At 56.3% G+C, this 113199-nt stretch carries 109 protein-coding genes and 1 tRNA gene (2 of these 110 cut by a window edge); 64 read left to right on the top strand and 46 right to left on the bottom strand.

Annotation, left to right across the window (positions count from 1 at the left end):
* On the bottom strand, positions 1–522 hold the 5' portion of the coding sequence (locus PYL13_RS11370) for an SDR family NAD(P)-dependent oxidoreductase (protein WP_250985857.1). The gene continues 231 nt to the left of window position 1, outside the view; only the first 522 of its 753 coding nucleotides appear in the window; its start codon is at positions 520–522; its stop codon lies beyond the left edge, outside the window.
* A gap of 108 nt (positions 523–630) precedes the next feature.
* On the opposite strand from PYL13_RS11370, the gene PYL13_RS11365 reads away from it, so the two are divergent.
* A complete protein-coding gene (locus PYL13_RS11365) occupies positions 631–1533 on the top strand; it encodes a LysR family transcriptional regulator (RefSeq protein ID WP_275641457.1) in 903 nt (300 codons plus the stop codon).
* 56 nt (positions 1534–1589) lie between these two features.
* Here PYL13_RS11365 and PYL13_RS11360 read toward each other — a convergent pair whose 3' ends face one another.
* On the bottom strand, positions 1590–2453 hold the full coding sequence (locus tag PYL13_RS11360; protein WP_275641456.1) for a DMT family transporter: 864 nt from the start codon (positions 2451–2453) through the stop codon (positions 1590–1592).
* 85 nt (positions 2454–2538) lie between these two features.
* On the opposite strand from PYL13_RS11360, the gene PYL13_RS11355 reads away from it, so the two are divergent.
* The gene (locus PYL13_RS11355; RefSeq protein WP_275641455.1) at positions 2539–3957 is read left to right on the top strand and encodes an aminotransferase-like domain-containing protein; all 1419 of its coding nucleotides are present in this window, start codon (positions 2539–2541) and stop codon (positions 3955–3957) included.
* Positions 3958–4079: 122 nt separating this feature from the next.
* Positions 4080–5159, top strand: coding sequence for a MerR family transcriptional regulator (locus PYL13_RS11350; RefSeq protein ID WP_275641454.1), 1080 nt, complete (start codon positions 4080–4082; stop codon positions 5157–5159).
* Between the two features lie 85 nt (positions 5160–5244).
* Here the strand turns inward: PYL13_RS11350 and PYL13_RS11345 are convergent, their stop codons facing one another.
* A complete protein-coding gene (locus tag PYL13_RS11345) occupies positions 5245–7632 on the bottom strand; it encodes a penicillin-binding protein 1A (protein WP_275642025.1) in 2388 nt (795 codons plus the stop codon).
* A 592-nt stretch (positions 7633–8224) separates the two neighbouring features.
* On the bottom strand, positions 8225–8980 hold the full coding sequence (locus PYL13_RS11340) for an SDR family oxidoreductase (protein ID WP_275641453.1): 756 nt from the start codon (positions 8978–8980) through the stop codon (positions 8225–8227).
* A gap of 70 nt (positions 8981–9050) precedes the next feature.
* Between PYL13_RS11340 and PYL13_RS11335 the strand changes: the two genes are divergently transcribed.
* From PYL13_RS11335 to PYL13_RS11325, 3 genes are all read left to right on the top strand, one after another.
* Positions 9051–9677 (top strand): TetR/AcrR family transcriptional regulator, encoded by a 627-nt coding sequence (locus PYL13_RS11335; protein WP_275641452.1) that lies wholly within the window; start codon positions 9051–9053, stop codon positions 9675–9677.
* A gap of 137 nt (positions 9678–9814) precedes the next feature.
* On the top strand, positions 9815–11416 hold the full coding sequence (locus PYL13_RS11330; RefSeq protein WP_275641451.1) for an EAL domain-containing protein: 1602 nt from the start codon (positions 9815–9817) through the stop codon (positions 11414–11416).
* A gap of 65 nt (positions 11417–11481) precedes the next feature.
* Positions 11482–12543 (top strand): YwqG family protein, encoded by a 1062-nt coding sequence (locus PYL13_RS11325; protein ID WP_275641450.1) that lies wholly within the window; start codon positions 11482–11484, stop codon positions 12541–12543.
* A 235-nt stretch (positions 12544–12778) separates the two neighbouring features.
* Here PYL13_RS11325 and PYL13_RS11320 read toward each other — a convergent pair whose 3' ends face one another.
* Entirely contained in the window at positions 12779–13456 is a 678-nt protein-coding gene (locus PYL13_RS11320; protein ID WP_192488811.1) for an alpha/beta hydrolase, read from the bottom strand.
* A 212-nt stretch (positions 13457–13668) separates the two neighbouring features.
* Here PYL13_RS11320 and PYL13_RS11315 point away from each other — a divergent pair, with 212 nt between their 5' ends.
* The 7 genes from PYL13_RS11315 (at position 13669) to sufA (ending at position 20854) form a co-directional block, all read left to right on the top strand.
* Positions 13669–14838: a cysteine desulfurase family protein gene (locus PYL13_RS11315; protein WP_275641449.1), complete on the top strand. Its 1170-nt coding sequence runs from the start codon at positions 13669–13671 to the stop codon at positions 14836–14838.
* Positions 14839–14982: 144 nt separating this feature from the next.
* Complete coding sequence (gene sufB, locus PYL13_RS11310) at positions 14983–16452, top strand: Fe-S cluster assembly protein SufB (RefSeq protein ID WP_275641448.1); 1470 nt, start codon at positions 14983–14985, stop codon at positions 16450–16452.
* Between the two features lie 72 nt (positions 16453–16524).
* On the top strand, positions 16525–17280 hold the full coding sequence (sufC, locus tag PYL13_RS11305; RefSeq protein WP_192488814.1) for a Fe-S cluster assembly ATPase SufC: 756 nt from the start codon (positions 16525–16527) through the stop codon (positions 17278–17280).
* Positions 17281–17303: 23 nt separating this feature from the next.
* Complete coding sequence (sufD, locus tag PYL13_RS11300; RefSeq protein WP_275641447.1) at positions 17304–18578, top strand: Fe-S cluster assembly protein SufD; 1275 nt, start codon at positions 17304–17306, stop codon at positions 18576–18578.
* Positions 18571–19821: a cysteine desulfurase gene (locus PYL13_RS11295; protein WP_250985869.1), complete on the top strand. Its 1251-nt coding sequence runs from the start codon at positions 18571–18573 to the stop codon at positions 19819–19821. Before sufD ends, PYL13_RS11295 begins: the two co-directional genes overlap by 8 nt.
* A gap of 11 nt (positions 19822–19832) precedes the next feature.
* Positions 19833–20213 (top strand): SUF system Fe-S cluster assembly protein, encoded by a 381-nt coding sequence (locus tag PYL13_RS11290; protein WP_192488817.1) that lies wholly within the window; start codon positions 19833–19835, stop codon positions 20211–20213.
* Between the two features lie 254 nt (positions 20214–20467).
* Entirely contained in the window at positions 20468–20854 is a 387-nt protein-coding gene (gene sufA, locus PYL13_RS11285; RefSeq protein WP_192488902.1) for a Fe-S cluster assembly scaffold SufA, read from the top strand.
* A gap of 772 nt (positions 20855–21626) precedes the next feature.
* Here the strand turns inward: sufA and PYL13_RS11280 are convergent.
* The 4 genes from PYL13_RS11280 to PYL13_RS11265 all read right to left on the bottom strand — a co-directional run bounded on the left by PYL13_RS11280 (position 21627) and on the right by PYL13_RS11265 (position 25599).
* The gene (locus PYL13_RS11280) at positions 21627–22244 is read right to left on the bottom strand and encodes a GntR family transcriptional regulator (RefSeq protein ID WP_275641446.1); all 618 of its coding nucleotides are present in this window, start codon (positions 22242–22244) and stop codon (positions 21627–21629) included.
* Positions 22245–22363: 119 nt separating this feature from the next.
* Positions 22364–23569 carry an ABC transporter permease gene (locus PYL13_RS11275; protein WP_275641445.1) on the bottom strand — a complete coding sequence of 402 codons (1206 nt, stop codon included), beginning with the start codon at positions 23567–23569 and terminating at the stop codon, positions 22364–22366.
* A complete protein-coding gene (locus PYL13_RS11270; RefSeq protein WP_275641444.1) occupies positions 23559–24278 on the bottom strand; it encodes an ABC transporter ATP-binding protein in 720 nt (239 codons plus the stop codon). The genes PYL13_RS11275 and PYL13_RS11270 overlap by 11 nt, the downstream gene beginning before the upstream one ends.
* Positions 24279–24294: 16 nt before the next feature.
* Positions 24295–25599 carry an efflux RND transporter periplasmic adaptor subunit gene (locus tag PYL13_RS11265; protein WP_275641443.1) on the bottom strand — a complete coding sequence of 435 codons (1305 nt, stop codon included), beginning with the start codon at positions 25597–25599 and terminating at the stop codon, positions 24295–24297.
* 302 nt (positions 25600–25901) lie between these two features.
* On the opposite strand from PYL13_RS11265, the gene PYL13_RS11260 reads away from it, so the two are divergent.
* A complete protein-coding gene (locus tag PYL13_RS11260; protein WP_275641442.1) occupies positions 25902–26180 on the top strand; it encodes a hypothetical protein in 279 nt (92 codons plus the stop codon).
* On the opposite strand, the gene PYL13_RS11255 is transcribed toward PYL13_RS11260, so the two are convergent.
* Positions 26159–27103 (bottom strand): sensor domain-containing diguanylate cyclase, encoded by a 945-nt coding sequence (locus tag PYL13_RS11255; RefSeq protein ID WP_250985875.1) that lies wholly within the window; start codon positions 27101–27103, stop codon positions 26159–26161. The two genes, PYL13_RS11260 and PYL13_RS11255, sit on opposite strands and share 22 nt — an antisense overlap.
* 397 nt (positions 27104–27500) lie before the next feature.
* Between PYL13_RS11255 and PYL13_RS11250 the strand changes: the two genes are divergently transcribed.
* Together PYL13_RS11250 and PYL13_RS11245 are read left to right on the top strand one after the other, a co-directional pair.
* Complete coding sequence (locus PYL13_RS11250) at positions 27501–27713, top strand: hypothetical protein (RefSeq protein WP_192490944.1); 213 nt, start codon at positions 27501–27503, stop codon at positions 27711–27713.
* A 210-nt stretch (positions 27714–27923) separates the two neighbouring features.
* Positions 27924–29741 carry a PAS domain S-box protein gene (locus tag PYL13_RS11245; protein ID WP_275641441.1) on the top strand — a complete coding sequence of 606 codons (1818 nt, stop codon included), beginning with the start codon at positions 27924–27926 and terminating at the stop codon, positions 29739–29741.
* A gap of 67 nt (positions 29742–29808) precedes the next feature.
* On the opposite strand, the gene PYL13_RS11240 is transcribed toward PYL13_RS11245, so the two are convergent.
* Together PYL13_RS11240 and PYL13_RS11235 are read right to left on the bottom strand one after the other, a co-directional pair.
* Positions 29809–30798, bottom strand: coding sequence for an NAD(P)H-quinone oxidoreductase (locus PYL13_RS11240; RefSeq protein ID WP_275641440.1), 990 nt, complete (start codon positions 30796–30798; stop codon positions 29809–29811).
* An 8-nt stretch (positions 30799–30806) separates the two neighbouring features.
* Entirely contained in the window at positions 30807–31358 is a 552-nt protein-coding gene (locus tag PYL13_RS11235) for a hypothetical protein (protein ID WP_275641439.1), read from the bottom strand.
* Between the two features lie 150 nt (positions 31359–31508).
* Between PYL13_RS11235 and PYL13_RS11230 the strand changes: the two genes are divergently transcribed.
* From PYL13_RS11230 to PYL13_RS11210, 5 genes are all read left to right on the top strand, one after another.
* Positions 31509–32438: a LysR family transcriptional regulator gene (locus PYL13_RS11230; RefSeq protein ID WP_275641438.1), complete on the top strand. Its 930-nt coding sequence runs from the start codon at positions 31509–31511 to the stop codon at positions 32436–32438.
* A gap of 194 nt (positions 32439–32632) precedes the next feature.
* Entirely contained in the window at positions 32633–33541 is a 909-nt protein-coding gene (gene osmF / locus PYL13_RS11225) for a glycine betaine ABC transporter substrate-binding protein OsmF (protein ID WP_409515560.1), read from the top strand.
* Positions 33542–33557: 16 nt separating this feature from the next.
* A complete protein-coding gene (locus PYL13_RS11220) occupies positions 33558–34757 on the top strand; it encodes an ABC transporter permease (RefSeq protein ID WP_275641437.1) in 1200 nt (399 codons plus the stop codon).
* The gene (locus PYL13_RS11215; protein ID WP_275641436.1) at positions 34754–35692 is read left to right on the top strand and encodes an ABC transporter ATP-binding protein; all 939 of its coding nucleotides are present in this window, start codon (positions 34754–34756) and stop codon (positions 35690–35692) included. The genes PYL13_RS11220 and PYL13_RS11215 overlap by 4 nt, the downstream gene beginning before the upstream one ends.
* A gap of 29 nt (positions 35693–35721) precedes the next feature.
* Positions 35722–36492 (top strand): ABC transporter permease, encoded by a 771-nt coding sequence (locus tag PYL13_RS11210; RefSeq protein ID WP_250985902.1) that lies wholly within the window; start codon positions 35722–35724, stop codon positions 36490–36492.
* Positions 36493–36538: 46 nt separating this feature from the next.
* On the opposite strand, the gene PYL13_RS11205 is transcribed toward PYL13_RS11210, so the two are convergent.
* Both PYL13_RS11205 and PYL13_RS11200 read right to left on the bottom strand, forming a co-directional pair.
* Positions 36539–37744 (bottom strand): cytochrome-c peroxidase, encoded by a 1206-nt coding sequence (locus PYL13_RS11205; protein WP_275641435.1) that lies wholly within the window; start codon positions 37742–37744, stop codon positions 36539–36541.
* On the bottom strand, positions 37744–40404 hold the full coding sequence (locus PYL13_RS11200) for a TonB-dependent receptor plug domain-containing protein (protein ID WP_275641434.1): 2661 nt from the start codon (positions 40402–40404) through the stop codon (positions 37744–37746). The genes PYL13_RS11205 and PYL13_RS11200 overlap by 1 nt, the downstream gene beginning before the upstream one ends.
* Before the next feature lie 477 nt (positions 40405–40881).
* Here PYL13_RS11200 and PYL13_RS11195 point away from each other — a divergent pair, with 477 nt between their 5' ends.
* The 4 genes from PYL13_RS11195 (at position 40882) to PYL13_RS11180 (ending at position 43790) form a co-directional block, all read left to right on the top strand.
* Entirely contained in the window at positions 40882–42297 is a 1416-nt protein-coding gene (locus tag PYL13_RS11195; protein WP_275641433.1) for a cytochrome ubiquinol oxidase subunit I, read from the top strand.
* Positions 42287–43291 carry a cytochrome d ubiquinol oxidase subunit II gene (gene cydB, locus PYL13_RS11190; RefSeq protein ID WP_275641432.1) on the top strand — a complete coding sequence of 335 codons (1005 nt, stop codon included), beginning with the start codon at positions 42287–42289 and terminating at the stop codon, positions 43289–43291. Before PYL13_RS11195 ends, cydB begins: the two co-directional genes overlap by 11 nt.
* Positions 43291–43416 (top strand): DUF2474 family protein, encoded by a 126-nt coding sequence (locus PYL13_RS11185; RefSeq protein ID WP_192490953.1) that lies wholly within the window; start codon positions 43291–43293, stop codon positions 43414–43416. Before cydB ends, PYL13_RS11185 begins: the two co-directional genes overlap by 1 nt.
* Before the next feature lie 95 nt (positions 43417–43511).
* Complete coding sequence (locus tag PYL13_RS11180) at positions 43512–43790, top strand: hypothetical protein (protein WP_275641431.1); 279 nt, start codon at positions 43512–43514, stop codon at positions 43788–43790.
* Positions 43791–43845: 55 nt separating this feature from the next.
* Here PYL13_RS11180 and PYL13_RS11175 read toward each other — a convergent pair whose 3' ends face one another.
* The 5 genes from PYL13_RS11175 to PYL13_RS11155 form a co-directional block, all read right to left on the bottom strand.
* Complete coding sequence (locus tag PYL13_RS11175) at positions 43846–44181, bottom strand: hypothetical protein (protein ID WP_275641430.1); 336 nt, start codon at positions 44179–44181, stop codon at positions 43846–43848.
* 39 nt (positions 44182–44220) lie between these two features.
* Positions 44221–44562 (bottom strand): hypothetical protein, encoded by a 342-nt coding sequence (locus tag PYL13_RS11170; RefSeq protein WP_275641429.1) that lies wholly within the window; start codon positions 44560–44562, stop codon positions 44221–44223.
* A gap of 157 nt (positions 44563–44719) precedes the next feature.
* Positions 44720–45028 carry a type II toxin-antitoxin system RelE/ParE family toxin gene (locus PYL13_RS11165; RefSeq protein WP_275641428.1) on the bottom strand — a complete coding sequence of 103 codons (309 nt, stop codon included), beginning with the start codon at positions 45026–45028 and terminating at the stop codon, positions 44720–44722.
* On the bottom strand, positions 45029–45307 hold the full coding sequence (locus PYL13_RS11160; RefSeq protein WP_259146640.1) for a ribbon-helix-helix domain-containing protein: 279 nt from the start codon (positions 45305–45307) through the stop codon (positions 45029–45031).
* A 283-nt stretch (positions 45308–45590) separates the two neighbouring features.
* Positions 45591–45666: transfer RNA gene (locus tag PYL13_RS11155), tRNA-Lys, on the bottom strand.
* 178 nt (positions 45667–45844) lie between these two features.
* Here PYL13_RS11155 and PYL13_RS11150 point away from each other — a divergent pair.
* Both PYL13_RS11150 and PYL13_RS11145 read left to right on the top strand, forming a co-directional pair.
* Complete coding sequence (locus PYL13_RS11150; RefSeq protein ID WP_192490955.1) at positions 45845–46591, top strand: cytochrome c biogenesis CcdA family protein; 747 nt, start codon at positions 45845–45847, stop codon at positions 46589–46591.
* A 44-nt stretch (positions 46592–46635) separates the two neighbouring features.
* A complete protein-coding gene (locus PYL13_RS11145; protein WP_275641427.1) occupies positions 46636–47583 on the top strand; it encodes an AEC family transporter in 948 nt (315 codons plus the stop codon).
* Between the two features lie 239 nt (positions 47584–47822).
* Here the strand turns inward: PYL13_RS11145 and PYL13_RS11140 are convergent, their stop codons facing one another.
* Positions 47823–49025: a UbiH/UbiF family hydroxylase gene (locus PYL13_RS11140; RefSeq protein WP_275641426.1), complete on the bottom strand. Its 1203-nt coding sequence runs from the start codon at positions 49023–49025 to the stop codon at positions 47823–47825.
* A gap of 204 nt (positions 49026–49229) precedes the next feature.
* On the opposite strand from PYL13_RS11140, the gene pcsA reads away from it, so the two are divergent.
* The 10 genes from pcsA to PYL13_RS11090 all read left to right on the top strand — a co-directional run bounded on the left by pcsA (position 49230) and on the right by PYL13_RS11090 (position 60572).
* On the top strand, positions 49230–49955 hold the full coding sequence (pcsA, locus tag PYL13_RS11135; protein ID WP_250985892.1) for a phosphatidylcholine synthase: 726 nt from the start codon (positions 49230–49232) through the stop codon (positions 49953–49955).
* 166 nt (positions 49956–50121) lie between these two features.
* Positions 50122–51696: an ABC transporter ATP-binding protein gene (locus tag PYL13_RS11130; protein ID WP_275641425.1), complete on the top strand. Its 1575-nt coding sequence runs from the start codon at positions 50122–50124 to the stop codon at positions 51694–51696.
* Positions 51686–52774: an ABC transporter permease gene (locus PYL13_RS11125; protein ID WP_275641424.1), complete on the top strand. Its 1089-nt coding sequence runs from the start codon at positions 51686–51688 to the stop codon at positions 52772–52774. Before PYL13_RS11130 ends, PYL13_RS11125 begins: the two co-directional genes overlap by 11 nt.
* A complete protein-coding gene (locus tag PYL13_RS11120) occupies positions 52774–53694 on the top strand; it encodes an ABC transporter permease (RefSeq protein ID WP_192490961.1) in 921 nt (306 codons plus the stop codon). Before PYL13_RS11125 ends, PYL13_RS11120 begins: the two co-directional genes overlap by 1 nt.
* A 106-nt stretch (positions 53695–53800) precedes the next feature.
* On the top strand, positions 53801–54874 hold the full coding sequence (locus PYL13_RS11115) for a BMP family ABC transporter substrate-binding protein (RefSeq protein ID WP_192490962.1): 1074 nt from the start codon (positions 53801–53803) through the stop codon (positions 54872–54874).
* A gap of 325 nt (positions 54875–55199) precedes the next feature.
* Positions 55200–55922 (top strand): FadR/GntR family transcriptional regulator, encoded by a 723-nt coding sequence (locus PYL13_RS11110; protein ID WP_275641423.1) that lies wholly within the window; start codon positions 55200–55202, stop codon positions 55920–55922.
* 165 nt (positions 55923–56087) lie between these two features.
* Positions 56088–57449 (top strand): bifunctional UDP-N-acetylglucosamine diphosphorylase/glucosamine-1-phosphate N-acetyltransferase GlmU, encoded by a 1362-nt coding sequence (gene glmU / locus PYL13_RS11105; RefSeq protein ID WP_250985897.1) that lies wholly within the window; start codon positions 56088–56090, stop codon positions 57447–57449.
* A 102-nt stretch (positions 57450–57551) separates the two neighbouring features.
* Positions 57552–59378, top strand: coding sequence for a glutamine--fructose-6-phosphate transaminase (isomerizing) (gene glmS / locus PYL13_RS11100; protein WP_275641422.1), 1827 nt, complete (start codon positions 57552–57554; stop codon positions 59376–59378).
* Entirely contained in the window at positions 59375–59881 is a 507-nt protein-coding gene (locus PYL13_RS11095) for a GNAT family N-acetyltransferase (RefSeq protein ID WP_275641421.1), read from the top strand. Before glmS ends, PYL13_RS11095 begins: the two co-directional genes overlap by 4 nt.
* A gap of 37 nt (positions 59882–59918) precedes the next feature.
* The gene (locus PYL13_RS11090; RefSeq protein WP_250985899.1) at positions 59919–60572 is read left to right on the top strand and encodes a DUF502 domain-containing protein; all 654 of its coding nucleotides are present in this window, start codon (positions 59919–59921) and stop codon (positions 60570–60572) included.
* 244 nt (positions 60573–60816) lie between these two features.
* Here the strand turns inward: PYL13_RS11090 and PYL13_RS11085 are convergent, their stop codons facing one another.
* The 3 genes from PYL13_RS11085 to recG all read right to left on the bottom strand — a co-directional run bounded on the left by PYL13_RS11085 (position 60817) and on the right by recG (position 63838).
* On the bottom strand, positions 60817–61155 hold the full coding sequence (locus tag PYL13_RS11085) for a hypothetical protein (protein ID WP_275641420.1): 339 nt from the start codon (positions 61153–61155) through the stop codon (positions 60817–60819).
* 274 nt (positions 61156–61429) lie between these two features.
* Positions 61430–61717: a hypothetical protein gene (locus PYL13_RS11080; protein ID WP_275641419.1), complete on the bottom strand. Its 288-nt coding sequence runs from the start codon at positions 61715–61717 to the stop codon at positions 61430–61432.
* Between the two features lie 15 nt (positions 61718–61732).
* Positions 61733–63838, bottom strand: coding sequence for an ATP-dependent DNA helicase RecG (gene recG, locus PYL13_RS11075; RefSeq protein ID WP_275642024.1), 2106 nt, complete (start codon positions 63836–63838; stop codon positions 61733–61735).
* A 318-nt stretch (positions 63839–64156) separates the two neighbouring features.
* Between recG and PYL13_RS11070 the strand changes: the two genes are divergently transcribed.
* Complete coding sequence (locus PYL13_RS11070) at positions 64157–64453, top strand: succinate dehydrogenase assembly factor 2 (RefSeq protein ID WP_192490970.1); 297 nt, start codon at positions 64157–64159, stop codon at positions 64451–64453.
* Positions 64454–64597: 144 nt separating this feature from the next.
* Positions 64598–68095, top strand: a complete 3498-nt coding sequence (gene mfd / locus PYL13_RS11065) for a transcription-repair coupling factor (protein ID WP_275641418.1) — start codon at positions 64598–64600, stop codon at positions 68093–68095.
* 4 nt (positions 68096–68099) lie between these two features.
* Here the strand turns inward: mfd and PYL13_RS11060 are convergent, their stop codons facing one another.
* From PYL13_RS11060 to PYL13_RS11045, 4 genes are all read right to left on the bottom strand, one after another.
* The gene (locus tag PYL13_RS11060; protein ID WP_275641417.1) at positions 68100–69101 is read right to left on the bottom strand and encodes a hypothetical protein; all 1002 of its coding nucleotides are present in this window, start codon (positions 69099–69101) and stop codon (positions 68100–68102) included.
* Positions 69102–69269: 168 nt separating this feature from the next.
* Entirely contained in the window at positions 69270–70214 is a 945-nt protein-coding gene (locus PYL13_RS11055) for a DMT family transporter (protein ID WP_275641416.1), read from the bottom strand.
* Between the two features lie 56 nt (positions 70215–70270).
* A complete protein-coding gene (locus tag PYL13_RS11050; protein WP_250985501.1) occupies positions 70271–70942 on the bottom strand; it encodes a DsbA family oxidoreductase in 672 nt (223 codons plus the stop codon).
* Between the two features lie 149 nt (positions 70943–71091).
* Positions 71092–72921 (bottom strand): extracellular solute-binding protein, encoded by a 1830-nt coding sequence (locus tag PYL13_RS11045; protein WP_275641415.1) that lies wholly within the window; start codon positions 72919–72921, stop codon positions 71092–71094.
* A 276-nt stretch (positions 72922–73197) separates the two neighbouring features.
* On the opposite strand from PYL13_RS11045, the gene PYL13_RS11040 reads away from it, so the two are divergent.
* Complete coding sequence (locus tag PYL13_RS11040) at positions 73198–73845, top strand: invasion associated locus B family protein (protein WP_192490976.1); 648 nt, start codon at positions 73198–73200, stop codon at positions 73843–73845.
* Between the two features lie 149 nt (positions 73846–73994).
* Here the strand turns inward: PYL13_RS11040 and hspQ are convergent, their stop codons facing one another.
* The 4 genes from hspQ to PYL13_RS11020 form a co-directional block, all read right to left on the bottom strand.
* Positions 73995–74324: a heat shock protein HspQ gene (gene hspQ / locus PYL13_RS11035; RefSeq protein WP_192490977.1), complete on the bottom strand. Its 330-nt coding sequence runs from the start codon at positions 74322–74324 to the stop codon at positions 73995–73997.
* A 49-nt stretch (positions 74325–74373) separates the two neighbouring features.
* Positions 74374–75312: a DMT family transporter gene (locus tag PYL13_RS11030; protein WP_192490978.1), complete on the bottom strand. Its 939-nt coding sequence runs from the start codon at positions 75310–75312 to the stop codon at positions 74374–74376.
* 161 nt (positions 75313–75473) lie between these two features.
* Positions 75474–76883, bottom strand: coding sequence for a type I glutamate--ammonia ligase (glnA, locus tag PYL13_RS11025; protein WP_192490979.1), 1410 nt, complete (start codon positions 76881–76883; stop codon positions 75474–75476).
* Positions 76884–76957: 74 nt separating this feature from the next.
* Entirely contained in the window at positions 76958–77296 is a 339-nt protein-coding gene (locus tag PYL13_RS11020; RefSeq protein ID WP_007753933.1) for a P-II family nitrogen regulator, read from the bottom strand.
* A gap of 347 nt (positions 77297–77643) precedes the next feature.
* Between PYL13_RS11020 and PYL13_RS11015 the strand changes: the two genes are divergently transcribed.
* Positions 77644–79119 carry an NAD(P)H-hydrate dehydratase gene (locus PYL13_RS11015; protein ID WP_275641414.1) on the top strand — a complete coding sequence of 492 codons (1476 nt, stop codon included), beginning with the start codon at positions 77644–77646 and terminating at the stop codon, positions 79117–79119.
* Between the two features lie 92 nt (positions 79120–79211).
* Here the strand turns inward: PYL13_RS11015 and PYL13_RS11010 are convergent, their stop codons facing one another.
* The 3 genes from PYL13_RS11010 to PYL13_RS11000 form a co-directional block, all read right to left on the bottom strand.
* Positions 79212–80249, bottom strand: a complete 1038-nt coding sequence (locus tag PYL13_RS11010; RefSeq protein WP_275641413.1) for a GlxA family transcriptional regulator — start codon at positions 80247–80249, stop codon at positions 79212–79214.
* A 571-nt stretch (positions 80250–80820) separates the two neighbouring features.
* A complete protein-coding gene (locus tag PYL13_RS11005; protein ID WP_275643789.1) occupies positions 80821–81750 on the bottom strand; it encodes an IS110 family transposase in 930 nt (309 codons plus the stop codon).
* A 218-nt stretch (positions 81751–81968) separates the two neighbouring features.
* Positions 81969–82259, bottom strand: coding sequence for a GIY-YIG nuclease family protein (locus tag PYL13_RS11000; RefSeq protein ID WP_275643803.1), 291 nt, complete (start codon positions 82257–82259; stop codon positions 81969–81971).
* Positions 82260–82514: 255 nt separating this feature from the next.
* Here PYL13_RS11000 and PYL13_RS10995 point away from each other — a divergent pair, with 255 nt between their 5' ends.
* Entirely contained in the window at positions 82515–83444 is a 930-nt protein-coding gene (locus PYL13_RS10995; protein WP_275643789.1) for an IS110 family transposase, read from the top strand.
* Positions 83445–83685: 241 nt separating this feature from the next.
* Here the strand turns inward: PYL13_RS10995 and znuA are convergent, their stop codons facing one another.
* The gene (znuA, locus tag PYL13_RS10990; protein WP_441296636.1) at positions 83686–84732 is read right to left on the bottom strand and encodes a zinc ABC transporter substrate-binding protein ZnuA; all 1047 of its coding nucleotides are present in this window, start codon (positions 84730–84732) and stop codon (positions 83686–83688) included.
* Between the two features lie 101 nt (positions 84733–84833).
* Between znuA and PYL13_RS10985 the strand changes: the two genes are divergently transcribed.
* Genes PYL13_RS10985 through PYL13_RS10970 form a run of 4 tightly spaced genes read left to right on the top strand, consistent with a single transcriptional unit; the run spans position 84834 to position 87558 of the window.
* Entirely contained in the window at positions 84834–85811 is a 978-nt protein-coding gene (locus tag PYL13_RS10985) for an ATP-binding cassette domain-containing protein (protein WP_275641345.1), read from the top strand.
* On the top strand, positions 85804–86631 hold the full coding sequence (gene znuB / locus PYL13_RS10980; RefSeq protein ID WP_192490984.1) for a zinc ABC transporter permease subunit ZnuB: 828 nt from the start codon (positions 85804–85806) through the stop codon (positions 86629–86631). Before PYL13_RS10985 ends, znuB begins: the two co-directional genes overlap by 8 nt.
* Entirely contained in the window at positions 86628–87032 is a 405-nt protein-coding gene (zur, locus tag PYL13_RS10975; protein ID WP_192490985.1) for a zinc uptake transcriptional repressor Zur, read from the top strand. The genes znuB and zur overlap by 4 nt, the downstream gene beginning before the upstream one ends.
* Positions 87033–87051: 19 nt before the next feature.
* Positions 87052–87558: a GNAT family N-acetyltransferase gene (locus tag PYL13_RS10970; protein ID WP_275641344.1), complete on the top strand. Its 507-nt coding sequence runs from the start codon at positions 87052–87054 to the stop codon at positions 87556–87558.
* A 23-nt stretch (positions 87559–87581) separates the two neighbouring features.
* Here the strand turns inward: PYL13_RS10970 and PYL13_RS10965 are convergent, their stop codons facing one another.
* The 9 genes from PYL13_RS10965 to PYL13_RS10925 form a co-directional block, all read right to left on the bottom strand.
* On the bottom strand, positions 87582–88109 hold the full coding sequence (locus tag PYL13_RS10965; protein ID WP_275641343.1) for a gamma carbonic anhydrase family protein: 528 nt from the start codon (positions 88107–88109) through the stop codon (positions 87582–87584).
* Between the two features lie 69 nt (positions 88110–88178).
* Complete coding sequence (locus tag PYL13_RS10960; RefSeq protein WP_275641342.1) at positions 88179–88868, bottom strand: fumarylacetoacetate hydrolase family protein; 690 nt, start codon at positions 88866–88868, stop codon at positions 88179–88181.
* A gap of 54 nt (positions 88869–88922) precedes the next feature.
* Entirely contained in the window at positions 88923–90137 is a 1215-nt protein-coding gene (locus PYL13_RS10955) for a molybdopterin molybdotransferase MoeA (protein ID WP_275641341.1), read from the bottom strand.
* 2 nt (positions 90138–90139) lie between these two features.
* A complete protein-coding gene (gene moaC, locus PYL13_RS10950; protein WP_192490989.1) occupies positions 90140–90631 on the bottom strand; it encodes a cyclic pyranopterin monophosphate synthase MoaC in 492 nt (163 codons plus the stop codon).
* A 12-nt stretch (positions 90632–90643) separates the two neighbouring features.
* Positions 90644–91459, bottom strand: a complete 816-nt coding sequence (trpC, locus tag PYL13_RS10945; RefSeq protein WP_275641340.1) for an indole-3-glycerol phosphate synthase TrpC — start codon at positions 91457–91459, stop codon at positions 90644–90646.
* A gap of 30 nt (positions 91460–91489) precedes the next feature.
* Positions 91490–92503: an anthranilate phosphoribosyltransferase gene (gene trpD, locus PYL13_RS10940; protein WP_275641339.1), complete on the bottom strand. Its 1014-nt coding sequence runs from the start codon at positions 92501–92503 to the stop codon at positions 91490–91492.
* A 21-nt stretch (positions 92504–92524) separates the two neighbouring features.
* A complete protein-coding gene (locus PYL13_RS10935; RefSeq protein ID WP_275641338.1) occupies positions 92525–94417 on the bottom strand; it encodes a SurA N-terminal domain-containing protein in 1893 nt (630 codons plus the stop codon).
* Between the two features lie 318 nt (positions 94418–94735).
* Positions 94736–94870, bottom strand: a complete 135-nt coding sequence (locus tag PYL13_RS10930; RefSeq protein ID WP_256435727.1) for a hypothetical protein — start codon at positions 94868–94870, stop codon at positions 94736–94738.
* Between the two features lie 43 nt (positions 94871–94913).
* Positions 94914–95093: a hypothetical protein gene (locus tag PYL13_RS10925; protein WP_192490993.1), complete on the bottom strand. Its 180-nt coding sequence runs from the start codon at positions 95091–95093 to the stop codon at positions 94914–94916.
* A gap of 431 nt (positions 95094–95524) precedes the next feature.
* Between PYL13_RS10925 and PYL13_RS10920 the strand changes: the two genes are divergently transcribed.
* The 6 genes from PYL13_RS10920 (at position 95525) to tgt (ending at position 100129) form a co-directional block, all read left to right on the top strand.
* Positions 95525–95914 carry a hypothetical protein gene (locus PYL13_RS10920; RefSeq protein WP_275641337.1) on the top strand — a complete coding sequence of 130 codons (390 nt, stop codon included), beginning with the start codon at positions 95525–95527 and terminating at the stop codon, positions 95912–95914.
* 255 nt (positions 95915–96169) lie between these two features.
* Positions 96170–96670, top strand: coding sequence for a pantetheine-phosphate adenylyltransferase (coaD, locus tag PYL13_RS10915; RefSeq protein WP_192490995.1), 501 nt, complete (start codon positions 96170–96172; stop codon positions 96668–96670).
* Between the two features lie 33 nt (positions 96671–96703).
* The gene (locus PYL13_RS10910) at positions 96704–97273 is read left to right on the top strand and encodes a peptidylprolyl isomerase (protein ID WP_275641336.1); all 570 of its coding nucleotides are present in this window, start codon (positions 96704–96706) and stop codon (positions 97271–97273) included.
* A gap of 35 nt (positions 97274–97308) precedes the next feature.
* On the top strand, positions 97309–97818 hold the full coding sequence (locus PYL13_RS10905; RefSeq protein WP_192490997.1) for a peptidylprolyl isomerase: 510 nt from the start codon (positions 97309–97311) through the stop codon (positions 97816–97818).
* 74 nt (positions 97819–97892) lie between these two features.
* Positions 97893–98999, top strand: coding sequence for a tRNA preQ1(34) S-adenosylmethionine ribosyltransferase-isomerase QueA (queA, locus tag PYL13_RS10900; RefSeq protein ID WP_275641335.1), 1107 nt, complete (start codon positions 97893–97895; stop codon positions 98997–98999).
* Complete coding sequence (tgt, locus tag PYL13_RS10895; RefSeq protein WP_192490999.1) at positions 98999–100129, top strand: tRNA guanosine(34) transglycosylase Tgt; 1131 nt, start codon at positions 98999–99001, stop codon at positions 100127–100129. The genes queA and tgt overlap by 1 nt, the downstream gene beginning before the upstream one ends.
* A gap of 124 nt (positions 100130–100253) precedes the next feature.
* Here the strand turns inward: tgt and PYL13_RS10890 are convergent, their stop codons facing one another.
* Positions 100254–100454, bottom strand: a complete 201-nt coding sequence (locus PYL13_RS10890; RefSeq protein WP_275641412.1) for a hypothetical protein — start codon at positions 100452–100454, stop codon at positions 100254–100256.
* A gap of 88 nt (positions 100455–100542) precedes the next feature.
* Here PYL13_RS10890 and PYL13_RS10885 point away from each other — a divergent pair, with 88 nt between their 5' ends.
* The 12 genes from PYL13_RS10885 (at position 100543) to PYL13_RS10830 (ending at position 112782) form a co-directional block, all read left to right on the top strand.
* Entirely contained in the window at positions 100543–101388 is an 846-nt protein-coding gene (locus tag PYL13_RS10885) for a septal ring lytic transglycosylase RlpA family protein (protein ID WP_441296635.1), read from the top strand.
* Positions 101389–101486: 98 nt separating this feature from the next.
* A complete protein-coding gene (locus tag PYL13_RS10880) occupies positions 101487–102659 on the top strand; it encodes a D-alanyl-D-alanine carboxypeptidase family protein (protein ID WP_275641333.1) in 1173 nt (390 codons plus the stop codon).
* A 91-nt stretch (positions 102660–102750) separates the two neighbouring features.
* Positions 102751–103422 carry a dTMP kinase gene (gene tmk / locus PYL13_RS10875; protein WP_405049401.1) on the top strand — a complete coding sequence of 224 codons (672 nt, stop codon included), beginning with the start codon at positions 102751–102753 and terminating at the stop codon, positions 103420–103422.
* Positions 103419–104441: a DNA polymerase III subunit delta' gene (locus PYL13_RS10870; RefSeq protein ID WP_250985481.1), complete on the top strand. Its 1023-nt coding sequence runs from the start codon at positions 103419–103421 to the stop codon at positions 104439–104441. The genes tmk and PYL13_RS10870 overlap by 4 nt, the downstream gene beginning before the upstream one ends.
* Positions 104442–104571: 130 nt before the next feature.
* On the top strand, positions 104572–106122 hold the full coding sequence (gene metG / locus PYL13_RS10865; RefSeq protein ID WP_192491004.1) for a methionine--tRNA ligase: 1551 nt from the start codon (positions 104572–104574) through the stop codon (positions 106120–106122).
* A 10-nt stretch (positions 106123–106132) separates the two neighbouring features.
* On the top strand, positions 106133–106918 hold the full coding sequence (locus PYL13_RS10860; RefSeq protein ID WP_275641332.1) for a TatD family hydrolase: 786 nt from the start codon (positions 106133–106135) through the stop codon (positions 106916–106918).
* Entirely contained in the window at positions 106915–107739 is an 825-nt protein-coding gene (locus PYL13_RS10855) for an MBL fold metallo-hydrolase (protein WP_275641331.1), read from the top strand. The genes PYL13_RS10860 and PYL13_RS10855 overlap by 4 nt, the downstream gene beginning before the upstream one ends.
* 21 nt (positions 107740–107760) lie before the next feature.
* Complete coding sequence (locus PYL13_RS10850) at positions 107761–109542, top strand: chloride channel protein (RefSeq protein WP_409515534.1); 1782 nt, start codon at positions 107761–107763, stop codon at positions 109540–109542.
* A gap of 123 nt (positions 109543–109665) precedes the next feature.
* Positions 109666–110103 (top strand): YqaA family protein, encoded by a 438-nt coding sequence (locus tag PYL13_RS10845; protein WP_275641330.1) that lies wholly within the window; start codon positions 109666–109668, stop codon positions 110101–110103.
* A 143-nt stretch (positions 110104–110246) separates the two neighbouring features.
* The gene (locus PYL13_RS10840) at positions 110247–111515 is read left to right on the top strand and encodes a hypothetical protein (RefSeq protein ID WP_275641329.1); all 1269 of its coding nucleotides are present in this window, start codon (positions 110247–110249) and stop codon (positions 111513–111515) included.
* A gap of 32 nt (positions 111516–111547) precedes the next feature.
* Positions 111548–112255: a hypothetical protein gene (locus PYL13_RS10835; protein ID WP_275641328.1), complete on the top strand. Its 708-nt coding sequence runs from the start codon at positions 111548–111550 to the stop codon at positions 112253–112255.
* An 8-nt stretch (positions 112256–112263) separates the two neighbouring features.
* The gene (locus PYL13_RS10830; protein ID WP_275641327.1) at positions 112264–112782 is read left to right on the top strand and encodes a GNAT family N-acetyltransferase; all 519 of its coding nucleotides are present in this window, start codon (positions 112264–112266) and stop codon (positions 112780–112782) included.
* On the opposite strand, the gene PYL13_RS10825 is transcribed toward PYL13_RS10830, so the two are convergent.
* Positions 112779–113199, bottom strand: the 3' portion of a protein-coding gene (locus PYL13_RS10825; RefSeq protein ID WP_275641326.1) for a helix-turn-helix transcriptional regulator. Its footprint extends 395 nt past the window's final position; the window shows 421 of its 816 coding nt (coding positions 396–816); the start codon falls outside the window, past its right edge — the gene reads right to left on this strand; the stop codon is at positions 112779–112781. The genes PYL13_RS10830 and PYL13_RS10825 overlap by 4 nt on opposite strands.

Raw genomic sequence — 113199 nt, 5'->3', positions numbered from 1 at the left:
GATGTGGCGGTCCTTCAGGTCCAGGATCCAGTTGCGGGCAAAATTGCGCACTGCCGCCTTGGTGGCAGAGTAGACGCTGAAGGCTGGCGTGCCGGAAATGCTTGTTGTCGATGATGTCAGGATGATCGAGGCACCGTCACGCAGCAACGGCAAAGACTTTTGTACCGTAAACAGTGTGCCCTTCACGTTGGTGTCGAAGGTTTTCTCGTAATGCTCTTCGGTGATGGCACCGAGGGCTGCCATCTCACCGCCGCCGGCATTGGCAAACACCACGTCGATCTGGGCATGTTTCTGCTGCACGGCATCATAGAGGCGGTCGATATCGACCAGCTTGCTCATGTCGGCCTGCACGCCAGTGACACGGCCACCAATTTCCTTGATGGCGGCATCCAGTGCATCCTTGCGGCGTCCGGTGATGAACACGAATGCACCCTGCCGCGAGAAGGCTTTTGCGGTGGCGAGGCCAATGCCGCTGGTGCCGCCGGTGACGATTACAACCTTGTTTTCAAATGTCTTGCTCATTGTCTTGTCTCCTTGTTGACGACCCGTTGTCGTTGGAATGAACATGACAGCAGAACGATGATGCAAATAGTCAGCAAAACTGTTACCCATCGTTCCGTATGGAGAACGATGATGCGATCTGATCTGAATGATCTCGTGTATTTTGCTGAAGTGGTCACCCATGGCGGGTTTGCAGCGGCGGGCCGGGCACTGCGGGAGCCGAAGTCAAAGCTGAGCCGCCGGGTTGCCGGGCTGGAGGCGCGTCTCGGTGTGCGGCTGATCGAAAGATCCAGCCGGCGCTTTCGGGTGACCGATGTCGGGCAAACTTTCTATGAGCGGTGCAAGGCGATGCTTGAGGAGGCGGAACGCGCCGAAGCGCTGGTCGCAGAGGCGCAGTCCGAACCCCATGGGCTAATTCGCATGAGTTGCCCGACCGGTCTGGTGGAACCGATCTCTGCGCTGATAACCCGGTTTCTCGGGCAATATCCCAAGGTGAGGCTGCAACTGGTGGCGATTGACCGCCCGGTCGATCTTATCGAGGAACGTATTGATATTGCGCTGCGTGTCCGCACGTCACTGGACGGTGATGCATCGCTGACCATGCGCTCGCTCGGCAATTCGGTGCGTATTCTGGTGGCAAGCCCGCAACTGGCCGGACGCATTGGCGAGATCGACCAGCTCGCTGCGCAGGCAACACTGTCGACCACCGACGATCATGGCGAGGTCAACTGGTTTCTGGAAACCGATGATGGGCGCAGCCACACGCTGCGGCATGAACCACGAATGGGTTGCGCTGATTTTACCGCTGTGAGAGCAGCGGCCATTGCCGGGTTGGGCGTGGCTTTGTTGCCGGACCATACCTGCCGTCAGGCGCTGGATGAGGGCAGGCTGGTGCGCGTGCTGCCAGCATGGCGTGGCGTGAAGGGGCTGGTGCATCTGGTGTTCACCACCCGGCGTGGCCTGCCGCCGGCGGTGCGCAAATTCATCGACAGTCTGGCGGCGGAATTTCCCAAGGACGCCTTGGCGCGCTGATGGGAAAATCCAGCCAGCCACCCCTCAAAAAAGAGAGTGGAGGCTGGCGGAATGGCTTACCGTGCAAAATGTTTGGCGCCGGCCACGCAAGCAATGACGGCAACCGTTACGGCAAGCATGCCCCAGGTTACCGGTTCGTTGAGCAGGGCTGCGGCCAGTGCAAGACCAAGGAACGGCTGCAGCAGTTGCAACTGGCCAACGGCGGCGATGCCACCCTGCGACAGGCCGCGATACCAGAATACAAAACCGATCAACATGCTGAACAATGAGACATAGGCAAGTCCGATGAAGGCGGGCATGTGAATGTCTGAAAATGTCGTGGGCATGTAAAGAAAGGCAGCGGGCAGCATCAAGGGCAGGGACAGAACCAGCGCCCAGCAGATCACCTGCCAGCCGCCCAGCGTGCGTGACAGTCTGCCGCCTTCGGCATAACCCAGACCGCAGACGATGACGGCGGCCACCATCATCAGGTCACCAAATGGCGACACACTCAGTCCCTGAAACAGTGCAAAACCGGCAACCAATGCGCTGCCAAGAATGGAAAAGGCCCAGAAGGCCGGCTTGGGTCGCTCGCCGCCACGGATTGCGCCAAAGACCGCAGTTGCCAGCGGCAGCAGGCCAATGAACACGATGGAATGTGCTGAGGTCACGTGTTGCAGCGCCAGCGCCGTCAGAAGCGGGAAGCCGACTACCACACCAGCGGCCACCACGGCCAATGACACCAGTTCGCGAGGTGACGGACGTTTCTGTTTCAGCGCCAGCAAAAAGGCGAGCGCCAGCAGTCCAGCGATTGCGCCACGTGCCACGGTCAGAAACACCGGGTCAAACTGCATGACGGCCACACGGGTGGCCGGAAGCGACCCGCTGAAAATGACCACGCCGATAAAGCCGTTGATCCAGCCCGCACTTGTCCGTTCCATAATTCACTCCATTCATTGTCTCCCTGTTATCCAGCAAAGCCTTGGCGACACCAGTTACAGTCTGGTACAGTCTGCCGAAACTGTTATGGCCACAAAGGCAGTACAGATGGCGGAAAATACCAAGGGCCAGACACGGGTAGCCACCGTCATGTCGACGATCCGTCAGCGGATTGCCGGGCGATCACTCACGCCGGGTGCAAAGCTGCCTTCAGTGCGGTGGCTGGCCTCAAGCCTCGATGTTTCGACGTCAACCGTGGTGGAAGCCTATGACCGGCTGGTGGCGGAAGGTGCCATCCTGTCGCGTCCTGGGTCCGGCTTTTATGTCGCCAGTCAGGTGGCGCCGTTCACGCTGACGCAGGCCGGCCCAAAGGTTGACCGGGCGGTTGACCCGTTCTGGGTGTCGCGCCAGTCGCTGGAAGCCAATGATGATAATCTCAAGCCCGGTTGCGGCTGGCTGCCGCCATCCTGGCTTCCCGAAGACAGTATCCGGCGGGCGTTGCGCACACTGTCGCGGGCTGACGGCGCAACACTTGCCGATTATGGTTCACCGCTTGGGCTTCCTGGGCTTCGTCAACTGGTGGCCCGGCGCATGGCCGAAAAGGGCATGGAGGCATCTCCCGACCAGATCATGCTGACGGAGTCGGGAACGCAGGCCATTGATCTCTTGTGCCGTTTCCTGCTGGAGCCGGGGGATACAGTGCTGGTGGATGATCCCTGTTATTTCAATTTCCATGCGCTGCTGCGCGCCCACCGTGCCAAGATTGTCAGTGTGCCCTATACGCCGAACGGGCCATCTATCGACGCCTTCGCCACTACGGTCAGCGAGCACCGTCCGCGCCTCTACATCACCAATTCCGGCATGCATAATCCCACCGGTGCGGCACTTTCGCCTGTCACCGCGCACCGGGTGCTGAAGATCGCCAATGAGTTCGATCTGACGATCATAGAGGATGACATCTTCTCAGATCTGGAGCAGGTGCCGGCACCACGACTTGCGGCCTTTGACGGTCTGGACCGGGTCATCCACATCGGCAGTTTTTCCAAGACGCTTTCGGCCTCGGCACGCTGCGGATTTGTTGCGGCAAAACCGGAATGGATCGAAGGGCTGACTGATCTGAAGATCGCCACGTCCTTTGGCGGTGGCCGCATGACGGCGGAACTGGTTTTGAATGCGCTGAGTGACGGCAGCTACCGCAAACATCTGGATGCGACGCGGCTGAGACTGAGCCAGGCAATGAATGACGTGTCGTCCCGGCTGGAAAAGCTTGGCGTGACGCCGTGGATCAGGCCGACGGCTGGCATGTTTTTGTGGTGCCAATTGCCTGACGGGGCGGATGCAACAGATGTTGCCCGGGCAGCGCTTGAGCGCAAGGTAGTAATGGCGCCCGGCAACGCCTTCAGCCTTAGCCAATCAGCCACCAGTTTCATGCGTTTTAATGTGTCGCAAAGTCTCGACCCACGGGTGTTTGAGGTGCTGGGCGATATTCTCCGGCGGCGGGTGTAACGGAAACGCATTGACGCGGTGCCAGGCGCCAGCACGCAAAAAACCGTAAAAAGCCTCTTGCACCGTACCCAACGTCATACCTTACATCAGGGACATGATTGAGCGGGAACGAGTGCATGCACATGGCAGCAAGCGATGAAAATTTCGAACTGACGGCGGCGCAATGTGCGCGGCGTGTCGGCATTTCGGTGCGCGCCTTGCGGCACTATGAACAGGCCGGAATTATCAAACCCCGCCGGACCGACAAGAACTGGCGTCTCTATGGCGCGAGGGAAGTCGCACGTCTCTATGAAATTCTGACGCTGAAACATCTTGGCCTCAGCCTGCAGGAAATTCGCGGCATTCTGGTTGGCAGGACCACCGATCTCGCTGGCTTGCTTGGCATGCAAAGCGAGACGCTGCAGGCGCAGCTGGAGCGCACACAAAACAGTCTGGCCACCATCAATACGCTGCGCGGCAAGATCGCGGCTGGTGGCGATCTGTCGATTGAAGATCTGTTGAAACTGACCAAGGAGGCAAATATGGCTGACATATCGCCCGATGCCGTGGCATGGCGCCGTTACGAACAGGCGCGGCCGCGCAGTGAAAAAAAGATCGATCCGTCGCTCTATGGCCAATATGCCGGAAATTACGTGCTGGACGGGTTGGGTTACGTCATCACGCAGAAAGACGGCAGGCTTTTTACCCGCATGACAGGGCAGCCGGAGCTGGAAATCTTTGCCGAAGATGTCGACCGGTTTTTCTACAAGGCGGTTCAGGCGCAATTGACCTTTACCCGCGATCACACCGGTGCCGTTATCGGGCTGGTGTTGCACCAGAACGGTTATGAGCAGGCAGCCCCACGGGTGCAGGAGGTCGTGGTCAGCGAGCTGGAAAAAGGCCTTTCCGAGCGGGTGAAAAACCGCCAGCCATTTGAAAACAGCGAAGCGCTGTTGCGCCAGCTGATTGAGCAGCACCAACGTGGTGAGCCGGATTACGAGCGGATGAGCCCGCTTCTGGCCCAGGCAGCCAGCGAGCAGATCGATGTCATAAAGGCTGATCTGGCACGGCTGGGGCCTCTTCGTGACATCAGCTTCAAGGGTGTCTCGGCGGAAGGCTGGGATGTCTACGATGTCAGATTTGAAGAGGGTGAGTTGGAATGGCGGTTCACACTGGCGGCGGATGGCAAATTTGCCGGTATCCTCATCCGTCCGCCACTGTGAGTGCCGTTATGAGTGTGGTTTCGATGTTTGTTTCGACACTGGTCTCTGTTGGGGTTGAGATTGCGCGCCTGTCGCAAACTCTTTTCTAGAACAAGCCGACGGCACCCTCGCGCAGGATTTTCTCCGTCTGCGGGCTGGCAACCAGCGGTGACGATGCACCATTATCCTCCAGCGTGGTGAAATATGTGGCCGGTGTGGTGCCCGGTTTGAACATTTCCTGCACGCCGTCTGGATCATCCGGCGTGGTTGCCATGCCGGTGGTGCGGCTGATGAGATAGGCGGTCATGCCAGTGGGAACGTGGAAGTTCGACACGGGAACCTTGTCCAGTGCCGCAGACATGAAGTCATTGAACACAGGTGCGGCCAGTCCGCCGCCGCTGCCGGCACGGCCAAGGCTGCTGGGTTCGTCAAAACCGATATAGATGCCGGTCACGAGTTCCGGCGTAAAGCCGACGAACCATGCATCATGGTTGGCATTTGTCGTGCCGGTCTTACCAGCGACCGGGCGACCAAGCTTGACGTGGCGCGAGGCTGTGCCACGTTCAACCACGCCCTGCATCATCGATACGGTCTGGTAAGCGGTCATGGGGTCAAGCACGCGCTCACGCGTATCGGTCAGTTCCGGTTCCGACTGTCCATCCCATTTTTCGACGTTGCAGTTGTCACACTGGCGCTGGTCCTGACGGAACACTGTCTTGCCGGTGCGATCCTGCGTGCGGTCAATCAGGCTTGGCGTAACCTGCAACCCGCCATTGGCAATCACCGAATAGGCGGCGACCATTTTCATCAACGTGGTTTCACCTGAGCCGAGCGACATCGACAGGACCGGTGTGCGGTGATCATAAATGCCCAGACGATCCGCGTATTCCATCACGGTGTCCATGCCGACGGCATTGGCAAGTTTTGCGGCCATGACATTGCGGGAATGTTCGATGCCGAAACGAAGCGTCTGCGGCCCGGCATAGCTGTCGCCGTCATTCTTTGGTGCCCACACCTGATCACCGAGGCGGAATTCGACCGGTTCGTCACGGATAACGGTGGCGGGAGAAAAACCATTGTCGAGGGCAGCTGCGTAAACGATTGGCTTGAACACCGAGCCCGGCTGGCGCAGTGCCTGTGTGGCACGGTTGAATTGCGACTGGGTGTAGGAAAAGCCACCGACCATTGCCACAACACGGCCCGTCTGCGGCTGCATGGAAACGAGGGCTCCCTGGACCTTCGGGAATTGCCGCAAACGATAGTCACCGGAGGACTGTTTTTCGACCAGAATGACGTCACCGGCTTTCAGCAAGTCGCGGGGTTTCTTTTTGCCCAGCGCCCATTTCATGCCGGCTGCAGCAAGGCGAACACGGCTGTTATCGGCGTCTTTCAGGGTCAGTTCAGCGTCGTCAGGGTCAATGGCATTGACGATTGCAACGGACCAGTCCGGTACATCAGTATCGGTCTTGATCTTGGCAAATGCCTCCTGCCAATTTTTGACGAGATCGATATGGTCAATCGGGCCGCGATAACCGCGCTGTTCATCATAGGCGAGCAGGGCGGTTTGCAGCGCCGAGCGGGCCTCACGCTGCAATCTCGGGTCAAGCGTGGTGCGGATGGAATATCCGCCCTGATAGAGCGCCTGTTCGCCCAGTTCGTCGACCATGGTCTTTCTGACGTCATCGATGAAATAACCAGCCTCGGCAAATCTGGTCGGCGCTGGTTGGCGGACCACGCCAAGCGGTTTCTGTTTTTCTGCCAAGGCAAGATCGGCGGCGACGTAACCGTTTTCCACCATGCGGTCGATCACCCAGTTGCGCCGTTCCACCGCCGCCTTCTCGTAAAGGAAGGGGTTGTAGTTGGACGGACCCTTGGGCAGGGCGGCGAGGTAGGCTGCCTCGGCAATGGAGATTTCGCTGACCGGTTTGCCGAAATAGGTCAAAGCCGCCTGGGCAATGCCATAGGAGCGCTGGCCAAAGAAAATCTGGTTCAGGTAAAGCTCGAGAATACGATCCTTGGAAAACGTGCCTTCCATACGGATCGATAACAGGGCTTCCTTGATCTTGCGGGTCATGGTCTGGTCGGAGGTCAGCAGCAGGTTCTTGGCCACCTGTTGGGTAATGGTGGACGCACCAACCATACGTTTGTCGCTGCCCATATTGGTCAGGTTGACGGTGATGGCGCGCGCCAGACCAATGAAGTCCAGACCGTTATGCTGGTAAAAGTTCTTGTCTTCTGCGGAAATGAAGGCCGCCTTGACGCGGTCCGGCACCGACTGGATGGGCAGGAACAGCCGTGGCTCAGAGGCAAACTCGGCGACCACATCACCATTTGATGCGTAAAGCCGCGACTTCAGCGGCGGGGTATAATCCTGCAAGCTGGTATAATCGGGCAGGTCCTGCTGAACGGTGGCAACCAGCACGGCAACGCCAGCGGCGCAAAGCAGCAGGCCCATGCAGGCAATGGAAAAGAAGTAACCGATAAGTCTGAACAACTGCATTCTCACTTGCGGGAATTTGCGGGCGTGCCGGCGGCCATTCAGCCGCTGGCTTGGTCACCGGTTAAACCGGTGATGTGTTGTTGCGATCATCATTGCGGCGGGGCTGAACGATCTGAGGCGTTGCGGCCGCACAGCATGTCTCACGTCGAGTTCACAAAGTGAACTTTCGCAGCAGCGCTGGTGGGGGCGCAGAAATCACGGACAAACGAAGACCGAAAACGCATCGTCATAGTGTCACTGTTCTTTCTCGGCATTGATGGTGTCATCGGTGGAGGCCAGATCGGTCAAGGTCTTGCAATGTCTGATGTCACCGGTTGGGTGGGGGCCGACACGATTGCCGCGTCGCGCCCGAGATGGCGGATCGTCATGGCGAAATCTGGGCAACCGAGATCAATAGGGTGTGACTTTATGCTGAATCCACAGGATAATCTGAGGCGGATGAGGTGATGCAAAACGCGCCATGCTTGACGGCGGATCCGGGGCGCAGTCAGTCCCTGTCACAAGGATTTTTCCAACGAAGCGATAAAGCCGCAATGCAGTTGCGGCCCTTGTTTTGTTGCCGACGGTTTACAAAAGAACCACGCGGTTACTCGCCCTTCGACCAGGCAAGGGCGTCTACGCCGGCTGGCAGGACAGTTGGGCAGGCCAGGTCAGTTGCAGCACGGAAAACCGCTTCTGCTACGTCCTGCGCCGTGGTCACGGCATTGGGGTCATGCGCTTGCATCTGCGCCAGCGTCTGCTGCGCAAAGTCCTGATAGGCAGGGGGAAACCAGCCGCGTTTTGCGATCATCTCCTGCGCATTCGTGGCGAAGCTGGTCGATGGAGCGAGACCGGGAACAACAACGCGGGCCTGAATGCCGAATTGGCTAAGTTCCGGCACCGCAGCCTCCGTCATGGCGGTCAGTGCGGCCTTGCTTGCGCGGTAGACGGACAGGAGCGGCACCGGTTTGTAGATGGTACTTGAGCTGACATTGACGATGACGCCGGAGCGGCGCTCACGCATGCCTGGCAATACTGCCTGCATCATTGCCATGGCGCCAAACAGATTGGCTTCGAAAATCTCGCGTGCCGTATCGAGCGGGGTGCCTTCAATGGCGTTCAGCCAGCCGATGCCGGCATTATTGACGAGGACGTCGACTTGGCCTGCCTTTGCGACGGCGTCAGTAATGCTGTGCGGATCGGTGACGTCGAGCGGCAGGACATGCAGCGCATCGGAGGCTGGAAGCGTGCTGGCCTCCGGGTTGCGCATGGTGGCAAAAACCTGCCAGCCCTTGTCGAGGAAGTGCAGTGCGGTTTCGCGGCCAAACCCGGTCGAGCAACCGGTTATGAGAACGGTGTTCATGAAATAATACCTTTGCTTTGGAAGGACCATTTCAATATATGAATGTTTCCTCAGGTTTGGTATTCGCATCATGAACAGGCTCGGTCCAACGCTGCTAAAGCCCAGAAAAGCGCCGAAACAGACGCGCTCTGCCGCCACGATAGAGGCCATTCACACCGCCACTATTCAGGTTTTATTGGCCGAGGGGGTGGCGCGTCTAACCACGACACGGGTGGCGGAACGGGCCGGTGTCTCAATCGGCACTATGTATCAATATTATCCGCACAAACAGGCGCTGTTGTTTGCGATTGTCGAACAGCAGCTAGAAACGGTGACAGCCTTCATGCTGGCGGCGGCCGACCGGCTGCATGGCAGGCATGTCGGGGACGTTGCTGAAGGTCTGGCCACCGCCTGGCTTGACGTCAAGACCTCCGACAGCCAGGCCTTCCGGGCTATCTACAGCATCGCTGCCGAGTTTGATCTGGCGGAAGGCATGGGGCGGGCACTCAAACATATGGCTGAGGTGATGTCTCAATTGCTGGCAGCCGCACCGGATGCCAATTTTGAAGATTGCGATGCTGTTGCCTTCATGCTGGCATCAATGATTGGCGGTTCGGTGCGCACGGTGATGGATGCGGCGGCGTCGGAAGAAAACCTGATGCGCCTGCGACGCGAACTGCCCTTGGCCTGCCGCGCCTATGTGACGGCAGTGCGATAATCTGTTCCGGATCGGACGCTGACCCGCAGTAAAGATAACAAAATTCAATTCTGGGAAGCTACGGTAAGATTATGACAACCGGAAATGGATAAATAGAGCAAGGTTGCGTTGATCCCGGTGTTTTCAAGGAAACAGACATGCGGCGAAACAGTGTTCTGGCAATTGCATTCGGTCTGGCGATTTGCGCCGGCGTTTTGCCGCTTCTCGCCGCCTATTACATTTCGCGTGAACGGGCATTCGTGCTGGAACGTCGCCACCTTGCCGATTATGCCGACTGGACGTTGCAGCGCGCCGATCTGAATATTTCCAGAGCCAGAACTGCGCTAGAGACTGTGATGTCAGAACATCGCGAGACCTGTTCGGCCGCCGATATTACCCGTCTTCAGGAGATCACCACAGCAACCCTGTCAGTTGAGGAAATTGCCATCACCAATGGTGGTCGCGTGATTTGCAATAGTTGGGGACCAGTGCGTGATGAGGAGCATGTTAGCGGTGAGCCGATGCCACTTTCAGACGGTTATATGTTGCGTCTGAACGGTGGTGGTCTTTCGGATCCCTCGCAGGGCATGCTGGTGGTCAGCCATGGAGAGTTTCATGCGCTGTTAAAACGTGAACGGCTGGTGGATGTGCTGCATGACACACCGATGCTGCTTGGCGTTGCCTCACTGTCTGGCCAGCCGATCATGGTGTCCGGTGACGCTGACCCCGCGCTTGTCTCGCGGTTGGTCAGCCAGCAGGTCAGCGGCTTCAACGAAAGTGAAGTGTTTTCATCGCGCCGTGGCAAGGACTTTGCCGCTTTTGCTATCTCCAGCCGCAGCGTTGTTGATTGGCGAACGGACGGACAACTCTGGAAGATGATTCCAATCGGCATTGGCGTGTCTTTGGCGCTGATTGCGCTGGTGGTCTGGATATCGCGGCAACGGCTGTCACTGGCCGGTGAGTTGATGACAGGCATTCGTCGCAAGGAGTTTGTCGCGCATTATCAGCCCATCATCGAATTATCGACTGGCCGTTGTGTCGGTGCCGAAGCGCTTATTCGCTGGCCACGACCCGATGGAACGACAGTCAGGCCAGACCATTTCATTCCATTTGCTGAAGATCATGGGATGATTGGCCGGATCACAGAACTTGTGATCGGCAATGTCATTGTCAGCATGAAGACTGCGCTGGTTGAGCATCGCGATATGCATATTGCCATCAATCTTTCCCCTGAAGACGTGGAAAGCGGTCATTTCCTGACACTGGTATCCGACGCATTGAAACAGACCGGCGTAGAGACCTCGCAAATCTGGCTGGAGGTAACGGAACGTGGTTTCATTCACGCCGATATTGCCCGCGCGACACTGACCAAGGCGCGCGACGCCGGTCATGTGATTGCGATTGATGACTTCGGTACCGGATATTCCAGCCTTTCTTTGCTGGAAAGCCTGCCGGTCTCGGTGCTGAAAATCGACAAGTCCTTTGTCGATGCTATTGGCCAGAATGCCGCCACCAGTCTGGTGACCCCACATATCATCGAAATGGCGCACAGCCTGAAACTGAAGATGGTGGCTGAAGGCATTGAGACCGTGGCGCAGGAGGCCATCCTTGTGCAGTCGGGCGTGCAATACGGGCAGGGCTGGCTATATTCCAAGGCGCTGCCTTTCGATGAATTCATGGCCTTTTACAAAAAGCGCAATGCCGGCCTTGAGGAGGGCGGCGCTGCTGTGCCGGTCGGTGCTGCGTCCGGAAATGTGTAAAAACTGAGAGCGGCAGCGGTTGGGGTGATCCGGCGTTCACCGCAACGCTCTTAAGGAAGGTGATCATGCAGACAGAAGCTTTTCCTGATAATACTGATGCCTTGCGGCGTTCCCTTGAAGAAACCAGCCTTTCGCCTGATGTCATTTCGCATCTGGTTTCGCAGGCGCGTGCTGCCATTCTGTTGAGCACGAGTGAAAGCGACGAGGATGACATTCCGCTTGGAGCATCGAAGATCGGCGGCCGGCCGGATCTGCCACGTGGCATGGCATGGCCAACACGGCCAGCCTATCCCGATGCGGTGACAAGGGCCGCGGGCCATCGCAGGGAAGCCGAGCGACTGTTGGCAGATTCCAAAAAACCACGCTCATGGATGACACCGGAGCAGGGCGAACGGTTCTGCGCTGAATACAAGGCCAAGGCCGATGCGATAGAGACAGAGTTTCCTTTGGCGTTTCTAGGCCAGATCGATCTAACCGAATTGTCTGTTGAAAGCGGGTTTGATCCGATGTTTCCGAACAAGGGTCGCTTGCTGCTGTTTTACGATTACTGGGAACAGCCGGAAGATTTTACGCCGGAAGCCTCTGTCGGCTGGCAGGTGCTGTTTGATGAAACGCCTGAGGATGCGCTGGTGAGAACAGACATACCATCAGCTTTGACTGGCATTTCCGATGATCAGTGGTCCTGTGTGTTCAAGGCAGCGCGCATTTCGACGCGTAGCATCCTCACGCCCATTCCACCGAATGATAAGGGTTGGGATGCCTTTTCCTTGGAAGATGACGAGGCACTCGATGAATATCAGGAGTGGTTATCACAGTTCGGAACGCCAGACATGGAAGGGCGCGACAACCATCAGTTCGGCGGCTTTCCGCAGACCTTGCAAAATGGTCTGCAGGCCACTGCCCAGTTGGTGACACATGGCCTGAACTGCGGCAGAAGCGAGGTGTGGAAGACCGATGAGGCAAAGGAGCTGATCAAATCGGCTGGCGAATGGCGGTTGGTTATGCAGCTTGGCGTGGACAAGCATGCTGGTATTCCATCACCCGGCGCCTATTACGTGATCATGCGCGATGAGGACATTGCCGCACGCCGTTTTGATAGGGCAAGGATTACGTATCAGTGTGATTGAGAGGGGGGCGTATCACGCTGCCCTCATTCCCGTGCTTGTCACGGGAATCTAGTCGACGCGCGTCGGCGCGGCGAGAGGATGTCTTTTCAGCCCGAAGACTCGGGCTGGCCTGAATCCCTGTAACAGGTACAGGGATGAGGGAGGTCGGGGCTACGTCATAGGCCAAACAATCACCCAAACAAAAAGGCCGCAACGACGTTACGGCCTTTCTGCATTTATCAGCTTCCGGTATCGCTTAGCGAATACGCTTGGCGGCCGGTTCCGGTACCAGTTCGCCATTCAGGCGGCGGTCGAGGTAATCCTCGCACTCGGCCATCAGTGTATCGACCTTGGCGTTGAAGAAGTGGTTGGCACCCGGCACCGTGCGGTGGGTGATGAGAATACCCTTCTGGGTCTTAAGCTTCTCAACCAGATTGTTCACGTCCTTTTCAGGCGCAACCTTGTCCGAATCGCCATTGATGATCAGACCCGAAGACGGGCAGGGCGCCAGGAACGAGAAGTCATAGGTGTTCGGCTGCGGGGCAATCGACATGAAACCTTCGATTTCTGGACGGCGCATCAGAAGCTGCATGCCAATCCAGGCACCGAAGGAATAACCGGCGACCCAACAGCTCTTGGAATCTGGATGCAGGCTCTGTACCCAGTCCAGTGCCGATGCGGCATCCGACAATTCGCCCGCGCCGTGGTCGAATTCGCCCTGGCTGCGGCCGATGGAACGGAAGTTGAACCGGAGCGTGGTAAAGCCGCGCTTCTGGAACATGTAGAACAACTGATAGACGATCTGGTTGTTCATGGTTCCGCCAAACTGCGGATGCGGGTGCAGGATAATGGCGATTGGGGCGCTTTTTTCTTTCGATGGCTGGTAACGGCCTTCGAGGCGGCCGGCTGGGCCGTTGAAGATGACTTCGGGCATTGATACTCCGGTCGTGTTTTCTGTTCCAAATGATTTTCAGGGCGCAACAAGACTTGACGTGGTGTGTCAGGTTTTCTAGAACCCAGTTTAGAACAATTCGAAACTATTGCGTGTTTTGAACACTTGAACGTGTCATAAGGCAATGGTGGCTGAAATTTCAAGGAAAATGCGCTGCGGCGTAAACGGGAAGTAGAGAAGCAGGTTCCTCAGATATGGCAAATACATCGCGCATATATCTGGATTGGAATGCAACGGCACCGCTTTTGCCGTGCGTTCGCGATGCCCTGCTGCATGCTTTCGATCTCTCGGGAAACCCGTCGTCGGTCCACAAGGAAGGGCGTGCAGCCCGTATGGCCGTCGAATCGGCACGCCGCAATGTGGCAAATCTGGTCGGTGCACAGGCGTCACATGTGGTGTTTACCAGCGGTGCCACGGAGGCTGCCAATCTGGTGCTGACGCCGGATTACAAGATGGGTCGCTCCGCTTTGCGGATTGGCAGGCTTTATGTTTCGGCAATCGAACATCCCGCTGTGCGCGAGGGTGGTCGGTTTAACAAGGATGACGTTACGGAAATTGCTGTTACGTCAGATGGTGTTCTGGACCTCGATGCGCTGAAAAAGCTGCTCGAGGACCATGACAAGACAACCGGCCTGCCCATGGTTGCGGTGATGCTGGTTAATAACGAGACCGGTATCGTGCAGCCGGTGGCAGAAGCGGCAAGACTGGTGCATGCCGCCGGTGGCCTGATGGTGGTCGACGCCGTACAGGCTGCGGGACGTGTGCCTATTGATATTCAGGCGCTGGATGCCGATTTCCTGTTTGTCTCCTCGCACAAGATTGGTGGCCCCAAAGGGGTTGGCGCTCTTGTTACGCGCGGTGAAGCCATGATGCCGAAGGCACTTATTCATGGTGGCGGGCAGGAAAAGGGTCATCGCTCTGGAACGGAAAACACAACGGCGATCATCGGCTTTGGTGCCGCTGCCGCTTTTGTGCTTGACGAACTTGTCGAACGCAATGCCGCAATTGCGACCTTGCGTGAGCGTCTTGAAACCGGCATGCGCAAGGCCGCGGTGGATGTCATCATCCATGGGGCCGAGGTTGAACGGGTGGCGAATACGACTTTCTTCACCCTGCCAAGTCTCAAGGCGGAGACAGGGCAGATTGCCTTTGATATTGAAGGCATCGCGCTGTCTGCAGGGTCGGCGTGTTCGTCTGGCAAGGTGGGCGAAAGCCATGTGCTGACGGCCATGGGTAAAGACCCGAAGCTGGGTGGCTTGCGCATCTCTCTCGGTGTTTCGACATCTGAGGCCGAGATTGACCTGGCGCTTGCCGCATTTGAAAAGATCGCCAGCCGCAGGAAACCTGCCGGGCAGGCGGCCTAAAGTGAATTGAATTTGCGGAAAGTCAAATTTTCGCTTGCCGGAACTGGTGAAAAACGCCATCCGGACAACTACATCAAGGCGGACTAATCCGTCTTAACGTTGACAAGCCACCGGACCTTGGATCCGGCGAGATTGGAGAACGCAATGGCTGCGGTGCAGGAAACAATCGATCAGGTACGCCAGATCGATGTCGACCAGTACAAATACGGGTTTGAAACCCATATCGAAGTAGACAAGGCCCCGAAGGGACTGTCTGAAGAGGTGATCCGTTTCATTTCTGCCAAGAAGCAGGAACCGGAATGGATGCTCGAGTGGCGTCTTGACGCCTATCGTCGCTGGTTGACGATGGAAGAGCCTACCTGGGCACGTGTGAGCTATCCAAAGATCGACTTCAACGATCTCTATTATTATGCTGCACCAAAGAACATGACCGGCCCGATGTCGATTGACGATGTCGACCCGGAACTGATCAAGACCTATGAAAAGCTTGGTATTCCGCTGCGTGAGCAGGAAATTCTGGCTGGCGTGCAGACCTCGAGAGTTGCCGTTGATGCGGTGTTCGACAGTGTGTCCGTTGTGACCACTTTCAAGGAAGAGCTGAAAAAGGCCGGCGTGATCTTCATGTCGATTTCTGAAGCCATCCGCGAACATCCTGACTTGATCAAGCAGTATCTCGGTTCGGTTGTTCCAACCACCGACAACTTCTATGCGACGCTGAATGCGGCCGTGTTTACCGACGGTTCCTTCGTGTTCGTGCCAAAGGGCGTTCGCTGCCCGATGGAGCTTTCGACCTATTTCCGTATCAATGAAAAGAACACGGGCCAGTTCGAACGCACGCTGATCATTGCCGAGGACGGCGCTTACGTGTCCTACCTCGAAGGCTGTACAGCCCCGCAGCGCGACGAAAACCAGCTTCATGCTGCCGTGGTCGAGCTTGTGGCGCTTGATGATGCCGAAATCAAATATTCTACCGTCCAGAACTGGTATCCGGGCGACAAGGACGGCAAGGGCGGTATCTACAACTTCGTGACCAAGCGTGGCGACTGCCGTGGCAACCGTTCGAAGATTTCCTGGACGCAGGTTGAAACCGGTTCGGCGATTACCTGGAAGTACCCATCGTGCATTCTGCGTGGCGATGACAGCCGTGGCGAGTTCTACTCGATTGCGGTGTCCAACGGTCACCAGCAGATCGACAGCGGCACCAAGATGATCCACCTCGGCAAGAACACGTCGAGCCGTATCATCGCCAAGGGTATTGCGGCCGGTTTTTCGGAAAACGTCTATCGTGGTCAGGTGTCTGCCCACCGCAAGGCAACCAACACCCGCAACTTCACCCAGTGTGACAGCTTGCTGATTGGCGACAAGTGCGGCGCGCATACCGTGCCTTACATCGAGGCAAAGAACTCGTCCGCTCACTTTGAGCACGAAGCGACAACCTCGAAGATTTCCGAAGACCAGCTCTTCTACTGCCTGCAGCGCGGTATTCCTGAGGAAGCGGCGATTGCGTTGATCGTCAATGGCTTCGTCAAGGAAGTCATTCAGGAGCTGCCGATGGAATTTGCCGTTGAAGCACAAAAGCTGATCGGCATCTCGCTCGAAGGTTCCGTGGGCTGAGCCTTTTACGAATACGACCCTGAGTGCGCGGCTTTCGCGCACCATCGATCACACTATTCTTAGGAAAACATCATGCTTGAAATCATCGACCTGCACGCAAAGATCGCAGACACCGAAACCGAAATCATCCGTGGCCTGAACCTGAAGGTTGCGGCCGGCGAGGTGGCTGCCATCATGGGCCCGAACGGTTCCGGCAAGTCCACGCTGTCCTACATCCTGTCGGGCCGCGAAGATTACGAAGTGACCTCTGGTGACATTCTTTATAACGGCGAAAGCATTCTGGAACTGGACGCTGCAGAGCGTGCGGCCAAGGGCGTTTTCCTGGCCTTCCAGTACCCGGTAGAAATTCCAGGTGTTGCTACCATGCAGTTCCTCAAGGTTGCGATGAACGAGCAGCGCAAGGCACGTGGTGAATCCGAACTGACAACGCCTGACTTCATCAAGCGCGTCAAGGAAGCTGCTGGCGATCTGAAGATCGACATGGACATGCTGAAGCGTCCGCTCAACGTCGGTTTCTCCGGCGGTGAAAAGAAGCGTGCGGAAATCCTGCAGATGGCACTGCTTGAGCCAAAGCTGTGCGTTCTCGACGAAACCGACAGCGGTCTCGACATCGATGCGCTGAAGATCGTGGCTGACGGCGTCAATGCGCTGCGGTCTCCTGACCGTGCGACTGTTGTCATCACCCACTACCAGCGTCTGCTGGACTACATCGTGCCGGACACCGTCCACGTTCTCTACAAGGGCCAGATCATCCGCAGCGGCGACAAGACGCTGGCGCACGAACTGGAAGCCAACGGTTACGCCGACATCATCGGTGAAGCAGCCTGATCGGGCGCGAAAGGGATGATGTGATGAATATTCAAAACACAAACAGGCAAACAGCCGCAGAGACTGCGCTTGTTGAAGCCTATACCGCGCAACTGGGCGATCTGCCGGGCAACGGTGCTGTGATTGCAGCCCGTGACAACCTGCTGGAAAACCTCAAGACGCTTGGTCTGCCGACCCGCCGTATCGAGGCATGGCACTATACGGACCTCAAGACGCTGCTGCGCGCCTTGCCGGACACCGTGCCGGTTCCGGTTCTGTCTGCTGCTGCTCCAATCGTTAGCGGTTCGCCTGTCATTGCGTCCTTGCAGGGCGTGGCGGCAAAGGGTGTGACAACGGAAGGTTTTTCCGTTTCCAGCTTTGGCGAAGCCCTGCTTGACGGTTCTGCCGCAGCCGGTCTCAGCGAACTGGACAAGGACGATGTCATTGGCCGTATCAACGGCAGCTTCGTGCGCGACGGTTTTGTGGTCGACATTCCGGCCAATGCCGAGATTGAAACACCGATCGAGATCCAGGCGATCCACGGCGGTGGCCAGGTTCACAACCGTTTCCCGGTCCGTTTTGGCGCTGGCGCCAAGGCAACCATCATTGAGCGGCACCTTGCGGCGACGGAAGACGGCGCGTTCGTGTCTTCGATCAGTGACATCACGCTCGAAGACGGCGCGGAAGTCACCTGGGTTCTGCTGCAACAGCAAGGCGCGGCTGATACCCATCTTGGCCAGTTGCGCATCCGCATGGGTGCGGATGTCAAGCTGCGTCTGTTCTTCATCAATGCCGGTGGCAAGCTGGTTCGCCAGGAACTGCGCATCGACGTTGAAGGTGAAGGCAGCGATCTGATCGTTCGCGGCGTCAACCTGCTCGGCGGCGAAACGCATACCGACGTGACCATGGTTCTTGGCCATAACGTGCCGAACACGACCTCGACGGAAATCTTCCGCAACGTGGTGTTTGACCGTGCCAAGGGCATCTTCCAGGGCATGATCCGGGTTGCTCCCGATGCCCAGAAGACCGACGCCAAGATGGCGTGCAACACGCTGCTGATGTCTGACGATGGCGAGTTTTCGGCAAAGCCGGAACTTGAAATCTTTGCTGACGACGTTCAGTGCGGTCACGGTGCGACGGTTGCCGATATCAGCGACACTCATCTCTATTATCTGATGGCGCGCGGTATCCCTCGGGCAAAGGCACGTGCCATGCTCGTCAACGCTTTCGTTGCTGAAATCGTTGAAGAACTGGAAGATGAACACCTGGTAGAGGCGTTGGAAACCATCATTTCCAATTGGCTGGAAAATCATGCCTGATAGCGAACGCGCCGCAGTGGTGGCCCCTTATGACGTTGAAGCCGTGCGCCGGGATTTTCCGATCCTGTCGCGCGAAGTCTATGGCAAACCGCTTGTCTATCTCGACAACGGCGCGTCCGCACAAAAACCACAGGTCGTGATCGACGCGGTGTCGCATGCCTATTCGAATGAATATGCCAATGTGCATCGCGGCCTTCATTTCCTGTCCAATGCCGCAACCGATGCGTATGAGGCGTCGCGCGAAAAAGTGCGCCGCTTTCTGAATGCCGGTTCGGTGGATGAAATCATCTTCACCAAGTCCTCCACTGAAGCGATCAACACGGTTGCCTACGGTTACGGTATGCCCAAGATCGGTGAAGGTGACGAGATCGTCATTTCGATCATGGAACACCACTCCAACATCGTTCCTTGGCACTTCATTCGTGAACGCCAGGGCGCCAAGCTGGTCTGGGTGCCCGTTGATGACGAGGGTGCCTTCCATATCGAGGCATTTGAAAAAAGCCTGACCGAGCGCACCAAGCTGGTTGCCATCACGCATATGTCCAATGCGTTGGGTACCGTGGTGCCGGTGAAGGAAATTTGCCGTATTGCGCATGAGCGCGGCATTCCGGTGCTGGTCGATGGCTCTCAGGGCGCTGTCCATATGCCCGTCGACGTGCGTGACATTGATTGCGACTGGTATGTGATGACCGGTCACAAGCTGTATGGGCCGTCGGGGATTGGCGTTCTCTACGGCAAGGCTGACCGTTTGAAAGAAATGCGCCCATTCATGGGTGGCGGTGAAATGATCCTTGATGTGTCGGAAGACATGGTCACCTACAATGATCCACCGCACCGCTTCGAGGCTGGTACACCACCTATCGTGCAGGCAATCGGCCTTGGTTATGCGCTGGATTATATGGATAATCTCGGCCGTGCTGCCATTGCCGCGCATGAGGCAGATCTGGCCGCTTACGCCAAGGAACGCCTGCAGGCGATCAATTCCTTGCGGATTATTGGCGATGCCCCCGGCAAGGGTGGTATATTCTCGTTCGAGCTTGCCGGTATTCACGCCCATGACGTTTCCATGGTCATTGACCGGCGCGGCGTTGCCGTGCGGGCCGGAACACATTGCGCCATGCCGCTCTTGAAAAGGTTCGGCGTGACGTCCACATGCAGGGCATCCTTCGGTCTTTACAATACACGGGCCGAGGTTGATGCACTGGCCGATGCGCTGGAATATGCGCGCAATTTCTTTGCCTGAGGATCAGGATTATGAGCGCCGAAACAAGCGAAAAGACTGTCGATATCGTAGAAACTTCATCCGCTTCGTCCATCTCGCCGGCCGAGCTGGCGCGTCTGAGCGATGACGTGATTGCTGCGCTCAAAACGGTTTACGACCCTGAGATTCCGGCAGATATTTTCGAGCTTGGCCTTGTCTACAAGATTGATATCGAAGACGACCGCATGGTCAAGATCGTCATGACGTTGACCGCGCCCGGTTGCCCGGTGGCTGGCGAAATGCCGGGCTGGGTGGAAAATGCCGTTGGCGCCGTTGAAGGTGTATCCGGCGTTGAAGTGTCAATGACGTTTGATCCGCCATGGACACCAGACCGCATGTCCGAAGAAGCCCAGGTTGCCGTTGGCTGGTACTAAGCCACGCTGGGTTCTGGCAGTTTAGATTGATGTCAGTCTTGCGAAATCAGGTTGCTGGTTTCGCGGGAATTGCGAGTAGCGATACAGTCTCACCCATTTTTGACGAATGCCATCTCTTGATATCAAGGGGGGCTAGGGCTAAATTCAGTGTATGAAAACATCGGGCCTTTACCCCGGTGGTATTTTAATAGCGTCGCTGCAAAACAAAACGCTTTGGTGTTTTTGAAGGTTCGATGCGACAGGAGAATGAGCCAATGGGCTTTGCCGTGATGACTATGACCGAGGCCGCCGCCAACCGCGTGAAGGCTATTGTCGCCAATTCCGGACCAGATGCGCTGGGTGTGCGCGTCGGTATCAAAAAAGGTGGCTGTGCCGGCATGGAATACACCATCGATCTGGTCAAGGAACCTGACGCCAAGGATGACCTGATCGAGTCCGCAGGTGCCAAGGTCTGGATCCAGCCATCTGCCGTGCTTTATCTTTTGGGCACGCAGATGGACTTCGAAGTCACAAAAATGCGCTCTGGCTTCATCTTCAGCAATCCCAACCAGACATCAGCATGCGGTTGCGGTGAATCCGTTGAGCTGCAGGCAGCAGACCTAGCCGAGCTCGCAAAGCAGCGCGAAGCGGCCACCGCCTGATTTTATTGTTGCCCGGGATTAAAACGGGTAGCGATTTTCATACCAGGGCCTGTCCCTGATATCGCCCGCACTTCCTCAAGCGTCGCTAATTTGGTTTGCGTGATTGGATCCTCGGGTCAGGCCCGAGGATGAAGCCGAGACAATGGTCGGTGCAGGGGTCTCCAAAAACTCTCCTCATACCTCTCCTTGGTTTACGTCCGAGGATGACGGTGGATAGGGTAGACATTTCAATTCCTGCGATTTTGGAATGCTCGCGTGTCACCAAAACCTCCCCTCATTCCCGTGCTTGTCACGGGAATCTAGGCCAGCCCAAGTCCTTGGGCTGAAAAGTCTCTTGTCGCGCGGACGCGCTCCACTGGATCTCTGTGACGAGCACAGAGATGAGGGCAGGTTGGGGCAAAGGTTTCCGCGTAAAGCCAAGGCATCGGGGTCACCCCTCACTTGCAATTTCTAACACTTAAGGGCTTTGCGCCTTAAGATGTTGAAATCGCTTTCTCTCCCACAGGGGGAGAGATGGGTGGGCGCCGCGCCATCCAGCAAGTCAGGACCAGTTGAGACTGATGTGATCGTCCGATGTAATGCCCCGTTGTCGAGATGGTGCACGAAGGAGCCGCTTGCGCCCTTACCTCTACCGTTGTGGGAGAGGAAGAAAAATCATGGTCTTAGCTTGCTAAGTCATAGATTTTTCAGGTGAGGGGTTATGTACTTGCACACTGCGCACTGCTTGGCATCGACACGACGCTAGCAGACGTCAACCACCTCAACCACTCAATCACGTTGTTGCGTGGTGAGACAGCAGCTTTGTATCTGCCTGTTCGGCCCGTTCTGGATTGCCATCCAACAAGGCGTTGATGATATCCAGATGCATTTGCACTGCGGTTTTAAGTGCCGCGGTATCGGCGGATGAAAACCAGATACGTCGGAAATGCGTTTGCAGCGGCCACAGCGACGAGGCTATAAAATTGTTGGGGCAGGCCTCGGCAACAATTTCATCGAGATGTTTGTCGGCCTCGTAAAAGGCGAGGATGTCGTCATTGTCAGAGGACTGCACCATTTTGCCAGAACAGTCTTCCAGTGCGCGGCGCAGCGGCTCACAGATGTTCTGTGCAGCAAGGGCAACCGCCATTGGTTCAAGCTGACAGCGCGCTTGAAGGATGTTGTTGCGGTCCATGGGGTTGATATGGGTAATCTGCAGGCCAACACGCGGCCGCACGCGAATGAGATTTTCCCACGCCAGCCTCTGGATGGCCTCCCGCACCGGCGTTCTGCCGTGACCGGTCAGTTCGATAAGCTGTCTTTCGTTTACGATAGCACCGGGTTCTACACCCAGTGTAACAATGAGCTTTTCAAGGGCCAGATAGGCAAGGTGGCTCTGCGAAGCCTGCGTCATGAAAGTCGATTCGTTATTGCACTCGCTCCAGTAGTGGCACGAAGGCCTGCGACATGCAATATTCCGAACTACGCATATAAGCTTGTGTCACACAGTCAGGATTAAGCCGACTTGCTCCGTTATTCGTGTCGCAGTGCCTCGATCGGACTAAGACTTGCGGCGCGGCGGGCTGGGAAATAACCGAAAACCACGCCGATAGCGGCTGAAAACGCAAAGGCCAGGAAAACGATCGACGGGCTTGCGACAAAGGGCACATTGAGGAAGCTGACAACCGCATAAGCGAGGCCGAGGCCTGTCAGAATGCCAACAATGCCGCCAAAGGCCGACAGCATGACGGCCTCCACCAGAAATTGTCGCAGCACCTGTGTTTCCAGAGCGCCGATCGCCAGACGAATGCCGATTTCACGGGTGCGTTCGGTGACCGATACCAGCATGATATTCATGATGCCGATACCGCCGACCAACAGGCTGACGGCGGCGACCGAGCCAAGAAGACCGGTCAGCAGTGTTGTTGTGCCAGTCATGGCCGAGGCAATCTGCGTCATGTCATTGACGGAAAAATCGTCTTCGCGACCAATGACGATGCGGCGTCTCTCCCGCAGCAGCGATTCAAGATCGGACTGAACTTTCGAGGTTTGCACACCATCCTGCGCCGATACCATGATGCTGGAGATGGTGCTGGTGCCGCCGATGCGGCGCTGATGAATTTTCAGCGGCATCAGGATGGTATCGTCCTGATCATCGCCCATGCCGGACTGGCCCTTGGTGGCGAGAACGCCCACCACCGGACAGGAGATGTTGCTGACGCGCACGCTCTGGCCAATCGGGTTGCTGTCGCCAAACAGTTCCTTGCGCACGGTCTCGCCAAGAATACAGGCAATCTGGCCGCCACGTTCCTCGGCCGGACTGAAGTCACGGCCCAGTGACAGTGGCCAGTCCTGCGCAATCAGGTAGTCGTTTGTGGTGCCAAGTGCACTGCTGGAATGGTTCTTGCCGCCAAAAATTGCGGTTGCCGTGCTGCGGTTGACCGGTGCCACGGCACGCAGGCCGCTGATCTGGTCACGCATGGCTTGCACGTCATTGTCGTTAAAGCGTTTCGCCTCTGTACTGGCGCGGCCAGGACCAAACTGGCCGGGGCGCACAAACAGCATGTTGGTACCCAGCCGTGAGAGTTCGGATTTTACCTGCGCCGTTGTGCCATTGCCAACCGTGACCATGGCGATAACCGCGGCCACGCCGATTACCACGCCAAGAACCGTGAGGAACGAGCGCAGCAGGTTGCGGCTGATGGCGCGCATTGCCAGTTTGATCGTTTCAGGAAACATGGGCGGGCTCTCCACGGGTGTTGATGCTGTCGGACGCCAAATGGCCATCAACGAAGCGCAGCAGACGCTTGGCGTAGGCGGCAATATCGTCTTCATGGGTGACCATGATGACGGTGATGCCCTGTTCACGGTTCAGTTCCGTGATCAGTTCCATGATTTCAACGCTGGTCTTGGTGTCGAGATTGCCGGTCGGCTCATCGGCCAGCAGAACGGCGGGATTGGTGACAATGGCACGGGCAATGGCAACGCGCTGTTGCTGGCCACCGGACAGCTCCTGCGTGGTGTGACCTTCGCGGCCCTTCAGGCCAACCCTTTCCAGGGCGCGCATGGCCATCTGGCGGCGCTCATGGGCCGGTGTGCCACGATAAACAAGCGGCAGTTCGACATTTTCCACAGCAGAGGTTCGGGGCAGAAGATTGAAACCCTGAAACACGAAGCCCAGCATGTGACGGCGCAGCAGCGTCAATTGACCACCGGAAAAACCTGACGTCGATATGCCCTGAAACAGGTAATCGCCCGATGTCGCCACGTCGAGACAGCCGATAATGTTCATGGCGGTGGATTTTCCTGAACCGGACGGACCCATGATGGCCACGAATTCATGTTCGTGAATGGCAAGGTCGACACCCGCCAAAGCACGGATGGTCGCTTCGCCCATGCCGTATTCCTTGACCACGTTGCGAAACTCTATGAGGGGAGCCGTCTGCATGTCTGGCACCTTCCGTTCAGTTCCTGCGGGCAATGGCGTCGGTAATCAGTTCATCATCCGGTTGGATGTTGCCGGATTTTACCACGGTGAACTGCCCATCGGTCGATCCGGTTTCCACACGCTCGGAAACCGGCGTGCCGTTTTTCAGCACCCACACGGTACGCTGGCCAGCCGCGGTACTGGCGCTGTCACCACCGCGGCCACCACCACGCCCCATGCGTGGCGGACGAAACAGGCTCATCAGACCGCCAGCGGAAGATGCGTTCTGTCGCGGCGGGCTGTAACGCAGCGCGGCGTTTGGAATGAGCAGCGCGTCCTTGATCGATTCCACCACAATATTGGCGGTCGCTGTCATGCCGGGGCGCAGTTTCAGGTTGCTGTTATCGACTGTCAGTATGGCCTTGTAGGTCACAACATTGGCCACGGTTTCAGACGCGTAACGCACGGTCTGGATTTCGGCCGGAAAGCTTTCTTCCGGGTAGGCGTCAACGCTGAATGTTGCCTGCTGACCGTTGCTGACCTTGCCGACATCCGCCTCATCGACGGCCACCTGCAATTCCATTTCCCGGAGGTCGCCGGCCATGGTGAACAGAACAGGGGCATTCAGTGACGAGGCAACGGTGGCACCGGGGTCAACGTCACGCGTCAGGATGACGCCGTTGATTGGCGCGACGATCTTGCCTTTGCCGAGGTTCAGCTCGGCCAGGCGCAGATCGGCTTCGGCAGACAGCACGGAGGCCTCGTTGACCTCAAGCGTCGCTGCGGCAGAATTGTAGTTATACTGGGCTGCATCCAGATCCTGCTGGGTAGAGACTCGGTTCTGCACCAGGTTTTTCAGACGGTTCAGCGATGTCTCGGCCGAGCCCAGTTCTGCCTTGGCTTTCAGCACACTGGCCTTGGCGGATGCCAGCTTGGCTCTGGCGCTTTGCACGTCGGCTTCCAATTTGTTGGTGTCGAGTTCCAGCAGTACGTCGCCGGCCTTGACTTCGCTGTTATAGGTCACGTTGACCTTGCGGACAGTTCCGGACAATTCGCTTGAGATATCGACTTGATCGGTCGGTTGTACCGAGCCGGTGGAGGTGACGATGACCGACAGGTCATCCTTCTTGGCCGCCGTGGTGGTGTAGGTGTAGGTGGAGCCGCTGGAGGCAGAGAAATAATAATAACCACCTGCGGCCGCTATGATAATGGCAGCACCAAACAGGTAGGTGTATTTGCGGCTTTTACGACGTTTCGAGCCCGTAGACGCAAGTATCTCCTGCAGGCTGGGCTGCGTAGAGGCGCTCTTGGTCTTGTCGTCGATATTTTCCCGCTTGTTCATCGCGTCCGCCTGTAAAAAGAATTCCTGACATCAATGCTCTTGAAGATTGACCGGAATTTGCTCGCTCTATCTTACATTGATGTAGGGATGGCAGTTACACAGGTCACGGGGTTGTAAAAGTGAAATCTTGGTAATGTTACATTTGCAGTTGTACCAGAGCCGTCGTGGCGCTGTTACTGAATGGATTTCGTTGCTTTCTGCCAATTGAAGACGGGAAAATTGCCGCTATCTAGATATCAGGGTGTTTTATCGATGCGGACACGCACCGACAGACGAGATGTCAGTAGCGCATGGAGATATGAGTGACGGAAGACAGCAGCCACATGCAACGCAATGAGACACCGCCGGTACGCCGCCGCAAGCCGCTGTGGCCGTGGGTGGTCTTGCTGGTGCTGACACTGTGCGCCATATACACCTACACTCAGGTCACCCACATCATCGAGACGATACGCCACGAAGTACCGCCGGAGTTCTGGGATATCATCGAATGGATGTTACGCGAAAGCGGCGTGATCCCTGACAATGGCAGGCAGGCACCGGACTTTGCCATGGGGCTTTTTCAGCCCGTACGTGCCGCGTAATTCAAAGCACCAAATTCGCTTGCTGCAATCGGGTTGAGGGAGGACCTGATGTCCACGATCTTACCGCTGGACTTGGCGTCATACATCAGCTTGTCGGCCTGATCGAGAAGGACGTCGAAGGTCATGCCGGCCTGGGCCTCGGCAATGCCGATGGCTGCACCCACCTGCACCATCTTGTCATCAATGGTGACGTGCTGGGCGATCTGGGTGCCGAGATCAAAAAACCGCAAGGCGGAAAACTCGAAAGCGGCCGGGATAACTGAAACGATTGCAAATTCGTCACCGCCGAGACGGGCGATAAAGTCGCCCTTGCTGGTCCAGCCACGCAGGCGATCGGCAATAACACGCAACAGCTTGTCACCAATCGAGTGGCCGTGCTGGTCATTGACCTGCTTGAAGCGATTGAGATCGATGTAGGCAAGCGTGATCCGGCAGCCCGGTTCAAGCGTTGCCAACGCCTGACGCAGGTAACTTTCAAACGAGGCGCGGTTCTGTAGCCCCGTCATTGAATCCACAAAAGCTGCTTCCATGATGGCGCGCTCATAAGCCTTGCGCTCGGAATTGTCGAGAATGATTTCAATGTCGAAACTCTCGCCATCAATGCGGCGGCGCTGTGCACTGATCAATCCGGGAATGACACGGCCGCTGGAATGCAGCATGTCCACTTCGGCAAGCTCGTAAAACCCTTGCGTGTCGAGCAGATGCAGTCTTTTCATACGGGCTGGATCGTCGAGCGGGTAGGGCAGGTCGTTGCCCAGTGACTGGCCGTTCAACTCTTCCCAACTGCGGCCAACCAGCCGCAGATAGGCCGGGTTCACCTTGATGTAACGGGAATCGTGATCAATTGTGGAAATGGAAAATGGTACTGGCGAAAGATCAAAAAGCTCTTTCAAGGCTGCGTCCAGAACGCTTTCTGAAATCATCTGCCACACCTGTATCCGCTGAAAATGACTGAGTGATCGTCCCGCTGTTTACGGCAGGTCGATTCGGTTGCGCACGTATAAGCATGCAATCTGCGCGCAAGACATTAATGATTGTTATATGACTGATACATAATTTTCAGAAAAACGGTGTCAGCACCATTACTCGGCACAATACGTAATTGTGATCGAAGAAATTTCATCGTGCTGTTGGAATAATTGATCGATAAAACAAATGGTTGCGGGCAATACAATAGGCCGCAGTTAGCCTTACCCCCAATATCACATAGACACAGGACACAATAAGCGTAAACTCCGCGCCATCGTTTCCAACCGATTTCGTAGGCGGTGACGACCGAGAGTTACTATGTGCTCCCGTCTGCAAAAGGAGGGCAGCCGCATGACATTTTCGTACAGCGACACGTTGAAGGACGTGCTTTACGACCGCGCTACCTTATACAGCGGCAACGAACGGATTCGTCTCGATCTCATAGATCGTACGGTACGTGCGGTGTCGCATATCGATCTTGGTGTCGATGCCAATATCGAGGAAGCACTGTTCCATCTGATGGACCAGATCGCCGGTTCTGACGCGTCTAAGCCAACCTTGTGAGGTCACAAGCTTTTTCCTTGTCCATGTTGTGTTGTTACCAGGCCAGGTTGTCCGTTGATGACCTGGTTTTTTGTTGTGCTGACTGTCACGTCGCGACCTTATTTTAACGATTTCATCCGCTCTCAAGCACCACCTTGTCGAAGGCTGGAAGTGCTGTCATGTTAATGACACTGTAACAGTAGCTGCGTGAGCCTTGCGACGATGCACCGAATGGGGGATGGAAGTCTGGCTGGGCAAGGAGAGGCAACGAATACCGTTCCTGTTGCCACCCTGCTGGACACTGTAGACTGGCGTTCGACACCGCTTGGTCCAAGGTCCGAATGGCCAGCCTGTCTGCACGCCGCCATAGACATCATGGTGCCCTCCCAGGCGCAGATCGTGATGTTCTGGGGGCCAGAATTCGTTGCCCTTTACAATGACGTTTATGCGCCGACCATCGGCGACAAACATCCGCATGCCTTTGGCCGGCCGGGTCGGGAATACTGGAGCGAGCTGTGGGACGACCTTGAGCCGTTGCTGAAGCGTGTGCTTGAGCATGGCGAAACGGTCGCTGCCAGGGATCGGGCGTTTTACATCGAACGGCATGGCTTTCCCGAAACCGTGTATTTCGACATTTCCTATTCACCGGTGCGGGATCTGGACAGAAATGTTGTTGGCGTTTTCTGCATCGTCAATGAAACCACGGAGCGGGTTAAGACCGATGCTGCGATGCGTGAAAGTGAAGAGCGCTTCCGGGCGATATTTTCACAATCAGCAGCTGGCATCGCGCTGAGCGATCTCACTGGAAAGCTGACCGACGTCAACCAGCGCTACTGCGAGATTGTCGGTCGAACGGCTGATGAGCTGATTGGTACGCAGATGCAGGACGTGACCTTTGCCGTGGACTTGCCAGCCAATGTCGCGCTGTTTCAAAGACTGATAGAAACCGGTGAAAGTTTCGATATTGAAAAACGTTACCTGCGTGCTGATGGCAGCCTGATCTGGGTTGCCAATTCCGTCTCTGCCATCCGGGATGAAAATGGCGAGATAGAGCAAACGGTGGCCATCGTCGTCGATATTACTGAACGCAAGCGTGCTCAGGAGATTGAAAAACATCTGGCCTCGATCATTGGTTCTTCCAATGACGCAATCCTTGGCATTGATCTCGACATGACAATAACCAGCTGGAACGCGGCTGCGCAGCGGCTGTATGGCTATTACGAGGACGAAGCCGTTGGACATTCCGTGTTGATGCTGGTGCCTGACGATCGCAAGGAAGAAGAACCGTCGATCCTGCGGCAGATCAAGGCGGGGCGGATTGTCGAACCCTATGAGACAAAACGACTTCGCAAGGATGGCACGCTGGTTGACGTGTTGTTGAGTGTTTCTCCCATTCTCGACCCCTTGGGACATGTGATTGGCGCGTCAAAGGTCACGCATGATATCTCGACCCGCAAGGAGGCGGAGCGGCTGCAGGCCATTCTGGTGGGAGAGTTGCACCACCGCGTCAAAAATGTGCTGGCGACCGTCACGGCGATTGCCCGCCAGACCATGGGGCGCGACACGGCAAACCGAGAGGATGTGGAGGCCTTTACCAACCGCCTGTCATCGCTCAGCCGCGCGCAGGACCTGCTGCTGCACGGCGACTGGCAATATGCCGATCTCAAATCCGTGGTGATGCAGGCAATGGCGCCTTATGCTGTGGAGACATTTACCGTCAGCGGGCCCGCCGTGCCATTGCCACCCAAGGCCGTCGTCTCGTTGTCGCTGGCCCTGCATGAGCTTGCCACCAATGCCGCCAAATATGGTGCGCTTTCGGTATCCACAGGTCATATTACCGTCAGTTGGGACTATGACCGTTCAAGCTCGCATCTGCGACTACAATGGCGGGAAGAGGGCGGCCCCGAGGTGGTAACACCAACCCGCAAAGGGTTTGGTTCGACACTGGTGGAGCGTTTGTTGACAGCCGAATTGAAGGGCTACGCGCAGATCTCCTACGAAGAAAGTGGTGTTATCTGCGTCGTGGAAGCGGACCTCTCACAAATCTGATCGCAATCAGCCAGTTTTCTGTCGGCGTCGGTTACTGCGTCAGTGGCAGACTGGGACGTTGAATGTGTCAGGGGTGGAAGCCTTCCAGCACGACCTTGCCGAACACGCCACCCTTTTCCATGTGTCGGTGTGCATCTGCCACCTGCGTGAAAGGATATACGGCGCCAATAACCGGATGCACGGACTTGCCAAGCAAAGGCAGGACCTTGTCCCTGAAACGAGCGACCATTTGCCGTTTTTCTGTCCGGGACCGTGACTTCATGACCGTGCCGATAAGTTGCAGGTGATTGTGCAAGACGACGTCCAGCGGGATGATGGCATTGTCTTCGCGGCCGAGCAACCCAACCTGAACAAGGCGGCCGCCCGGCGCAAGACTGCGGATGTTGCGGGCAAGGTAGGCACCGCCCACGAAATCGACTATCAGATCAACTCCATGCGACGCGGTTGCATCAATGACATCTGCCTCGAAATCGGAGCGTCGGTAGTCAAACACCGCGTCGGCACCGATAGACAGGACATTGTCTATGTTGGCAGAGGCGGCGGTTGCTAGAACATGTGCCCCTGACGCTTTTGCCAATTGAACGGTAGCGGAGCCGATGCCGCCTGCTGCGGCATGAATGAGCACGGTTTCGGCTGTGTCGACACGACCGAGGTGGCCAACAGCTTCCCAGCCGGTCACGAAACTTTCCATAATAGCGGCCGCCTGCTTAAACGACAGTCCTGCGGGGATTTTGGCGGCCATGCCGCTGTCGAGGCGCGCATATTGCGCATAGGCACCGCCACCAACAATGCCCATGACACGGTCGCCAACGGCAAAACCTCGCACGGCGCTGCCAATTGCCAAAACCTCGCCAGCGATCTCCAGACCCAACAGCGTGCTGTCGCCATAACACCGGGTGCCATACACGCCTTCGCGCTGGAGGATGTCGGCGCGATTGACGCCGGCTGCCATGACTTTGACCAAGAGATCGTCTGGGCGGATTTCAGGCCGTGGAGCATCACCGAGGCGCAGAACATCCGCACCTCCGAAGTCGTCAAACAGGATGGCTTTCATCATTCTGTCCCTCAGTTTGCCGCTGCTGCGCCTGCCAATGCCCGGCGGGCGATGCTGGCAGCGAAAAGTGGTGTCTCACGGCTGTTATGGTCGCCACCTGCGGCCTGGCGTGCAGCGGCGGCGTCTTCATAGCTGACGCCATGGCTTTCAATGAATGTCATGAAAGCGTCGGTCGGATGGGCGGTGACACGATTTGTGTACCGGGTGCGGTTTTCGCTGACCTTTTCGGCAATCAGTTCCCAGACCACATTAACCTGCGTGCGACCGCTGGCGGTGAACACATCCGAGATGGAATTCATGCGGCAATAGGCGGGCTCTGCGACCTCTGCCACATAGTGCTGCACAACCAGGCCGGTGCCGATCTGCTCGACATTGATCGACATGCGGCGTCCGTCGTCTGTCCATGTAAAACCGGCGGCGATGTGGTCTGGTGCGCAGCAGCGCAGATATTCCGCTTCCGGCAGCGTGAACAGCCAATCAGCAATGTCGATCTTTTCAAAGGGGACATCGATTTCTGCAGAATATGCCGATTGCGAGAGAATGGTATCGAGAACCTTGACCATGTTGTTATTCCTTCTGTTAAGTGGGCGTTGATTGCCCGTTGACGAGAAGGAATGTGCTCCGGATGTCCGCAAATGATAACGAACTGAATGCTCGAAACGGTTTTGCGCTGTAAGCAAAGATGACGGGCTCAAAAGGGTAACGGGGCAGACATGAAAGATCCAAGGTTCGCGGAACATCTTGCCGTCTATGTCGATGTGGTGCGCACAGGCAGTTTTTCTGCAGCGTCGCGGCGGCGTGCGGTAACGCCCTCTGCGGTGGTACGGCAGGTCGATGCGCTGGAGCAGGATCTTGGGGTGACCCTTCTGGTGCGATCCACCCGGGCGCTGGGGCTGACAGATGCCGGGCAGCATTTATTTGATCGTGCGCAACGGCTGCTTGAGGATTTGGCCGATACCCATGCCGAGGTCGCCGCCTTCGATAGTGAAGTGACGGGCACCCTGCGTGTTGCCTGTTTTCCGACATTCGGAAAACGGTATGTCATCCCTGTGATGGCGTCGCTGGCGCAACAACACCCAAACCTGCATGTGGAACTCGACCTTACCGAACGGCTTGCCGATCCCGTTGCCGAGCGGCTGGATCTGGTTATCAGGATGGGGGAGTTGCAGGACAGTTCGCTTATTGCCATGCGGCTTGCGCCGCTGACACGAATTCTGGTGGCAAGTGCGGACTATCTGGAAAAACACGGCGTACCGAGCACAGTCGCTGACCTGCGCACCCACCGCCTGCTCGACAAATTACATGGTAACGACCTGCTTGAATGGTCTCGTGTGCTGGGCTGTGCCGCAGGCGATGCGGCTGGCAAAGTGGTATTTCGCTGCGATGATTTTGAAGCCTTGAACGGCGCTGCCTTGACGGGAATGGGCATTGCGCTGTTGCCCAGTTGGGTGGCAGGGCCTTCTGTCAAATCGGGCGATCTCAAACGACTTCCGCTTTCGGCAGAAGCATTTTCAGGAGAACCCTGGAACGAAAATCCTTCCGGCATATATTTGTTGCGGGCACTTCAGGTGCCGTCGGCAAAAATCCGGGCTTTCACGGATGCGCTCAAATCCTTCATCGGCACGCCGCCCCGTTGGGATTGATGCCACCGTGCCTCGCTCCCGGAAGAGGTGTCTCTGCTCGGTGATGTGGGGCGAGGAAGGGCGGTTGTTGTCTCGCCGAAACAAAATGTGGCACGGTAGGGAACCGTAACGGCAGGTTTGCTGTTTACGCGCTGGTGAAAAACGGTTGTGTTCCGTTCGCAGCCGTTTTTGAAATCACAATTCCGGGGAGTCAAATTGTGAAAAGCCTTATCGTAGCCATTGCTCTTGCCGTTTCGCTGCCAGTTGCGCCAGCGTTTTCCCAAGTCGTCGTATCCTCAAAGATCGACACCGAAGGTGGCGTGTTGGGAAATATCATCCTGTCGGTCCTGAGCCATAACGGCATTGAGGTCACCGACAAATTGCAGCTTGGCGCGACGCCAGTTGTGCGTGAGGCGCTGGTGACTGGCGCGATCGACATTTACCCGGAATACACGGGCAATGCGGCCTATTTCTTCAACCGCGCCGAGGACCCGATCTGGAAAGACGCGGCCAAAGCCTATGAAGAGGCTGCCAAGCTTGATCTGGAAGCCAACAAGCTGGTCTGGCTGACGCCATCCAGCGCCAACAACACCTGGGGTGTTGCCATCCGCAAGGACCTGGCCAACAGCGAAAAGATCATCACCTTCAGCGATTTCGGCAAATACATTGCCGGTGGTGGTCAGGTCGTGCTGGCGGCATCCTCCGAGTTCGTCAATTCCGCTGCGGCGCTGCCTGCCTTCCAGACAGCCTATGGTTTTACGCTGAAGCCTGACCAGCTGATTACGCTGTCGGGTGGTGATACGGCGGCAACCATTGCAGCTGCAGCCAACCAGACCAACAATGCCAATGCAGCGATGGTTTATGGCACGGATGGCGGCATTGCGGCCTCTGGTCTGGTGCTGTTGGAGGACGACAAATCCGTTCAGCCGGTTTACCAGCCAGCGCCGGTTATCCGCAAAGACATCCTCGACAAGAACCCGCAGATTGCCGAACTGCTGAAGCCGGTATTCGGTAAGCTTGATGCCGCAACCTTGCAGGAACTGAACGGACGAGTGCAGGTGGGCGGTGAACCTGCCAAGGCGGTGGCCACGGACTTCCTGACCAAAAACGGGTTCCTGAAATAAGCGGAGCCGAAGCGACTTGGCCGTTATTATTCCTGAGAAGACCGGGTTTGTCGGGGTAAAACCTGACAAGCCCGGCATCGTCATTGCGCTTATGCTGGTTGGCGGTGCCTTCGGCCTGCCATTCGTCATCCTGCGGCCGAACCGCATTGTGGCGGGTGAGGCGCTGTCGATTTTCCAATCGCTCCCTGTGTCGTTGATGACGGCACTGGCCTGTCTTCTGGTGGTGACAGCGCTTGCCATGTCCATCAAAATAGCGGCTGCGCTGCGGCTTGGGCTTGTTGCCGTGACACTGGCATTGTTGGTTGTTGCTGCCGGCATGGCTGCCAGTTTCGTGATGCCGGAAGGCAACAGCTATGCCCGTGTCTCGCCGGGGTCTGGCGTGTGGGTGTTGCTGGCAGCATTGCTGCTGGCCACTGCCGACTGTGTAACACGGCTTCGCCCGCATCCACTGTTTCGCATCGTGCTGCTGGTTTTCGGTTTTGCCGGTGCTGCAGCCGTGCTGATGACCGGCGTGTGGGACAATCTTTCGATCATGAAGGAATATGCCAACCGCGCCGATGTGTTCTGGCGCGAAGGTGCGCGTCACATCACGTTGGCGGCAGGTTCACTGGCAGCGGCAATTGTGGTTGGGCTGCCGCTTGGCATTGTGGCGCACAGGGTAACGGCGCTGCGCAGTGCCGTTCTCAACACGCTGAACATGATCCAGACCATTCCGTCGATTGCACTATTTGCCATTTTAATCGCACCGCTTGGCTGGATTGCGGTCAATGTGCCCGGCGCGTCTGCGCTTGGTATTGCCGGTATCGGTGCAGCTCCGGCCTTTGTGGCGCTGTTTCTCTATTCCCTTCTGCCGGTTGTTGCCAACACGGTGGCGGGCCTCGCGGGCGTGCCGCAATCCATCACCGAGGCAGCGAAGGGTGTTGGCATGACGAGAGGCCAACGTCTGCTGGGCGTTGAAATGCCGCTCGCCGCACCGGTCATCCTCACAGGAATTCGCATCGTCCTGGTTCAGAATATCGGCATGGCAACGATTGCCGCGCTGATTGGCGGCGGCGGTTTTGGTGTGTTTGTTTTTCAGGGTGTCGGACAGATGGCGATGGATCTGGTGCTGTTGGGTGCAATACCCACCGTGGCACTGGCCTTTGCTGGTGCCATCATTTTTGATGCCCTGATTGAATTGTCTGCCAGAAAAGAAGGCGGGAGTGCCACAGCATGATCGAGATCGACCATCTGACCAAACGTTTTGAAGGTGCGGTTGCCGTCAATGATGTGTCCCTTACCGTCAAAGCGCATAGCGTGACGGTTATCGTGGGCTCCTCGGGCTCCGGTAAGACGACCTTGCTGCGGATGATCAACCGGCTGATCGAGCCAACCTCTGGCAGTGTGCGGATCAATGGACGCGACAATAAATCCATTGCCGGGCACGAACTGCGCCGCAGCATCGGTTACGCCATTCAGGGTTACGGCCTGTTTCCGCACCGTAGCGTTGCGCAAAACATTGCCACGGTGCCGCAGTTGCTGGGCTGGGACAAGGCACGGATCGATGCGCGGGTGCGTGAACTGCTGGAGCTTTTCCAGCTTGAGCCAGACGTATTTGCCAAACGGTTTCCGCATGAATTGTCCGGCGGCCAGCAGCAGCGCATTGGCGTGGCACGGGCGCTGGCGGCCGAACCTGAACTGCTGTTGATGGACGAACCCTTTGGCGCTTTGGACCCGGTTATCCGTACCAGAGCCCGGCGCGACCTTCTTGATATCAAGGCGCTGTTGGGCACGACCATCATTCTTGTGACCCATGACATGGATGAGGCCTTTGCCATTGCCGACCATATTGCTGTCATGGACAAGGGCGTTCTTGTCCAATACGGCACGCCGGCGGAACTGGTGCACAAGCCGGCAACAGAGTTTGTTGCCGCAATGATCGGACCGGAGGAGCGACCATTCCGGTTGCTGGCATTACGGCCGGTGTCTGAGGCAATAGAGCAGGGTACTGCCGGGGGCGAGCCGATCCCTGCAGCGCTCAGTCAGCGCGAAGCCCTGTCAAATCTTGTCTGGACGGGACGGCAGGAAGCCCCTGTTGCGAATGATGAGGGACAGGTGCTCGGCAAGGTAACCATGGCAGCACTTTGCCAGCAGGCTGCGGGCAGCCCATGACCATTCAAACAACGACCGCGACCAGCGAGATGAAGGCTGCAAAAATACCAACGCAGTGGCTGGCGCACGCATTGCGGGTGTTTGGTCTTGTGCTTCTGGTTTCATTTCTCGTGCAGCCACATTGGTTTGAACCGGTTTTCCGGCCGCTGGCGCCAGCCAATGCGCCTGCCATCTATACCCAGGCCGACTTGCTGGTGTTGACCGGACAACATCTGCGCACGGTGCTAATTGCCACGGTGCTGGCAAGTCTGCTGGCGATAACGCTGGCAATCATCGTGACACGGCCGTCCTGCCGGGAGTTTCTGCCCTTGTCGCGTCTGGTGGTGAATACCGGGCAAACATTCCCTCCTGTTGCCGTGCTGGCGCTTGCGGTGCCGATGCTGGGTTTTGGTGAAACACCAACGCTCGTGGCATTGTTTCTGTATGCGCTGTTGCCGATTTTCGAGAGCACGCTGACCGGGCTTGCCAATGTGCCTGACGTGACGAAAGAAGCGGCACGTGGCACCGGCATGACCCCATGGCAAAGCCTTGTGAGCGTGGAATTGCCACTGGCCTTGCCGGTCATCCTGTCGGGCGTGCGTATATCGGTTGTCATCAGTCTGGCGACGGCAACGATCGGCTCGACGGTTGCTGCGAAAACGCTCGGCGAGGTGATTATTGCCGGTCTGCAATCCAGCAATATGGCGTTTATTTTGCAAGGCGGGCTGGTGGTTGGTTTGCTCGCGATATTTGTCTATGACGCCCTCATGGCGCTTGAACGCATGGTTACGGGTTGGCAGCATGTGTCCCGCTCACGCTGAGGTGACGGGGCCAAATGTCAGACCCCACCGGTGGGTGACACCAGATTCAGATCGCCTCAAGAAATGCAATCAGCGCTTCGCGTTCTCTTACCGTCAGTGAAAATGGCTTGAGGAACGGGGATGTCATGCCGGCATAGGGCATGAAGGGATTGGCGCGTTCCCGCTCGTTGCGTGGCCGCGTTCTCCCGCCACCCACTTCATAAAAACGCACGACGCGCCGCAAATCCCTGATGATGCCGTTGTGCATGTAAGGGGTTGTTTGCGAGACGTGGCGAATGCTGGGGGTTCTGAACCGACCGACATCAAGCAACTGGTTGGTAATGGCATATCGGCCAACGTCTTCACGCGGACGGCCCAGCAACGAAAGCCCAAGATTGTGGAACTTGTTGTCTGTCAGCAGCGGACCGCTGTGACAGTTGGCGCAACCACCCTTGGTGCGGAACAGATGCATGCCCCAAATCTGCTCATTGTTGAATGCGCGGTACTGACCCGACAGGAAACGGTCGAGCCGTGTCGGTTCCTCAAGCGTGCGCTGGAAGGTGGCGATGGCATCGGTAAGTTCTGCGGCGGTTGGCGTCGAGACGTTGTATACCGCCTGAAAAGCCTCCTGATAATCCGGCCGGGCGGCAATCCGCTCAACGGCAGAGGCAATGTCATGGTTTGCCATTTCGCGCTGGTCTGTCATGGGCATCAGCGCCTGTTCTTCCAGCGTCCCTGCGCGGCCATCCCAGAACAAAGGTGAGCGCAAACCGACATTGAACAAAGGCGGCGCGTTGCGTTTGCCCCTGGCACGGTCATGGCCGAAGGAGCTTTGCAGGCCATCACCCCAGCCAAGTTCCCTGTTATGACAGTTCTGGCAGGAAATCTGGCCAGAGCGCGAAAGCTGAGGATCGCGGAACAGCTTGAAGCCAAGTTGAGCCTTGGCCAGTAGCTGGCCCTGCGGGCGCGGCGGTATTGGCAGCGGTGCCAGCTCTTCTGCTTTGATACCTGAGAACAGCGACAGCGGCGGGAAGTTTTCCGCCGGTTGCCGGTAGGCTTGTGCGAGGAACGACAGGTCATGTTCGGTTGGATTTGCTGGGAACTCGACCAGCAGATTTTGCCGGCGCTGTTCAATGGCCTGTTCTTGCAGCGCCGCCAGCCGTTCTTCATTTGCCAGCCTGCGTCCCTTGGCAACCTCGTAGCACGAGATTGCCAGGATGACGGATGCAGCAACGGCACAAAAGACATAGTGCATTCTGAGATGCGTCGACATCAGAAGGTTGCCTTTGCGCCGAGCCATACCATACGGCCGGGGATCCATGGCAGCGTTGCATTCGCGACGCGATTGCCGGTTTCGTTGAAGGCGTTCTGCACCTTCATTTCCAGATCCAGTGAGCCGTACTTGGATTCGAAGGCCCGGTAATTGGCATTGAAGTCCACTGTCACTGCGGTTCTGAAGCGGAAGTCTTCAACGATGTCATGTGACATGCCCAAACCTTCAGAACCGGCAGGCAGTTTGCATGTCGCTGTAGCACTGGTGGATGGTGTGCAATTCTTGTCGGTTCCACGGACACCATCATAAGGCAGGTTTAGGTTGCCCGAGACACCGAAGGTAAATCTGTCATCGAACCAGGTGGTGACAAGATCAAGCGACGTTCTGATCGGAATGTCCATATTGCCCTGCGCGACCGCAAATTCGCCCAGCGAATAGGACTGGTTGTTGTACCAGATGCGCGTGTCGGTCGGGTCGTCAAAATAACCATTGGCCGTTGTTTTGCTCTTAGCCCAGGTCAAACTACCGGAGAGGCGCACGGTTTCCATGTTGGCGTTCTGCAGCGCCCATGTCTTGCCATATTCAATAGTCGCAGAGTGGTATGAGGATTCACCCCCATTGGTCAGTGTCGATGCTAAAGTGGTGGATGCCGCTGACTTTAGATACTGGTCCTTACCCTGACGGTAGACATAACGCACACGCAGATCGCCATCGAGCCAGGGATCATTCCATTTTACAGCCGCGGTGAATTCGTCATTGTAGGGCGTGTCGAGATCAGCGCCTTTGAATGTGTAATAACGTAGCGCCGAGGGCGCGCCCCAAGCTTTCACTTCGCCTGTGGCTGCATCGTGTGAGCGGTTATAGGCTCGCGCTAGCGGTATGCCATCACGAATAGCGTAATAAACTGCATTGGCGTTGTAATAACGGTTGAAGCCACCAGTGATCGACAGGTCTTCAGTCGGTGATACTGTCGCGGTCAGACGCGGAGCGAAGTTCAGGTTGCCGAAAAAGTCTTCATAGCTGACATGCACACCGGCCCGGACGTTGAGCCAGTCCCAGGTCTGATCCACTTCCGCATAACCATCAAACGCGTTGACGGATGCTTTGTTGTTATAAGCAGGCGATACCACTTTGGTGCGTGTATATTGCTCATATGTGCAGGCAGTGTCACCTGCAGGGCAGGTAAAAGTCAAAGTTGGGGCTAGATTGATCAACGTGAGGTTGGAGGAATATTGTGTGTATTCTTCAGCGCTGCGCTGCGCGTCTATCCTGCGGTAATCGAAACCGGTTGCGAATGTGCCGGCCAGAAAATCACCGTCGATATCTGCCTTAAAGCCTTTTTCTTCCTGACCTTGCGTCTTGTTGCCGAAGCCGCCTTCACGGCAAACCTCTGCTGTGCCTGATAGCGTAGAGGCCAACGGTGTCCGGCACCAAGAAAGCAGATTGGCGTCAGTTGAATTAAACCACGTCGAGGTATCGTTGTTCGACGATCCGATCCTTGCCCAAACAGTTCGGATATAAAATTCGTTTTCACCACCATCATTTATGGTGCGTGATTTGTTGAAATAGCTCTTTGCGTCAATTTTGACGTTCTCAATGCCAAAGGGTTCAAAGACGATGGCGTCAAGATCGTGTTCCCAGCGCAATTGCGTCGTAAAGCTTTTGGTCTGCGCATAGATTTGTGCGTCACGAAACGCAAAGGCGTCCCACTCCTGTTCGTAGTCAGTGTACGAGCCATCCAGTGTGAACACGCCAAGGTCGGTGTCGTGGCGGCTGGAAAGACGGTAGAAGTTGTTTTCTGAAACATCCTCGGCCTCCTTGCTGTACAAACGGTAATCCTTGACTTTGTTTGTCTCCGCGCCAGCCCGACTGTATTGACCGATCACAGCCCAATTGTCGGTTATCGGTACATTGACAGTGGCTGATGTTTTATAACGATAAAACTCCGGTGGGGGGTTGTTCTGCGGATTGAGCCCGTCTTTTGTTCCCAACACGTAACTGGTTGTATTGTCGCTTTCAAAACCGTAGCTGACCGAACCGGTAACCTTGTCTGTTTTGGGTTTTGCCAATGTATATTCGACGACACCGCCCTGGAATTGGCCGTAACGGGCTGAAACATTACTATCGAGGACAGTCACCTCGTCCAGGAAGTCCGATGGAACAAACATCGTCTGAGGATGAAGGCCAAATATAGCGTAGATATTGGGCGTCGTGTCATAGGTTCCAAGATCGGTAGAGAATGGTTCTTGCGATCCCGTAACAGTGTTGATGCCGATGCCATTGAGGATGAAGTTGTTTTCATAGACCTTGGCGCCGGAGATCGACAATTCCTGCGGACGCAGGTTGATCATGTCCTGACCATCGACACCGGCGTCATTGTCGGAATCGTTCTGATACTGGACATTGGGCAGGTTGCGCAGGATGGAGTTTGCATCGCCCAATCCTGTCACCTTGTTGGAGATCAATGCGCCTTCAAGGGTCGTCGTGCCTGTATCCGATTTGCCTTTGCCACCGAAGCGCAGCCAGTTGGGCAGCTTGACGATGATATTATCAAGAACCGTCGCGTTGGCTGGTGCGGTGGTTGTGTCCTGCGCCATGACAGGCGAAATGGAGACGATACCACCGACGGTAACAAGCAGGCATACGGAAGCCTTCGCCACGTGTCGTGACGTTTTCAAGATCGGATACATGTTTGAAAAACCTCCAGAAAATTCTGCGTTATGGCGCGTTGGAGGTGGGATAATAAAATGTGACTGTATGAGTCAAGATTTCGCCGTAATAAATATGATATTTTGACACAACTTTGTCATGATGCGTTGCGCGAGCAACAGCCTGGCGAGGTGAAGTGACGCCTTTTAGTTGTTTATTGTCGATTTTTATTTTCTAAGGTTGTGTGGCGTGGCTTTGCGGTTGCGCTGAGTCTTTAGCGTGGTAACGCAACCGCACGGCACCGGAAATCAATGCCATCGCGTTCTGGCTGGCGCCTTCACACGTTTAAAATCTTTAAGCTGTACTTTCCGGCGCACAGCGTCACAATGCCACGCGCGCCAGATTACCGCGCGGTAATTGATCACAGCGCGTTCGGTTATTGTTTCAAATAGACCAGAGATCCATTTCACTCATTGATGGAGATCAAAGTGTTTGAAGGTTTCAGCGCCGAGATTCTGGCACGAATACAGTTTGCCTTTACTGTGTCGTTCCACTTTCTGTTTCCGGCGTTTTCCATTGGCACGGCGAGTTATCTTGCCGTTCTCAATGCGTTGTGGCTGTGGAAGCGCGATCCCGTTTATCTCAAGCTGTTCGAATACTGGAAACCGATCTTTGCCATTACCTTCGGCATGGGCGTGGTGTCCGGCATCGTCATGAGCTACCAGTTCGGCACCAACTGGGCGGTGTTTTCCGACAAGGCTGGTCCGGTGATTGGCCCGCTGATGGGATATGAAGTGCTGACCGCCTTTTTCCTGGAGGCAGGTTTTCTTGGTATTGCGCTGTTCGGGCGCAAACGTGTCGGTGATCGGCTGCACATGTTCGCCGTCGCCATGGTGGCCGTGGGCACCTTGATTTCCGCTACCTGGATCCTGTCTGCCAATAGCTGGATGCATACGCCGCAAGGTCACATCATTGGCGAAAACGGCCAGTTTCTGCCACAGGACTGGTGGAAGATCATTTTCAACCCGTCCTTCCCGTATCGGCTCACCCATACCGTGCTTGCCGCGTTCCTGACGACTGCTTTCGGCGTTGGCGCAGTGGGTGCGTTCCATCTGTTGAGTGACCGCACGAATAAACAGGCGCGGGTGATGTTTTCTATGGCCATGTGGATGGCGGCACTGGTAACGCCGGTGCAGATTTTCGTTGGTGACCTGCATGGCATCAACACACTGGAGCATCAGCCGGCAAAGATTGCTGCCATGGAAGGCCATTATGAAAGCCATAAGGGCGCGCCGCTCATTCTGTTCGGCATTCCCGATGATAAGGCCGAAGTCACCCGATATGCAGTCGAAATTCCAAAGCTCGGCTCGTTGATCCTGACCCATGATCTCAATGGCGAAATCAAGGGCCTGAAAGAGTGGGCTCCCGAGGACCGGCCACCGGCGCTTATTCCCTTCATGGCCTTCCGGGTGATGGTGGGGCTTGGCATGTTGATGCTGGGTGTTGGCCTTTGGTCGCTATGGGCCAGGTGGCGAGTCTGTCTTTACGAAAGCCGGTTGTTGCACCGTGCCGCCATCTGCATGGGGCCATCGGGTTTCATTGCGGTGCTGGCAGGCTGGTTTACCACCGAAGTCGGCCGTCAGCCCTATACGGTTTACGGGCTGTTGCGCACATCTGAGAGCCTGTCGCCGGTCGATGCGCCCGCTGTCGGTGCGTCGCTGATGGCCTTTATCGTGGTGTATTTCATCGTGTTCGGGGCAGGGGTCTTTTACCTGCTGCGGCTGATGTACCGCACGCCGGTACTGGATGAAGACCATGAGCTGGACCACGCCCCATCACGAGCAACGGGAATTACCCCGGCGATTGCTCATGAACTTAATGCGGGAGGCCGCCATGATGTTTGATCTTGCGTTTATCTGGGCGGCGCTGATCGCCTTTGCCGTGTTGGCCTATGTCATTCTTGATGGGTTTGACCTCGGCATTGGCATATTGTTTCCGATGTTTCCCAACCGGCATGACCGGGACGTGATGACCAATTCCATTGCGCCTGTTTGGGACGGTAATGAAACCTGGCTGGTGCTGGGTGGCGGTGGCCTGATGGCGGTGTTTCCGCTGGCCTATGCCACTGTGCTGCCGGCGCTCTATATGCCGATTATTCTGATGCTGCTCGGGCTGATCTTTCGCGGTGTGGCGTTTGAATTTCGTTGGCGCACCAAACGCGGCAGCATCTGGTGGGATAGCGGTTTCTTTTTCGGCTCCACCGTTGCGGCCTTCATGCAGGGCGTGGCGCTTGGCGCGCTAGTGCAGGGTATCAAGGTGGTGGACCGCGCCTATGCCGGTGGCTGGTGGGACTGGCTGACACCATTCAGCGTCGTTACCGGCCTGGCGGTGGTCGTCGGTTACGCATTGTTGGGCGCCACGTGGCTGAACCTGAAAACCACAGGTGATTTGCAGGCCCGGTGCCGCAAACTCTCCATGGTCGCGGGTGTCGGTACGCTGCTTTTGATCGGCACTGTCAGCCTGTGGACACCGTTTATCGACCGCGTTTACTTTGATCGCTGGTTCGGTTGGCCAACGGCGTTTTTCTCGGCACTGGTGCCATTGCTGGTTGCCATCTGCGCATTGGCGCTGTGGCATGGCCTGACGCACGACAAACACCTGCAACCGTTTCTGGCGGCACTGGGACTGTTCGTCCTCAGTTTTGCAGGCATCGGCATCAGCTTTTACCCCTATATTGTGCCGGGTTCGCTCACCATCTGGGAAGCGGCGGCACCTGAAAGTTCGCTTGCCTTCCTGCTGGTTGGCGCGCTGGTGCTGATCCCCACCATTCTTGCCTATACCGGTTATGCCTATTGGGTATTTCGCGGCAAGATCGATCCGGAAGAGGGGTATCACTAATGGCTGACCCAGCACCTCAAGAACGTTTGCCCAAGCGCCTGCTGTGGTTTGCAGCGATATGGCTGGCCAGCGTGCTGGCGCTGACGGTGGTGGCCTACGGCATCCGGTTGATGATCATGCCATAGGTATCAGATGGCGGGTGGGGCGGTAGGCTCCATCCGCCATTTCTCGGAACCAAACACCTCCATTTGCTTTTACTGATATAGCAAGGGAGGAAGACATGTTTTCTAAACACGCAATTTCCACCGACCGAATAAGTACCGATACGTGGCTGAAGATCATGTGCGGATTGATGGTCAATGCGATGCTGTTTGGTGTCGGCGTTGTCACCACGCTGTCTGTCCCGGCATTGGCGGAACACGCCAAATACCTGATCCCCGCCGTCGTCGTTGCCAGTTTTGTGCTGACACCTTTTCTGGTCGGTTTTTTCGCCCGCCGTATGCGTATTCGTAACTGGGGTGTGGAAGGCTGGCAGAAGGGCGACCTGATTTCTGGATAGAAGTCGGTCGCCAGCTGCGCCATTTCTGCGGCAGGGTAACCCTTCGGCGGCCAGCTTATCTCGTGGTCTGGGTCGCCTTCGTTTTCTTGGCTGCCGGTGCGGCGGCGGCTGCCTTAGCTGCGTTCGATTTGGTGTAATCGAACATCACTGGCTGGCGGTATGTGTGATTGGCTCTGGGGTTCGGTATCTTGTGATAAAATGCCAGCAGCGCCAGATGAAGCGCCATACCATCTTTCTTGCGGTCCCCGGTAATACTGCTGAGTTGCGTCGATGAAATATTACCCCGCGCGTCCGTCTTGATCGTCACATAAACAGTATCGGAATCGACGGTCGTGCAGGCCTGAAGCAAAAGCGCCAATGCACCAACAACGACTGGAAAACGGAATTTCATCTCAAAGACCTTCTGAAAAGAATGTGTGCAGCGGAGGGATTATTTTGTGCTGCCGGACGCACTCTTGGTTTTTTCCTTGGTATCTGCCGCGCTCTTTTCTTTGGTCGTGATCAGTGGTCTTACTTCACTAATTTCGACGGGCTGTCTGTATGTGTGCGAAGCTTGAGGTTGCGGAACCTTTGATTTGAAATAGTTTTTTGCCAAATTGACCGCATAGGCGTCTTTGTCCATGTCACCTGAAGATTTGGCGATTGTCGTTGATGCAAGTTTGCCCTTGGCATCCGTGTGCAACATCACCACCGTAAGCGTACTGTCTTTCGCTGAACATCCCTGCAGCGAAAGAGCCAAAGCGCCAACCAGTATCGGAAAAACAAACTTCATCTCAAATGCCTCTGAAAATACGCAAGCGGTTGTTATCGAATCATATCGCGATTTTCAGGTTTAGTAGTTTGTGGATTTGCAATCAGCAAGCGAATACGACAACCCTAGAGTTGTTTTCTGCTTTACCTTTTCGTGTCGATTCAAATGAGTGAGGAACTCATTCAGCGTTTGCGTCGCCAAATTCTTGGCCCTTGGCAAGAATGCGCAAAACCACCACACCGTCTTCCTCGACAATGAACGCCACACTGGCGCTGCGTTCAAATCCGATAATACGTAATCCGGCGCGAACGTCATCGCGGACCGTGCCGCGTTCGGGGAATACGTTTAACGAACTCAGAAAGCCGCTGATGCGGTCAATGTAGCGGTCGGCGGTGACGGGTGAGCCAGACTTCTCAACGATATAGGCATGTATTTGCACAATGTCGGTCTGCGCCTCCGGCGATAGGCGCACAGCGTAATATTTCATTTAATCGCGGCCTTCGCCCTTGGCGATGCGGGCACGGACGTTCGCCATTCCTTCATTCAGTGAAACGGCACGGGTGGGATCAGTTTTGTGCGCGTCATAAGCTGGAGCAACCTCGTCACGTAGCCAGCGCTCTACCGCAGCGTCTCGCGCGGCAAGTGTACGCAGGCCATCACGAATGACTTCGCTTTCGGTGGCGTATTCACCGGAAGCAACTTTTGCTTTGACCATTTCAGCCATCTCGATGGGCAGGGTTATGCTGAGAGATTGAGTTGTGCGCATGATCGTCACTTTCGTTTCTGACGCCATTATATCACGCGACACGATTTAATCCTACGCCTCCGTGAGACAGAAGCGATGCCAATGAGAATCGTCGAGCAGAATCACAGCAGCAGGTCGCGGGTGATTCGTTTGTCATGATTGCGTTTTGGTGGAACGTGTCAGAGCGCAAATGGTGACCCAAGGCGGGTAGGGCCTGTAAAGCCGAAAAGGCTTATTGCGCGGTACGTGGGGATTGTTGTGGTTTATAGACTTGATTTGATATCAACCACTTCGTTGAGAGAAGTGGTGAGAGCACAGGGATTCGAACCCTGGACCTACTGATTAAAAGTCAGTTGCTCTACCGGCTGAGCTATGCTCTCCCTTGCAGTTCGTCTGCCCTGCGGAAGTGGGCGGAACATATTTACGGCCTCGGTTCGGGTCAACCCTCAAAAACAACTTTATTGCACTATTCCGCGTTTTTTTGTCTCACCCCCTAAAAGGTGATTGGCGAAGCAGTGATGCAAAGATTAAAACTCCTTGAAAAATACGGAGTTACACGTGTCCATCGCCGAAATTTCCCTGTTCAGTGCATTGTTTGCCGGTGCCCTGTCTTTTCTTTCGCCCTGTGTATTGCCGCTGGTTCCGCCGTACCTCTGTTACATGGCGGGTGTGTCGGTTGAGCAGTTCAAGTCGGAGAATGTGCAGGCGGAACCGCGTGTCAAATGGGCGGTGCTGCTATCGGCGCTTTTCTTCACGCTTGGTTTTTCTACTGTGTTTATCGGCCTTGGTGCGGCAGCCTCCAGCATTGGCATGCTGCTTCGCCAGAACCTCGATATTCTGGCAAAGATCGGCGGCTTGATCATCATCATCATGGGCCTGAACTTCCTTGGCGTGTTCCGCATCGGTATTCTGTCGCGTGAGGCGCGTTTTCAGGGCGGCGGCAAACCGGCGACGCTGTCTGGCGCCTATGTCATGGGCCTTGCCTTTGCCTTTGGCTGGACACCCTGCATTGGCCCGGTTCTCGGTGCGATCCTCGGTGTTGCTTCCATGCGTGATACGGTGGGTGATGGTGCCATTCTGCTGGCCATCTATTCGCTGGGTCTTGCCGTACCGTTCTGGATTGCCGCCAGCTTCTCCGGCTCTTTCATGCGCTTCATGGTGCGTTTCCGCCGCCATCTGGGCCTGATCGAAAAGATCATGGGTGTGTTCCTGATCCTCACCGGTATTGCTTTCATGACCGGCTTTATCACCAACATGGCAATCTGGTTCCAGGAAACCTTCCCAATCCTGATGCAAATAGGCTAAGCGTCGCCCCGTCGATCCATCTCCCAATCGACGGGTAGGGTATTATGTCTGACATTATCAGTCTGTTGCTGCCGTTTTTCGGCATGATTCTCATTGGCTATGTCGCCGCGAAGTTGATCCGCCAACCGGCAGAGGCCATGGGCTGGCTGAATGTGTTCATCATTTACGCGGCCCTGCCGGCGCTGTTCTTCAAGCTGATTTCCAAAACACCAATGGAGCAGCTGGCGCGGATGGATTTTGTCGGCACCAGCCTGCTCGCCACCTATTCGATTTTTGCGTTGCTGTTCGTTATTGGTGTGTTCATTCGCAAAAACAGCATAGCCGAGACCACGATCCAGAGTTTTGCCGGCAGTTACGGCAATATCGGTTACATGGGACCGGGGCTTTCGCTGCTGGTGTTTGGCGAGACGGCGGCCGTGCCGGTGGCGCTGATCGTCTGTCTGGAAAATGCCACGCATTTTATTGTGGCGCCGGCGATGATGGCGATTGCCGGAGGAGACAAACGTTCACCGTTGAAGCTGGCCGCTGACATCCTGAAAAAGGTACTGACCCATCCATTCATTCTGGCTGTCATTGCCGGGTTTCTGGCGGCCGGAACCTCATGGGAGCCACCTTTGGCCTTCCAGCGATTGATCGATTATCTGGCGCAGACGGCCGCACCCTGTGCGCTGTTTGCCATGGGGGTCACGCTGGCGCTGCGGCCGATCAAACGTTTGTCGGTCGAAATGGCCTATATCGTGCCGGCGAAGCTCATCTTGCACCCGCTGGTGGCCTATCTGTTCCTGACGTCGTTCGGCACATTCGACCCGATCTGGGTCTATTCTGCCGTGCTGCTGGCAGCCTTGCCAACGGCGACCAATGTGTTTGTCATCGGCCAGCAATATCAAGTGTGGCAGGAGAGGGCGTCCGCCTCGATTCTGATCAGCACGGTGCTGTCGGTCGTGACGCTGACCGCGGTGCTTTATATTGTGCGGCAGCTTGCGGGGTCGTAATGCCTCGGCATTTACGCCATGCTGTACCACGTACTCCTTCATTCCTGTGCTCGTCACAGGAATCTAGTCAGCCCAAGTCTTTGGGCTGAAAAGGCTCTTTCGTCGCGCCGACGCGCGCCTGCTGGATTCCCGCAACAAGCGCGGGAATGAGGGCGGTCCGGGGTGACACCTGAATACATAAGTGACATTCGAAAGTGTCGTTTCGGTATTCAAAGGTGATCCGGTCATCGGTAACCGGATTATCTTTTGAGACCGGCCCACAGCAGCGACGGAATAGCCTTCAACCCACGGCCGGGTTCGATGCCTTCGCGCATGATGGTGCTGCGCAGTGGCGACAGGCCAGACAGCAGGTGCAGACCGGCGGCGCGCAACATCTGCACCGGCAGGAAAGACGACAGTAGCGAGCGGTTGAGCAGGTCAACGCTCCAAGTGCGGCTCATCACATCCACCTTGCGGCGGCGCTCAAAGGCGTTACCGGCATCGCCAGCAATCGGCTTGTCGGTAGAGGCGCCGAGAAGATCGGTCAAGGTCATGATATCGCGCAGGCTGAGGTTCAGGCCCTGCGCACCAATTGGCGGGAAGGCGTGGCCGGCTTCGCCAACCAATGCAACGCGACCCTTGCCAAAACGGTCAGCCGTCATGCTGGACAGTGGCCAGCTCTGCACGCCGTCTTCCACCGTGACCTTGCCGAGCATGGATTGCATGCGTTGTTCGACACGAGCGCTCAATTCTTCTGTCGACAGTGCCAGCATCTCGGCTGCCTGTTCCGGTTTGACCACCCAAACGAGGCTGGAGCGGTTGCCCGGCAACGGCACCTGCGTAAACGGGCCGGTTGGGGTGTGAAACTCAGTCGAGACATTGCCGTGCGGCAATGTGTGGGCGAAGTTCATGACCAAAGCGGTCTGCGGGTAACCCCAGCTGCGCACGCCAATGCCGGCGGCATCACGCACCTTGGATTTGCGGCCATCGGCGCCAATTACAAACGCGGAAGTCACGGTTTCACCGTTGTCCAGCGTGATCTCAACCTGTTTCGGTGTCAGCTCTATCGTGTCGGCAACGGCTTCAATGACGGTGATGTTGGGTTCAATCGCAATGGCCTGTTCCAACGCGTCATTGAGCGGTTTGTTGGGAATGTTCCAGCCAAAGGCTGGCAGGCTGATTTCGGAGGAACGGAATTGCACGGTTGGCGCGCGCAGCAACCGGTCCGTGCCATCGATAATCTGCATGACGGACAGGGCGGCCGAGGACGGTTCGATATTTTTCCACAGGCCCAACCGGTCCAGAAAACGGATGGACTGATCCATCAGTGCGGTGGTGCGCTGGTCGTTACGGGCAGTGTTTGGCGCAATGAGTGCGACGTGGCGGCCAGAACGCGCCAGCGCAATGGCTGCGATCTGTCCGGCAAGGCCAGCGCCAACAACTGAAATATCGTAATCCGTCATGGTCATTATCCGTTTATCTGCGCGCCAAGCATAAAGACATTGCCGTTTGAAATCCACTGCAACCGCTGTTTGTCTTATGCTTCTGTTCCTGTAACATGCTGTAAGATGCCTTAGGATAATACATTTTCCACGGTTGCATTGCGTGTTGAATGGTCGCATACCGGACGTGGACTGAAGATTGAAAAACGAGGCGCACCCGCAGTGATGAAAATATTCAAATACAAGCGCGTGCCCTATGCGGAAATCCGCGCTTTTTCCGTGCATATACTGACAGCATCCGGTTCTTTCCTGGCATTCCTAGGCGTTGTTGCCGCCGCAGAACATCGTTTTGTCGATATGTTCTGGTGGCTCGGTCTGGCGTTGCTTGTGGACGGTATAGATGGGCCTATTGCCCGCAAGGTGCGGGTCAAAGAAGTTTTGCCCAATTGGTCGGGCGATACGCTCGACAATATCATCGACTACGTGACCTATGTGCTGCTGCCGGCCTTTGCGCTTTATCAAAGCGGCATGATTGGCGAACCCTGGTCGTTTGTTGCCGCCGGCATGATCGTGGTGTCCAGTGCCATTTATTATGCCGACATGGGCATGAAGACCGATGAATATTTCTTCTCCGGTTTCCCCGTAGTGTGGAACATGGTGGTGTTCACGCTGTTCGTCATCGATGCCAGTGCGATGGCCGCCATGGCCGTTGTCACCGTGTCCGTTGTCTTGACCTTCCTGCCGATCAACTTCCTGCACCCGGTGCGCGTCAAGCGTCTGCGCGGCCTCAATATGGCAATTTTCCTGCTGTGGTGCGCGCTTGGCGGTTACGCGCTGCTTCTGCACTTCGACACACCTGTCTGGGTCAGCACCGGCGTTGTCGTCTCCGGCATCTACCTCTACTGCATCGGTGGAATATTGCAGCTTTTCCCGTCGCTTGGCACCAAATAAGGCGGCCTGCCGCTGCACATTAGGCTTAATAATGAAATTCTGTTGTGCATGGCAGCAAAGTCTTTATCAATAAGTCAAAAAACATATTGAGTAAGTGCTGAAACGTCGTAGAAAAGCATAGAGTTTGTTTTGTCAAAGCCTCGTAGAAGGCAGACGAAAGAGGGGAATGGTGACGCAATCGACCGCGCAGCAGAATGCGCCACTCTTAGCTGTTTCTCAGCTTTCCAAATATTTCGGCAATTTCGCAGCATGCAACGAAATTGACCTGACTGTTCAGCGCGGCGAAATTCACGCCCTTCTGGGTGAAAATGGCGCTGGAAAATCCACGCTCGTCAAAATGCTGTTCGGGGTGCTGGAACCGACAAGCGGCGACATTCTCTGGCACGGAAAACCGGTTCGCATCAGCTCGCCCGGCGTGGCGCGCAAGACCGGCATCGGCATGGTATTCCAGCATTTTTCGCTGTTTGAAGCGTTGACTGTTGCGGAAAACATTGCGCTGTCTCTCGATCCTGGCATCTCGATCAAGGAAATTGCCCGCAAGGCGGAAGAGCTTTCCAACGCCTACGGCCTGCCGCTCGACCCCAATGCCCATGTTGCCGACCTTTCGGTGGGTGAGCGTCAGCGCATCGAAATTGTCCGCGCATTGCTGCAAAACCCAGAACTGATCATTCTCGACGAGCCAACCTCGGTTCTGACCCCGCAGGAAGCCGACCGGCTGTTTGAAACGCTTGCGAAACTGAAGGCCGAAGGCCGTTCCGTTCTTTACATCAGCCACCGTCTGGAAGAAGTGCAGCGCATCTGTGATCGCGCCACGGTGCTGCGGCACGGCAAGGTCACCGGCAGCTGTGACCCAAGGCAGGAAACGCCTGCCTCGCTTGCCCGCATGATGGTGGGCAATGACGTGGCGGGCATTGAGCGTGACGCCTATTGCACGCTGGGCGACAACCAGCTGGAAGTCACGGCGCTTTCGGTACCGGCCCGCACTCCCTTTGCAGTGTCGCTCAAATCCGTCACCATGAAGGTCCGCTCCGGCGAGATTTTGGCCATTGCCGGTATTGCTGGCAACGGGCAGGGCGAGTTGTTCGATGCGCTCTCGGGTGAATATCCCGTTGCAAATGACGAAGCGATCCTTATCAGGGGCAAGGCGGTTGGCCGCACTGGCATCAATGGGCGGCGCCTTTTGGGGGCTGGTTTCGTGCCGGAAGAACGCCACGGCCATGCGGCGGTCACTGCACTCAGCCTGTCTGAAAACCTGCTGCTGGCCCGCCATCGTTCGGACGCCAAGAGTTTCCTCGGTGGTGGCCTGTTCAACGTCATCCGTTATTCGGCCATCAAACAGGCAACCAAGCGTATCTGTGACACCATGGATGTGCGCAAAAGTGCGGAAGACCCGGCAGCCGGTTCGCTGTCTGGCGGCAACTTGCAGAAATTCATCGTGGGACGTGAACTGGACCGTCAGCCATCGCTGCTGGTGGTGAACCAGCCGACCTGGGGTGTGGATGCCGGTGCGGCCAGCCGTATTCGTCAGGCGCTGGTCGATCTCGCCAAAAGCGGTTCTGCGCTTGTTGTCATCAGCCAGGATCTCGACGAAATCTTTGAAGTCGCAACCAACATTGCGGTTATCTCCGATGGCCGCCTGTCGGATGCCTATGCACGGGAAGACATGACGCGTGAGAAGATCGGATTGCTGATGGGTGGTCTGCACGAAAGCAAACCGGAGGCTGTCGCCCATGCGCATTGAGCTTGAAAGGCGCAGCGGCGTTTCCGCATTTTTCGCGATTTTTTCGCCCTTGCTGGCGCTGGTGCTGACACTGGTTTTCGGCGCCATCATGTTTGCGATGCTGGGCAAGGACCCGTTCAATGCGCTCTACAGTTTTTTCGTAGAGCCGCTGCTTGAAGTGTGGTCGCTGCATGAACTGGTTATCAAGGCCGGACCGCTGATCCTGATCGCCGTTGGACTATCGATCTGTTATCGCTCCAATAACTGGAATATCGGTGCGGAAGGTCAGTTCACCATCGGCGCGATTGCCGGCTCCATCATACCGGTGCTCTATCCTGAATGGCACTCGCCGCTGGTGCTGCCGCTGATGATGATCATGGGCTTTATCGGTGGCGCGCTTTACGCCTCCATTCCCGCCCTGCTGAAGACCCGCTTCAACACCAATGAAATCCTGACCAGCCTGATGCTGGTCTATATTGCCCAGCTGTTTCTGGACTGGCTGGTGCGCGGTATCTGGCGCGATCCGAAGGGTTATAACTTCCCGCAAACACAGCCGTTTTCGAGTGACGCCGTTCTACCGGAACTGCTGTCATCCGGCCGTGCGCATTGGGGTTTCGTTTTCGCAATTGTGGCCGCCGTCGCGCTGTGGTTCATGATGCGCTACATGCTGAAAGGCTTCCAGATTGGCGTGCTTGGCCAGTCGGCACGGGCAGGCCGCTTTGCAGGTTTCTCGACGTCCGGCACAGTGTGGTTTTCGCTGCTTCTGTCTGGCGCACTGGCGGGTCTTGCCGGTATTTCGGAAGTGTCCGGATCGATTGGTCATTTGCAGCCGGCCATTTCGCCCGGTTACGGTTTTACCGCTATCATCGTTGCCTTCCTTGGACGCCTCAACCCGCTTGGCATCATTGCTTCGGGTCTGGTTCTGGCGCTGACCTATCTCGGTGGTGAAGCGGCCCAGCTTTCTATCGGTGTTTCGGACAAGGTGACCCGCGTGTTCCAGGGGCTGATGCTGTTTTTCGTGCTGTCCTGCGACACACTCATTCTCTACAGGATCCGCATCAGATTTAACCGGGGTGTATCCAGTGAGGGGGCCGTCTAATGGATATGGCGCAGGCTATACTTCTTACTGTCATTACTGCGGCAACACCGCTGGTGATTGCATCCTTGGGTGAACTGGTCGCGGAACGTTCGGGTGTGCTGAACCTTGGCGTGGAAGGCATGATGATCATGGGTGCGGTCTGCGCCTTTGCTGCCGCCCACATGTCTGGCTCTCCCTATCTCGGCATTATCGCCGGTATTGCCGGCGGCACGGTGTTTTCGCTGTTGTTCGGTTTCCTGACGCTGACGCTAGTTACCAACCAAGTGGCAACGGGTCTGGCATTGACCATTCTCGGCCTTGGCCTTTCCGGCATGCTAGGTGAAAGTTTCGTCGGCCTGCCGGGCGTCAAATTGCAGCCGATCGTCTTTCCGCTCCTCTCGGACATTCCATTCATCGGGCCTCTGCTGTTTCGCCAGGACCTGATCTTCTACATGTCGATTGCGCTGGTGGTCGGTATCAGCTGGTTCCTGTTCAAAAGCCGCACGGGCCTCAAGCTGCGGGCGATTGGCGACAGCCACGCCTCGGCGCATGCGCTTGGTATCAATGTGATTGCCACCCGCTATCTGGCCATCATGTTTGGTGGTGCCTGCGCGGGTCTGGCAGGCGCGCAGCTGTCGCTGGTCTACACACCGCAATGGGTGGAAAACATGTCGGCCGGTCGCGGCTGGATTGCACTGGCGCTGGTGGTGTTTGCCTCATGGCGGCCATGGCGGGTGCTGGCCGGTGGCTATCTGTTTGGTGCCGTCACCATTGGCCAGCTGCATGCGCAGGCCTTTGGTCTTGGTATTCCGTCACAGCTGCTTTCGGCCATGCCTTATGCGGCAACAATCATCGTGCTGGTTCTTATTTCCTATAATCGCCGCACCACGCTCATCAATACTCCGGCATCGCTTGGCAAGCCATTCGTGCCGGACCGGTAACAGCATTCGAAGCTTAAAACGCCTTGTCTTGGATGAAAAACAATGTCTTGGATGAAGAGACAATGCGTTTTGGAATAACTGCAATCAAACCACAGCAGGGGTAAAAATGAAGAAGTTCATTCTCGCACTCACCGCAACGGCAGCCGTTCTCGGCGGCCTGTCTTCGGCCGCTCGCGCCGAAGATCCAAAGAAGATCTGCTTCGTCTACGTCGGTTCCCGCACCGATGGCGGCTGGACACAGGCGCACGACATTGGTCGTCTCGAACTGCAGAAGCATTTCGGCGACAAGATCGAAACGCCTTTCCTTGAAAGCGTTCCGGAAGGTCCAGATGCCGAGCGCGCAATCGAGCGTATGGCCCGTTCTGGCTGCGAAATGATCTTCACCACCTCGTTCGGCTTCATGGACGCCACCGTCAAGGTTGCCGAAAAGTTCCCGAAGGTGAAGTTCGAACACGCGACCGGCTTCAAGACAGCTGAAAACCTGGCGACCTACAACTCGCGCTTCTACGAAGGCCGTTACATTCAGGGCCAGATCGCTGCGAAGATGTCGCAGAAGGGTGTTGCAGGTTACATCGCGTCCTTCCCAATCCCGGAAGTTGTGATGGGCATTGACGCCTTCGTTCTTGGCGCACAGTCCGTAAACCCAGAATTCAAGGTTAAGGTTGTTTGGGCCAACACCTGGTTCGACCCAGGCAAGGAAGCCGACGCTGCCAAGGCCCTTATCGACCAGGGCGTTGATATTCTGACACAGCACACCGACACGACTGCTCCGATGCAGGTTGCGACCGAGCGTGGCATCAAGGCATTCGGCCAGGCTTCCGACATGATCAAGGCTGGTCCTGAGACCCAGTTGACCGCGATTGTCGATACCTGGGGCGCTTATTACATCAAGCGCACGCAGGACCTGCTGGACGGCAAGTGGAAGTCGGAATCGGTTTGGGACGGCCTGAAAGACGGCATCCTGACCATGGCGCCTTACACAAACATGCCTGACGACGTGAAGAAAATGGCGGAAGAAACCGAAGCCAAGATCAAGTCCGGCGAACTGCATCCGTTCACCGGCCCGATCAAGAAGCAGGACGGTTCCGAGTGGTTGAAGGACGGCGAAAAGGCTGAAGACGGCGTACTTCTCGGCCTGAACTTCTACGTTGCTGGCGTTGACGACAAGCTGCCGCAATAATCTGCCGCAGTCATGACTACGAAAAGCCGCGCGTGATTACCCCGCGCGGCTTTTTGGCGGAAAGAGCCGTCGTTTGAATTTTGGACTGCCGGTGCGGCCAAGTTGCCGATTGCAACCGGCTGGTGATTTTTGTTAGTTTTGCATCTTATTTGTTGAAATGGCGTTTTCTTGGCGTTGCTGATTACCAGTGTTACGACACGACTTTGGTTTGATAACCAGCTGAATCGTTACAGATTAAGTGTCTTACACGGGCGATCCGGCAATCGAAACGTCCAATAATAATAATGGGGTCTGGTCTTTGGTTCGAGAAAATCTCGAGAATGTCATGAAGGTGGCGCGTCCGCGCACCAGCCATGCGCAGGTCGTTCACAAGCTGGGGCAGGGCATTGTTTCCGGCGAATTTTCAGCCGGTGAGATTTTGCCCGGAGATGCTGAGCTTGTTGGCCGGTTCAAGGTATCCCGCACCATTCTGCGCGAGGCGATGAAAACCTTGACCGCCAAGGGCATGGTGGCGCCGAAGGCAAGAATTGGCACGCGTGTGACTTCGCGCGACAAGTGGAACATGTTCGACGGCGATGTGCTACACTGGCACTTCGAGAGCGGCATCAACACTGAATTTTTGCTGCACCTTTACGACATGCGGCTGGCATTCGAGCCCTTCGCGGCATCACTTGCCGCAACACATGCGTCTGACGCCGATCTTGTCAGGCTGGAAATGCTGGCAACCACGATGGGTGATCCTTCCTATTCCAAGGAAAAACGCGCCATTGCCGATATGGAGTTTCATATCCTGCTGGCCGAGGTATCCGGCAATCCGTTCATGCGCACGGTCGGCACGCTGATCAAGGCGTCGCTGATCGGGATTTTCCGCATGAGCAATCCGGAAACCGACAGCAATGAGATTGCCGATGTTTCCCGCACCCATTTGCAGTTGGTGGAGGCGCTGCGCGCCCATGATGCGGCGAGTGCCCGCAAGCAGATGGAAACGCTGATCGAGAATGGTCGCAACCAGATCATGTCTTTTGTGAATTCCCGCACGACCGCCTGATATTTGCGGATTATCCACGTTTTGCTGCCATTTTTAGAAGCCAAACGTGGATTTCTTAAGGTGTGCGCTGTAACTCATCACGCAAACGTATAAATACGCGAATTGAATGGTACTTGGATAAATGCCTGCCGGACGGCGTGCCCGTCGCTGCAGCATGGAGGTTTTATGGAACGTAGTTGTCTTTCTGTTATTCTGGCTGCGGGCGAAAGCACGCGCATGAAATCCTCCATCTCTAAGGTTCTGCATCCCGTTGCTGGCCGGCCCATGATTGCCCATGTCATGCAGGCGATTGCAGGTGCTGGCGTCAGTACCGCAGCACTCGTGGTTGGCCGCGATGCCGAAAACGTCAGCAGGGCTGCCGAACGGCCGGATGTCGAGGTTGAATCCTACCTCCAGAAAGAGCGCCTTGGCACCGGCAACGCCGTGCTGGCAGCAAAGGCGGCAATCGAGCGTGGATATGATGACGTTCTGATTGCTTACGGCGATGTACCTCTGTTGACGTCTGAGACGCTGAATGCGGCCCGGGCAGAACTGGCGCAGGATGTTGATGTTGTGGTCATCGGTTTCCACACTGCCAACCCGACCGGTTATGGTCGTCTGCTGGTGGAAAATGGTGAGCTGGTGGCTATCCGTGAGGAAAAGGATGCCACGGACGAGGAGCGCAAGGTTACCTGGTGCAACAGCGGCCTGATGGCGATCAAGGGTGCCAAGGCACTGGACCTTTTGAACCGCATCGGCAACAATAATGCCAAGGGCGAATATTACCTGACCGACATCGTGGAAATTGCCCGCTCGCTGGGCGGTAAGACCGTTGCCATCGATGCGCCGGAAACTGAACTGACCGGCTGCAACAACCGCGCGGAGCTGGCCTATGTCGAGCGTCTGTGGCAGGAGCGTCGCCGCAATGAGCTGATGATTTCGGGCGTGTCGATGATTGCGCCGGAAACCGTATTCCTGTCCTGGGACACTGCGATTGGCCAGGACGCGCTGATTGAGCCGAATGTGGTGATTGGACCTGGCGTGACCATTGAAAGCGGCGCGGTTATTCACGCCTTTTCGCATCTGGAAGGTGCCTATGTCAGCGCCGGTGCCACAGTTGGCCCATATGCGCGGCTGCGCCCCGGTGCCAATCTGGCCGCGGATGCCAAGGTCGGCAATTTCTGTGAGGTCAAGAAGGCCGAGATCGGCGCTGGCGCCAAGGTCAACCATCTGACTTACATTGGCGACGCCTTTGTCGGCGCTGGCAGCAATATTGGTGCCGGTACGATCACCTGCAACTATGACGGCATCAACAAACACATCACCAGAATCGGTGAGGGTGCCTTTATCGGCTCTAACTCCTCGCTGGTCGCACCGGTCAGCGTTGGCGATGGTGCCTATGTGGCTTCCGGCAGCGTGATCACCGCAGATGTGCCTGCCGATGCGCTGGCGTTGGGCCGTGCGCGCCAGGAGATAAAGGAAGGTCGTGCAACGGTAATTCGTGAGCGGGCAAAGGCACTTAAGGCTGAAAAGAGTAAGAAGGCCTGACCTTCGTTACCGGCCGAAACCGAAAGTGACCGGCGACGGAATTGCGGATTTCCGCGAAATGATTAGGACTGGCGGCCATAGAAGTGCCGTATGGAGAATTGCATGTGCGGAATTGTCGGAATTGTCGGAACACAGCCGGTATCGGAGCGTCTTGTCGATGCGCTGAAACGCCTCGAATATCGTGGTTATGATTCTGCCGGTGTCGCAACCATTGATAATGGCGTGATGGCCCGTCGCCGCGCCGAGGGCAAACTGTTCAACCTTGAAAAAAGACTGGCCGACGAGCCTCTGCCAGGCAAGACAGGCATTGCCCATACCCGCTGGGCAACCCACGGCGTGCCGAACGAAACCAATGCCCACCCGCATTTCATTGATGGCGTCGCGGTTGTTCACAACGGCATTATCGAAAACTTCTCCGAACTGCGTGACGAACTTTCCGCCGAAGGTGCCGTGTTTACCACCCAGACCGATACGGAAGTTGTGGCACAGCTGCTGGCCAAGTTTACCCGCGAAGGCCTGGGCCACCGCGAAGCGATGCTGGCCATGCTGAACCGCGTGACCGGCGCTTACGCACTGGTGGTGATGTTCCAGGATGATCCCGACACGCTGCTGGCCGCCCGTTTCGGACCGCCGCTTGCGGTTGGTTACGGCAAGGGTGAAATGTTCCTCGGTTCCGACGCCATTGCGCTGTCGCCGTTTACCAATGAAATCAGCTATCTGGTTGACGGTGACTGTGCGGTTGTGACCCATGCTGGCGCCGAGATTACCGATTTTACCGGCAAACCTGTCACTCGCGCCCGCCAGATTTCGCAGGCAACCGCATACGTGGTCGACAAGGGCAACCACCGCCACTTCATGGAAAAGGAAATCTACGAACAGCCGGAAGTGATTTCGCATGCACTGAGCCACTATGTGGACTTTGCCGCCGGCGCCATCAAGCCGATTGACCCGGCGATTGATTTCTCCAAGGTGTCCGGTCTGGCCATTTCCGCATGCGGCACGGCCTATCTGTCCGGTCTGGTTGGCAAATACTGGTTTGAGCGTTATGCGCGGCTGCCGGTCGAAATCGACGTGGCCTCCGAGTTCCGTTACCGCGAAATGCCGCTGTTACCGACACAGGCGGCGCTGTTCATTTCGCAGTCCGGTGAAACGGCTGATACGCTGGCCTCGCTGCGCTATTGCAAGGATGCCGGTTTGAAGATTGGCGCCGTGGTCAATGTCAAGGAATCGACGATTGCGCGTGAATCCGACGCCATCTTCCCGATCCTGGCCGGTCCGGAAATCGGTGTTGCCTCGACCAAGGCGTTTACCTGCCAGCTGGCGGTGCTGGCTTCGCTTGCCGTTGCGGCAGGCAAGGCACGCGGCACCATTACGCCGGAGCAGGAAAAGGAAATCGTCAAACATCTCATCGAGATGCCGCGTGTGATGAGTTCCATTCTCAACAGCATCCAACCACAGATCGAAGCGCTGTCGCGTGACCTGTCACGCTTCAAGGACGTGCTTTATCTCGGCCGTGGAACCAGCTTCCCGCTGGCGCTCGAAGGTGCGTTGAAGCTGAAGGAAATTTCCTACATTCACGCCGAAGGTTATGCCGCTGGCGAGCTGAAACATGGTCCGATTGCGCTGATCGACGAGAATATGCCTGTCATCGTCATTGCACCGTATGACCGGTTCTTTGAAAAGACCGTGTCCAACATGCAGGAAGTGGCAGCCCGCGGCGGCAAGATCATTTTCATCACCGATGAAAAGGGTGCCGCAGCCTCCAAGCTGCCGACCATGGCAACGATCATTCTGCCGAATGTCGATGAAATCACCACGCCGATGGTGTTCTCTCTGCCAATCCAGCTGCTCGCCTACCACACTGCTGTGTTCATGGGCACGGATGTGGACCAGCCGCGTAACCTGGCAAAATCGGTCACCGTGGAATGATCATCCGTCCCGAAAAGCCTGCCGATGCTGAGGCAATCTCCGCAGTAACGCAAGCGGCGTTTCGGGACATGGAACAGAGCGATCAGACCGAGCATCTGATTATCGATCGGTTAAGGGCGGCAGACGCCCTGACCATTTCTCTTGTGGCGGAAGACAGCGAAGGCATTGTGGGACACATTGCCTTTTCGCATGTCAGCGTGGAAGATGGTGAAGGCAGTTGGTACGGGCTTGGTCCACTGTCAGTTGCGCCGGAACGGCAGGGGCAGGGCATTGGCAGCCGTCTGGTAAAGGCGGGGCTGGATATGCTGGAGCGCATGCAGGCCGCAGGCTGTGTTGTCGCTGGCGATCCGGAGTTTTACGGCCGCTTCGGTTTTGTAAATTCAGAAGCGCTGAACACCGACGGCATACCTAACGAATATTTCATGTTCGTCAGCTTGCATGGCAACAAGCCATCCGGCATTGTGCATTATCACCCGGGTTTTTACGGCGATGCGGGCACATAGTTGCAGGCGCAGATTGCCGCCACAAAATGAATGAGTAATGGCCGATAACCCCCTCAGAATTTCGCTTGCCTCACGTATCAGGAACAATTTTCTGACGGGCGTCATCATACTTGCGCCTGTTGCGATAACCATCTGGATTGTTTGGTCTTTCCTACAGTGGGCAGATAGCTGGGTCAAACCCTACATTCCCGCACGTTACGACCCGGAGCAATATTTCGACATTGCCATTCCGGGCTTTGGCCTGCTGATTGCGATGGTTGGCATTACCATCATTGGCTTTCTCGGCAACAACCTAATTGGCAAATGGGTTGTCGGTTTCAGCGAATCTCTCGTCAATCGCATGCCGCTGGTTCGCCCGGTCTATAAGAGCCTGAAACAGATTTTCGAATCCGTGCTGAAGGAGCATTCCAGCTCGTTCAAGAAGGTCGGCATGATCGAGTTTCCATCATCCGGCACCTGGGCGCTGGTATTCGTGTCGTCCGACGCCAAAGGTGAACTTGCCTATCGTTTTAACGAGATGGGGCAAGAAATGGTGGCTGTGTTTCTGCCGCCAACCCCGGTACCGACAGCGGGTTTCCTGCTGTTCGTGCCCAAGGACAAGATCATCATGTTGGACATGACCCCTGAAGACGGCGCCAAGTTGCTGATATCAGGCGGTCTGGTGGCACCTGACTTCAAGCTGCCGGGGTGATGGTGGCTGCGCTTGACTACGGAAACCACGCGCTGATCTGACCCCTCACTTGCAATTTCTAACACTTATGGCTGCGCCCTAAGATGTTGAAATCGCCTTCTCTCCCACAAGGGGAGAGATGGGCGGGTGGCGCGCCGCCTGGCGCCCTTACCTCTCCCCCTGTGGGAGAGGAAGAAAAATCATGGTCTTAGCAACGCTAAGTCATAGATTTTTCAGGTGAGGGGTTTGTGCGCCTGTGCGGCAATCAACGGAGATGTGGTGCCAGCTCGAAAAGATGATCTAGGTGCTTCTTGGCGTCCCAGTTGTCAGGTTTTCGCTCCTCGTATCCCCGCCATTCAAGTGTCTTGCTCCATTCAGTCCGGTACGCATGCAGCGATTCCATGATCGTGTCCTTGGCGGCGGCACTAGCGAGCTGATGGTCATCAAAACCCGGTTCCCAGAAGCAAGCCGGGCAGATTGTTACTCCAATCAATCCGCCTCTTTCGGTGTATGCATCGCGGTATGCATAGTTTGGAAAACCGCATGCGGGACATATCGTGCGGCCTTCCTCATCGCGGATGTTGAACTGGCGAGCGTCGGTCACGGTGCACTCTCGTTTCGTGGACGCTGCATTAACGCGGCGTCGGTCATTGGCTTGTAGCGTGAATTATTTGGCGCGAACAGTTTCAACGAGCGGCCCTCATTTCTGTGCTCGTCACAGAAATCCAGTCGACGCGCGTCTGCGCGGCGGAAAGGGTCTTTTCATCCCCTGGGACTGGGGATGACTAGATTCCCGTGACAAGCACGGGAATGAGGGGGGGGCCGAAGCTAGCAATAGCATATTGGTGCCCCTTGCCGGAACCGAACCTACCACCCACTCAGGAATAGTCATCCTCGTCATAGGTGTTGTCATTGTCCTGTTCGGCGCGCTCGCTGTTGGAGGAATAGAACACTGGCACGAACATGCGCATATAGACGAATTTTACCGTCCAGCCTTCATCCTGCGCCTCTTTCCATTGTTTCTTGCGCTTCTTTTTCTTGCGAAACCTGGCGGCAATCGCCTTGGCCTCCGTGTGGCGGAAGCTGTCCGGTTGCAGTATGTTATCCGGCGAACAAAGTGCGTAGCCCTTGGTATAGGCCGACGGCGGTCTGATATCTGTGGTCATGGTGTTTTCCTGACATTACCCTGCATGCAGGAAGCGAATGGCCTCATCCCGGCGGTGGAGATAAAGAAGAACGCGCAAGTTCTGGCCACGCGGGCTGGTAAGCTCCGGGTCGCGGTCAATCATATAGGCGGCGTCCTTGCGGGCGATTTCCAGTAGGTCGGAATGGGCTTCGAGGCTGGCGATCTTGAAACCCGGCGTCCCTGACTGGCGGGTGCCGAGAACCTCGCCTTCACCGCGCAGTTTCAAATCCTCCTCGGCGATCAGGAAGCCGTCTTCGCTGTCGCGCAGGATGGAAAGTCGCGCCTTTCCGGTTTCGCCCAGCGGCCCCTTGTAAAGTAGAATACAGGTGGAGGCTTCATCACCACGTCCGACACGGCCGCGAAGCTGGTGAAGCTGGGCAAGGCCGAAGCGTTCGGCATGTTCAATGACCATGATGGTGGCGTCGGGCACGTCAACACCCACTTCCACCACAGTGGTGGCGACCAGCAGCCGTGTTTCACCATTCTTGAAGGCCAGCATGGCGGCGTCTTTTTCCGGTCCGCTCAAGCGGCCGTGAATGAGGCCGATCGGTGCATTGATGGCCTTTGAGAGAACGCCGTGGCGCTCCTCGGCCGACATCAGGTCGACTTCTTCGGACTCTTCGACCAGCGGGCAGATCCAGTAGGCCTTTTTGCCCTCTGCTATAGCGCTACGCAGTCGGTCTATAATGTCGCCCAAACGTTCGGTCGGGATGGTCACGGTCTGGATGGGTTTGCGGCCGGCCGGTTTTTCCGTGAGCTTTGACACATCCATGTCGCCAAAGGCGGCCAGCACCAGCGTGCGGGGAATGGGTGTGGCAGTCATGACCAGCATATGCGGCGTGATGCCCTTGGCGGTCAGCCGCAGGCGCTGGTGCACGCCAAAACGATGCTGCTCGTCCACCACGGCTAAAAGCAGGTTCTTGTAGTTGACGCTGTCCTGAAACAGCGCGTGGGTGCCGATGATGATCTGCGCCTCGCCAGAGGCAATGCGTTCCTCGATCGCCTGGCGTTCCTTGCCCTTGGTGCGGCCGGTCAGAACCTCAACCGTGATATTGGCCGCGGCAGCAAATCGCGAAATCGTGGCGTGGTGCTGGCGGGCCAGAATTTCTGTCGGGGCCATCAGCACGGCCTGTCCGCCGGCCTCGACCACCGTTGCCATGGCCATCAGGGCCACAAGGGTTTTGCCGGCACCGACGTCACCCTGCAACAGGCGCAGCATTCTGGTGTCACCGGCCATGTCTTTCAGTATGTCGTCGACCGCAGCCCGCTGGCTGTTGGTCATGGAAAATGGCAGGGAGTGCAGGATGCTGGCGGCCATGTTCCCCTTCACGACGACAGGATTGCCCGCAACCTTGCGCAGCCTTTGGCGCACCAGGGTCAGCGAAAGCTGCCCGGCCAGAAACTCGTCATAGGCAAGTCTGCGCCGGCTGATCGACTGCGGATCGATATCCAGCCCATCGCGCGGGTCATGCAGCAGGCGAAAACTTTCTCTGGCGTCGTGAAAACCCTGCCGTACCATCAGGGTTTCATCAATCCATTCCGGCAGATCCGGCAGTCTGGTGACGGCATTATCAATGGCCTTGCGCAGCACCTTGGCGGAAAGACCTGCGGTCAGCGGATAAACCGGCTCGATCAGCGGCAGGTTTTCTGCCTCCGAGGCTTTGACCATGAAATCGGGATGCACCATGGAGGCGCGGCCGTTAAACCAGTCGACCTTGCCGCTGATCAGAACTTCCTCGTCAATCGGCAGCGCCTTCATCAGCCAGTCACCCTTGGCATGGAAAAAGGTCAACGCCAGCTCACCGGTATCATCGTGAATGAACACGCGGTAGGGAACCGAGCGATTGCCGGGTGGTGGTGGCTGGTGGCGGTCTACACGTCCCTTGATGGTGACAATGGAGCCGGTTGGTGCCAGCGCAATGCCGGGCTGGTTTCTGCGGTCGATAACGCCTGACGGGGCGTGAAACAGCAGGTCGATAACGCGGCAGTCATCGGCATTTTCGCGGCCCAGCAACCTTGCCAATAGGTCGGCAAGTTTCGGACCGACGCCCGGCAGTGTCGAGATGGAGGCAAATAACGGATCAAGCAGTGTTGGGCGCATGGCGGCAAAATCGGGGAAGGTGTCGTTCAATGCAAGAGCTGCCAGCAGATAAACAGCGTTTTTTCACCACCAGTTTGCGGATGTGACGCAAATAAATGCACAAAACAGGTTCCCAAACGTTCCTGTCCTGTTCTATAGGAGATCGAAATATATAAGGCATGAATTGAAGGGCACGCTGGCAGTTTGCATCCGGTTGTTTTCACGCAATGTTCGGCTGTTCCTGTTGTCTGTGATAACAACCGACAACAGGGGTGGAATGAAGCGGCAGATGGCATGACCGGATCGCGTATCGTGCACCCGTACAGGAAGGAAAATACGATGACAGGACTGGTGAGAAGCAGCGTGGACCTCGATGAGCGTCGCAGACGGATCCTCTACCGTTGCTGGCATCGTGGTATCCGCGAAATGGATCTGGTGCTGGGCCAGTTTGCCGAGGAAAACATTGCCGATCTTACGGATGTGGAACTGGACGAGCTGGAAGTCATTATGGACGAGGAAGACAATGATCTCGTAAAGATGGTGACGGGCGCTCTGCCTGTGCCAGAACGTTTCCAGACACCGCTGTTTGAACGCATTGCCTCCTACCGGCCAGACTTCGATCCGGTCACCAACTGATCAGGCCGGTTACCAACTGATCAGGGCTCGCCGCATGAAACGGCTTCATGCGTCACGCTTTAACTGTTTGTTTTTACGCATGTCGTTTCGCAAAAACCGTTCTGTTTTTCTGCGGCATGCGTCAAGTTTGTGAAGTACACGCCCATGATCCCCGGTTTTGACGCCAAGACAGTTCTTTCCTTCGATACATCCCTGACCATCGGCAATGTACCGTCAGGCATGGAAGCGATCTTGCTTGCTGAGATGGCGCGCACCGGGCAATCCATCGCCTATGTAATGTCGGATGGCCAGCGCATGGCCGATCTTGAGCAAATGCTGGGTTTCGTGGCACCTGACATTCCGGTGCTAACACTGCCTGCCTGGGATTGCTTGCCCTATGACCGCGTGTCACCCAGTGCCGACACTTCGGCAAGGCGGCTGGCGGCACTGTCCGGCCTGATCAGCCACGGCAAGAAACCGCATCCGGCCATCGTGCTCGTCACCGTCAATGCCATGCTGCAGAAGATGGCACCGCGCGACATCATTGAAAGTCTGGCGTTTTCGGCCAAGCCCGGCAACCAGATCCGGATGGATGACATTGCTGCACGGCTGGAGCGCAACGGTTTTGACCGTGTAGCGACGGTGCGTGAAGTCGGCGAATTTGCCGTGCGTGGTGGCATTCTCGACGTGTTCGTTCCCGGCACGGAAGAACCTGTGCGCCTGGACTTTTTTGGCGATACGCTGGAAAGTATCCGCACCTTCGATCCGGCCAGCCAGCGCACCATCGGACAGGCGCGTTCGCTGGATCTCAACCCGATGAGCGAAGTGACGCTGACACCGGATACGATTGCCCGTTTCCGCAAGAATTACCTGTCGCTGTTTGGTGCCGCGACCCGCGACGATGCGCTCTATCAGGCCGTATCCGAAGGCCGCCGTTATGCCGGCATGGAACACTGGCTGCCGCTGTTTTACGAAAAGCTGGAAACGGCCTTCGATTATCTCGCAGGCTTCCGCATCGTCACCGACCATACGGCACGCGAGGCGGCGGCCGAACGCTCCAAGTTGGTGCTGGATTATTTTGAAGCGCGCCGCACCTCCGGCGAGACCAAGGGCGCAACACAGGGCGCACCGTACAAGCCGGTATCCCCGGGCCAGCTCTACCTTGACGGAAAGGGCTTCGAGGCGACGCTGGAGTCCGTCAGCGCCATTCGCCTGACACCGTTCAATGAACATGATGTTGCCGGTCGGCCGGTTGCGACGCTGGATGCCCATACCGGGCCACGGTGGGCACGGCCCGTCACCGAAAATACCGATGAAGAGCGGGTCAATGTGTTTGATCTTGCCGTCAAGCACATTGCAGACAAGCGCGCCAAGGGCTGGAAGGTGCTGATTACCGGCTGGTCGGAAGGTTCTCTCGACCGCCTGTTGCAGGTGTTGAACGAACACGGCCTTGAAAAGATCAAGCCGATACAGGCGCTGAAAGAGGTAGACAAGCTCGGCAAGGGCGAGGCGGCGTCTGCGGTGCTGAGCCTTGAAGCCGGCTTTGAAACCGGCAATCTCGCTGTCATTGGCGAACAGGATATTCTCGGCGACCGTATGGTACGCCGCTCCAAGCGTCGCAAGCGGGCCGCCGACTTCATTTCGGAAGTGGCCGGTCTCGATGTCGGTTCGCTGGTCGTGCATGCTGAACATGGTATCGGCAAGTTCGTCGGGCTTCGCACCATTGAGGCTGCGGGTGCGCCACGTGACTGCCTGGAACTGCATTATGCCGATGATGCCAAGCTGTTCCTGCCGGTCGAAAACATCGATCTTCTGTCGCGTTACGGCTCGGATGCTGCCGAAGCGCAACTCGACAAGCTGGGCGGTGGCGCCTGGCAGATGCGCAAGGCCAAGCTCAAGAAACGCCTGCTGGATATGGCCGGCGATCTTATTCGCGTGGCGGCCGAACGCATGGTGCGCAAGGCACCGGTGCTGGTGGCGCCGGATGGTCTTTACGACGAGTTTGCGGCGCGTTTCCCCTATGATGAAACCGAAGACCAGCTGAACGCCATCGATTCCATCCGCGACGATCTTGGTCTTGGCCGGCCGATGGACCGCCTGATTTGCGGTGACGTGGGCTTTGGCAAGACAGAAGTTGCGCTGCGTGCTGCCTTCCTCGCCGCCATGAATGGCGTGCAGGTAGCGGTTGTCGTGCCAACCACGCTGTTGGCCCGCCAGCACTTCCGCACCTTTTCGGAGCGTTTCCGTGGCCTGCCGATCCGCGTGCAACAGGCCTCGCGTCTTGTTGGCACCAAGGAACTGGCGCTGACCAAAAAGGAAGTGGCCGAGGGCAAGACGGATATCGTTGTCGGTACCCATGCGCTGCTCGGTCAGGGCATCAGCTTTGCCAATCTTGGCCTGCTGATTATCGATGAAGAGCAGCATTTCGGCGTCAAACACAAGGAACGTTTGAAGGAGCTGAAAGGCGATATTCACGTTCTGACTTTGTCTGCCACGCCTATTCCGCGTACCCTGCAGCTGGCGATGACCGGGGTTCGCGAATTGTCGCTGATCACCACGCCGCCGGTTGACCGCATGGCGGTGCGCACCTTCATTTCGCCGTTTGACGCGCTGGTCATTCGCGAAACGCTGATGCGTGAACATTACCGTGGCGGCCAGAGTTTCTATGTCTGCCCGCGTCTGGCCGACCTTGCGGACATTCATGCCTTCCTGCAATCGGATGTGCCGGAGCTGCGTGTTGCCGTCGCCCACGGCCAGATGGCGGCCGGTGAGCTGGAAGACATCATGAATGCCTTCTATGACGGCAAATATGACGTGCTGTTGTCTACCACCATCGTAGAATCCGGGCTTGATGTGCCGACGGCCAACACGCTGATCGTGCACCGTGCCGACATGTTTGGTCTGGCGCAGCTTTACCAGCTGCGGGGTCGTGTCGGTCGTTCCAAGGTTCGGGCCTTTGCGCTGTTTACCCTGCCGGTCAACAAGGTGCTGACAACCATGGCCGAGCGCCGGTTGAAGGTGCTGCAGTCACTGGACACGCTGGGTGCCGGTTTCCAGCTGGCCAGCCATGACCTTGATATTCGTGGTGCCGGCAATCTGCTGGGCGAAGAACAGTCCGGACATATCAAGGAAGTCGGCTTTGAGCTTTACCAGCAGATGCTGGAAGAGGCGGTTGCCGAAGTGAAGGGCGATGACGATGTGCAGGAAAGCGGCTGGTCGCCGCAGATCTCGCTTGGCACATCGGTGATGATCCCGGAAAATTACGTGCCGGATCTGCATCTGCGCATGGGTCTTTACCGTCGCCTTGGCGAACTGACCGAGCTTTCGGAAATCGATGGTTTCGGTGCGGAGATGATCGACCGTTTTGGCCCGTTGCCAAAGGAAGTACAGCACCTGCTCAAGGTGGTTTACATCAAGTCGCTGTGCCGCACCGCCAATGTCGAAAAGCTGGATGCTGGCCCGAAGGGCGTTGTCGTGCAGTTCCGCAACCGCGAATTCCCCAACCCGGCCGGTCTGGTCGGTTACATCGCCAAGCAGGGCTCACTGGCCAAGATCAGGCCGGATCACAGCGTGTTCCTGACCCGCGACCTGCCGACGCCGGAAAAACGTCTGGCCGGTGCTGCCATGGTCATGACGCAGTTGGCGGAACTGGCAAAGGGCTGAGAAACTATCGGGGCAGGGTGGCCAGCACCTTGCCTGCCCGGTCCAGCACTGTGCCATCAGGCGGCAGCAGAATGGCGTCATCCTCGACGCCTTCCTTCGGCGTCAGCAGCCAGGCATTTGGGTAACCGTCGCGGATATGGCGCGGATTAAAGCGGATGAGGGTGCCGGCAGGATAAGTATCTGCACCAAAACTTGTGTCTTTGGCCAAGCTGCCGCTGCTGACTTCATAGAGTTTTTTGTGTTCGTCCAACATGATGCGCGGGCTTGAAATCTCCAGCCCGTCGACCAGCACGGTCTTGTCACGTGGTATGTCCAGAACCCAGCGGTCGGTATCGGTAAAACCATCGGTGTAGACATTGCCGGTTGAGGTCCAGACTTCAGTGCCCGATGGCAGGCTTATGCCATCTGCCACATTGCCTGCCGCGAGCACGCAGCGCTTGAAGGCTTTGACGCTGCCATCTTCATTCACGTCAAATTCCACTGGCGTTGTTGCCATGCAGGTCCAGCCCTGCTGTTCGCTCGTGCCTTCGCCGACGACCCGCATATTATCCGGCGCAAAACCGGTGACATTGTAGCTGTCGTCATATTTTATGGTGATGTAACGATCGACAGCCAGCGCATTGATACCGGCAATCTCGACCGGATGCGGGAAGGTGGCGCGGCCGAATGATTCTAGTTTCTGGGCCGCCGCCAGGCGCAGTTTGGTGCCTTCGGGCATGTCGATCTGGCCAATGCGCTGCGGCTTATCAAGCGTCGGCTGGAAATTTGTTTCCCGCTCCCTGTCCAGTGCGCGCAGTTCCAGCGAGACAGTAACGACATGGTAGATGGTGTAAATCGCCATGAATGTGGTCGTGCCATAGATCAGCATGGCAAGCATGGGCCAAGGCTTGTTGGTTTTGCGGAAAAACAACAGCCATATGGTCCAGACCAGCCAGACGATGGTGGCAAGGAAAAACAGGCCGAGAAATGCCAGAAATTCTACGGAAGGAAGTGCGACGGGTATCATGACATGCCGAGGTGAGTTATGCGCTGACCCTCAACAGAGGGTATTGATGCACCTTGGTTTAAACGTCACGGCGTCTGATGGCCAGACCATCATAGGGCCAATGTCAACGGTGGGATTTGAACCCCGAAACCGTCATGGGTTTCGGGGCGCTGTGTTCAAAGCGAGCTTTCAGGCTTTGGTATCTGTGTCTTGGTTTTCCGGTGTGATCGCCAATGCGACGTTCTGATCGGCGGCAACCGAGCTTGGCAGCGGCGTGTGGCGCTGCTTTTCACGGATCAGCGTCAACATGCCGGAACCGATGATCAGCACGATGCCACACAGCATCCATTGGTCGACGTGATCACCAAAGATCAGATAACCGAACAGAATGGCCCATAACATCTGGCTATATTGGGTTGGGCCAATCACCGTGGCTGGCGCATATTGCGCGGCATACATCAACAGCACGTTGGCAAGTGCCGCAAACAGGCCATATCCGGCGAGCCACAGCCATTGTTCGGCATTGGGTGGCTGGAAATCCGGGATCATGGCCAGACCACAGAGGAACAGCGTGCCGAGAACACCGGCGCCATAAAGCGAAATGTTCTTTTCCGACGGGCCCATGGCGCGGAAGATGACGATGGAGAGCGCGCCGCTCAAGCCGCCGATGATCGCGCCGAGATGGCCGATCGACAGTTCACGGAAACCGGGGCGCAGAATGATAAGCACACCGACAAAACCGATGATGACGGCTGACCAGCGCTTGATGCCGACCTGTTCTTTCAGAAACACCACCGACATGATGGTGACGAAGGACGGTAACAGGAAGATCAGCGCAAAGGCTTCTGCCATTGAGAGGTGGGTAAAGGCGGTTACACTGCCAATGGCACCCATGCCCGACGACACGAAACGAAGCAGCCACAGCGGCCGGTTGGTGGTGCGCAGCACATCGCGCCACTGATCTTTTCTTTTGCGCAGGAATGGAAGGGCAACCGTACCGAACACGGCACCAAAAAATGCCGATTCGATCGGGGAGATTTGCCCCTCGATCAATTTTACGCTGGCATCGCTCCAAGCGAATGCGGCGAAGGACGCAAAGGCAATAAGAATGCCTTTCAGTGTGCTGTCGAACACAGGATCAAACTCGAGTTTTTAAGTGCGGGGAGTGCCGACAGCGGGGGGTCTGACGGTCAGTTCAATTCCCTATGAGCCTGCTCTTTGAGTTTTGCAATCTCTTTAAAAGCATTGACCAAAACATCCGCAGTTTGTGCACCGCTTATAGCGTACTGATGATCTACAATGAAAAATGGCACTCCATTGACGCCCATTTGCTGCGCCGCATCAATTTCAGCGACAATTGTGTCCTTGTCGGCGTCGGATGCCAGCAGCTTTTCAACCACCTTGCGGTCCATGCCAGCCTGCTCGGCAATGTCGAGAAGAACAGCGTGATCACCGACATTGCGACCCTCTTCAAAGTTGGCCTTGAACAGCAGGGAAATGACCTTGTCCTGCAATTCGCGGTTCTCGGAATGAGCCCAAAGTGCGAGGCGGTGTGCGTCCAGCGTGTTGGGGCCGATCTTGATGGCGTCGAAGTCGAAGGCAATGCCGACTTCCTTCCCGAGATCGGTCAGGATGCCATGGGCCTTTTCAACCTTTTCCTTGCCGCCCAGCTTCTTTTCAAGCTCTGCCTTCTGGTCCACACCTTCTGGCGGGTAATCCGGATTCAGGCGGTAAGGGCGCCAGTTGATGTCGAAACCGATCTTGTCCTGCACTTCTGCAATGGCCAGATCCAGCCGTGCCTTGCCGAGGTAGCACCATGGGCAGACCACATCCGAAACGATATCAATAGTAAGCCGCAGCATGGTGTTTCCTTACGTCAATTTTGAAATATGCAGGCATTTATGCATTTCAACGCTGCCATTCAACCGGTTACCTCGAGATAACCACCCGGTTTTGCCTCATGGCTCCTGGTCCTGAGAGGCATGATTGCCGGGATTATTGGGCGCGCCCGTTATTGAGCTCTATTGTCCCACCATACCGGTTTTTGATAGCCGAAAAGTGGCGTCACATCCGGTTTGCCAAGATACTTCCAGTGGGCGACCCACTGTGCGCCAATGTAATAAAGCGGAATGACGTAGTGGCCGGACACGAGCAGGCGGTCATAGCCGCGCACCGCGGCTTCAAAATCTTCGGTGGAGCGTGCCTGCAGCAGCGCCTCGATCATGCGGTCGATATCGGGGTCTGCCGCGCCAGCATAGTTGAAGCTGCCCGGCGCATCTCTGGAGGTCGAATCCCAGCGGTTATATTGCTCGATACCCGGGGACAGCGACGACGGGAACGAGCGGATGATCATATCGTAATCAAAATTGTTTGACCGGGCCTGATACTGACCGTCATCGACAGAGCGAATGGCCATGTTGACGCCAATCAGCTTCAGCGACCGCTGATAGGCCAGTGCAATGCGTTCCTGCGCCGGGTTCTGGGTCATCACCTCAAAGGCCAGTTGTCTGCCATTGGCATCGACCATGCGGCCACCGGTGATCTTGTAACCGGCCTCCTGCAGCAGATCCACGGCCTTGCGCAGCACCTTGCGGTCGGCGCCCGAGCCATCGCTTACCGGCATCATATAGGTGCCGGCAAGTATTTCCGGTGACAGGCGCTTCGCCGCATCGCCCAGCAGGGCCAGTTCCTTTTCATTGGCTGGGTTGCCATAGGCACCCAGCGATGAATTTTGCCAGTAACTCTGGGTGCGACTGAAGGCGCCACCGAGAATGTTGCGGTTCAGCCATTCAAAATCCAGCACGTAAGACAGGCCTTCGCGCACCTTTTCATCGGCAAAGATTGGCTTGCGGGTGTTGAACACGAAACCGAACATGCCAGAGGGCAGGCGCGGTTCGAACACTTCTTTCAATATGTCGCCACGGTTGGCGGCGGGGAAGTTGTAGGCGCTGCCCCAATGCGACGAATCGGCATTGCCATTAATGGCATCACCTTCCGGATACATGTCGATATCGCCCTTTTTGAAGGCTTCGAACATCGAATTGACCTGCAGGAAATAGGTAATGCTGATTTCGTCGTAATTATCGAAACCGACCTTGGACGGCACATCCTTACCCCAATAATTGGGGTCGCGTTCCCAGATGATCTTTTCACCCGGGCGCATCGACTTGATCTTGTAGGGACCAGAGCCGACAACCGGGCCAAGGCCTGCCTTTTCAAAGGTTTCGGGATCGATGGCGTGTTTGGGCAGGATAGGGGTCGATGAGGCGAGAATCAGCGGTGTTTCGCGATTGGCCTTGTCGTTAAAGGTAAAACGAACGCCGTGTTCGCCAACTTTTTCCATTTTCTCCACCGCGGTCAGGCGGTTGTTGAAAGGCGGGCGGCCCTTCTCTTTCAACAGTTCAAGCGTAAATATCACGTCTTCAGGTGTCACGGGTTTACCGTCCTGCCAGCGCGCCTTTGGATTGAGGTTGAACTGGGTGTAGGTGCGCTCATCGTCCCATTCGACACTTTCGGCCAACAGACCGTAAAGCGAAAAGGGTTCGTCATTGGACCGTTGCATCAACGGTTCATAAAGCAGGTTGCCGAAATCAGGGTCCCACACGCCGCGTGCGGTGGTGCGCATGCCCCTCAAGACAAAGGGATTGAGGCTATCGAAGGTACCGACCACGCCATAGGCAATCTTGCCGCCCTTTTTAACGTTTGGGTTCACGTAAGGGAAGCTCTTGTAATCTGCCGGAAGGGCAGGTGTGCCGTGCATGGAAATGCCATGGACAGGTTCGGCCAGCGCTGCGCTGCTGAGCAGCAAGGCCGGAATGACAGCCATCAGGCATCTGCGCATTTCATTCTCCTATGCGGAAGTCGGTTGTCTGATTCCTGCGGAATTTACCACAGGCGTCGGTCTACAGACATGAATGGTCGGGAAATCTTAAGGCAGTCGTCAAAATTCTTAAAGAAATGCTGGATATCGACGCATTCGACATGTAACAGGTGTGCCAGAATTGGTGGGTCACGCATTTGCCTCAATTGAAAGACAGTTGAACAGGTAAGCGGATCGCGCCAACGACGGGCATAGGTTCAAAACTGACCCGACCGAATTTCAGGAGACGGAACTCTTATGATGTACAAGGCAAACAAGTTCACCCGGACAGCACTGTCCGCTCTCGTTCTTTCCATTGGCGCCGTTTCCGCCCCGGCTGTTTCCCAGGCTCAGCAGGCTGCGGCTCCGGCTGGCGCACCGCCACTCGGCTGGTTCAAGACTTGCTCCAAGCAGGAAGACAACGACGTTTGCGTCGTTCAGAACGTTGTTCTGGCGCAGAACGGCCAGATGATCACTGCCGTTGGCCTCATCAGCGTTACAGGCAAGGTAAACCGCAAGATCCTGCAGGTTTCCGTGCCGTCCGCACGTCTTATTCCTCCTGGCGTTATGATGCAGATCGACGGCGCCAAGGGCGTTCAGCTTGATTACGCAGTTTGCCTTCCAGACAAGTGCACCGCTGAAGTGCCACTGACAGATGCGATGATCGCCAGCCTGAAGAAGGGCAACGAAGTGGTCTTCACATCGATCAACTTCCGCCGCGCACCAAACCCGATCAAGATTGCTCTGAACGGCTTCACCGGTGCTTATGATGGCGAAGCAATCTCGCAGTCGCAGTTGGCTGAAAGCCAGCGCACCCTGCAGGAAGGCATGCAGAAGAAGGCTGAAGAGGCTCGCAAGAAGCTCGAAGCTGCTCAGGAAGCTGCAAAGACTGCACCTGCACAATAATTTCATCCGTATGGATGGCGAGAAAAACCGGCCTTCGTAGCCGGTTTTTTTATGCGCAGTTTTTTTGGGGTGGGGAGCGTTGGGAGGGGTTATGCTTCCCCCCCCGCGCGCCCACAAAAAAACCGGCCTGGGAGGCCGGTTCTGATGATTTAGTGCGACATGATCGGCTTGGGTTTCAAGTGGCCGCCGGAATCCGTATCGAAGATCCTGGTGATGTTGGGATTGCGCAGAGGCTTTCCACTATCGTCATGGATCAGATTCTGTTCCGAAACATAGGCGACATATTCCGTGTCATCGTTTTCGGCCAGCAGGTGATAAAAGGGCTGGTCGCGTTCGGGACGGATTTCTGCCGGTATCGAGTTCCACCATTCTTCCGTATTGGAAAATTCCGCATCGACATCAAAGATAACGCCGCGGAAAGGAAATATCCTGTGACGAACCACTTCTCCGATCGTGAATTTTGCATTTCTTTGCTTCATGGCTGAAACATCCTTTCGAAGAATAATTTGGGACGTCTTGCTGCAGATATCAAGTGTTTATGGTTTTTGGCCCTTTCATGCGTCGCCCGATTGGCGCTGTTGCAAGAATAACGCCGCTCATGACAAGAACGATCCCTATGGCGTGATAGGTTTCGAAAGTTTCGGCAAGAAAAAGCCAGGCCAGGACGATGGAAATTGGTGGCATGATGTAGAGCGTCACACCGGCCGTGGTGGGTCCAAACACCCGTACCGTGTGGGTAAAACACAGGAATGCCGCCAGTGAAGCGATGAGAATGATGCCCGCCATCTTCATCCAGGCGGTGGCGGTAACCGGCAGGCTGCCGCCCTGCGCAAACTCCACCACGGTAATCGGCAACAGCACCAGGGCGCCTGATGCGGCAATCAGGCCAAACAGGCTGAAGGACTTCAGCTTGTTGACGGCAGGTTTACGCAACAGCAGCGAATAGACCGCAAAGGCAATGGCGGCCGTCAGGATGCCGAAATCGCCAAGGTTGAAGTTGAGGTGCAGCAGCGCGTTGATATCACCCTTCAGCACAATGACGGTCACGCCGGCAAAGGCGATGATCATGCCGGCAACTTCCAGCGGGCGTATCGGCCGGTTCTGGAAAAAACGTTGGAAGATGATGATGAACAGCGCCGATGTCGTGTAGATCAGCGTGCCGTTGGCAGCGGATGTGTAGTTCAGCGACCAGTAGACGACGCCACCGCAAATGCCCATGCCGAGAAAACCGATGACCAGCCACAACATGCTGTTGTTGCGCACGAAGTCGATGCAGGCCTTGCGATCGGCATAAACGAAGGGCGCCATGATAAGTGCCGATGCGGTCCAGCGAATGAAGGCGGTGGTGAAGGGTGCGACTTCGCCAATCACGCCGCGGCCGAAAATGATGTTGGTGGCGAAACACAAGGGCGCAAGAAGGAAGATGACCCAGTCTAACAGCCGGGGTTGCGAGGTTTCTGCGCTCATGTCTTGTATTCCACTTCAGGCAATGTCTGGCCATACGGCCAGTTCGCATGTCGGTCTGTGCGACCCACGAATAAGAATTGAATTGATGCCATAAAAAACGGCGGCCCGTGAGCCGCCGCTTAAAAAAGAAATGCGCCAGCAGAGCCAGCGCATATCCATTATCAAGCCGAGTAGTACATGTCGAATTCGACTGGATGCGGGGTCATTTCGAAACGCATGACTTCCTGCATCTTCAACTCGATGAAGCTGTCGATCTGGTCGTCATCGAACACGCCGCCAGCCGTCAGGAACTTACGGTCCTTGTCGAGGCTTTCAAGCGCTTCACGCAACGAGCCGCAAACGGTCGGGATCTTCTTCAGTTCCTTTGCAGGAAGATCGTAGAGATCCTTGTCCATTGGCTTGCCAGGATGGATCTTGTTCTTGATGCCGTCGAGACCAGCCATCAGCATTGCTGCGAAACCGAGGTACGGGTTCTGTGTCGGGTCCGGGAAGCGGACTTCAACGCGCTTTGCCTTCGGGTTGGAGCCGAATGGAATACGGCACGAAGCAGAACGGTTACGAGCCGAGTATGCCAGTAGAACAGGCGCTTCATAACCTGGAACCAGACGCTTGTAGGAGTTGGTTGTCGGGTTGGTGAAGGCGTTGATGGCCTTGGCGTGCTTGATGATGCCGCCGATGTAGTACAGGCAGCTTTCAGACAGACCAGCATATTCGTCGCCAGCGAAGGTTGGCTTGCCGCCCTTCCAGATGGACTGGTGAACGTGCATGCCCGAACCATTGTCACCGAAGATTGGCTTCGGCATGAAGGTTGCGGTCTTGCCATAAGCGTTGGCAACCTGGTGCACGACATATTTGTAGATCTGCATCTTGTCGGCGCTGTGAACCAGCGTGTCGAACTTCACACCAAGTTCATGCTGGGCAGATGCCACTTCGTGGTGATGCTTTTCAACGACAACGCCCATTTCCGAGAGAACCGTGAGCATTTCGGAACGCATGTCCTGCAGGCTGTCGATTGGCGGAACAGGGAAGTAACCACCCTTGACGCGCGGACGGTGGCCGAGGTTGCCTGTCTCATAATCGGTGTCGTCGTTGGACGGCAGCTCGGAAGAATCAAGCTTGAAGCCGGTGTTGTACGGGTCGGCCTTGTACTTGACGTCGTCGAAGACGAAAAATTCTGGCTCAGGGCCAACAAAAACCGTGTCGCCGATACCGGATGCCTTGAGGTAGGCTTCTGCCTTCTTGGCAGTGCCGCGTGGGTCGCGGTTGTAGGATTCGCCCGAGACAGGGTCGAGAATGTCGCAAAGGATGACCATGGTGGACTGTGCGAAGAACGGGTCCATGTGAACCGTCGCAGGGTCGGGCATCAGAACCATGTCGGATTCGTTGATAGCCTTCCAGCCGGCAATAGACGAGCCGTCGAACATTACGCCATCGGCAAACATGTCTTCGTCAACACAGACAACGTCCATGGTAACGTGTTGCAGCTTGCCCTTCGGGTCCGTGAAGCGCAGATCGACGAACTTTACGTCGTTGTCCTTGATCTGTTTCAAGATATCATTTGCAGTCGTCATTTTAAGGTTTTCCTTGAGTGTGGGATGACGAGGTGGCGATTTACCTGAGCCAGTTTCCGGACTCAGGTGCTTTTTTATATGGCGTCAACGCCCGTTTCACCTGTCCGGATACGGATGACTTCTTCTACATTCGAGACGAAAATCTTGCCGTCACCGATACGGCCTGTCTGGGCCGCATTTCGTATTGCTTCGATCACTGCATCTGCATTTTCGTCAGCCAAAACAACCTCGACCTTCACCTTGGGCAGAAAGTCGACGACGTATTCAGCACCGCGATAAAGTTCGGTATGGCCTTTTTGGCGACCGAAGCCTTTTGCTTCAGTTACAGTTATTCCCTGAAGACCGACTTCCTGAAGGGCTTCCTTCACTTCGTCGAGCTTGAAAGGCTTAATGATCGCTTCGATCTTTTTCATTTGAAAATATCTCTCCGCTTCTCCCGTTAAAGCAGGGTCTGCCCGCCTCCCGAACAGAATGCACATAGCATGCCAAATTGAAACGAAGATTTTGTATTTTTTCTCAAAAAAGCATCCGTCGAATGTAGTTTGACCTGATTTGCATCAAAAAACAGTACTGTTTTGCCGAAAATGGTGCGTTGATGTGTCATTATTTCGTATTTTCGATATGAATTTTCGCCGGTTTATATTTTGCTAATTGCGTCGTAATTTGATGAAAATATAGTCAATTGCGTATAATTTGAGCGATGTGGCTTGCCTGTTTTCTGCGCATTGATTTGGCAGCCGAATTGCTATCAATATTCAGCATGAAGTTTTCCGCTCGCCATTACCTTTATAGCCCGTCCGCCATGACTGCCATCGACAAGGATGCTGCCGATAGCGGGCTTTCTTCCTATGCGCTGATGGAGCGGGCAGGGCAGGCGATATCCGCCCTGGTTCTGCGCCATTACCCGGAGGCCGAGCGTTACATCGTGCTGTGCGGGCCGGGCAATAATGGTGGCGATGGTTATGTGGCGGCGGCCGCCCTTGCTGCCTGCGGTGCTGCACCGCTTGTTTTTCATTTGGGTGGTCAGGACAGGCTCTGCGGTGATGCGCGGCGTGCCATGCTGGCTTGTCCCATCAAAAGCAAATCGATGGAAAGCTATACGCCTGAAGTCGGCGATGTGGTTGTTGATGCGCTGTTTGGGGCAGGCTTGTCACGTGATGTGCCGCAAGCCGTGGCCGCGCTGTTTGAAACGATCAACGGCTTGCAGTTGGACGTGGTGGCTGCCGATCTTCCTTCGGGTGTCTGTGGCCGGCGTGGCACGATTTTGGGTGCTGCGCTGAAAGCCCGCCACACCGTAACCTTCATGGCGCTCAAACCCGGCCACCTGCTGATGCCGGGGCGGGAACTGGCTGGTGACATTGAGGTGTTTGATATCGGCATTCCCCAGCGCATTCTCGAGCGACATAGCGACCGGCTTGCGCAAAATGACCCGTTGTTCTGGCAGGACCATCTGGCGCATCCCGGTTCTGCGTCGCACAAGTTCACACGCGGTCATCTGACGGTCTTTTCCGGGCCGCAATATGCCACCGGTGCTGCAAGGCTTTCGGCGGGTGCCGGTTTGAAAACCGGCGCTGGCCTTGTGACTATTGCAGCACCGTCCGACGCCCTGCCGGTTCTGGCAGCGACGCTGACCGCAGTGATGCTGACAGCAATCGACACTGCGCAGCATCTGCAGGACTGGCTGACAGACAGCCGTCATGCCACCTTTGTCCTTGGTCCCGGTTTTTCGGATCTGCAGAAGATCCGCCAGTTCGTGCCTGAGTTGGCTGACAAGGCGCTGGTGCTGGATGCGGATGCGATCACTGCCTTTCGTGATGAGACGAATCTGCTGTTTGACGTATTTGCCAAAGCGCAGGCACCACGGGTGATGACGCCACATGGGGGGGAATTTGCCCGGCTGTTTCCGGACATTGCTGGCGATGATCAACTGAGCAAGGTTGAGAAGGCGCGGGCAGCTAGCGCCCGTTCGCATGCGGTTGTGGTCTACAAGGGTGCCGATACGGTGATTGCCGCGCCGGATGGCCGGGCACTGATCAATGCGAACGCGCCGCCCAATCTGGCGACGGCCGGTTCCGGCGATGTGCTGTCGGGCATTGTCGGCGGCCTGCTGGCGCAGGGCGTGCCAGCCTTTGAGGCGGCGGCAGCGGCAGTATGGTTGCATGGTGAGGCGGGGCAGAGGGCCGGTCACGGCAGTACGGCAGAAGACATTCTGGCCGCCGTCAAACCCTATTTGTAATGCGCCTTATCTTTGTTTTCATTTGCGGCTTTTGCCGCTCTGCCCCTGTTGGTGTGGCCCATGTCAATCCGGGCCAATTCAGTATGTCAGGCTCAGTGCGGGCCGGACATGAAGGCAATTGGTTCCTTGCGCAGCGATGACACGACAATCTTGCGTTCCGCACGCTCCTGCTGCGGTGAACGATTGTAGATTTCGCGATAACACTTGGAAAAATGCGATGCGGAGACAAAACCGCAGGCAACGGCTACCTCGACCACCGGCATGGCAGACTGCACCAGCAGATGGCGCGCCCGGTCAAGGCGGATTTCAAGGTAATAACGGGCTGGTGAGCGGCCCATTTCCTGCCGGAACAGTCGCTCCACCTGACGGCGCGACAGATCGGCACCATCGGCAATGTCAAGCAGCGACAGCGGTTCGGCCAGATTGCTTTCCATCAGTTCGATGATCGACAGCACCTTGCTGTTCTGTACGCCCAGCCGGGCCCGCAGCGGCAGGCGCTGGCGGTCACGCGGGTTGCGCACCCGGTCAGTCAATTGCTGTTCGCAGACGCGGTTGACGAGGTTGTCGCCAAAATCCTGTCCGATCAGGTTCAGCATCATGTCCAGTGAGGCCGTGCCACCGGCGCAGGTGTAGATGTTGCTGTCGACCTCGTAGAGGTCGGCATAGACCTCGACCTGCGGGAAGTTTTCCGAAAAGCCGGGCAGGTTTTCCCAGTGGATCGCGCAGCGCTTGCCATTCAGCAGGCCGGCCTGTGCCAGAATATGGGCGGCGGTACAGAGGCTGCCGACCGAGATGCCGCGGTTATAGGCCTCGCGCAGCCAGGCATTCACGGACTTGTTGTGATACTGCTCTATATCGATGCCCGAACAGACGATGACCATGTTGGAGCGCTTGTCACCACTCAGATTGCGACGCTCGTCGGCGAGCGAGGTATCGACGTCAAGAGAGATGCCAGCGGAGGACTGGACCTTCAGCCCGTCAGCGGAGGCCAGCCGCCATTCATAGGCATCATAGCCCAGCATTCTGTTGGCTATTCGCAATGTCTCAACTGCGCCCATGAAGGGCAGCATCGTAAATTGAGGAACGAGAAAAAAGACTATCGAGCGTTTTTTCGGGCCGATTTTGCTCATAGTGTCCATGCTCCGTTGCGAAAGCACAATTCCTTGCTTGGAAACCTTGAACTGGATATCCAGTTTGCGACATTATAATAGCAAACCACGCCAATGAGCGACAATTTTTAATTTTTATGCGGCCAAATTATACAGGCAAAATGCAACGCATCCAAAATAGGCAGCGGCAAGATTAAAATCTCGCCTTGAGAGTTCATTTTCCAGGCATTTCTGCATTTTACACTCAGGATATTTGATGAATGGCAGATTGCGGCTGTCTGCATCTTTCACGCGAGAAACTTGATGCTTCTCAATTTGGCACAACGGGCCGGATTGCGTAAATGCGACATGGGCAATTGGGTTGCGTGCGAGGAGATGATTGGGGTGTTGTGGTCATTTGCAGCCGGCTGTTGGATGGCCTTTCGAACGTTTTGCCATGTGGGACGGCCCATAGTTCAGCCCTCATTCCTGTGCTTGTCACAGGAATCCAGGTCAGCCCAGTCCTGGGGCTGAGAAGAGTTTTTCCCGTCGTGCAGACGCACGACAACTAGATTCCTGTGACGAGCACAGGAATGAGCGACTGTCTTGTTCGTCAAGCGTCTTGCCATGGTTTTTGATCCCTGATGATGGCGTTGAGAATGGTCAGCAGTTTTCGCATCGTTGCGACAATCGCGACGATCTTGGGTTTGCCAGCATCCACCAGCCGGTCCCGGAAGGCCTTGAGGATGGGGTTGTATCGGCTGGCAACAAGAGCTGCCATGAACAAGGCAGTGCGCACCTTTGAACGTCCACCACCGGTAAAGCTCTTGCCTTTCCATTTGCCCGACTGCCGCGTCCACGGCGCAAGACCAGCCAAAGCAGCGACCTGACGGCGATCGAGGCTTCCCAGTTCAGGGATCTCTGCCAGCAACGTACGTGCCGTGGCGGTTCCAACACCCGGAACCGAGGTTAAAAGTGCCTCACGCACACGCCATACCGGTGACTTGCGGATATGATCATCCAGATCGGTATCGATACTTTCCATCTCACGCCTGAGAGCGACCAACAGCCGCTTGATGCTTTTTTGCGTTGGCTTCTCAATGGCCAGGCGTAGCCTGTTTTCCTCGGCCACGATCATCTGCACAATCTGCCGTCTGCGGTCGACAAGTGCCGACAATGCCTGGGTTTGCGCGTCACGCAGTGGCCGGATTTGTGGCTTGGTTGCCAGTACAAAAGCCGCGATCACCTGCGCATCAATGTCGTCGGTCTTGGCGCGGCGACCAATGGCATTGGCATAGGAGCGCACCTGTGACGGATTGACGATGATCACGCATAAGCCACTGGCAGATAGTTTGGCTGCCACCAGTGTTTCGTAACCGCCGGTCGCCTCCAAGGCAATGAGATCGACGTGCTGTGCCTTCAGATGCTGTACAAGTTCGTCGATGCCTTGATCATTGTTATCGACGCTAAGGGTTATACCGGACGGTGCAATTGCAACGTCGAGCCGGGCTTTCGAGACGTCTATTCCAGCAATGATATCCATCTTATCCCATCCTTGCCTAATCGGGCTTCGCATCAGCAAGCGGCCCTGGCGACTGTTCGGGTTCGATGGAACGACGGATGAAGACCCTTGCTCATTCACGGGATTCAAAGCCCTAGGGCGTTGCGGTCTTTCATCCGTCACCGCATTTGGCATTACAGCGCTAAATGGCGGAAATGGGAAGTTACAAGGGAGATTGAGGGGGCTGTCCGCGACCACTCTCACAGATCAAGCAGGTGGCTCGAAATATCGCTCCAGTCGGGATTGCTCTGTTCAATCAAGTTCAGTTTCCACTGACGGGGCCATTTCTTTATGGTCTTTTCGCGGGTGATGGCTGACGTCAGTAGGTCGTGTTCCTCAAACCACACCAGAATCTTGCCCGCATATTGTGATGTGAAGCCGGGCGTCAGTTCGTTCTGATGTTCAAACAGTCTGCTTGCCAAATCCTTGGTGACGCCGGTGTAAAGCGTGCCATTGCGTCTGGATGCGAGAATGTAGACGTAACCCTTCATACCAGCAGAGTGCATGTTTGAAATGCATTGGGCAACTGGCAAGGTGGAACGGTTGCAAAATCCACCCCTTGTAACTTCCCATTTCCGCCATTTAGCGCTGTAATGCCAAATGCGGTGACGGATGAAAGACCGCAACGCCCTAGGGCTTTGAATCCCGTGAATGAGCAAGGGTCTTCATCCGTCGTTCCATCGAACCCGAACAGTCGCCAGGGCCGCTTGCTGATGCGAAGCCCGATTAGGCAAGGATGGGATAAGATGGATATCATTGCTGGAATAGACGTCTCGAAAGCCCGGCTCGACGTTGCAATTGCACCGTCCGGTATAACCCTTAGCGTCGATAACAATGATCAAGGCATCGACGAACTTGTACAGCATCTGAAGGCACAGCACGTCGATCTCATTGCCTTGGAGGCGACCGGCGGTTACGAAACACTGGTGGCAGCCAAACTATCTGCCAGTGGCTTATGCGTGATCATCGTCAATCCGTCACAGGTGCGCTCCTATGCCAATGCCATTGGTCGCCGCGCCAAGACCGACGACATTGATGCGCAGGTGATCGCGGCTTTTGTACTGGCAACCAAGCCACAAATCCGGCCACTGCGTGACGCGCAAACCCAGGCATTGTCGGCACTTGTCGACCGCAGACGGCAGATTGTGCAGATGATCGTGGCCGAGGAAAACAGGCTACGCCTGGCCATTGAGAAGCCAACGCAAAAAAGCATCAAGCGGCTGTTGGTCGCTCTCAGGCGTGAGATGGAAAGTATCGATACCGATCTGGATGATCATATCCGCAAGTCACCGGTATGGCGTGTGCGTGAGGCACTTTTAACCTCGGTTCCGGGTGTTGGAACCGCCACGGCACGTACGTTGCTGGCAGAGATCCCTGAACTGGGAAGCCTCGATCGCCGTCAGGTCGCTGCTTTGGCTGGTCTTGCGCCGTGGACGCGGCAGTCGGGCAAATGGAAAGGCAAGAGCTTTACCGGTGGTGGACGTTCAAAGGTGCGCACTGCCTTGTTCATGGCAGCTCTTGTTGCCAGCCGATACAACCCCATCCTCAAGGCCTTCCGGGACCGGCTGGTGGATGCTGGCAAACCCAAGATCGTCGCGATTGTCGCAACGATGCGAAAACTGCTGACCATTCTCAACGCCATCATCAGGGATCAAAAACCATGGCAAGACGCTTGACGAACAAGACAGTCGCTCATTCCTGTACTCGTTAAAGGAATCCAGGCCAGCCCCAGTCTTGGGGCTGAAAGACTCTTCCTTCGCGCAGACGCGCTCAACTGGACCCCTGTGACAAGCACAGGGGTGAGGGAGGCAGGGTGTCGAGCGTCTGCGCCACAAAACACAAAAAAAGCGCGGATGCCTGAACACCATCCGCGCTTTTTCGATCAGCCTTGGCTGCTCTTAACATCTCTATCGTATTTTAAGACAGGCAATCCTTGATCGAGGTGGCGATGCCGCGCATCAGGTCGAAATAGAGCGATGGACCTTCCTTGAAGGTTGCCGCTTCCGGATCCAGCGTTCCCGACTTGGCGTCAGTGCCTTCGGTCACGACCCTGACCAGCTTCGGTTCAAACTGCGGTTCTGCAAACACGCAGGTCGCATTGAGGCTCTTGATCTTGTCGTGGATCTGGCGCACGCGGTCGGCACCGGGCATGGTTTCCGGGCTGACGGTGATGGAGCCGGCAACGCGCACCTTGTAGCGGTGTTCGAAATACTGGTAGGCATCGTGGAACACCACGAATGGCTTGTCCTTGACCGGTTCAAGCGTCGTGGCAAGCTCGGTGTCGAGCTTGTCGAGGTTCTCCATCAGCTTCTTGGCGTTTTCCTGATATTTGGCGGCATTGGATGGGTCTGCCTGAATAAGCGTCGTTTCAATGGCAGCGGCCATGGCCTTGGCATTCATCGGGTCCAGCCACAGATGCATGTCATATTCGCCGTGGTCGTGACCAGCGTGGTCGTGGCCAGCGTGATCATGCCCCTCATGACCTTCCTCGGCCTCGTGGGCGTGTTCTCCGTCCTTGTGTTCACCTTCTTCATGCGCATGGTCGTGGCCTTCATCCCCATGGGCGTGCTCACCGTGACCTTCATCACCATGGTCGTGGGCTTCAAAAGCGCCGCCTTCACGGAATTTCAGCTTTTCCAGACCCTTGGCATCTTCCAGCTCAATGACCGTTGCCTTGGTGGCAAGTGCCTCAAGCGGCTTTTCCAGGAAGGCTTCCAGACCATGGCCAACCCAGAACACCACATCGGCGTCTTGCAACGTCTTGGCGTTGGATGGCTTCAGACTATATGTGTGCGGGGAGGCTGCGCCTTCAACGATGAGTTTGGGTTCGCCAACACCGTCCATGACCGCCGCGACCAGTGAATGAATGGGCTTTATCGACACAACGACATTGGGGGCAGCCATGGCGCTGTTATAGCTGAAAACGCTGGCAGACAGGCAAAGCAGGGCAGTGATTGAACGCATGTTGGACCTCTTGCAGACGGATGTAATGTTATTACATATATTGATGTGATGCTATAACGTATGCAATAAGCATCTGCAACAACGACTTTGGAAAAAAACGAATGCTCCATACTCCCGGCAAAAACGACAACAGGCTGGTGCACCTTCATGGTGCCGGCATTTATCGCGGCAATCGCTGGCTTGTCCGCAATGTCGGCTTTTCAGTCGGGCGCGGGGAGATTGTCACGCTGATCGGCCCGAATGGGTCTGGCAAATCCACCACGGCAAAAATGGCGATCGGTGTGTTGAAACCATCGGAGGGCCGGGTGGAGCGCACTGGCGATCTGAAGATCGGTTACGTGCCGCAAAAGCTGTCCGTTGACTGGACAATGCCATTGACTGTGCGGCGGCTGATTACCCTGACTGGCAATCTACCTGCCAAGGAGATTGACCGGGCGCTGGATGCGACCGGCATTCTGCATCTGTCGCGGGCCGAGGTGCAGCATCTCTCGGGCGGGGAGTTTCAACGTGCGCTGCTGGCGCGTGCCATTGCCCGCAAGCCGGACCTGCTGGTGCTTGACGAGCCTGTGCAGGGGGTGGATTTCGCTGGCGAGATTGCGCTGTATGACTTGATTAAAAACATAAAGAAAACAACCAACTGCGGCATTCTGCTGATTTCGCACGATCTGCATGTGGTGATGGCCGAAACCGATACGGTGATTTGTCTCAACGGCCATGTGTGCTGCACCGGCACGCCACAGGCGGTCAGCCAGAGCCCGGAATATATGCGGTTGTTCGGCACGGCTGCGGCCAAGACGCTTGCGGTTTACAGCCACCATCACGATCATACCCATCTGCCGGATGGCCGCGTGCAGCACAGTGACGGATCGATAACCGAACATTGCCATCCCGATGACGGACATCATCATGACGGCCTCCATCATGGTGAGCATGACCATTCCGATCATCACCATGCCCATGATCATGGCGATGGTTGCGGCTGTGGAAACCACGATCACGACCATAGTCATGGCGAAGGTCATGCCCATAACCACGACCATCAGCATCAGCAGACTGGCGGGAGCCACAAACATGTTTGACGACTTTTTTATCCGGGCAATCGTGGCTGGTCTCGGCATCGCCTTGATGACCGGCCCTTTGGGCTGCTTTGTCGTCTGGCGGCGCATGGCCTATTTCGGCGATACGATGGCGCATTCGGCACTGCTGGGCGTGGCACTTTCACTGATGTTCGAACTTAATCTCATTGTCAGCGTGTTCTTCGTCGCCACGCTGGTGTCGCTTCTGTTGCTGTTCCTGCAACGCCGTCAGGCGCTGTCCGCCGACGCGCTACTTGGCATTCTCTCGCATTCGGCGCTGGCCTTCGGTCTGGTGCTGGTTGCCTTCATGACATGGGTGCGGATCGACCTCATTGCCTTCCTGTTCGGTGACATTCTGGCGGTCACGACAAGCGATATCCAGATGATCTGGGGCGGCGGTATATTGGTGATCTGCGCGATCATCTATCTGTGGAAACCACTGCTTGCTTCTACCGTCAACGCAGAGCTGGCAGAAGCGGAAGGTTTGAAGCCGGAGCGCACCAAGCTGTTTTTCATGCTGCTGATGGCGCTGGTGATTGCCATTGCCATGAAGATTGTCGGTATCATGCTGATTACGTCTCTATTGATCATTCCGGCGGCGGCGGCACGGCGCTTTTCGTCTACACCGGAAATGATGGCGATTTTTTCGGCTCTGATCGGCATGGTGGCGGTGATTGGCGGCCTGTTTGGATCACTTCACTTTGATACGCCGTCCGGACCGTCAATCGTGGTTGCAGCGGTGGTTCTTTTTGTTCTAAGTCTGCTGCCGGCGCCCGGCAGAAACCGCGATGCCCGTCCATTGAATGAAGGAGGTTCATCATGATTACTCCAGCGCTGACCAAAAACCAGACGCTTGTGTTTGAAACGCTGTCCGGTTCGCAAGGGCCACTCAGTGCCTACAACATTCTGGACAAGCTGCGTGACCATGGTTTCCGTGCGCCGTTGCAGGTGTACCGCGCGCTTGAAAAGCTTGTGGAATTCGGGCTGGTGCACCGGCTGGAAAGCCTCAACGCCTTCGTCGCCTGCGCACACACACAGACCGATTGCTGTTCATCGCACCACGGCACCGTGGCGTTTGCCATTTGCAATTCCTGTGGTCAGGTCAGTGAATTCCATGACCATGAGATCGACCATCGCCTGCAGACCTGGGTCAATGGCCAGAAGTTCAAAGCGGAAAAGACCACAATCGAAATTCGTGGGCTTTGTGAGGCCTGTGCGGCCTGAGGCTGGCGGGAGCGGTGCATTGACCATACGGATAGCGCGCCCGTCTGACGCTGCCATTCTTGCGGCCGTTTCGATCGAAGTTTGGCTGGGTACCTACCTCAGGCGCGGTGTGAATGCGTTTTTTGCCGACTACGCGCTGAGTGAATTTACTGCCGCGCGGTTTTCTGCGCTGCTGGAAAATCCGAAAGAACATATCTGGGTGTCGGAAAACGAGGACGGCCTGGACGGATTTATCCGGGTCAGTGAAGGGCAGGTAGCACCGATCGCCGACTGCTCAACAACCGAAATATCTACCCTCTATGTGCAGCCGCGTCATCACGGCAAAGGTATTGGATTGCGGTTGCTGGAACAGGGGCTGGCGTTTGCGCATCAATCCGGTAGCGCTTCTGTATGGCTGACGACAAACTCCGAAAATGCCCCGGCGATCGGCTTTTACCTGAGACAGGGGTTTGAAAAGGTCGGAACCACGGATTTCCGTATTCAGGATCAGGCCTATACGAACGATGTGTTCAAGCGCGTCCTTTGATGGCTGTGGTGGCCTGATAAGGTTCAGATCTGCTGCAGGTCTTTCGCAAACCGCTTCCAGTTGCCGATATATTTCTGCGCCGACAGTTTCAGTCCGGCAATGGCATCATCATCCAGTGTGCGTATGACGCGGGCAGGTGAACCGACAATCAGCGAATTGTCAGGAAATTCCTTGCCTTCGGTGATCAGCGCGTTTGCACCGACCAGGCAGTTCTTGCCGATCTTTGCGCCGTTGAGAATAGTCGCGCCCATGCCGACCAGCGAGTTGTCGCCAATGGTACAGCCATGCACGATGGCGTGGTGGCCGATGGTACAACCTTCACCGATGGTGGCAGGAAAACCGGGGTCGCTATGGACCATCACGCCTTCCTGAATGTTGGTGCCGGCACCCACTGTGATCGGTTCGTTATCGCCACGCAGCGTGGCGCCAAACCAGATGCCGACATCGTCGCCCAGCGTCACCAAGCCAATGACATTGGCATCCGGTGCCACCCAGTAGCGGTCAGCGTCCGGCAGCGTTGGTGCGTTGTCGCCAAGGCGGTAAATCGGCATGATGTTTTTCCTCCCACATATCTCCCGAAACATGAAACGGTTTCGGGATTAGGCTGTTCTCGCGACGGATCAGGCGACCTTGACGGTCAGTGTGCCGATGCCATCAACACCACATTCCATCACGTCACCGGCAACGACTGCGCCAACCCCGGCCGGGGTTCCGGTCATGATGACATCGCCGGGCGCAAGGACAAACAGCTTGGACAGTTCGGCAATGATTTCAGGCACTTTCCAGATCATCTGGTTGAGATCGCCAGACTGGCGGCGTGTGCCGTTGACATCAAGCCAGATCGCGCCCTGATCGAGGTGGCCGGCGTCGGTTGCAGCAACCAGTGCCGAGACCGGTGCAGAGGCTTCAAAGGCCTTGGCTGCTTCCCATGGGCGCGACATCTTCTTGGCGACGTCCTGCACATCACGGCGGGTCATGTCGATACCGACAGCATAACCCCAGACGCAATCCAGCGCGTCCTCAACGGCAATGTTTTCGCCGCCCTTTTTCAGCGCAACGACAAATTCCACTTCGTAATGCACGTTTGATGACAGTGACGGATAGGGAAAGTTCTGACCTGCGGGCAGCAGGTTATCGGCGTTCTTCTGGAAAAAGAACGGCGGCTCACGCGACGGATCATGGCCCATTTCAATGGCGTGGTCGGCATAGTTGCGACCAACGCAATAAACGCGGCGCACCGGAAACACGCTGTCCGTTCCGGCAACAGGCAAGGTAACCGGCTTGGGTGCGGGGATAACAGTCTCAGCCATGGAAATGTCCTTCCGAAAGGAGTGGCCCGAAGGGTGGGGCAAAGGGGCGGGGTATTAGATGCGAAGCAGAATAATCGGGCAGGGGTCTCCGGCCTTTAATGGCGGGGCGTTGGGCGGGCGCACAATCAGCGCGTGGGAATTGGCCAGCGTCTTCATCATCGATGAATCCTGCTTGTCGAAACTTTTTGCCACCAGCGTACCATCGTCACGGATGGTGAGCGTGGCACGCATGTAATCCTGCCTGTGGTCGTTGGCCTTAAGGTCGGTTTCGGTCACGGCCTGAACCTCGCGACGGCGCAAAGGCGTGCGCGCCAGTTTCTGCACCAGAGGCTCCAGAAACAGCAGACTGCACACAAGGCTCGCCACCGGGTTTCCGGGCAGGCCGAGCACCTGCATGGTATCGATGGCGCCGACCATCAGCGGTTTGCCGGGGCGCATGGCGATGCGCCAGAAATCCAGCTCCATGCCTTTGGCCTTGAGGCTGGCCTGCACCAGATCATGATCACCGACCGATGCACCGCCCAGCGTTACCAGCACGTCAGCCTTGGCGGTTATGGCGCGCTCGATGGCTTTGCCGATCAATTCCTTGTCGTCGCTGATAATGCCCAGATCCAGCACCTCTGCACCGGCATTGCGGGCAATGGCCGCCACACCAAAGGTGTTGGAGGCAATGATCTGGTCGCTCTTTGGCACGCTGCCCGGCTGCACCAGTTCGTCGCCGGTAGCCAGAATGGCAACCAGCGGCTTGCGATAAACACGCAGTTCCGCATGGTTCATGCCAGCGACAACCGTCACATCGGCAAAGGACAGCAGCCGGTCTTTTTGAAGAACCACTTCACCTTCCATGAAGTCCTGCCCCTTGGGGCGGATATGGCGATCCCTGACCACCTCGAACGTGCTGCGGATCTGATTATTATCCAGCAGGTCGGCATCTTCCTGAATGAGAATGGTGTCGGCGCCTTCAGGCACCGGCGCACCGGTGAAGATCCGCACCGCCTCACCCTTGCCCACCTTGCCGTCAAAGGCGTGACCGGCCGACGCCGTGCCGATGACGGTCATGACCGAACCGAGTTGAGGCGCGTCTTCGGCCCGCAGCGCATAACCATCCATGGCGGAGGAATTGAACGGAGGCTGGGTCAGCCGGGCAGTGACATCTTCGCCGAGAATACGTCCATCAGCAGAGGCCAGCAGCACCGTTTCCGTTTCAAGGACAGGCTTTGCGCGCGACAGCAATCGGTCCAAAGCGTCTTCTACTGGCAGCAATGACACGTCTAGTTCTCCTGACGTTTATAGTCCCCGGATTTTCCGCCGGTCTTTTCAGACACGACAATGCCGCCAATTTCCATGGCCTTATCAACCGCCTTGGCCATGTCGTAAATGGTAAGGCAGGTCACGGAGACGGCGGTCAACGCTTCCATTTCAACGCCGGTCTTGCCGGTCAGTTTTACGGTGGCGCGCACGCGCAGGCCCGGCAGGTCATCGTCTTCGGTAATGTCGACGGAAACCTTGCTCAGCATCAGCGGATGACACAGCGGAATGAGGTTGGACGTCTGTTTGGCGGCCATGATGCCGGCAATGCGGGCGGTGCCAATGACATCGCCCTTCTTGGAATCACCCTCGCGGATGATGCGCAGGGTTTCCGGCTGCATGCGCACGTATCCCTCGGCGCTGGCAACACGAACCGTTTCGTTCTTGTCACCGACATCAACCATATGCGCCTCGCCGGAAGCGCTGATATGGGAGAGTTTGTCACCTGCGTTCACGAGGGATACCCCTTATTCTGCGGCCTGTATATTTGCCTGTCCGGTCAGCAATGTGTGGGTTGCAGCGGCCACGTCGTCCTTGCGCATCAGGCTTTCGCCGACCAGGAAGGTGCTGATGCCGACCTTTTGCAGGCGCAGGCAATCCTCATGGGTAAAGATGCCGCTTTCACCGACCAGCAGGCGATCAGCAGGCACCATGCCGGCCAGCTTTTCACTGGTTTCCAACGTGACTTCGAAGGTGCGCAGGTTGCGATTGTTGATGCCAACCAGCGGAGAGGCCAGTTTCAGCGCGCGCTCCATTTCTTCGGCGTCATGCACTTCCACCAGAACATCCATGCCAAGGCCAAAGGCCTCGTCTTCAAGGCGCTTTGCCTCGTCATCGGACAGCGATGCCATGATCAGCAGGATGCAGTCTGCGCCCCAGGCGCGTGCTTCATGCACCTGGTAGGTTTCGAACATGAAATCCTTGCGCAGGGCCGGCAGGCTGCAGGCTTCGCGTGCTGCTGTCAGAAACTCCGGTGCACCCTGAAAGCTTGGCGTGTCGGTCAGCACGGAAAGACAGGCAGCATCACCGGCTTCATAGGCGCGGGCCAGTGCCGGTGGATCGAAATCCGGGCGGATCAGACCCTTGGATGGGCTTGCCTTCTTGATCTCGGCAATCAGGCCGAACTTGCCGTCAGCCTGTTTCTGCTGCAATGCCTTGTAGAACCCGCGTGGTGCGCTCTGGTCCTTGGCCATGGCCTGCAGATCGGCCAGAGAGACTTTTGCCTTGGCCGCAGCGATTTCTTCACGCTTGTACAGCTCGATCTTTTTCAGAATGTCGCTCATGGCTTTGTCTCTGGCTTTCGTCGGCAAATATTACGCTTCGTTCGATACCGCGACCAGCCGCTCAAGCGCCAGCGTCGCATTACCATCGTCAAGGGAGGCAGAGGCAAGGCGCATGCCGTCGGCAATGGTGCCGGCCTTGCCAGAAATGACCAGTGCTGCAGCGGCATTGCACAGCGCGATATCGCGGTAGGCATTGCGCTTGCCGGACAGCACGTCGCGCAGGGCTGCGGCGTTAACGAGGCCGTCTCCGCCCTTCAAATCGTCCATCTGTGCAACCGGCACACCAAAATCTTTCGGTGTCAGCTCGAAGGTTCTGATCTTGCCATCTTCTAGGGCGGCAACATGGGTTGCGCCCGTGGTGGTGATTTCGTCCATGCCATCGCCGTAGACGACCCAGATATGTTCGGAGCCGAGATCGCGCAGCACTTCGGCCAGCGGCACCACCCACTTGTGGGCAAACACGCCAAGCAGCTGCTTTTTCACGCCAGCCGGATTGGACAGGGGGCCAAGCAGGTTGAAAATAGTGCGTGTGCCAAGCTCGACGCGTGATGGGCCAACATGGCGCATCGAACTGTGGTGCATCTGGGCAAACATGAAGCCGATATTGGCATTGGCAATGCAGTTTTCGATCTGCTGCGGGCCGTTATCCAGCTTGACGCCGAGATTGGACAATGCGTCGGCTGTGCCGGACTTGGAGCTGAGGGCGCGGTTGCCATGTTTGGCAACGGTCACGCCTGCACCGGCAACGATCAGCGCTGCCAGGGTGGAAATGTTATAGGTACCGATGCCATCGCCACCGGTACCAACAATATCAACGGCCGTTTCAGGCGCTTTGACGGTGAGCATTCTGGAGCGCATCGATGACACGGCGCCGACGATTTCATCAACCGTTTCGCCGCGCACCCGAAGCGCCATCAGGAAACCGCCTATCTGGGAAGGGGTGGCTTCACCGGACATCAGAATATCGAATGCGCTTCGAGACTCTTCCTTTGTCAGGCTTTCGCCGTTTGCCACCTTTGCGATAAGCGGTTTCAACTCAGCCATTTCGAAATGCTCCCCCCGGGATCAAAAACCAACCATTGCCTGATCGGCTGCGGCCTGGTTGATCGTCACACCATAATCGGACTGCAGACGGTTGACCATCTGATCCAGGATATCGTCGCCAGCGGCCTGCGCCATGGCAGTCAGCTGCTGGTCGTCATTGTTGAGTGCGTCGGGCAGGGCGTCTGCATCAACGGCTGTAACCTGCAACAGGATGCGGGATTCGCCATCGGCACCCGGAGTGCTGGCAGTGGCGCCAACCGGACCGGAGAAGGCGGCAGTCACAGCCTGGGCACCAAGAACCGCGTCTTCGCTGTTCCGCTTCAGGCCAGTCTTGTTTTCAACCACAATACCGAGATCGTCGGCAATGGCTGCCAGTGTCTCACCCTTTTCAAGGCGGGCTTTCAGCTCGTCTGCCTTGGTGGCCAGTGCTGCCTTCTGCTGTTCGGCAGTCCAGTCAGCCTGTGCGTCTTCGCGAACTTCCGCCAGTGTGCGGTCACGCTCAGGGATGATCTGCTCAACGTCGAACCAGACATAACCTTCACGACCAAGGTTGATTGGCAGTGATTCTGCGCCAGGCTCAGTCTTGAACACTTCGGTTATCAGCGAAGGTGCCGGCAGGTCCTTGACCGCATCACCCTTGTCGTCGAGACCTGTCGTGTCGACGGCAGCAACGGTAACGGCCTTGAGGTTCAGCTGGTTTGCAGCGTCGGCCAACGAGGAGCCGGAAGCGCGCAGGTCTTCATAACGGTCATGAACACTGTTGATCTGGTCTACGGCTGCGGCCGTTGCCAGTTCGGTTCTGATCTGCTCGCGGGATTCGTCGAGTGTCTTGACGGTTTCAGGCTTGATGCCGGATACGCGCAGGATAACCGGGCCAAATGCGCCGCTGAGTGCGCCGGTTGCGCCGCCGTCCTTCTGGACAGCAAAAGCGTCGGCAGCAATCGACTGGTCAGGCATGGTGTCCTTCGTGAACTCACCGAGCATCACGTCGTTGGGTGTCTTGCCCTGATCCTTCACAACCTGATCGAAGGTCGTGGTGCCTTCACGCAGCTGCGTTGCAGCGGCATCTGCCATTTCGCGATTCGGGAACACGATCTGTTCGATGGTGCGGCGGCCAGCGGTGCGGAAGCTGTCCTTGTGGCCGTTATAGTATTCATCGATCTGCGCTTCGGTCACAGCGGATGCATCGGCAATATCCGACGGTTCCAGCTTGACGTAGGAGAACTTGCGGTATTCCGGCGCGCGGTAACGGTTCTTCACACCTTCAAACCATGCAGCCAGGACATCGTCAGCCGGTGCCTTGACCGGGTCGATATTGGCGTTGGACAGAATGAGGTAGTCGATAGAGCGACGTTCATTGCGGTACTGCTTGAGCGCATCGACCAGCACCTTCGGTGCGGTAAAGCCATCCGATACGGCGTCGACGATCTGGCTGCGAACAGCGACCTTGCTTCTTTCCTGGATGTAATCGTCTTCGCGCAGACCGGAGTTGCGCAGACGCTCACTGAACAGGTTACGGTCAAACTGGCCGTTTACCGAGCGGAATGCCGGGTCTTCGGCGATCAGCGAGGCCAAACGATCTTCAGACAGACCAAGGTTCATGTCTTCGGAAAGCTGGTCGAGGGCGGCACCGGCTGCAAGCTGGCTAAACACCTGGCGATCAATACCGAAGGCCTTGGCCTGTTCGGTCGTCAACCGGGTGCCAAACTGGCGGCTCAGATCCGAGATCTGGCGCTGGTAGGCAAGGCGGAAATCATTCGGCGAAACCGTCTGATCGCCAACCGTCACCACCGAGTTCGAGGCTGATGTAACCAGCGAGGCCGAAACACCCCACACACCGAAGGAAACCACAAGAAGCAAAAGCAGCAGTTTTGCGGCCATCGTTTTGGAAGCATTTCGCAGGGAATCGAGCATCGTCAGGCAAACCTCGTCTTTTCACTCTGGCATAGCCACGAGTTGATTGTTGCGGGTTCCTTAGAACAATCCTTGAGGAATTTGAAGGCTAAATGCGCGAGAGAATAATGTGAATGAATTCACAATGATCTTATCTTGCCGCTCAGCGGTGATTTCGCATGTGTCAAAGCGGCTCTGGCCGTGCTGGCAAGCACTATTCACCGGGCAATGAAAAGCCGCCCGTCGCGGTTGGGCGAGGGCGGCGAAAAATTTGCCGTGAGGCCAATTACATCAGCCGATGTTTCATCGTTAAAGCGATCAGATTCGCGTCGATCAAACTTAAAATGGCTTGTTACGCTCCAGAACGGCGCGAACCTCTTCATGTTCACGCTTCAGTTCTGTCAGGGCGGTAATAAACGAGGCCATGAACATCAAACTTATCAATGCTGCAAGTGCTGTAAGGATAACGAACATAGCCGGGTACTCCACAAAGGCTTGGCGATGTTCCTCGCCTACCTCAGTAGTAGTTCATATATTGATAACGGGAGGAAACCTGCGGGAATTCAGGACCCTGTTTTTCGATTTGTTGTTCATAAAGGGTAAATGTGGTGGCCAACATGGTAAACACCAGAACCATCCAGGCTGTGCTGATCGCGCCAATCTTCGTCGAAGTTGACTGTTTTCCCTTGATAAACATATGTTTATTCCTTCCTCGATTGGGTCGTTTTGCCCATCATTGTCGCGTTGTTCGCGCCATCATAAAAATCGATTAGCATCCCGCCTCTGAAGCTTCCTTGAATGGTCCGTTCATCTGGCGTTCATCTTTCTCGGAGACCTGCCTTAAAATCTTTCACCGTAGAGCGCGTATTCAACGGCAAACGAAACGGCAATGGCACCCAAAACCAACACGATAATCACGTTACGCAATCCCTTTACCCATGATGTCTTTCGACAACGTCTAGCCCGAAGACAGGTGTAGAGGAGCAGCGCTGAAACGGCCCTGAATGATGCATTCATGTGCCGTTCAGCATGGGGTGCTGACAGATGAAACGCGTAATTGTCATGTGGTCACTGCAACAAGTTCCAGAACTGGTTTTAGTTCCAAAGCTTTTGCATTAAGGATTGGGAATGATTGACGCGGTCCGCGGAAACGAGATCAAAACGTTGCCAAAAGTCTTTGCCTCATGGGCTGATGTTGAATCGGCGGTTCATGAACTCGTGGCTGCCAAGTCCGACATTCAACGAGACACCTTTGAAAACACATGTGTGCTGATCCGTTTTGCCTCGGATCGATATCCTGTGCCCGACAAGGTCTGTCTTGGATATTGGCCTACCATTCGTCTTTGCTGGAGTTCGAGCGAATCTATCTGCGAGATCGAGGTGAATGATAACCAATATGAGTTTTATCGCTTTTCCGACGCGGCGTCGCAGATCACGCATGTTGATGTGACGCGCGGCGATGTCCTCGATGAGGTGCGTGCGCTTATGGACGGCGCATTGTTGCAGGTTGGTGGGTAGGGGGTGTCTGTAGCCATGTTGCCCGGACTTCAGCATGTATCTGAAAACGGCAACGGGCTATCCTCAGATGTCTGTCGGGCATGGAATTTTGTCTGCTTTGTCGGGTAAGTGCGGCGTCACAGGTTGCGGCTTTGTGCGGGATGCCCCAAATATGGCGTCGCAACCGCGTGTATGGTTGCAAGAAACGGCAAAACTCTTGCGATACGCTGCTGTCCATGACAAAAGGCGGCGACATCGTACTGGCTTGAGAGCGAAATGACGGTTGCTTTTTACCCTGGGTCTTTTGACCCGATGACCAATGGACATCTGGATGTACTCGTCCAGTCGCTGAATATTGCATCCAGCGTCATCGTGGCCGTTGGCATCCATCCCGGCAAAACACCGCTTTTTTCGTTCGATGAACGGGCAGGGCTGATCAAGGATTCGCTTGTTCAGGCGCTGCCTGATGCCGCACACCGTATTTCAGTCGTCTCCTTTGATAATCTGGTGGTGGATGCCGCCCGCAAACACGGCGCCAGCATTTTGCTGCGCGGTTTGCGCGATGGTACCGACCTGGATTATGAAATGCAGATGGCTGGCATGAACAGGCAGATGGCTCCGGATATACAGACCGTATTCATTCCGGCCGGAAGCGCATCACGACCCATTACCGCCACATTGGTTCGCCAGATCGCTGCCATGGGAGGCAATGTTTCTGCCTTTGTACCGACCGCAGTGCTTGATGCGCTGAGTGGTAAATTCAAACGCCAGAGTTGACCTGGTTCACATTAATGAATTCCGGAGCTTGATATGAAATTGCTTCACCTTGCCCTTGCTGGCGCACTCTTTCTTGGCGCGGCCATTACCAATGCGGTGGCTGCCGATGACGACTTCCTGACCATTCAGCTGAAGGATGGTCCGGTGGTTATCCAGCTTATGCCGGAAGTTGCACCAAAGCACGTTGCGCAGATCAAGGAACTGGCCAAGGCCGGTGAATATGACAATGTTGCATTTCACCGCGTGATCGACGGTTTCATGGCGCAGACTGGCGACGTGGAATTTGGCGATATGGAAAACGGCTTTAACGCTCGTCGCGCTGGCACTGGCGGTTCCAAGCTGCCGGATATTCCTGCAGAATTTTCAAAGACACCGTTTGAGCGTGGCACGGTTGGCATGGCCCGTTCGCAAAACCCGAATTCCGCCAATTCGCAGTTCTTCATCATGTTCGATCAGGGTCCGTTCCTGAACGGCAAGTACACCGTGGTTGGCAAGGTCGTTTCCGGCATGGAAGCGGTTGACAAGATCAAGCGCGGCGAAGGCGGCAACGGCGAAGTTTCCGACCCGGACAGAATGATTAAAGTCACTGTCGGCAAAAACTGAAACAGGGCCAGAAAGCCCGATTGAAGGAGATAAAAATGGCCGAGATCAAAGATCCGCAGAACACCCTGATCATGGAAACCACCAAGGGTAAGGTTGTTATCCAGCTTCTTCCCGAAGTTGCCCCTGGTCACGTTGCCCGCATCAAGGAACTGACTGCGGAAAAGGCATATGACGGCGTTGTTTTCCACCGCGTTATCGAAGACTTCATGGCGCAAACCGGCGACGTGCAGTTCGGCAAGCAGGGTTCTGAAAACTTCAACCCGGCCCGCGCTGGCATGGGCGGTTCCGACAAGCCGGACCTGAAGGCTGAGTTTTCCGCAACCTCGCACATTCGCGGCACCTGCTCGATGGCCCGTTCGCAGAACCCGAACTCCGCCAACTCGCAGTTCTTCATCTGCTTCACCGACGCTCCTTGGCTGAACAAGCAGTACACGGTCTGGGGCCAGGTTATTGAAGGCATGGAAGTTGTCGACAAGATCAAGCGCGGCGAACCTGTTCGCGATCCTGATTCCATCGTTTCGATCCGTCTGGCTTCCGAAGCCTGATTTGCGATTTTAACGGCAGAACCCGCTTCGCAGACATGCGGAGCGGGTTTTGATGTTTTTTTGAGAGTCTTGAAATGCGTGTAGACCTGTTCGATTTCGACCTGCCAGAGGAAAATATTGCGCTGCGCCCGGCCAATCCGCGCCATAGCGCACGCCTGCTGGTGGTTGATCCGAACACGGGGGCCGTAGCGACAGAATTGTCTGACCACAGCGTCATTGACCTGCCAACGTTTCTGAAGCCGGGCGATGCGCTGGTGTTTAACGACACGCGCGTTATTCCAGCCCAGCTTGAAGGTGTACGCCTGCGCGAAGGTGCGCCGGAAACGCCGGTTTCTGCGACGCTGCACATGCGGGTTGGTGCCTCGCGCTGGAAAGCCTTTGCCAAACCCGGTAAACGAATCAAGGCCGGAGACCGCATCCGTTTCGGTACTGGTACCGGTGAGGGGCATGGTGAGGCCTGCCTGATTGGCACACTGGATGCGACCGTCGAGGAAAAGGGCGAGGAGGGTGAAATCACCCTGCTGTTTGATTTTTCCGGTCCGGCTCTCGATGAGGCGATTGCGTCAGTTGGCCATATTCCATTGCCGCCCTATATCGCGGCCAAGCGTCCTGAAGATGAACAGGACCAGACCGATTACCAGACCATTTATGCGCGGGAAAAAGGTGCGGTTGCCGCGCCGACCGCCGGTCTGCATTTTACGCCAGAGTTATTTCAGGCGCTGGACAAGGCCGGTATCGAGCGCCACTTCGTGACGCTGCATGTCGGTGCCGGCACCTTTCTGCCCGTCAAGGCCGACGATACCAATGACCACCGCATGCACCATGAGGTTGGTTATGTCTCTGAGGAAACGGCTGCCAAGCTCAATGCGGTGAAGGCACGGGGCGGGCGCATTATCTGCGTTGGCACGACGTCGCTTCGCCTGATTGAAAGTGCAGCCGACGACAGTGGCGCCATTCAGCCATGGTCCGGTTCCACCGACATTTTCATCACGCCCGGTTACCGCTTCAAGGCGGTTGATGTGCTGATGACAAACTTCCATTTGCCGCGGTCCACACTGTTCATGCTGGTCTCAGCATTCAGTGGCCTGGAAACGATGAGCCGTGCGTACACGCACGCCATTTCCTCCGGCTACCGTTTCTATTCCTACGGCGATTCCAGCCTGCTTTTCCGGAAAAACTGATGCACGACAAATTTACGTTCACCCTCAAGGCCACCAGCGCTGGCGCCCGTCTTGGCGAAGTGGCCATGCCACGCGGCGTTATTCGCACGCCAGCCTTCATGCCGGTTGGTACTGTCGGTACCGTCAAGGCCATGTATCTCGATCAGGTCCGTGATCTCGGCGCCGACATCATTCTTGGCAACACCTATCACCTGATGCTGCGCCCGGGCCCGGAGCGCGTTGCGCGCCTTGGCGGCCTGCATGAGTTGATCCGCTGGAAACACCCGATCCTGACCGACAGTGGCGGTTTTCAGGTGATGTCGCTGTCTGGTCTGCGCAAGCTGGACGAGCAGGGCGTGACCTTCAAGAGCCATATCGATGGCAGCCTGCACCACATGTCGCCGGAACGGTCGATTGAAATTCAGGGTCTCCTGGGTTCCGATATCCAGATGCAGCTGGACGAATGCGTGGCGCTGCCTGCCGAGCGGCGGGAAATCGAGCGCGCCATGGAAATGTCGCTGCGCTGGGCAGAACGTTGCCGTGTGGCCTTTGGCGAACAGCCAGGCAAGGCGATGTTCGGTATCGTGCAGGGTGGTGATGTTCCTGAACTGCGTATCCGTTCGGCCGAAGGCTTGAAGCAGCTTGACCTCAAGGGTTACGCTGTTGGCGGTCTGGCCGTGGGTGAACCGCAGGAAGTGATGCTGCGCATGCTCGACACCACCTTGCCGGTGCTGCCAAGCGAAAAGCCACGTTACCTGATGGGCGTTGGTACACCTGATGACATCCTCAAGTCTGTAGCACGCGGTATCGACATGTTCGATTGCGTGATGCCGACCCGTTCGGGCCGTCATGGTCTGGCCTTTACCCGCCGTGGCCGCGTCAATATTCGCAACGCACGCCATGCCGAAGACATGCGCCCGCTGGACGAACAGTCCAACTGCCCGGCGTCGCGTGATTATTCGCGCGCTTACCTGCATCACCTTGCCCGCTCCAACGAGGCACTGGGCGGAATGCTGCTATCCTGGCACAACCTGGCCTACTATCAGGAGCTGATGCAGGGCATCCGCAAGTCCATCGAAGAGGGGCGTTTTGAGGACTTTTATGCGGAAACGCAGGAGATGTGGGCCAAGGGTGATATTGACCCAATCTGACGTAACGGCAGGCCGTTCAAACCGGCCCGCATTAACCTGTTGCTAACCATAACCAATACAATTTTACCGAAAAAGGCATCAGGACTCGCATTTTCGCCATGTTGTCCACAAGATTAAGCATCTGTTAGACGCTTGGTGGCAGGTCAATACCATCAAGCATCGTGGCCAGTGTGGAAGCTGGCCAGACAGCAGGATGGGGCGTAGTTTTGACTTTTGACGGCAATAAATTCGGATTGAGCGCAAGATTTTTCGCGGTCGCAGCTTTGTGTGTGGCGACGGTATCCTGTTCAACAACATCCGAGCCTAAGAAGAAAACACGGAGCAAGGAATACTTCTCCGAATCCGAGTATGGCGTGAAGGCAAGTCCTCGCGTGGCCACGGGCAAAAACGTTCCCAAAGGGGGCGGGCGCTTCATGGTCGGTGATGCATATACAGTGAAAGGCCGCCGGTATTTTCCGAAGGAAGATCCCGGTTATGACAAGAGTGGTCTGGCCTCGTGGTACGGCTCTGCCTTCCACGGTCGCCTGACAGCGAATGGCGAAGTTTACGATTCTGATCATCTCTCGGGTGCGCACCCGACATTTCCGCTACCCAGCTATGCCCGCGTTACCAATACTGAAAACGGCTCCTCGGTCATTGTTCGCGTCAATGACCGTGGACCGTTCCATGAAGGCCGTATCATCGACGTTTCCAGCAAGACGGCCGAACTTCTCGACATGAAGCGCACCGGCACTGCCAATGTGCGCGTGCAATATGTGGGTCGCGCCCGCATGGACGGCCATGACATGCCGTATCTGATGGCATCCTATATTCCGAAGGGGTCGCGCAGCCCGGCTGTGAACCCTGAAGGGCAGATTGCAACAGGTGTGATGGTGGCGTCCGCCTCACGGGATAATATTCCGGTGCCATCCTTCAATCCAACCTATTCCGGCTCTGCACAGACATCGCTGGTTGGCAATACGCCAAGCCATACGCTGCAGGCGCCCACACCGTTTGCCAATGCAGCGCCTGCCGCGCAGTCGCAGCAGGGCTACGAGCAATTTATGGTTCTGCCGGAAATTGGCCCCTTCGTGCAGCAGCGTCCGGATAGCAACTATTTGAGACTGCCATCTGCCAAATATGCCGCTGCCTATTCTGCCGACAATGACACGACCTCCAAGACTGAAGCCGTGTTCCAGCAGGTTTTGACGGGCGATCGTGGTGAGTTGACCGAGCAGTCCATTCTCAGCTTCGTGAAAAAGAAGCAGGCCAGACAGTAATATCTGTTCACGGGTCATTGATCTGGCGGTACGCTTTAACCGCCAGACAGGGTTCAATGCGTATCATCGCAAAAATGAGACGACGATTCGGGCCTTTCATGCGTAAGACCACACTCCATTCCCTTTGCCTTTTGGCCGTTCTGGTAACAGGTGCGGTTGTTCAGCCGGTGGTGGCGCATGCCCAGACGGCCGCCTTTACCGTCAAGGCGAAACAGGCCTATGTCATCGATGCCGAAACCGGCACGGTGCTTTTGTCGCAAAATGAGGAGGAGGTGTTTCCGCCTGCCTCGCTTTCCAAACTGATGACCGTTGATCTGGTGCTGGATGCGGTGGTGAAGGGCGAACTGAGCCCCACCCAGACCTATGCCGTATCGGAATATGCCTGGCGCACCGGTGGTGCGCCATCGCGCACCTCCACCATGTTTGCGGCGCTGAAATCCCAAATCCCCGTCAAGGACCTGCTGACCGGTATCATCGTGCAGAATGCCAATGATGCCTGCATCATTCTGGCCGAAGGCATATCCGGCTCTGACGCCAGCTTTGCCAAACGCATGACCGAGCGCGGCGTTGAGCTGGGGCTGGAACACAGTGCGTTCACCAACTCCACCGGCCTGCCGGACCCCGGCAACAAAACCACCGTCAAGGATATGGTGGTGTTGGCGCAGCACCTGCACCAGACCTATCCGGCATTTTACAGCCTGTTCACCAAGCCGGATTTCGAGTGGAACAAGATCTACCAGCGCAACAAGAACACGGTTCTGGGCGCTGCACCCGGCATTGATGGGTTGGGACTTGGTTTCGATCAGGCCAATGGCTTTGCGGTTGTTGCCTCCGCCGAGCGTGACGGCCGCCGCATCTATCTTGGCATGGCCGGTCTGCCCGATGACAAGGTGCGGTTTGAAGAAACCCGCCGTGTGGTGGAATGGGGCCTGACGAGTTTTCAGAAACGCACGCTTTACGCCAAGGGCGAGACCGTGGGTGCCGTCAGTGTTTACGGTGGTACGCAGTCGTCGATTGATGTTGCGGTGGCAGAGCCGGTCAATATTGTCGTGCCGATCAGCAATCCGGACCGCCTGACTGGTAATATTGTCTATCACTGGCCGCTCAATGCGCCGGTAGAACCCGGCTTTACGGTCGGTACCTTGCAGATTTTTGCCGGTGACCGCTTGCTTCGCGAGGTTCCGCTCGTCACAACCGCGTCTGTGGAAAAGGGTACTCTTTCGCAAAACGCCGGAGATGCGCTTATGGAGCTTCTGTTCTTCTGGTTATAACAACACCGGTGTTGCGACTGGTCGCCCACCGAATATTCAACTATGCTTGAAAATTGATGATTTGCCGATCAAGCAAACGGGAATGCTGAAATTGTCCGATAAACGTGGATTGTTCATAACCTTTGAAGGTGGCGAGGGCGCCGGAAAATCCACGCAGATTCGCATGCTGGCAGAGCAACTGCGTGAGCGCGACCTCGACGTTATCATCACCCGCGAGCCGGGCGGCTCGACCGGTGCAGAAGCCGTGCGCCATGTGCTGCTGTCCGGTGCTGCAGAATCCTTCGGCGTGCGCATGGAGGCAATCCTGTTTGCTGCGGCGCGCAACGACCATGTGGAAGAGGTTATTCGCCCGGCGCTTGAAAAAGGCACCGTTGTTCTTTGCGACCGTTTTCTGGATTCGTCGCGCGTCTATCAGGGCACCACAGGCAATCTTGAACCGGACTTTATCGAGACATTACAGCGTATTGCGGTCGACGGCTTTATGCCCGACGTGACGCTGATATTTGATATTCCCGCAGCGGCAGGCCTTGCACGTGCACGTAAACGCGCTGACGACGGTGCGGTGCCTGACCGTTTCGAGAAGGAAGAGATCGAGACGCATGAAAAGCGCCGTGAAGCCTATCTGGATATTGCGCTTGCTGATCCGCGTCGTTGCCGAGTGATCAATGCCGACCAGCCGCTGGAACAGGTGGCGGAAGATGTGTGGGCGATGGTTGAGCCATTGCTGAACACGCCAGCTGCGCAGAAGCAGGCATCGAAATGAGCGACATTCCCGGCGTTCTCGAAGGTGCCATTCCACCGGCGCAGAACACGAAACTTTTCGGACATGCCGAGGCTGAACAGTTTCTGGCAACGTCCTACCGCTCCGGTAAAGGCCACCATGCCATTCTGGTCGAGGGACCTGAAGGCATTGGCAAGGCAACGCTTGCCTTCCGGTTTGCCAACCATATTCTGTCCTATCCTGATCCGGCCAGCGCGCCTGAGGTGATTGCCGATCCCGTGCCTGATAGTGCCGTCAGCCGTCAGATCATGTCCGGTGCGTCCCATAACCTGCTGCACCTGTCGCGTCCGGTCGATGAAAAGACCGGCCGGGTGAAGTCTGCGATCACCGTTGATGAAGTGCGCCGTGCCGGGCATTTCTTTTCGCAGACCTCGGGCACCGGCAGCTGGCGTATCGTGATCATCGACCCCGCCGATGACCTGAACCGCAACGCTGCCAATGCGATCTTGAAGATACTGGAAGAACCGCCGAAACGGGCGATGTTTCTGGTGCTGTCGCATGCACCGGGCAAGTTGCTGCCAACCATCCGTTCGCGCTGCCTGCCATTGAAACTCAACCCGCTTGATGACGGTAATCTGGAACGCTCTCTGGCCAATCTTGGTGTTGGTGTGCCTGACGACAAGAAGGCCGAGTTGCTGACGGCGGCGCGTGGCAGCGTGGCGCAAGCGCTGAAACTGCTGAACTATGGCGGCGCCGACATTATCGAAGCCTTTGGCGCGATCATGAGCAATACCGGGCCTGCCGCCAGAAAATCCATGCACAAGCTGGCCGATGTGCTGTCGCAGAAGGACAGCGACACGGTTTTGAGCTTCTTTATGGATTATGCCAGCGAGGAACTGATTGCTCGCGCCAAGGCAGCAGCGCTGGCTGGTGACCTGCATGCGGCCGACTATCACGCCCGGCTATCATCCTCGATCGGTGAACGCATTACCATTGCGCAGGCCTATAACCTTGACCGCAAGCAGACTGTGCTTTCCATTCTCGAGGAAATGCAGCGCTGACTGCGCACTGGTTCACGTCATCTCCCGTCAGATAAAAAGCCCCGTCGCGTCCAAGTTGGTGTTTCGCTTGTGCGAACAATAGGCTATGAGCGGTTTACCTAGGAAACATAGTGTAAAGCTGATAGCCGTCATGACAGACAAGACACCTTTTTATATCACCACCGCGATTTCTTACCCCAATGGCAAGCCGCACATCGGCCACGCCTATGAGCTGATCGCAACCGATGCCATGGCGCGTTTCCAGCGTCTGGACGGTCGTGATGTGTTCTTTCTGACCGGAACCGACGAGCATGGCCAGAAGATGCAGCAGACCGCCAAGGCAGAGGGCATTACGCCGGAAGCACTGGCGCAGCGCAATTCTGACCAGTTCCGTGACATGGGCAAGCTGCTGAATGCGTCCAATGACGATTTCATCCGCACCACCGAAGAGCGTCACCACGAGACATCGCGCAATATCTGGAACCTGATGGCCGATAACGGCGACATCTACAAGGACAGCTATGCCGGCTGGTATTCCGTGCGTGACGAAGCCTATTACGGCGAAGACGAAACCGAAGTGCGCGCCGATGGCGTGCGTTACGGGCCGCAGGGCACGCCGGTGGAGTGGGTTCAGGAAGAAAGCTACTTCTTCAAGCTGTCAGAGTATCAGGACAAGCTGCTGAAGCTTTACGAAGAAAACCCAGACTTCATCGGTCCGGCCGAGCGTCGCAATGAAGTGATCTCTTTCGTCAAGTCTGGCCTTCGTGACCTCTCGGTATCGCGCACCACCTTTGACTGGGGTATCAAGGTGCCTAACGATCCCGCACACGTCATGTATGTGTGGGTGGATGCGCTGACCAACTACATTACCGCCACCGGTTACATTGAAGACAAGGATGGTCCACGCGCCAAGTACTGGCCAGCCGACGTGCATATCATCGGCAAGGACATCATTCGTTTCCACGCCGTTTACTGGCCTGCATTCCTGATGAGCGCTGGTCTGCCGCTGCCAAAGCGCGTCTTTGCCCACGGCTTCCTGCTCAACAAGGGCGAGAAGATGTCGAAGTCGCTCGGCAATGTGGTTGATCCGGTCAATCTGGTGAACCATTTCGGCCTCGATCAGGTGCGGTATTTCTTCCTGCGCGAAGTCTCCTTCGGCCAGGACGGCAGCTACAGCGAAGAAGGCATTGGCATCCGTATCAATGCCGACCTTGCCAATGGCGTTGGCAACCTCGCCAGCCGTTCGCTGTCGATGATCGTCAAAAACTGCGATGGCAAGATCCCGGCACCGGGTGCTTACACCGATGAAGACAAGGCGATGCTGGCGTCTGCCGATGCGCTGCTCGAAATCTGCCGCGACGAAATGGGCAAGCAGATGATCCACAAGGCACTGGCGGCAATCATTGCCGTTGTGTCTGAAACCGACCGTTATTTCGCCGGTCAGGAGCCATGGGCGCTGAAGAAGACCGACCCGGAGCGTATGGGCACTGTGCTTTACGTAACGGCGGAAGTCGTGCGCCAGATTGCGCTTCTGTTGCAGCCATTCATGCCTGACAGCACCGCAAAGCTGCTTGATCTGGTGGCAGCACCGGCTGACAAACGTGATTTTGCAGCACTGGGTGAGGCGGGACGTCTTGTGCCCGGCACACCGCTTGAGGCACCGACACCCGTTTTCCCGCGTTATGTGGCGCCGGAAGCGTAAGGTATAACAGATGCTGATCGATACCCATTGCCATCTGGATTTTCCGGATTTCGAAGCGGAGCGCGATGACATCATCGCGCGCGCGCATGCGGCCGGCGTCAAGCAGATGGTGACGATTTCAACCCGAGTGCGGCGTTTGCCTGAGCTGTTGAAAATCACCGAAAAGTACCCGTCAGTGTTCTGCTCGGTGGGTACCCATCCTAATAATGCAGATGAAGAACTCGACATAACTGCCGAGGAACTCATCAAGATCGCCAATAGCCATGAGAAGATCGTGGCGATTGGCGAGGCGGGTTTGGACTATTTCTACGACACGCAAAAGCCAGAAGACCAGAAAACCGGACTGCTGCGCCACATCGAGGCCGCACGGGTCACCGGTCTGCCGCTGGTCATTCACAGCCGCAGTGCCGATGATGACATGGCAGCCATTCTGAAAGACGAAAGTGCCAAGGGTGCCTTTCCGTTTATCCTGCATTGTTTCTCGGCCGGACCTGAACTGGCAAAAACCGGTGCGGAGCTTGGTGGTTATGTGTCGTTCTCCGGCATTTTGACTTTCCCGAAGTCGCAGGACATCAGGGACATTGCCGCAACCGTTCCGCTCGACCGCCTGCTGGTAGAGACAGATGCGCCTTATCTGGCGCCAAAGCGCTGGCGCGGCAAACGCAACGAACCGTCCTATGTCATCAACACCGCCGAGGTTCTGGCCGAGGTGCATGACATGAGCTACGCCGAGATGGCGCGCATCACCACAGAAAATGCATTTCGGTGCTTTTCAAAAATGCCGAGGCTGGGATGAGCGTCTATAAAAGACGCTTTACAGTTCTAGGCTGCGCATCGTCCCCCGGTGTGCCGCGCATCAACGGTGACTGGGGCGCCTGCGACCCTGACAATCCGAAAAACCGGCGCAGCCGGGCCGCCTTCATGGTGGAGCAGTTTGCGCCTGATGGCGGCAAGACCACCGTCGTTGTCGATACCGGGCCTGATTTTCGCCATCAGATGATCAGCGCCGGTGTCGACCATATCGACGCCGTGATCTACACCCATGCCCATGCCGACCATCTGCACGGCATTGATGACCTGCGGGTGTACTGGGCGCTGCAACGACAGCGTATTCCCATCTATGCCGACCAGGCGACCCTGGACCGCATTCGCGACGGTTTCGCTTATTGCCTGAAGACACCCGTGGGCAGCAATTACCCCGCGATCATCGAGGCCAATATCATTGACCCGAAGGCCGGTACATTCGTGATTGCGGGCGAGGGTGGGCCAATCGATTTTACGCCGCATCTGCAACACCATGGCGATATTTTTTCGCTGGGTTTCCGCATGGGTGATGTGGCCTATTGCACTGACGTCAGCCGCTTCCCCACGCAAAGCCTTGCGCAGTTGCAGGGGCTTGATGTGCTTGTTATCGATGCGCTGCAATACCAGCCGCACCCCAGCCACCTGTCCTTGTCGCAGGCGCTGGAAAGCATCAATACGCTGTTGCCAAAACGTGCAGTGCTGACGCACATGCATACGCCGCTGGATTACGATACCGTGATGCGCGAAACGCCTGATCATGTTGAACCGGCCTACGACCAGATGCGTTTTGAGGTTGAAGTCAACGCTCCCTGATACTGCCTGTGAAGGACTACCATGTCGACCAAGCCTTTCCGTGCTCCCAATATGGCAAGCTTTTTCGACAATGTGCGCGCCAGCCGGTTGCGCGCCATGTTCCGGCGTGGCGAACTTGGGTTGGTGGCCTTGGCTGTCATCATCGGCATTGCCGCCGGTCTTCTTGTCTGGCTGATTGGCGCGATGAGCACGGCGCTGCATGTGCTGGTGTTCGGGGTTGAGCGGTTAAGCAGCAGCACTCTTTCGGGCTGGGTTGTTTTTGTCGGGCCCATGGCCGGTGGCGCGGTGCTTGGCCTGATCATTTTCATTCTGTCGAAAACCCGCAAAAAACCGATGATCGACCCCATTGAGGCCAACGCGCTGCATGGCGGGCGTATTTCCCTGACCGACAGCATTCTGGTTTGCCTGCAAAATATCGTGTCCAACGGTTTTGGCGCGTCGGTGGGCCTTGAGGCCGGTTACACGCAGATTGCCAGTGGTGTTGCCTCAAAGCTTGGCACCAAGCTGAAACTGCGGCGCGGCGACATGCGTATTCTGGTTGGCTGCGGGGCCGCCGGTGCCATTGCCGCCGCCTTCAATGCGCCGCTGACCGGGGCGTTTTATGCCATTGAACTGATTATTGGCACCTATACGATTGTCACGCTGGCACCGCTGATCGTCTCTGCGCTGGTTGCGACCATCGTCATAGGTTTTATTGGTGGCCACGGCCTGACAATCGACCTGTTTGATGCGAGCCGCGTGACGGCGCCGGATTATGTGCCGGCCATCATTCTTGGCATTATCTGCGCGGCGATCGGTATCGTGCTCATGCAGGCGGTATCCTTCATTGAGGAGACAGCGCGCAAAAGCGCTATTCCCACCTGGTTGCGCCCGACGCTGGGCGGCGCTGTGGTCGGGGCACTTGCGCTGATCTCACCACAGGTTCTGTCCAGCGGCCATGGGGCGCTGCATCTCAACATCGATGCCGACCTGCCAATTTACATGCTGGCCGGGCTGTTTCTGCTGAAAGCCGCCGCCAGTGCGATTTCCATCGGCTCCAACTTCCGTGGTGGCCTGTTCTTCGCATCACTGTTCATGGGCGCGCTGCTGGGCAAGATTTTTGCCATTATCGTGCCCTTCATCGGTTACGGCCAGACCGCGCCCATCGTTTACGCCGTTATCGGCATGAGCGCCTTTGCCGCCGCCATTATTGGCGGGCCACTGACCATGACCTTTCTGGCGCTGGAACTGACCGGGGACTTCCAGATTTCCGTGCTGGTGCTGGCAGCCGTTGTGACCACATCGCTGGTGGTGCGCACCACGTTCGGTTACTCCTTCGCCACATGGCGTTTTCATCTGCGCGGTGAAAGCATTCGCAGCGCCCATGATATTGGCTGGATCCGTGACCTGACGGTGGGCCGCATGATGCGTGCCGACATTCGCAAGGCCAATGTCAGCATGGGACTTGCCGACTTCAAGGAAAAGTTTCCGCTGGGTTCCAGCCAGCGCGTTGTGATGACCGATGATGATGGGCGTTATGCCGGCATGGTTCTGCTGCCGGAAATCTATGCAGACCCGATGGACCGCGACCCGGAGACCATAAACCTTGGAACCTACCTGCATTACAAGAACGACATTTTGCTGCCGACCATGAATGCGCGGCAGGCGGCAGCGGCCTTTGATGCCGCGGAAAGCGAAGCGCTTGTAGTCGTCAACAACAAGATCGAGAACCGGCCGGTTGGCCTGTTGACCGAAAGCCACACGCTGCGCCGTTACAGCGAAGAGTTGGAACAGCGCCGCCGCGAGGCATCGGGCGAGCTTTGAGCATGGTTGACGATTCCGACGCGATTTACCCGCGCCTTCATTTCGCACAGGGGCGGGCAGGGTCTATCGCCACCGCCATACCTTCATCATCGACAGCCACCACACGGAATGGTCCCACCACTGATGACTGAACTTGCTGCCCTCTCGGGCTTGTTTATGGCCGCCTTTGTGGCCGCCACGATTTTGCCCGCCCAATCGGAAGCGGTGCTGGTGGGGCTGATCTATACCGGCCATTATGCCGTGTGGATATTGGTGGCAGTTGCAAGCGTCGGCAATGTGCTCGGCTCCGTCGTCAACTGGCTGCTGGGGCGCGGCATCGAACGCTTCCGCAACCGGCCATGGTTTCCGGTCAAGCAGACATCGCTGGAGCGCGCGCAGGGCTGGTATCAGCGTTATGGCAAATGGTCACTGCTGCTCAGCTGGGCACCGATTATCGGCGACCCCTTGACCGTTGTTGCCGGCGTGATGCGCGAACCTTTTCCGGTGTTTCTTCTGCTCGTGACCATCGCCAAGGTCGGCCGCTACGTGGTGCTTGCCTGGGCGACGTTGAATTTGGTGTAGGGAAGAACCCACCTAAAATTCATGTTAGTCAGCATTTGCAGGGTACAAAAGCGCAAAAAAACAGTTGATTGGCGATTCGGACATTTGCGCGCTATGCGAGCATTCTGTAAGAGTTGGTGCAAACCCGTTGGGATACACACAGAATGACTGATTTATATGTCGCTAAGTTACCTGACCGCGCAATTATTTCTCTTTTAGTAGAATTGAAAGAGACATTTGGCACTAGCAGTCTAAATATCGATATCGGTGGAATAACGCTCCAGGAAGATGGTTACGAAAAAATCATCCAAACTAAGGGAGCTACCTATTTCATTAAATCATTCACTTGGTACTCTGATCCAACAAAGTTTATGATTGGTATGGACCGTGGCACCGTCCACAATGGTTTAAATCCAGCCTATTACGACTTTATATCGTTTTCTCCTCAATCTGGCCATGCGCAGTTGGACGACGTCCTAATCGCAGATGCGATACTAAAGAAACATGTTTCTTTTCCGAAAGTAAATGATGCCCGCGAGTTGGCTAAGGATACCATAGGTATCATCGACAGGGAGACCGCTGCACTTTCTCAACTTCATGTTGCGATGCTCGAAAATGCCGAAGAACTGCGGGCCAAATATGAAAGTGACGCTGCACTACGTCGGCAGCAATTTGAAGAGCAACAACTTACCGCAGAAGAAGACATTCGGCGCCGAGAAGCGGAAGCGCTGGATCGGATAAAGACCGAGCAGGTTGCTCTTGATGAGAGATTTAAGCAGTTCGATCAATCAGACCATATGTTTGCGCGACGAAAGCAACGCGAGGAGATCAGCGCGCAGGTTCAAGATTTTTTGGTAAGACCGCAGGGATCGATATCGACACAGCTAAAATTCACAATGTTGGTTGGGGCCGTCATACTGGCTTCTGGTGCGGCAGGATATTTTGCTTACGAGACTTTTTTGGAGTTTATTTCGCTTCTGAGCCGTGAGCCAGCTAACCCTAGCATATCTCCTGCTATTCCAGACAGAACATACCTTATATGGTTCCTTGGAGTCCGTGGAGGTATCCTATCGGCCACGTGTATCGGCTTTGCTCTTTATCTGATTAACATGGTTAGAAAATCTCATGATGAAGAGCTTGAATATCAGCATCAACTTCGTCGCTACGGCATGGACATAAATCGCGCTAGCTGGGTTATTGAAACTGCGATGGAAATGACGACGAAGGAAGGTGCCGCGCTTCCGGAGCGATGGATTGAAGGTGCATGTGCCGGGCTTTTTCAAGTGGACGATAAGAAGGACGCGGAAGTAAGCTCTCTTGCAGCCTTGGGGGCTGTTATGGGCTTGGGGCCGGAGGTAACAGTCGGGCCTAACGGGGCAAGCTTTAAAATTCCTTCGAAGGGTGCGAAGAAAGCTGCAAACGACGCTGACTGATCTTCTATCAACTGGATGATGGTGGGCGTTAGATGACACAAGATAGATTCATTCTCAGTGTGTTTGACCTGAACCTGTGGTGCACGGTTCTGGAATGCCGGTTTGTGGTGGATGATGTGGCTGCGCTCGGCGCAATTATCGATGCTGATCTTGAAGAAGATCAGGCATTTGTCGATTCCTACACAGTTGATGCCGATGAGCTGCGTGCCATCAATCAGCGTTTCGGCACGGATTTTCGACCTGAAAGCACCGGCCTGACCGAGTTTGAAATAGAGCTGGAGCGCGAACACCAGCGCATTGGCCAAGGGTCCTTGCGTGAGGTGCCCTACCTTGTTCACACCCGTTATGAACTGCCGCTGATGATTGATGGCCGCAAGAAGCTGGCCCGCCTGACCGGTGGCGAGACCGCCAAGGCCTATGGCGAAGATGCCTTTGATGTGTGGGTGGAAAAAGGGCTGTTGCACAAGCAGGTGATTTTTGTTCCCATTCCAGAAGAGCACCGGTCTGGTCTCTTCGACACTTCCGTTAAAGGCTACCGGAACGTCTATTACACGCTAAAGGGCGAGGAGTGGCGCATACCCGCCATGGAATTGCTGTGGAAGGCATGTGAGCGCGGTGCCCGCTGGAGCGAAAATTACGAGCGGATGGAAGGCATGTTGTTTGGTTATGATGACGAGCAGAATGACTGGTGGATAGAGCACCAGCGGGCGCGGCGTGGCAAAACGGAAAATGACCTGTGAATGCGGACATGATGACACTGATTGATTTTGAGCCTGCGCACTTTCCCGTGTTGCGCAGCTGGCTTTCCAGCGAGCGAGAGCTTGTGCAGTGGGGCGGGCCCGACCTGACCTTTCCTGTCAGTGACGAGCAGTTGGAGCAGATGCGCGCCGAGGCGTCTGGCACGCCGCCCAAACGCCTGTGCTGGATGGCGGTTGATGCTGATCAGGCACTGGCCGGGCATATTCAGTTGGCCATGGATTGGCGGCATGGCGTTGCCCGCATCGGGCGGGTGATCATTGCCCCGGATCATCGTGGCAAGGGACTGGCCGGGCCGTTGCTGCAAGCGGTTCTCGAACGGGCTTTTTCATACCCTGAAATCGAGCGTGTCGAGCTGAACGTCTATACCTGGAATACGCCGGCCATACGCACCTATGCCAAGGTGGGTTTTGTGCCGGAGGGAGTGCGGCGCTCGTCTGTTCAGGTGGGTGACGAGCGCTGGGACACCGCTATCATGGGCATGTTGCGAGCCGAATGGGAGGCCATTTAAGCCCGGTGTGTGTTCAGAGTGGCTGGCCCCTTCCGGCCATCTGCGCATTCTATGATGTCTGTTTCAAACCGTGGCGCGTAGCCGTAGGCGCGGGAAAATGCCCGTGAAAACGCAGCCGCACTGCCGAAGCCGACGGCAGCGGCGACTGATTTGACACTGCGGCCCGAGCGCAATTGCGCGCGCGCCAGCGACAGCCGCCACTGCGTGAGATAAGTGGCCGGTGGTTGGCCGACCACATGTTTGAAGGTTGCGATGAAGGTGCTGCGTTTCATGCCCGCACGTTGCGCCAGTTCACTGATTTGCCAGTCACGTGCCGGGTCCTCATGCATGGCAATCAGGCTGACATGCAGCTCAGCATGCGCAAGTCCGGCCAGCAGCCCGGCATTGACGGTGCCTGCGGCAATGGCCTTGCGAATG

The organism is Agrobacterium sp. Azo12 (assembly GCF_029193765.2).
GTDB lineage: Bacteria > Pseudomonadota > Alphaproteobacteria > Rhizobiales > Rhizobiaceae > Agrobacterium.
The sequence above is the reverse complement of the archived record's forward strand: the minus strand, read 5'-3'. Positions and strand labels throughout refer to the sequence as shown.

What these genes read in the sequence shown, in the direction of transcription:
- PYL13_RS11365 (WP_275641457.1), top strand. Translation starts at nt 631, where the DNA reads ATGATGCGATCTGATCTGAATGATCTCGTGTATTTTGCTGAAGTGGTC.
- PYL13_RS11360 (WP_275641456.1), bottom strand. Translation starts at nt 2,453, where the DNA reads ATGGAACGGACAAGTGCGGGCTGGATCAACGGCTTTATCGGCGTGGTC.
- PYL13_RS11355 (WP_275641455.1), top strand. Translation starts at nt 2,539, where the DNA reads ATGGCCACAAAGGCAGTACAGATGGCGGAAAATACCAAGGGCCAGACA.
- PYL13_RS11350 (WP_275641454.1), top strand. Translation starts at nt 4,080, where the DNA reads ATGGCAGCAAGCGATGAAAATTTCGAACTGACGGCGGCGCAATGTGCG.
- PYL13_RS11340 (WP_275641453.1), bottom strand. Translation starts at nt 8,980, where the DNA reads ATGAACACCGTTCTCATAACCGGTTGCTCGACCGGGTTTGGCCGCGAA.
- PYL13_RS11335 (WP_275641452.1), top strand. Translation starts at nt 9,051, where the DNA reads ATGAACAGGCTCGGTCCAACGCTGCTAAAGCCCAGAAAAGCGCCGAAA.
- PYL13_RS11330 (WP_275641451.1), top strand. Translation starts at nt 9,815, where the DNA reads ATGCGGCGAAACAGTGTTCTGGCAATTGCATTCGGTCTGGCGATTTGC.
- PYL13_RS11325 (WP_275641450.1), top strand. Translation starts at nt 11,482, where the DNA reads ATGCAGACAGAAGCTTTTCCTGATAATACTGATGCCTTGCGGCGTTCC.
- PYL13_RS11320 (WP_192488811.1), bottom strand. Translation starts at nt 13,456, where the DNA reads ATGCCCGAAGTCATCTTCAACGGCCCAGCCGGCCGCCTCGAAGGCCGT.
- PYL13_RS11315 (WP_275641449.1), top strand. Translation starts at nt 13,669, where the DNA reads ATGGCAAATACATCGCGCATATATCTGGATTGGAATGCAACGGCACCG.
- sufB (WP_275641448.1), top strand. Translation starts at nt 14,983, where the DNA reads ATGGCTGCGGTGCAGGAAACAATCGATCAGGTACGCCAGATCGATGTC.
- sufC (WP_192488814.1), top strand. Translation starts at nt 16,525, where the DNA reads ATGCTTGAAATCATCGACCTGCACGCAAAGATCGCAGACACCGAAACC.
- sufD (WP_275641447.1), top strand. Translation starts at nt 17,304, where the DNA reads ATGAATATTCAAAACACAAACAGGCAAACAGCCGCAGAGACTGCGCTT.
- PYL13_RS11295 (WP_250985869.1), top strand. Translation starts at nt 18,571, where the DNA reads ATGCCTGATAGCGAACGCGCCGCAGTGGTGGCCCCTTATGACGTTGAA.
- PYL13_RS11290 (WP_192488817.1), top strand. Translation starts at nt 19,833, where the DNA reads ATGAGCGCCGAAACAAGCGAAAAGACTGTCGATATCGTAGAAACTTCA.
- sufA (WP_192488902.1), top strand. Translation starts at nt 20,468, where the DNA reads ATGGGCTTTGCCGTGATGACTATGACCGAGGCCGCCGCCAACCGCGTG.
- PYL13_RS11280 (WP_275641446.1), bottom strand. Translation starts at nt 22,244, where the DNA reads ATGACGCAGGCTTCGCAGAGCCACCTTGCCTATCTGGCCCTTGAAAAG.
- PYL13_RS11275 (WP_275641445.1), bottom strand. Translation starts at nt 23,569, where the DNA reads ATGTTTCCTGAAACGATCAAACTGGCAATGCGCGCCATCAGCCGCAAC.
- PYL13_RS11270 (WP_275641444.1), bottom strand. Translation starts at nt 24,278, where the DNA reads ATGCAGACGGCTCCCCTCATAGAGTTTCGCAACGTGGTCAAGGAATAC.
- PYL13_RS11265 (WP_275641443.1), bottom strand. Translation starts at nt 25,599, where the DNA reads ATGAACAAGCGGGAAAATATCGACGACAAGACCAAGAGCGCCTCTACG.
- PYL13_RS11255 (WP_250985875.1), bottom strand. Translation starts at nt 27,103, where the DNA reads ATGATTTCAGAAAGCGTTCTGGACGCAGCCTTGAAAGAGCTTTTTGAT.
- PYL13_RS11250 (WP_192490944.1), top strand. Translation starts at nt 27,501, where the DNA reads ATGACATTTTCGTACAGCGACACGTTGAAGGACGTGCTTTACGACCGC.
- PYL13_RS11245 (WP_275641441.1), top strand. Translation starts at nt 27,924, where the DNA reads ATGGGGGATGGAAGTCTGGCTGGGCAAGGAGAGGCAACGAATACCGTT.
- PYL13_RS11240 (WP_275641440.1), bottom strand. Translation starts at nt 30,798, where the DNA reads ATGATGAAAGCCATCCTGTTTGACGACTTCGGAGGTGCGGATGTTCTG.
- PYL13_RS11235 (WP_275641439.1), bottom strand. Translation starts at nt 31,358, where the DNA reads ATGGTCAAGGTTCTCGATACCATTCTCTCGCAATCGGCATATTCTGCA.
- PYL13_RS11230 (WP_275641438.1), top strand. Translation starts at nt 31,509, where the DNA reads ATGAAAGATCCAAGGTTCGCGGAACATCTTGCCGTCTATGTCGATGTG.
- PYL13_RS11215 (WP_275641436.1), top strand. Translation starts at nt 34,754, where the DNA reads ATGATCGAGATCGACCATCTGACCAAACGTTTTGAAGGTGCGGTTGCC.
- PYL13_RS11210 (WP_250985902.1), top strand. Translation starts at nt 35,722, where the DNA reads ATGAAGGCTGCAAAAATACCAACGCAGTGGCTGGCGCACGCATTGCGG.
- PYL13_RS11205 (WP_275641435.1), bottom strand. Translation starts at nt 37,744, where the DNA reads ATGTCGACGCATCTCAGAATGCACTATGTCTTTTGTGCCGTTGCTGCA.
- cydB (WP_275641432.1), top strand. Translation starts at nt 42,287, where the DNA reads ATGATGTTTGATCTTGCGTTTATCTGGGCGGCGCTGATCGCCTTTGCC.
- PYL13_RS11185 (WP_192490953.1), top strand. Translation starts at nt 43,291, where the DNA reads ATGGCTGACCCAGCACCTCAAGAACGTTTGCCCAAGCGCCTGCTGTGG.
- PYL13_RS11180 (WP_275641431.1), top strand. Translation starts at nt 43,512, where the DNA reads ATGTTTTCTAAACACGCAATTTCCACCGACCGAATAAGTACCGATACG.
- PYL13_RS11175 (WP_275641430.1), bottom strand. Translation starts at nt 44,181, where the DNA reads ATGAAATTCCGTTTTCCAGTCGTTGTTGGTGCATTGGCGCTTTTGCTT.
- PYL13_RS11170 (WP_275641429.1), bottom strand. Translation starts at nt 44,562, where the DNA reads ATGAAGTTTGTTTTTCCGATACTGGTTGGCGCTTTGGCTCTTTCGCTG.
- PYL13_RS11165 (WP_275641428.1), bottom strand. Translation starts at nt 45,028, where the DNA reads ATGAAATATTACGCTGTGCGCCTATCGCCGGAGGCGCAGACCGACATT.
- PYL13_RS11160 (WP_259146640.1), bottom strand. Translation starts at nt 45,307, where the DNA reads ATGCGCACAACTCAATCTCTCAGCATAACCCTGCCCATCGAGATGGCT.
- PYL13_RS11145 (WP_275641427.1), top strand. Translation starts at nt 46,636, where the DNA reads ATGTCTGACATTATCAGTCTGTTGCTGCCGTTTTTCGGCATGATTCTC.
- PYL13_RS11140 (WP_275641426.1), bottom strand. Translation starts at nt 49,025, where the DNA reads ATGACGGATTACGATATTTCAGTTGTTGGCGCTGGCCTTGCCGGACAG.
- pcsA (WP_250985892.1), top strand. Translation starts at nt 49,230, where the DNA reads ATGAAAATATTCAAATACAAGCGCGTGCCCTATGCGGAAATCCGCGCT.
- PYL13_RS11130 (WP_275641425.1), top strand. Translation starts at nt 50,122, where the DNA reads ATGGTGACGCAATCGACCGCGCAGCAGAATGCGCCACTCTTAGCTGTT.
- PYL13_RS11125 (WP_275641424.1), top strand. Translation starts at nt 51,686, where the DNA reads ATGCGCATTGAGCTTGAAAGGCGCAGCGGCGTTTCCGCATTTTTCGCG.
- PYL13_RS11120 (WP_192490961.1), top strand. Translation starts at nt 52,774, where the DNA reads ATGGATATGGCGCAGGCTATACTTCTTACTGTCATTACTGCGGCAACA.
- PYL13_RS11115 (WP_192490962.1), top strand. Translation starts at nt 53,801, where the DNA reads ATGAAGAAGTTCATTCTCGCACTCACCGCAACGGCAGCCGTTCTCGGC.
- PYL13_RS11110 (WP_275641423.1), top strand. Translation starts at nt 55,200, where the DNA reads ATGAAGGTGGCGCGTCCGCGCACCAGCCATGCGCAGGTCGTTCACAAG.
- glmU (WP_250985897.1), top strand. Translation starts at nt 56,088, where the DNA reads ATGGAACGTAGTTGTCTTTCTGTTATTCTGGCTGCGGGCGAAAGCACG.
- glmS (WP_275641422.1), top strand. Translation starts at nt 57,552, where the DNA reads ATGTGCGGAATTGTCGGAATTGTCGGAACACAGCCGGTATCGGAGCGT.
- PYL13_RS11095 (WP_275641421.1), top strand. Translation starts at nt 59,375, where the DNA reads ATGATCATCCGTCCCGAAAAGCCTGCCGATGCTGAGGCAATCTCCGCA.
- PYL13_RS11090 (WP_250985899.1), top strand. Translation starts at nt 59,919, where the DNA reads ATGGCCGATAACCCCCTCAGAATTTCGCTTGCCTCACGTATCAGGAAC.
- PYL13_RS11080 (WP_275641419.1), bottom strand. Translation starts at nt 61,717, where the DNA reads ATGACCACAGATATCAGACCGCCGTCGGCCTATACCAAGGGCTACGCA.
- recG (WP_275642024.1), bottom strand. Translation starts at nt 63,838, where the DNA reads ATGCGCCCAACACTGCTTGATCCGTTATTTGCCTCCATCTCGACACTG.
- PYL13_RS11070 (WP_192490970.1), top strand. Translation starts at nt 64,157, where the DNA reads ATGACAGGACTGGTGAGAAGCAGCGTGGACCTCGATGAGCGTCGCAGA.
- mfd (WP_275641418.1), top strand. Translation starts at nt 64,598, where the DNA reads ATGATCCCCGGTTTTGACGCCAAGACAGTTCTTTCCTTCGATACATCC.
- PYL13_RS11060 (WP_275641417.1), bottom strand. Translation starts at nt 69,101, where the DNA reads ATGATACCCGTCGCACTTCCTTCCGTAGAATTTCTGGCATTTCTCGGC.
- PYL13_RS11050 (WP_250985501.1), bottom strand. Translation starts at nt 70,942, where the DNA reads ATGCTGCGGCTTACTATTGATATCGTTTCGGATGTGGTCTGCCCATGG.
- PYL13_RS11045 (WP_275641415.1), bottom strand. Translation starts at nt 72,921, where the DNA reads ATGCGCAGATGCCTGATGGCTGTCATTCCGGCCTTGCTGCTCAGCAGC.
- PYL13_RS11040 (WP_192490976.1), top strand. Translation starts at nt 73,198, where the DNA reads ATGATGTACAAGGCAAACAAGTTCACCCGGACAGCACTGTCCGCTCTC.
- hspQ (WP_192490977.1), bottom strand. Translation starts at nt 74,324, where the DNA reads ATGAAGCAAAGAAATGCAAAATTCACGATCGGAGAAGTGGTTCGTCAC.
- PYL13_RS11030 (WP_192490978.1), bottom strand. Translation starts at nt 75,312, where the DNA reads ATGAGCGCAGAAACCTCGCAACCCCGGCTGTTAGACTGGGTCATCTTC.
- glnA (WP_192490979.1), bottom strand. Translation starts at nt 76,883, where the DNA reads ATGACGACTGCAAATGATATCTTGAAACAGATCAAGGACAACGACGTA.
- PYL13_RS11020 (WP_007753933.1), bottom strand. Translation starts at nt 77,296, where the DNA reads ATGAAAAAGATCGAAGCGATCATTAAGCCTTTCAAGCTCGACGAAGTG.
- PYL13_RS11015 (WP_275641414.1), top strand. Translation starts at nt 77,644, where the DNA reads ATGAAGTTTTCCGCTCGCCATTACCTTTATAGCCCGTCCGCCATGACT.
- PYL13_RS11010 (WP_275641413.1), bottom strand. Translation starts at nt 80,249, where the DNA reads ATGAGCAAAATCGGCCCGAAAAAACGCTCGATAGTCTTTTTTCTCGTT.
- PYL13_RS11005 (WP_275643789.1), bottom strand. Translation starts at nt 81,750, where the DNA reads ATGGATATCATTGCTGGAATAGACGTCTCGAAAGCCCGGCTCGACGTT.
- PYL13_RS11000 (WP_275643803.1), bottom strand. Translation starts at nt 82,259, where the DNA reads ATGAAGGGTTACGTCTACATTCTCGCATCCAGACGCAATGGCACGCTT.
- PYL13_RS10995 (WP_275643789.1), top strand. Translation starts at nt 82,515, where the DNA reads ATGGATATCATTGCTGGAATAGACGTCTCGAAAGCCCGGCTCGACGTT.
- znuA (WP_441296636.1), bottom strand. Translation starts at nt 84,732, where the DNA reads ATGCGTTCAATCACTGCCCTGCTTTGCCTGTCTGCCAGCGTTTTCAGC.
- PYL13_RS10985 (WP_275641345.1), top strand. Translation starts at nt 84,834, where the DNA reads ATGCTCCATACTCCCGGCAAAAACGACAACAGGCTGGTGCACCTTCAT.
- znuB (WP_192490984.1), top strand. Translation starts at nt 85,804, where the DNA reads ATGTTTGACGACTTTTTTATCCGGGCAATCGTGGCTGGTCTCGGCATC.
- zur (WP_192490985.1), top strand. Translation starts at nt 86,628, where the DNA reads ATGATTACTCCAGCGCTGACCAAAAACCAGACGCTTGTGTTTGAAACG.
- PYL13_RS10965 (WP_275641343.1), bottom strand. Translation starts at nt 88,109, where the DNA reads ATGCCGATTTACCGCCTTGGCGACAACGCACCAACGCTGCCGGACGCT.
- PYL13_RS10960 (WP_275641342.1), bottom strand. Translation starts at nt 88,868, where the DNA reads ATGGCTGAGACTGTTATCCCCGCACCCAAGCCGGTTACCTTGCCTGTT.
- trpC (WP_275641340.1), bottom strand. Translation starts at nt 91,459, where the DNA reads ATGAGCGACATTCTGAAAAAGATCGAGCTGTACAAGCGTGAAGAAATC.
- trpD (WP_275641339.1), bottom strand. Translation starts at nt 92,503, where the DNA reads ATGGCTGAGTTGAAACCGCTTATCGCAAAGGTGGCAAACGGCGAAAGC.
- PYL13_RS10935 (WP_275641338.1), bottom strand. Translation starts at nt 94,417, where the DNA reads ATGCTCGATTCCCTGCGAAATGCTTCCAAAACGATGGCCGCAAAACTG.
- PYL13_RS10930 (WP_256435727.1), bottom strand. Translation starts at nt 94,870, where the DNA reads ATGTTCGTTATCCTTACAGCACTTGCAGCATTGATAAGTTTGATGTTC.
- PYL13_RS10925 (WP_192490993.1), bottom strand. Translation starts at nt 95,093, where the DNA reads ATGTTTATCAAGGGAAAACAGTCAACTTCGACGAAGATTGGCGCGATC.
- PYL13_RS10920 (WP_275641337.1), top strand. Translation starts at nt 95,525, where the DNA reads ATGATTGACGCGGTCCGCGGAAACGAGATCAAAACGTTGCCAAAAGTC.
- coaD (WP_192490995.1), top strand. Translation starts at nt 96,170, where the DNA reads ATGACGGTTGCTTTTTACCCTGGGTCTTTTGACCCGATGACCAATGGA.
- PYL13_RS10910 (WP_275641336.1), top strand. Translation starts at nt 96,704, where the DNA reads ATGAAATTGCTTCACCTTGCCCTTGCTGGCGCACTCTTTCTTGGCGCG.
- PYL13_RS10905 (WP_192490997.1), top strand. Translation starts at nt 97,309, where the DNA reads ATGGCCGAGATCAAAGATCCGCAGAACACCCTGATCATGGAAACCACC.
- queA (WP_275641335.1), top strand. Translation starts at nt 97,893, where the DNA reads ATGCGTGTAGACCTGTTCGATTTCGACCTGCCAGAGGAAAATATTGCG.
- tgt (WP_192490999.1), top strand. Translation starts at nt 98,999, where the DNA reads ATGCACGACAAATTTACGTTCACCCTCAAGGCCACCAGCGCTGGCGCC.
- PYL13_RS10885 (WP_441296635.1), top strand. Translation starts at nt 100,543, where the DNA reads ATGGTCGGTGATGCATATACAGTGAAAGGCCGCCGGTATTTTCCGAAG.
- PYL13_RS10880 (WP_275641333.1), top strand. Translation starts at nt 101,487, where the DNA reads ATGCGTAAGACCACACTCCATTCCCTTTGCCTTTTGGCCGTTCTGGTA.
- PYL13_RS10870 (WP_250985481.1), top strand. Translation starts at nt 103,419, where the DNA reads ATGAGCGACATTCCCGGCGTTCTCGAAGGTGCCATTCCACCGGCGCAG.
- metG (WP_192491004.1), top strand. Translation starts at nt 104,572, where the DNA reads ATGACAGACAAGACACCTTTTTATATCACCACCGCGATTTCTTACCCC.
- PYL13_RS10860 (WP_275641332.1), top strand. Translation starts at nt 106,133, where the DNA reads ATGCTGATCGATACCCATTGCCATCTGGATTTTCCGGATTTCGAAGCG.
- PYL13_RS10855 (WP_275641331.1), top strand. Translation starts at nt 106,915, where the DNA reads ATGAGCGTCTATAAAAGACGCTTTACAGTTCTAGGCTGCGCATCGTCC.
- PYL13_RS10850 (WP_409515534.1), top strand. Translation starts at nt 107,761, where the DNA reads ATGTCGACCAAGCCTTTCCGTGCTCCCAATATGGCAAGCTTTTTCGAC.
- PYL13_RS10845 (WP_275641330.1), top strand. Translation starts at nt 109,666, where the DNA reads ATGACTGAACTTGCTGCCCTCTCGGGCTTGTTTATGGCCGCCTTTGTG.
- PYL13_RS10840 (WP_275641329.1), top strand. Translation starts at nt 110,247, where the DNA reads ATGACTGATTTATATGTCGCTAAGTTACCTGACCGCGCAATTATTTCT.
- PYL13_RS10835 (WP_275641328.1), top strand. Translation starts at nt 111,548, where the DNA reads ATGACACAAGATAGATTCATTCTCAGTGTGTTTGACCTGAACCTGTGG.
- PYL13_RS10830 (WP_275641327.1), top strand. Translation starts at nt 112,264, where the DNA reads ATGATGACACTGATTGATTTTGAGCCTGCGCACTTTCCCGTGTTGCGC.